Consider the following 112,179-nt stretch of genomic DNA (forward strand, 5'->3'; position numbering starts at 1 on the left):
GACCTCGACCCGCTCAGCCACTGCGCCGGCGACAGCACTGAGTGCATCATTAATGCCCATCCGGGTGGAGGAACAGGTGGGATGCAGGGCCAGCGACTCGAGCTTCCCGTGACTGGGAAGCCCGGAAAGGATCCGATCCGCCACGAAGTCGACCGCGTCAACCATCTGCAGGGCTCGCTGACCTGGTTTGGGTGTATCCGACTCCACAGCCTGCCGCAGCCCCTCTGTGCACGAGGATGCGTCGCACACGATGGGCAGCTCTCCGTCCCGGGTTGCTTCGCGCAGGGCGGCGAGGGTCTTCTCCCGCATGGTCGACTGCCCCGCGGCCATGCCCTTGGAGGACCAGGGGGTGCCGCAGCACAGGCCGTCAATGCCTTCGGGGACGAGGAGCTTGAGCCCGGCCCGGGCGCAGAGCTGTTCGAAGCTGTACTGAACCCCGGGCCCCTGGACACCCTGTCCCTGGGCGTCCTGTCCCTGGGCGTCCTGTCCTGCCTCGGCGGTACGCGCTCCGGCGGGCCCGAACATGGTGCCCACGCACGCGGGGAAGTAGACAGCGTCAACTGTTCCCGCCGGCGTCGGACGCTTCCGGACTGAACCCCCGCCCGGCAACTCGGCCGAGTACAGCGGCACGGTGTCTTTACCCAGCACTGCCCTCGCGGCTTTGTTGGGCGGAGCGATAACGGCGGCAGGGAGCTTGTCCACCACCGTCAGTGCCAGCGAAGCGCCCCGGGTCACGCCCTCCCAGTGCTTGGCGGCGGCGTTCCAGGCCCCGTTGGCGAGCGGGCCGGCGTCGTCCTTCCGCAGGCGTTTCACCAATGATCCGGTGTTGATGTCCACAGGGCAGGCTGTCTGGCACATTCCGTCCACCGCGCAGGTGTCCACGGACTCGTAGTCGTAGTCCTTTTCCAGTTCCTTGACCAGCGCCATGTCCCCGGCCAGCCGGGCGGACTCGATGGCGCGCAGGGTGACAATCCGCTGCCGCGGGGTGAGCGTGATGTCCTTGCTGGGGCACACCGGCTCGCAGTAGCCGCAAGACACGCAGCGGTCCACTTCCTCCGCCACCGGCGGTGCTGTCTTGATGTGCCGCAGATGCGCCAGCGGGTCCTCGTCCATGAGCACGCCCGGGTTGAGCATCGCTGCGGGGTCGAAGAGCTGCTTGATGCTGCGCATGACGTCGTACAGCTCGTCGCCATACTGGCGGCGGACATACGGGGCCATCACACGCCCCGTCCCGTGCTCGGCCTTCAGCGAGCCGCCTTCTGCCAGCACAAGGTCCACCATGTCTTCGGTGAAGGCGCTGTAGCGGTCCAGTTCGCCCGCGGTGGCGAAGCCGTCGGTCAGCATGAAGTGGACGTTGCCGTCCTTGGCATGGCCAAAGATCACGCTGTTGCTGTAGCTGTATTTGTCGAAGAGCCGGATCAGTTCCCGGCAGGTGCGGCCCAGCACCGGGACCGGAACCACAATGTCTTCCAGCAGCGCGGTAGTGCCCTGCGGACGCGCCCCGGCCACTGAGGCGTACAGGCCCTTGCGCAACTGCCAGAGCTGGCCGCGTTCCCTGGCATCACCGGTGAACCGCGCAGGGGCGGACAATCCGAGGCCCGGGAGGATCCCCTCACCTGTCCCGTGGAGTTCGGCCAACTGTTCGGCGCTGCCGGCCGAGTACTCAACCAGCAGGGCGGCATGGTCCCGCACCGCAAGGTCCTTCACGACGGCGGGCGTCCCCTTCAGCGCCTGGCCCACCTTGAGCGACAGGGCATCCATCAGCTCAATGGTGGCCGCACCCGTTTGAACGAGGGCCGGCAGGGCCGCGTTGGCTGCCTCGAGGTCCGGGAACACGAGCAGACCCGCTGCCGCATGCTGGAGCCGGGGAATGGTCCGGAACACGGCCTCGGCAACGAAGCCCAGCGTGCCTTCGCTGCCGACGATCAGATGGGCCATGATGTCCACCGGGTTGTTGAAATCCAGCAGGGAATTCAGTCCGTAGCCCATGGTGTTCTTCATGGAGAACTGCTGCCTGATCCTGGCGACCGAGTCCGGGTTCTTCCGCACCCGTTCCGCCAGCTTGGCGAGCCCTTCGTAGAGTTCCGGCTCGAGGGCCCGGAGCTTCTGGTCGGCATCGGCTGCCCCGGTGTCGATCACGGTGCCGGAGGGCAGGACCACAGTCAGTGACTCCATGGTGCGGTATGTGTTGTCCACAGTGCCGCAGTTCATGCCGGAGGAGTTGTTGGCCACTACGCCGCCGATCGTGCACGCCGCCTCACTCGCCGGGTCTGGGCCGAACTTCCGCCCGTAGCGGGCAAGTCTTGCATTGAGCGCACGCACCGTGACGCCGGGCTGGACGCGGACCCGCGCGCCGTCGTCGAGCACTTCGATGTCCCTGAAGTTGCGGCGGACGTCCACCAGCACGCCGTCGGTAACCGACTGGCCGCTGAGGCTGGTACCGCCGGAGCGGAATGTCAGCGGCACCCCCTGGGCGGCGCTGGCACGAAGCAGCCCGCCCACTTCGGCAGCACTGCCCGCGGTCACCACGGCCTGGGGGATCAGGAGGAAGTGTGAGGCGTCATGGGCGTTCGCGTGCAGGTCAATGGCGCGGGTCTTCACCTGCGCGGGATCGTGCACAGCTTCGCGGAGGGCCGCCAGGTCCAGGGAAGCCATCAGGGAACCATCCAGCCGAGGACCGGGGTGGACTGCAGGAAGATCAGCACGGTGATGAGTGCCAGCAGGCCCAGGCTCCAGCCCAGCAGCTTTCGGAACAGGGCCCCCTCGGCCCCGTCAAGGCCCACCGCCGCCGAGGCTACGGCAAGGTTCTGCAGCGACAGCATCTTGCCCATGACACCGGCCGAGGAGTTTGAGGCGGCCATCAGGACCGGAGACAAGCCGGTTTGCGCTGCTGCAGTCGCCTGCATCTGGCCGAACAGTGAGTTCGAGGAGGTATCGGAGCCGGTGAGGGCCACACCGATCCATCCGATCAGCGGCGAGAGGAGGGCGAAGAAACCGCCCGCGGAAGCCAGTGCGAAGCCCAGGGTGGTGGTCTGACCGGAAAGGTTCATCACGAAGGACAGGCCCAGGACGGCGGTAACGGTGACGATGGTCCAGCGAAGTTGGACGAGGGTTTCCCGGTAGATGCGCAGGCCCGTTGAAGCCCTGACCTTGTACAGCACCATGGTAAGGATTCCGGAGATCAGCAAGAGGGTACCGGTCGCCTTGAAGTGATCGAGCTTGAATTTGGTGGCCGCGACAGGCTTGCCGGCAGAGTCGGTGATGTCCAGCCCTGGCCAGGCAAATGTCACGCTGCCGACCTGGCTCAGCCAAGCCTTGACGAACGGAATCTGGGCCAAAGAGAACACGACGATGATGATCAGGTAGGGGGCGATCGCCATCCAGATCTGGCGGGGTTCGGGCCGCGTGTTGTCGGTCGGCACGGATGCGCCGCCGGTTGCAGGGACTGCCGACGATGAGCCCGCCTGCCCGGCACTGTTGGATGGACCCGCAGCGGACGGACCCGCAGTTGACGGGCCGGCGGTGGAACCGCTGCGGCGGGAGCCCGTGGCGACGGCGACGGCGGCATGGGCAGCCTCTGAGGAGCCCTCCACGGCGCCTTCCATGCCCACTGTGTCCTTCGGCTGCCAGACCTTCAGCATCAGGAGCACGGCAGCCACGGCTACCACTGCAGCGACCACATCGGTAAGTTCCACAGCGAAGTAGTTTGAGGTGATGAACTGGGCCAGACCGAATGCGGCGCCCGCAACCAGGGCCACCGGCCAGGTCTGCTTCACGCCGCGCCTGCCGTCAACGATGAACACCAGCAGCAGCGGAACGATCAGGGCAATGAAGGGCGTCTGGCGCCCTGCCATCGAGGACAGTTCGTTCAGCGGCAGGCCGGTCACACCGTTCAGGGCGATGATTGGGGCTGCCATGGCGCCGAAGGCCACGGGAGCTGTGTTGGCCAGCAGTGAAACAATGGCGGACTTCAGTGGTTTCATGCCTGCCGCCATGAGCATTGCCGCTGAGATTGCGACGGGGGCGCCGAATCCGGCCAGGGATTCCAGCAGGGCGCCGAAGCAGAAGGCGATCAGGATGGCCAGGATCCGAAGGTCGTTTGAGATGGAACGGATGGTGCGTCCCAGCACTTCAAACCAAGGGGTCGCCACGGTGAGCCGGTAGATCCACAATGCGTTGACCAGAATCCAGAGGATCGGAAACAGGCCGTAGAAGACGCCGGCGGCAGTGGCGCTCAAGGCTTGGTTCACCGGCATCTGCCAGCCGACGATGGCAAGTACAAGCGAGAGGGCCAGACTGGCCAAGGCAGCTTTGGGTGCGCGGACCTTGAAGACGCCCAGTAGGACGAAGAGCAGGACGAGGGGAAGCGCAGCGCAGAGCGCAGAAAGCACAAGGGACCCGGCGATGGGGTCGAGTATCTGCTGAAACATGGGTCTCCAGACTTGTGGTTGACGTCACAACACCGTGGCGCACTTCGATTGTCTAACAAGTACACATGTAGGTCAAGCGTTACTTGTTCACTTGTCTGGCAAGATGGAGAACAACGCGGAACCATACGGGAAGGAACCTGACGTGCCTGGCCGGATTGCTGCAGTCTCGATCGTGGAAGCCATCGCCGCCGACCTGCGGAGCCGGATCTTCTCCGGCGACCTCGGATCCGGCCAGAGCCTGACCGAGACAGAGGTCGCCTCGTCGTATGAGGTCGCCCGCCCCACGGCAAAAGCATCCATCGAGAAACTCGTTGCCGAAGGGCTTCTGGACCGGGGGACACACAAGACGGCTCGAGTGGTGGATCTCGGGCCGGATTCGGTGCGGGATATCTATCTCGCACGGGCATATTTGGAAAGCGAAGTGCTCCGCCGGCTTGCGCTGACCAAGGCTGTGCCCCAGACAGCGGTCCAGGCGAATCGTGATATCGCCGCAGTGCAGAGTGGTGCGCCGCTCGACGTCGTCGAACCCGATATGCGGTTCCACACCAGCCTGATTGACGCCGTGGGCAATGAGCGCATCAGCAGGATGTACCGCTCGCTGGTGGGCGAGGTGCGGTTATGCATGGTCCGCGTTCAGTCCCTTCAGCTGTTGGACACCGAACTGATTCACGCCGAACACCAGAAGATCCTTGAGTTGATCGAGGCCGGCCAAGGCGAGGCAGCCGCCGACCTGCTGGATGAGCACCTTGGGCGAGCCCGCGAACGGCTGGTGGCGGCGATGGGCGGAGCGGCCGGCCCCGAGGCCGAATACCCATCGGGGCTGCTTCGGCAGTAACCGTCTTTCGTTGCTGGCCGCGGTGGAGAACGCCTTGCGGATATTAGGGTCTGGCGGGCTGATTCGCACAGGGTGAGAATGTGAAATAGCCGGGCTCTGTAACCGGGCATTCACAGGAGGGGACCTCATGGTCAATGCGCCTGTACTCGTAGTAGGCGGCACCGGCATGCTGGGCAGCCAGGTGGTCACTGAACTGCTCAAGCGCGCTAAGAACGTCCGGGCGCTGGTGCGTCCCGGCTCGGATGCCTCACGGCTGGAGGCCGCCGGCGTGGAAATAGCCCGCGGCGACATGCTGGATGCCTGGTCGCTGCTGCGGGCCATGGAGGGCGTTGACGCCGTGGTCACCTCGGCGGCGGGATACACCCGGCACCGCAAAGGCGACACGCCCAGAACCGACAGGGTGGGCAACGCCAACCTGGCCGAAGCAGCGAGCCGCTCAGGCATCCGAAGGTTCGTCCTGACCAGTATTCTTACGTGCGACCAGACCCCTCAGGTTCCGCATTTCTGGCACAAGAAACTGACGGAGGACAAGCTGCAGGAACTCGGTGTTCCGTTTGTGGCCCTGCGGCCTGGCGCGTTCCTTGATCAGGTCACACGGTTCGGCGGCGACCCCGTCAGCAAGGGGCGCCTCATGTGGATGGGATCCCCGCAGATTCCGCTGACTTTTGCGCTCACTTCCGACGTCGCCGCCTACCTTGCAGAGGCGGTTGACCTTCCGGGCTTGGAAGGGCAGCGCATCGACATCGGCTGGGACCGGGCCTTGGGGATGCAGGAGGTCGCGGACATCATGGGCAGGCTCTCAGGCCGGCCGGTCCGCGTCCGGTCCATTCCCCTGGGTGTCCTGCGGGTGGCGGGGACCCTGCTGGCTCCGGTCAATCCCATGGCGAAGGACGCGGCCGCCATGATGGAGTGGTTCCAGACGGGCCGGTACGTTGCCGACACTGTTTTGCAACGGCAGTTCTTCGGCGAGCCTCCAACTGCCGAGGTTGCCATCCGGCGGGTCGTCGCGGGCCTGCGGCATACGCTTCCGCACCCAGGCCCGCGACGCCGCTAGTCTCCTCGGGCTAGTCCACCGTGAGCAGGTGGGTGAAGTGGTCGTACCGGAAGGTGACCGCTCCGCCGTCGTGCTTGTAGGTGATGTTGCCGCCGTTGGGCACGCCGTCAGCGCCATAGTTCTCTGTCCAGCCGCGGTTCAGCGCCGCCTTGAACTCATACGTGCCGGCCAACAGGTTCGTCACGGCCAGCTTCCAGACCATGGTTGTCGGGTCCAGGGTCAACTGCGCCTGGTCGCAGGTGGGATCCCATTCGGCGGCACACCCGAGTTCGTCGTCCAGGCTGCCCGCGATGGCCACCGCCCCGGGCTGCTGTGAGGCGTACACGGCGCTGAGGATGTGCGTGCTGTTGTCGTAGCGGAAAGTGACTGGCCCGCCAGGGTGGTCCAGGACGATGTTAGACCCGCCAGGAACTCCGTCCGCGCCATAGTTCACATCCCATTTGCCGTTGAGCGCCGCCTTGTATTCGTACCGCCCGGCGATCAGGTTCACCGTCAGCCGCCAGATGTTGTCCGCAGGATCCAGTGTCATGAACGCCGCTTGGCAGGTCGGGTCCCAGTCATCGGGGCAACCCATCTCCAGGTTCAGGTCGCCGGCAACTGTCACGGAGTCAGGCTGCGGGGCCTCGCCCACAAACACGGTCCGCGGCTCGCTGGTCACGCTGAAGCCGGGTCCGGTCATAGTCGCCCGGTACTGGACCTGCGTGCCATCCGCAAGGTCCAGCGGTTTCAGGTCATCCGTTACCGAGTACACGGGTGAGGAATCATCGGAACCAACACCAGTCCAGGCCCCGCCTGCCACACTGCGTTCGAAGGACACCACGTGGCTTGCCTTTTCGGGGTCCGCGGTGGCGCTCAGCTCCACGGCACCTTCGACGCTGCTGCCCTCCACGGGCTTGTGCAATGTCAGGATGGGGGCGGGAACTGCTGCTGCGCGGGGCCGGCTGGTGGCGGTGTGGCCGCCGTTGTCCAGCACGGTGGCCCGGTATTCGAGGGCGGTTCCGGCGTCCAGCGCCGCCACGTCATGGAACACCTGGTACGGCGCGGTGTCATCGGTGCCGATCGGCTCCCAGCCACCGCCTGCCGTTTTCGCTTCGAAGGTGACCTCATAGAACGAAGCACCGTCGACGTCGGCCGTTATGTTGATCCGGCCGTTGTCGGCGGGTGCGGCGGCAGGTTCCTGCAGCGCGACGGCGGGGGCGGCCTGCGAATGCGGGATGCGGCCCGAGGACTGATAGACCACTGCCGACAGCGGCGGAACGGTAACCGTCAGCTTCCCCTCCTCCGAGGTCTTCGCCTCGGCGGCGCTATCGCCGTAGATCTTCGTGTAGCTGCGCTTGCCGATGTAGGTGGGGACCTCCGCAGTCTGCGGCTGCTCGCTGTTGTTCAGGGCAACGACGTATTCACGCTGGTCCTCGGCATCGGTGCGCGAAAAGGCATAAATTCCGGGTCCTTGGGAGGCGTACCGGTGCTGGTGGGCGCCGTCGCGCAGGGCCGGGTGTTCCTTGGTCAGGGCAGCGAGCTGGCTGATTTTGGAATACAGCGGGTGGGCTGCGTTGAAGTTGTCCGTCTTGTGAGTGGCGTCGGTGCCCAGGAGATTGTCATCGAGGTACTCCGGCACCTTGCTGGCGAAGAGCGTCTGCCGGGCGTCCTGGTCGCCGCCGGGACCGGTGAAGCCCTGCTCATCGCCGTAGTAGATCACCGGATTTCCGCGCGAGAAGTACATCAGCTCGTGGGCCAACTGGTCGCGGGCCACCTGCTCGGCTTCGGTTGCTCCGGGGTTGTCCGCGGCGATGAAGCTGCCGATGCGGCCCATGTCGTGGTTTCCCAGGAACGTGGGGAGTTGGTAGACGTTGGAATCGGCGTCGGTGTACCAGTCGTCAGTGGCGAAGAACGTCTCCAGCGCGCGGGTGTCCTGGCCCTTGGAGGCGAAGTTGCGGGCGGCATCCTGGAACGGGAAGTCCAGCACGGCCTGCATCTCGTTCCGGGTGGTGAACTGCGACGTGAAGCTCTTCGTGGTGTCAAAGACCTCGCCGAACATAAAGAACTCGTCTTTGCCCTGTTCATGGGCGTAGTTGAGGACCTTGGGGCCGAACTCCTGCCAGAACTCGTTGTTGACGTGCTTCATGGTGTCGATCCGGAAGCCGTCCACGCCGAAGTCGCGGATCCAGGTTTCATAGATGTCCTCCATGCCCTTCACCACAGTGGGGTGCTCGGTGAAGAGATCGTCAAGGCCGAAGAAGTCGCCGTAGTAGGAGTCCTCGCCCACAAAGGTGGTGTCGCCGCGGTTATGGTAAAGCTCCGTGTTGTTCAGCCAGCTTGGAACCTTCAGTTCTTTTTCGTCTGGTTGCAGCACGGGTATGTAGGGAAAGGACGTCGCGGGGTCGAGTTTGGGGAAGGCCTTCGAGCCCGCGAAGTCACGGTCGTCGAACTCTGCCCCGGCCGCTGTCTTGTAGGGAACGGCGTCCTTGGATGTGTAGGGGCGGCGTGCCCCGACCCCTTTGCTGTCTTCGTAGCCGATGACGTCTGCCGTGTGGTTGGTGATGATGTCGAAGTACACCTTCATGCCGCGCGAGTGGGCCTCGTCAATGAGGGCCTGCAGTTCGGCGTTGGTACCGAGGTGGGGATCGATCTGGGTAAAGTCGGTGACCCAGTAGCCGTGGTAGCCGGCCGACTTGTCCTCCACCTGCACAGCCTTGTTCTTGAAGCTGGGGGTCAGCCAGATGGACGTGGTGCCCAGGCCCTGGATGTAGTCGATTTTGTCCAGCAGCCCGGCCAGGTCGCCGCCGTTGTAGAAGCCCTTCTTGGTGGGATCGAAACCGGACACCATCGGGTCGGCCGCCAGGCCGCCGAGGTCATTGGCTTTGTCCCCGTTGCTGAACCGGTCCGCCATAACAAAGTAGAAGTTCTCGTCGGTGACCGGAGCGCGAAGCGAGTGGCTGGCAGCCGACGACGGCGTTCCCGGGCTTTTCGGGTCGGGTGCAGCCTGCGCGGGGAGAACCGCGGTTGCGGCAGCGACGGCCGCTGCGATGATGCCGGCGCCGGCGCGGAGGAGGGGCGCGCGCTTGGATGCCCGCTTGGTGCGGGTGGCTGGTTGGAGGCTTGGGGTGGAGCCCGTGAGAGTGCGGTTTTTCACGTCAGGAGAGACCTTCCTGGTAGCGGCGTTGCTGTGCAGGCTGCATTTTGTTTCGGTTGGGAGCGAAGATGGCTGTTGGGCCAGGTGGTGGTTGGGGGCTGACTCGGTGTTCCGGGCAATCAGCGACCGCCCTATGTGAACCACGTCACACCGTAAACGCTTGCATGGAATAAATCCAGTCTTTTGACTTCGGTCGCCAGCGGCTATTCTGGGGCGCCAGTGGGTGCACGCGGGCTGGCCGGGAGCGTCGGTTAGCATGGAGTTTCCAGCTACTTCGGGAGGACTGTTGGTCCGTATTCAGGTAGTCCCTGCGGAAGCTGATTCCCTCTGCTGATGGGACCGGCTGTTGGACCTGCAAGCAGGGGGTATCACCGGGTGCGGGACGGCTCACCGAGAGGGCGTTCCCATGCCGGCCAGTGAATCGCGGCCAGCTTCCCTCGATGACATCTGTGCCCGGCTTCGGTCCGCTGGGTGTGTCTTTGCGGAGGAGGAAGCCCAGCTCCTCCTGTCCGCGGCATCCAGCGCCGCCGAACTCGCTTCTTCCGTGGATCGACGCGTCGCCGGCTACCCGCTGGAGCATGTTCTGGGTTGGGCAAGCTTTTCCGGACTGCGAATTGAGTTGGATGCGGGCGTTTTTGTTCCCCGCGTCCGCACCGAACTCGTAGTCAACGAGGCCGTCGCCCTACTGCAGGCTGACCGCGCACTGGCGGGCTGCGAAGGGGAGTCGCCCGCCGTCGTCGTGGATCTTTGCTGTGGGTCCGGTGCAGTTGGCACAGCAATCGCCGCACGGATTCCGGGAATTGAACTGCATGCCACAGACGTGGACCCCGCCGCCCTTGACTGTGCGCGGCGCAACCTTTCCCCCGTGGGTGGCACGGTCCACGCGGGCGATCTTTTCGATGCCCTGCCGGCCGCCCTTAGGGGGAAGATCCGGGTCTTGGCGGTAAATGCCCCCTATGTTCCGACCGGTGCGATAAACACCATGCCCCAGGAAGCCCGCCTGTACGAAAAACGAGCGTCGCTTGACGGCGGACCGGACGGCCTTGATTTCCACCGTCGCATAGCTGCGGGGGCGCCGGAATGGCTACTCCCGGGTGGGAGCATCATCATCGAAACGAGCCAAAGTCAGGCTGCTCAGACGGCCGACATCATGGCCGGCACGGGACTGGCTGTCCGGATAGTCCGCTCTGATGAGCTCGACGGCACAGTGGTTGTTTGCCATGGTCGTCCGCCTGCCTGATCAACTCAGGGTCTGCCTGATTAACCCCAGACCTACTTGGCCCGGACTCTTCACCCGCAGGTCCTAATCGTGTGTTACCCGCAGATCTGGCGTGTTTGTACTGTTCTCGTTTGAGCTTCATTCGCGTTGTGGTGGGGGTGGTGGTTTGAAGTAGTGGTTTTGTTGGGGTTTTTGGGTGGGGTCGATGTGGGGTGGGGGTGTGAACCAGGGGGTGCCTTGGTGGGTGGTGATGGTCCATTGTTCTTTGTGGATGAGGTGGTGGTGGTGTGAGCAGAGGAGTGCGCCGTTGTTGGTGTTGGTGGGGCCGTTGTGGGACCAGTAGGTGATGTGGTGGGCTTCGCACCAGGGGGCGGGGATGGTGCAGTTGGGGAAGGTGCAGCCTTGGTCGCGGGCGGTGAGGGCGAGTCGTTGGGCGGTGGTGAAGAGGCGTGTTTTGCGGCCGAGGTCCAGGATTTCGCTGTGGGTGCCGAGGAGGGCGGGGATGATGTCGGCGTCGCAGGCGAGTTTGCGCAGGGTGGCGGCGGCGACGGGCCCGGTGAAGGCGTAGTTCCCGGTCCCGTCCTTTGGTTCTCCCGTCCCGTTGGTTGGTTCTCCGGTGCCGGTGCCGGTGGTGGTGGTGTGGGTGCTGTGGTGTGGGGGGAGGAGGTCCTGGTAGTGGATGGTGGCGAGGATTTGGGGCCGGTTTCCGCCGGTGGTGGGCAGGGCGTTGGTGCGTAGTGCTGCTTTGACGGCGCCGATGATGCCGTCGAGTTGTTTTTGGGAGCGGGTGCGCCGGTCCAGGTCCATGTCGGGGCCCGGGCCCGGGTCCGCCCAGCCGTCCTGGCCGGCGCCGCCGCCGATGTCCCCGTCAATGCGGCCGCCGCTGCTGGCGCCGGTACTGCTGGTGGTGGGTGTGGTGGTGCGGGGGTTGGTGGCAGCGTTCATGGCGGCGAGGAGTGGTTCGTATTGGTCGGTGGTGGCGAAGATTTCGAGGTGGTGCAGGCCGTGGCGGGGTTTGCGGATGAACGCGCCCTGGGTGTGGCGGAGGGCTTCTTCGCTGGGTTCGGTGCCGTCGGCATCGAGGGTGTCTGACCAGCGGCGGGCGACGCGGGCGAGGAAGTCCGGGTCTGCGGTGGCGGCGGTGCGGGTGAGGTCGGTCTCGATCAGGGTGAGGGTTTCGGGGGTGGTGCGGTGTTGGAGCCGGTCCAGGGTGAGGCTGATGATGGTCCCGGCCCGGGAGGACACGGCAGGGCAGGCCAGCGCGGGGCCTGAGGCGCCGTCTGCGGCGTCGTCGGAGTCGGGGCCGGCGGTGGGGGTGAGTCCTGCTGCGAGGTGTTCCCTGGGTGGTGGGGTGGTGTCGCCGGTGAGGGTGGTGGCGGGCAGCACGGCGTGGGCGAGGTGGAGCCGGCGGTGGGCTTCGCTCTTGCCGATCCGGAGCCGGACCCGGAGGAACTCGGCGGTGTTCGCGCACCCGTCGTCCGCGGGCGAGGACAGAACAGACGGCGCGGGACCGCTGGGAATAGCCTCGGTGGTGGCCGCAGGGGTGGTTTCGGGGCTGGTGGGTGCGGGTCCGGCGGGCCAGGTGGTGTCGGTTTCGTTCAGGGTTTCGGTGCCGTTGTCCCAGCCGGTGACCCATCCCCGGCCGGGGTTGGTGCGGGCGGTTGCGGCGGCGGTGATGGCCTGGCTGCGGGTCCTGTCCACGGTCCCTGCGGCGAGGATCTGCAGGTACTCCACGGTCCGGGAGATGTTCTCCACGGTGCCGGCGAAATCGGCGGCCTCAGCGTAGCTGGCCATCGCGAGCCGGTCGGACGCTGCGGCGGCGACGGCGTTCGCCGCGGCCAGCAACGCCGCGAGCCCCGCGCCGGGGGCCATCCCATCGGTGGAAGCGCCCCCAGAAGCGCACCCAAGGGTGGAAGCGCCCCCAACAGGCGGATCCACAACAGGCGGGGCCGCGCGCGTCAGCACGGCGGTGCTGCCGCCGGACTCCGTGAGCTGATCCCCAAAAGCTTCCATGGAAACAGTCTTCCCGGAGGGTACGACATTATTGCCGGCGTCGACCGCCCCGCGACTGGAAGCGCCCCCAACAGGCGGGACGGCGCGCGTCAGCACTGCGGTATTGCCGCTGGACTCCGCGAGCTGATCCCCAAGAGCTTCCATGGGAACAGTCTGCCGGGAGGGTCTGACATTTTTGCCGGCGTCGGCCATCCCAACAGTCAAAGGGCCCCCATCGGTGGAAGCGCCCCCAGCAGGCGGATAGGCAATAGGCGGAGCAGGCGCGTCAGCGCGGCGGTGCTGACCCATGGGAGTCCAGATTGCTGTTCGGGCGGAGCGGCCAGCATTCCAGGCGACTGCGCTGAAAATACGCTTAAAACGCTGCCGGCCGCCGCGTCCCCCAAGGATCGCGACGGCCAGCAAGGTCAAATAGTTTTAGCACAGTTCCGCCCTGACCTCAGTGTCAAGTGGCGGCCCTGCGTAACGTTCCGGTCAGCAACCCGGAATCAGTCCCTCCGGGGGTCCACATTCGTGGCTGCCCCGGCGGGCGTGGCTCCACCTTCGTCGGACCAGTCCTGGCCGTGGGTGTCATTGAGGGCAGGATCGGATTCGACATCCGAAGTCCCCAGATTCACCGTTTCCGGGTGCGTGCTGTGGGCCGGGATGTGATCCCCTGCACCGGCAACACCACCAGCTCCGGCAACCCCGGCTGTGGCGGTGACGCCCGAGCTGCCGGTACCGCCGGACGACATGCCGGCGTCGGACGTCTTGCCCTTGCCCTGCGTGGTGTCGTGGTGGACGGCAGATCCTATAACCGTGCCGGCGCGCCGTGCGGCCTCACCCAGTTGGTCGGCCAGATCGGGAGCCTTTTCCTTGATGGCCTCCGTGGCCGCAGTGACCTTGTCCTGAACAGGTTTGCTGTCCCAGATGCCTGCCGCCCTGGTCTTGAGCTTTTCGTACGCTGCACGGCCGGACCGCGAACCCAGCACATAGCCTGCCGCAACCCCGATACCCAAAAGAAGTTTGTTTTTCATGATGAACTCCTGCTCCGTGAGAAGGTTTTCAGTCCTGGCCTACTGGCCGGGAGAATAGAAAACCGGCCCGGGGATTTTGTCCCCAGGCCGGTTTCCTGGCGCGCGTCGCAATTAGCTGCGGACGCCACGCTTGGTGATCATGCCGTAAACGAGAAGCACGATGAGGGCGCCGCCGATGGCGAGCAGCCACGTCTGCAGGGAGAAGAACTCCTGCAGGCCGGTGCCGAAAATCATTCCACCGATCCAGCCGCCGAGCAGTGCTCCAACAACGCCGAGTACGAGGGTGATGATCCAGCCGCCACCCTGCTTACCCGGAAGGATCGCCTTAGCGATCGCGCCAGCGATAAGGCCGAGAATCAGAAATGCAAGAAATCCCATTTTTACGTTCCTCTTCCTAAGTAAAGGAGGTTCCCGGATCCCGGGGACGCTTAATCCTTCTGTCCTAATAGTAATCATGCTTACTATCGGTTTGCCAACCCCGCCCGTTATAAAAAGGCCACGTCAGGGACGTTTCAGTGCCCCGTGCGGTCGGAATCGTTGCCAGCGCCGGGACCCTCGTCAAGGACGGCGATTTCCGCTAGATCAAGCGGATCCAGGGCGAAGTCGAAGACATCCATATTCTCCCTCATCCGCTCCGGATCTCCGGACTTGGGAATCGTTACAAGACCCTGCTGAATATGCCACCGCAGCACCACTTGGGCAGGCGTTTTATCGTACTTTTCACCCAGCTGGACAAGGATGGGAGCGCTCAAAAGGTTACCCCCTGCGCCTCCCAGCGGACTGTAGGACTCCGTGACAATGCCGAGCCTGGTATGGAACTCCCGCTCTGCAGCCCTGGTGATGGCAGGGCTGAGCTGGATCTGGTTCACGGCCGGAACCACGTCCGTCTCCGCCAGCAGGCGCTCCAGGTGCTCAGGTTTGAAATTGGACACCCCGATTGACCGGACTTTTCCCTCCGCCTGCAGCCGCTCGAACGTTTTCCACGTGGAGATGTACTCGTCACGCTGGGGGAGCGGCCAGTGGATCAGCAAGAGGTCCACATAGTCCAGCCCCATGCGCTCGAGCGAACCGTCCAGCCCTTCAGCTGCGCGGTCGTTGCCCTGGAACTGGCCGTCCAGTTTGGTGGTGACGAAAAGTTCGCCACGATCCACCCCGCTGGCCCTGATCCCGTCTCCCACGCCTTTTTCGTTGCCGTATTTCACTGCGGTGTCGATGTGCCGGTACCCGGCTTCTGCGGCGCGTACGACGGCGGCAGCCACCTGTTCATCGTCCAGCGGCCAGGTGCCAAGACCCAGTTGCGGGATGCTGTAACCGTCATTGAGCTTGACCAGCGGTGCGAGTGTCATCTCCCCAGTCTCTCCTGCTTTCGGCCTTCCTAGCCCTCGAATGCCCGGCGAATATTGCCGGCCTGGTAATCGAGCACGGTCCGCGCAAGGTCAGACACCTGGTCGGGGTTCTTTTGCTGTTCAAGGAACTCCACGAAGCGTGCGATTGCCTGCCCCGCCTTGGAGGCATCGCCGTCGGACACGGCCTTCGCGGCCTGCTGCACGCTGGCTTCCAGCTGTTGGGCCACCGGCCCCGACACCCCACCGGACTCAACCAGATCCTCGAGGGTCTGCTGGAGCGCCTTGACGCTGCCCGGGAGCCACGCAGCGCGCAGGGGCACGTCAGTGAAGTCCATATCGGAGGCGAAGTAGAAGTCCGTATAAGAAGGCTGGTTGTAGGTGGTGTTCTGCCGCGCAACTTCCGCACGGTACTGCGGATCGTGCATGAGCGTGTAGAGCTTGTGGTTGGTCACTTCGGTGCTCATGTACATGCGGAGGGCCGAGCTGTCAGCCGTCCGGACGAGCATTTCTTCGCGCCAGTCACCCACGACGTCGGCCACGAGGCTCGGCGTGCCCTTGGTGCCGTTGTTGGTGCGCGTGCCCGTCGCGGTCAGAAGCCGGCCGCCCTTCCAGTCATCGATGGTGGGTGTCTGTTCCTGGGAGCCATTGACGATCTGCGTGGTCATGTCCGCAGCCCACTTGATGCTCATGTTGGTGCCGGGTGAAGTGGCGGAGAGCTTGTCGCCGTCGGCCGACTGCATCCCGATAGCCCAGTTCTCGAGGCCGGGGACGGCCGGGTCCACGTCGCCGATCATGCCGCGGCCGGTGTCCTTGCCTGAGTAGGCGCCGAACAGTACCTCCCCAGTGGCGGCGTCGCGCATCGCGTAGCCATAGGGAGCGTAGGTGGCGCCTTCGTGGACCGTGAAGATTTCCTTGCCGGGGCGGTTTGGATCGATGTCGGTGACATGCATGGCGTCGCCGTGGCCCAGCCTGGCCTCCGTGCCGGGAGCGGCACTGGCTGGCGGCAGGGTGTCGAACGAGCTGTACAGCAGCGAGCCGTCGTCGTCGATGGTGGCCGAACCGTAGACAATCTCCTGCTTGCCGTCGCCGTCCACATCGGAGGCGCTCAACGAATGGAAGCCCTGGGTAGTGAGCTTGCCGTATACAGGATCCGTGCCGTCGCGGCCGTGCGGAGAGTCGTTGAACGGGTTGGTCATCGGCGCCCAGCCGGAGTCCACGTTCCAGACGGGGGAAAGGTTGGCGCCGTCCCAGGTGTAGGTGGCCAGCGTTGTGCGGGTGTAGTAGCCACGGGCAAACACCGCCGCCGGCTTCTTGCCGTCGAGGTACGCGACCCCGGCCAGGAACCTGTCCACCCGGTTGCCGGGTTCAATCCGGGCCATGGCGTAGTCGCCCCACATCAGGCCGTCGTCGTGCCTGCCGGGCTCGTACGCCACAGTCTTCAGTTCCTTGCCCGTGGCACCCTCGAACACCGTCAGGTATTCCGGGCCGGAGACGATGAAGCCTTCAAAAGCGCGCAGGTTGTTCCGGGCACTGCGTGAGGGCGCATAGACGTCCATGAAGTAGCTGGCCACCGCTTCGGCATCGGTCCGGGACAGCGGGTACTGGTACTTCGGGGCGATGCCGAAGGCTTCCTCCAGTGTGGCGGGCCAGTTGCCCGCCTTCACCTCCGGGTGATCGCTCCAGCCCTGGAAGGTGTCCACCATGTGCTGGTAGTAGTCGGCCGCGCTCATCCGGTAGTCATCGGAGTTGGCGAAGCCCGAGTCCAGGTCCGACTGCAGCATGGAGATGAAGGACTCGCCCGCCACCGACCCGTCCGGGTTGTAGGAGATCGTCTTGGTCCCCGGCGCCGTCTTGAACATCATCTCCGCACGTCCGTCGCCGTCGAAGTCGTTCACCAGCATCTGGGTGTAGTGCGCGCCCGAACGGATATTGACGCCCAGGTCGATGCGGTGCAGCAGGGTGCCGTCGGCCTTGTAGGTGTCCACGTAGGTGTTTCCCGTGTAGCCCACCTGGGAGACGTCCTTGGAGTTGTTCGGATCCCACTTGACCACGAACTCGTACTGGCCGTCGCCGTCCACATCGCCCACCGAAGTGTCATTGGCCGAGTAGGTGTACGCCTGGCCGGCGGGGGTGACGCCGTCGGCCGGCTTCTTCAGCGGAATGTCCTTGAAGTTTCCGCCCCAGGAAGTGGCCGTGGCGCTCCGGTCCAGTTCAACGCCGTCGACGACGGCACGAACGTCATAGGCCGACGAGGCCGTTCCGGCGGGGTCAAGGAAGTTGGTGCTGTCCGTGACGGTGGCGAGTTTCTGACCGTCCCGGTAGACGTTGAAGTCGGTGCCGGTGAGGCCGGTTGCCGTGGAGCCCGTTGCCTCATGGCCGAGGAGGCGCCAGCTCAGGAATACACCTTCGGACGTGCCCGCAGCGACAAGTCCGCGGTCCAGATAGTCCAGCTGTACGCCCGGAGCGCCGGGCTTGAGGGATGGCCCGACGGCGATTGCCGGGGTGGTGAGGCAGCCAACGGTCAGTGCCAGGCCGGCTACGGCAGCCACCGAGAGGTGGCGCACGGATTTCCTACTCGGATTCATCAGTGAATCCTTTCAATTTTGGATTGGGAAAACGCTTCCCCAGTAACCTAGCGGGGGCAGGGGGCACAATCAAGCCCTTGCGCCGGGTCCGGAAAGACGGTATTTAGAACGTTGTAGAGAAAGTTCAGGCCGTGGTGTCATCCGCCTCAGGCTCCCACCGCAGCAGGTCGCCGGGCTGGCACTCAAGGACGTCGCACAGCGCCTCCAGCGTGGTGAAGCGCACGGCTTTGGCGCGGCCGTTCTTGAGCAATCAGCAGCGACGCGCCGCAGATCAGCAGGACCAGGCCCGGCGCGGCATCGCCCGGTGCGAGTATCACTGCCAGGGCGAAAACCCTCACCGACGCGGCCGCCACGGCCCAGAAGATGATGTTCACGTACCGGAAGGCGCCGTGCGAGAAGACCGTGTTCCTCCACGCCAGCGTCAGGAGGCGGCCAGACGCATACGACTATCCGCACCCGGACAAAGAGCGAGCCGGCAATTTGGCCGCTCCGAAGCCCGGAAACGACGCGGCGCCACGTGCAATCACTCCCCGCGCCGTCAGCCGGTACGCCGCGCCCACTTAACCAGGCGGTCGCTCAGGTCCATGAACTTCCCGTCCACCACCTGCAGGTCAGGGTGGGCGTCGTGCCACTGAACGACCTCCCGGGCGCCGTCCGCGAACGGGATGCTGGCTGCGTACCCAGGCACCAGCGTCTTGATCTTGGCGTTGTCGAACACCACCGAGTGGGATCTGTCGCCCAGCAGGCCGGGTCCCAGCTCGGGAATGCTGCCGGCATTCTGTGCAGCGATGGTCTCCGACGCCACGTGGACCAGTTCAGGCTCGGGAACACCGGCAGCCCGGGCAAACAGCCGGTAGATCTGGTTCCACGGAAGATACTCATCGGAGGTGATGGTGTAGCTCTCGCCGACTGCCTGGGGCCTGCCGAGGAGTCCGGCAAATGCCTTCGCGAAGTCCCTGCTGTGCGTCACCGTCCACAGCGAGGTGCCATCGCCGTGCACCACCACCGGCGCTCCGGTGCGCATCCGGTGGATGTCTGTCCAGCCTCCCAGCATGGCGATCCTGGTGCGGTCGTAAGTATGGGAGGGCTGCACCACTGTGACCGGAAAGTCCTCCGAACGGTACGCCTCGAACAGCAGGTCCTCGCAGGCGATCTTGTTGCGCGAATACTGCCAGAAGGGGTTCTTCAAAGGCGTGGATTCCAGGATCGGCAGCCGGGTTGGCGGCTTCTGGTACGCCGACGCGGAACTGATGAACACATACTGTCCGGTCCGGCCGCGGAAAAGGTCCACGCTGGCGCGGGCCTGGTCCGGCGTGAAGGCAATAAAGTCCGCGACGGCGTCGAATTCCCGTCCGCCCAGCACCTCGCGCACCGCGGCCGGGTCACGGATGTCCGCGTGCAGGACCTCGGCACCTTCCGGCACGGGCCGGCCCGAAGACTGCCCCCGGTTGAGGATAGTCAGCCGGTGTCCCAGCGCGACGGCGTGATCTGCTGCCGCCGCGCTGATGGTGCCGGTACCGCCGATGAACAGGATGCTCCTCGGCGCCACCGTGTCTTCAGGGACAGTCACCGACCGGGACGTGAGCGGATTTACCACGAGTAGTCTTCCGGGGCGGTGCGGTGCCCCGGGAAGATGTCATCGAGCCGCTTGAGCGCATCGGCGTCGAGCGTGACATCCAGAGCCCGGATGGCGGCGTCGAGCTGTTCCTGCGTCCGCGGGCCCACGATCGGCGCCGTGACCGCTGGCTGGTGCAGCAGCCACGCGAGGGCGACGTCGCCGGGTGCGTGGCCCAGTTCGTCCGCAAAATCCTCGTACTGCTGGATCTGGTCCTGGTGCTTCTTCAGCGTTTCGAGCGCCCGGCCCTCGGTGCGGCGGACGCCCTGTTCCTGCTTCTTCAGCACGCCGCCCAGGAGTCCGCCCTGCAGCGGTGACCAGGGGATGAGTCCCAGGCCGTACTGCTGGGCCGACGGGATGACCTCAAGTTCCACCTCGCGGCGGAAGAGGTTGTAGATGGACTGTTCGCTGACCAGGCCCGTGTAGTTCCGCCGCCGGGCAGCTTCCTGTGCCTGTGCGATGTGCCAGCCCGCGAAGTTGCTGCTGCCGGAGTACAGGATTTTCCCCTGCTGGACGGCTACCTCGATGGCCTGCCAGATTTCATCCCAGGGGGTGTCGCGGTCGATGTGGTGGAACTGGTAGACGTCGATGTAGTCGGTCTGCAGTCGCTTCAGGCTGGCATCCAGGGCCCTGCGGATGTTCAAAGCGGAAAGCTTTGATTCGTTGGGACGGTCGGTCATGGTGCCGTACAGCTTGGTGGCCAGGACGGTCCGTTCGCGCCGCTCGCCGCCCTGGGCGAACCAGCGGCCAAGGATCTCTTCGGTCCAGCCGCGGTGCCCGGTGCCGCCATACACGTTGGCGGTATCAAAGAAGTTGATGCCGGAATCCAGGGCGGAGTCCATGATCGCGTGGGCGTCTGCCTCCTCGGTCTGGGGGCCGAAATTCATGGTGCCGAGGCAGAGGCGGGAGACCTTCAGGCCGGAGCGGCCAAGGTGGGTGTACTGCATGTGTGGATCCTTCGGGTTGATGGGGGCTTGCCGGTGTGGCTTCCCGGCAGGGTCTAGAGCTGTGTAAACGAAGCGACGGCGGGATCGGAACCTATGCGGGCGCCGGACTCAAGGGCGGTGATGGAGGCGAGTTCGTCGTCGCTGAGTGTCAGGGACGAGGCAGCCAGGTTCTCCCGCATCCGCGATGAATCGGCCGATTTGGGGATGACGATGTTGCCGGCGGCAAGATGCCAGGCGAGGACAACCTGCGCGGTGGTGGCGCCGTGGGCCTGGGCGATCGCCGTCACGGCGCGGCCATTGAGGTCCCCGCCCTGGCCCAGCGGACTGTAGGCCTCCACCTCGATACCCAGGGCGCGGCACTTCGCCGAAAGTTCGGCCTGCTGGTAGCTGGGGTGCAGTTCAATCTGGTTGACGGCGGGAACAACTTCGGCGGAGGCCAGCAGCGTATCCACGTGATCGGCCAGGAAGTTCGATACGCCGATGGCGCGGATCTCCTTGTTGGCATAAAGGCGCTCCATCTCCTTCCAGGCCTGGACGAACAGGCCCTGGGACGGGACGGGCCAGTGGATGAGGTACAGGTCAACGAAGTCCAGGCCCAGTGCTTTGCGGCTGTTCTGGAATGCCTCCTGCGCCCGGCCCTGCTCGCCGTTGCGGAGTTTCGTGGTGATGAAGAGTTCTTCCCGCGGAATCCCGGCGGCGGCGATGGCAGCACCCACTCCGGCTTCATTGCGGTACGCGGCGGCCGTGTCGATGTGGCGGTAGCCGGCCTCCAGGGCATCTTCAACGATCCGCTGGGTGTCTTCCGGCGGAACCTGGAAGACTCCGAAACCCAGCTGGGGGATGGTGACGCCGTTGTTCAGGGTCAGCTCTGACATGATGTGGCTCCTTTGCTGCGGGTAGTGCCTACGCTGGGGGTTGCCGGGAAAACGCTTTCGGTCAAGGCCCACAACGAGCCTATGCACTTTGGGGCCGATAGTCAGCCCTTGACCCTGTGCCTGTTTGTCCTAGGACTGGCAGTCCTACCTTCGTTGTAGAAAGCAGTCATCCGGCCGGGGCACAATGGGGTGCATGGGTCAAAGCGCCGAATTTGGAAAGTTCCTCAAGGCCATGCGGTCCCGGTTGAGCCCCGAGGACGCAGGAGCGGAGGGGGCCTCCGGTGCGAGGAGGGTGCCCGGGCTTCGCCGCGAGGAAGTGGCCAGGCTCGCCGGGGTCAGCACGGACTACTACGTCCGCCTGGAACAGGGACGGAACATCCATCCCTCCCGCGCGGTGCTGGAATCAGTGTCCCGTGCACTCCGCCTGGATACGGGGGAGCAGGCGCACATGATGGACCTGCTCGAAAACTGTGCCGCCACCACCAGGACCCCCGGACCGGCGCAGGGTGTGCGCCCTGCCCTCCGTCAGTTCCTTGAGGCCGTCGGCGATGTGCCCGCGCTGCTGCTGGGGCGCCGGACCGACGTCCTTGCCGGAAACAGGATGGCTTTCCTGCTCTTCGCTGATTTTCCGCAGCTGCCTGCTCCCGAGCGCAACCTGACCCGCTGGCTGATCCTCGATCCGCAGGCCCGGGAGCTCTTCCGGGACTGGAAGACGGTGGCAGCGGAGGCCACCGGTGCGCTGCGTGTGGATGTGGGGCGGCACCCGAATGATGCGCAGGCGAACCAGCTGGTGGGGGAGTTGGCTGTCCACAGTGAGCATTTCCGCCAATGGTGGGCAGGGCACCGGGTCGCCACGCGGTCCTCCGGCATTGTCAGGCTCCACCATCCCGCCGTCGGCGATCTTGAACTGAACTTTGAAAACCTGGTCCTCCCCGACGACCCTGATCTTCAGCTCCGCGTGTTTTCCGCGAAGCCCGGGTCGCCGTCAGCCGATGCCCTGCTCCTGCTGGGCAGCCTGGGCGCCCCGGCATTGCCTGAGCAACCTGAGAAACCGGAGCGGCTCGCTGCCGACGCCGGTCCACCGGCACCGGAGAAACACTGATGGCTGCGCCGGAGCGGCGCAGCCATCAGTGTTTCGAAGCTTGTGGTGGTCAGTGTTCTTCGAGGCGGAAACCGAGCTTGATGGTGACCTGCCAGTCTGCGATCTTGCCGTCCTCCAGATGACCGCGGACTTCCTTGACCTCAAACCAGTCGAGGTGGCGCAGGGTCTGGGATGCCTTGGCAATGCCGTTGCGGACGGCGTCGTCCACGCCCTGGGTTGATGTGCCGACAATTTCAGAAATGCTGTACGTGTGGTTGGACAACTTCGCTCCTCGTGATCGCCTTTGAGTCCCGGTTTGCGGACCGTCCTTGCAGACTAGTAGGACTTCCGGGCCGGGGGAAGTGGCAAATCCCGTGGTCAGGCGCCCTGGGGTGCCTCGAGGACGAGGTTCTTCAGGTCATTGAGGGTCTGCTGCATGTGCGCGTCCATGGCTTCGCGGGAGCGTCCGGCATCCCGTGACTCGAGCGCCTCCGCGATGTTCTGGTGATGCCCGATCGCGTGCTCCTGGATCTCCGGCACGACGGAAGTTTCAGCCCTGCGCTTTTCCAGCACCCGGTGCAAAGGCTCGAAAAGGACGGCTACAAAGACGTTCTCGGAAGCGCGCAGGATCAGGTCGTGGAAGGCGAGATCGGCCTCAACGAATGCAGCGACGTCATTGACGTCATGAGCAGCACGCATGGCAGCCACGTAGCCGAAAAGGGACTGGATGTCCGCATCGCCGATCCGGGCTGCCGCAAGTTCGCAGGCCCCGGTTTCAAGCATCCGGCGCAGTTCGATGAGCTGCACCGACGCGTCCGCCTCATTCTTGCCCTCCGACGCCGCGCGCAGCACAGCTTCCAGGGACGCCCAGCGGTTCAGCGGGTTCACGAAGGTGCCGCGGCCACGTTCAACGCTGAGGATCCGTTGCGCCTCCAGGGTCTTCATGGCCTCGCGAACGGTCATGCGGCTGACGTCGTGCCGGGCGCTGAGTTCAAGCTCGCCGGGCACGCTGGATCCGGGCGGGAAGTCCCCGGCGATGATCCGGTCGAGGAGTTCGTCGGCAACGACGCCCACCAGTGATTTCCGTGCCATGTTCCCCCTGCCCCCGTCGCCATATATGTCTGACAAGTCTACTTGCGCAGCTTCCCTGTGGTGTGCCACACTATTTTAAATGTTAGATGTCAGACATCTTACAGATAGAACGCGATGACGAATTTCACCACCATAGATTTCACACAACGGAGTGCATAGTGACGCTTGAAGCAGACATCCTGGCGGCCTTCCCGGCAGAGGTCCAGATTCCCGCCCGCCTCGTTGCCGACGCGGTCGCCGCCTCCAGTGCGGTAACTCCCAAGATGCTGGTAGTGCTCGACGACGACCCCACCGGAACGCAGTCCGTTTCAGATCTGCCTGTGCTCACCAGCTGGGACGTGGAGGATTTCATCTGGGCGTTCGGCCAGGAAAAACCCGCTGTCTACGTGCTGACCAACACCCGCAGCCTGGACCCTGCCGAGGCCGCGGCCCGGAACGAGGAAGTGGTCCGGAACGCGCTGGCCGCAGCCGGCTCCAACCTGCGGCTGGGGTTCGTCAGCCGCAGCGACTCCACCCTCCGCGGCCACTACCCGCTGGAACCTGACGTCATCGCCGCCACCGTGGCTGAGGTCACCGGGGAACGGACCGACGGCGTGGTGCTCGTTCCTGCCTTCCCGGACGCCGGCCGCGTGACCATCGGCGGCGTGCACTACATGCGTGGCACCGGCGCCGACGCCGGAAAGCTCACGCCCATCGCCGAGACCGAATTCGCCAAGGACGCCAGCTTCGGCTTCGCCAACTCGGACATGGCTAAATACGTGGAGGAGAAGTCGGAGGGCCGCTTCGCTGCAGAGTCGGTGATCGTGCTGGACCTGAACATCATCCGCGCCTCCACCGATCCCCAGGTCACCGCCAACGCGATCGCCGGCGCCATCGCACCGGCGACGAACTCCACTCCGATCGTGGCGGACATCGTCACCGAGAATGACCTCCGCTCCCTGTCCCTGGGCCTGGAAGAAGCCGAACGCCGCGGCAAGAAACTCCTCTACCGGGTGGGCCCGCCATTCGGACGTGCCCGCATCGGCCAGGAAATCCGCACGGAGCTCAGCGGCGCCGAAGCCTACGCCGGGCACACCCCGTCCACGGCGGGCGGCCTGATCGTGGTCGGCTCGCACGTGGGCGTCACCACCCGCCAGCTCAAGGTCCTGACGGAACAGCACAGCGCGGCCCGAATCGTCGAAATCGACGTCGAGAAGCTGCTTGGCGACTCCGCTGACGCCTACCTGGACCAGACCGTCAACACGGTCGTGGATGCGCTGCATGGGGGAGACGTGATCGTCCACACCAGCCGCCTGCTCATCAAGACCGACAACCCCGCCGAGTCATTGCGGATCGCGCGCACCGTCTCGGCCGCCGTCGTCGCCGTGGTCAACCGGACCCTGAAGACCTTCCGGCCCCGGTTCGTCATCGCCAAGGGCGGCATCACGTCCTCCGACGTCGCCGCGCACGGCCTGGAAATCCGCCACGCCATTGTCCGCGGGCCCATGCTCCCCGGCATCGTCTCGCTGTGGGAGCCGGTGGACGGCCCCGCCAAGGGCATTCCATACATCGTCTTCGCCGGCAATGTGGGCGATGACCAGTCCCTCGCCGACGTCACCCGCAAGCTCAGCAACACGTTCTAGTCCCCACCTGCTCCCAACCCTCGCAAGTCCCCACCGGCTCCCAACCCTCGCAAGCTCGGGTCGGGGCCCTCGCCGGAGAGGCTCCACGGCCCCTTCCCCTCGCCGGCGTGGGCCCACCCGCAAAATTCACAGGAGAACATCATGACCAGCAACTACACCGTCACCGTCCTGGGCCTGGGCGCCATGGGCCTGCCCATGGCCACCCGCCTCGCCAGTGAACTCACCGTCCACGGCTTCGACATCGCCGAACCGCGCCTGAAGCTCGCCGAAGAAGCCGGCATCCGCACCTTCGCCTCCGCCAAGGAAGCGGCCCAGAGCGCCGATGCCCTGCTCCTGGCCGTCCGCAACGGCGAACAGCTCAACGATGTCCTCTTCGGCGAGAACGGCGTCGCCTCCGTGCTCAAGCCGGGCGCGGTTGTCATCCTGGGCAGCACTGTGGGCACCGAAGCCATCCCGGCCACGGTCGCTAAGCTGGCCGAATACGGCGTCGAACTGGTTGATGCGCCGCTGTCCGGCGGTCCCAAGCGCGCCGGCGAAGGCGACCTGCTGATCGTCGTCGGCGCTTCCCCCGAAGCCCGCGAAAAGGCCGCCCCGGCGCTCGAGCTCCTCGCTTCCACGCTGACCGTGGTGGGCGACAAGCCCGGCGACGGCCAGGCCCTCAAGACCGTCAACCAGCTCCTGTGCGGCATCCACATCGCCGCCGCCGCCGAGGCCATGGCCCTCGCCGACGCCCTCGGTCTGGACCAGGCCAAAACCCTCGCCGCCCTCGAAGCAGGCGCAGCGGGTTCCTTTATGCTCTCCAACCGCGGCCCGCGCATCCTCGAGGCCTACACCGAGGAAGGCGCCGAGGTCCTCTCCCGCCTGGACATCTTCGTCAAGGACATGGGCATCGTGGGCAAAGCCACCCGCGCCGCCGGCCTGGCCGCCCCCGTTGCCGCCGCCGCCGAGCAGCTCTACCTCCTGGGCCAGGCCCAGGGCCTCGCCGCCGCCGACGACTCCGCCGTCATCAAAGTCATCGCCCCCACCAAGCGCACCACCGCTTAAGCACCACCACCTAGCCTCCTCCGAACAGGCACGACGACGGCGGTCCCCCCTCCGCCGTCGTCGTGCCTCCCCGAAGTTCCCGGCATCCCACGTCCCAAACTGAAATTTCCACCGCACGATACAGCCCGTCTTCCGGAGACCGGCTTGTCAAAGGAGACACCCGCATGAACCCCCTGATTAACTCCCTGATGGTGCGGGCGGCCGATGCCCCAGCCATTAAACCCGCCGTGGAGCTGGGTACTCCGCTGCTGCTCACCATCGCCGCCATTGGCATCGCCGTGCTGCTGGTGATGATCATCCGCTTCAAGATCCAGGCCTTCGTGGCCCTGCTGAGCGTCAGTATCGCCGTGGCCGTCGCCTCCCAGATCCCGCTCAAGGACGTCTTCACCGTCGTGGCCAACGGTGTGGGCGGCACCATGGGCAAAGTCGCGTTGCTGATCGCGCTGGGCGCGGTGCTTGGCCGGATGATCGAGGTCTCCGGCGGCGTCCAGTCCCTGGCCTCCCACTTCACCGCGAAGCTTGGCGCCAAGCGCGTGGCGGTGGCCCTCACCGCGGTCGGCTTCCTGGTGGCCATCCCCGTGTTCTTCGAGGTCGGCATCATCGTGCTGGTCCCGATCGTCTACGCCTTCGCCAAGATCGCCAACGTGCACCCGGTCAAATTCGGCCTGCCGATGGCCGGAATCATGCTTGCCATCCACGTGGCCGTTCCGCCGCACCCCGGCATCGTGGCAGGCGCCGGCGTGTTCGGCGCCGACATTGGCCTGATCACCCTGATCTCGCTCATCATCTGCATCCCGCTGGGCTTCCTGTCCTACTTCGTTGCCAGCATCATGAACCGCAAGGACTACGAGCTGCTGCCCTCGGTCAAGGCCCAGGTGGACGAGTTCGGTTCGGATTCCCTCGTGAAGGTGGGCCACGACGGCCCCGGCGCTGCAGCCATTGCTCCTCCCCGCCCGGCCCTGATCATGTTCCTCATCGCCGCGCCGATCGTGCAGATCCTGATCGGCACCCTGGGCACGCTCACCATCCCCAAGGGCGACCCCTGGTACGGACTGGCAGCGTTCGTCGGCAACCCGTTCTTCGCCCTCCTGGTGGCCGTGGCCCTGTCCTTCTTCCTGCTGGCTGTCCGCCGCAACTGGTCGCTCCGGGAGACCGGCGAGATCTTCGAAGGCGCGCTGCCGCCCATCGCCTCCATCCTGATGGTGGTTGCTGCCGGCGGCGTGTTCGGTGAAGTCCTGCGCACCTCCGGGATCGGCGCCGCGCTGTCCCAGACCCTTGACCACCTGGGCCTGCCGGTCATCGTGCTCGGCTTTGTCATCTCCCTTGCACTCCGCGCAGCCCAGGGTTCGGCCACGGTCGCCATCGTCACCACCACCGGCCTGCTGACCTCCGCCGTGATGGAAGGCGGCTACTCACCGGCCCAGATTGCCGTCATCGTGATCGCCATCGGCTTCGGTGCGCTGGGCCTGTCCCACGTGACCGACGCCGGTTTCTGGACCGTGGTGCGCTACTACGGCCTCACGGTCTCTGATGGACTCCGTACTTGGACCGTGCTCACCACCATCCTCGGCCTGGCCGGCTTCGCGCTGACCTTCGCCGCCTGGATCCTGGTAGGGGGCCTCGGCGTCTGATGCGCACCCGACTCGACCACCTGGTCACCTCCGCCCTGCAGCAGGGCTCGGCCGTTCCGGCGTTCACCTGCTACGACTTCACCACAGCACTGGCCGTTGTGGGGGCCGCTGAAGACGCGGGCAACGGCATCATCCTGCTGGTGGCCCCCAAGACGGCCGCCACCACCAACGGCCTGCGCCTGATCGCCGCCCTCCGCGGGCTGGCGGACGGCGCCTCGGTCCCGGTTGCGGTGCAGCTGGATCACGCCACTGACCTCAAAGTGATGGCCGACGCCGTCGCCGCGGGGGCGGATTCGGTCCTCGCCGACGGCTCGTCCCTGCCCTATGAGGACAACATTGAACTGGTCCGTGAGGCGCGCGCCCTGCTGGGTGCCGGCGTCGTACTCGAAGCGGAACTCGGCGGCCTGGCCGGCGACGAGGACAAAGCTTTCGGCGCGGACGAGGCCGGCGTTGACGTCGCCGGCCTGACGGATTCCGCCCTGGTGGAGGACTTCGTGGCCCGGACCGGCGCGCAGCTGCTGGCCGTCGCCGTGGGCAATGTCCACGGCAAGTACAAGGGCGAGCCGCAGCTCCGCTGGGACGTTCTCCAGGACATCGCGGTGCGGACCCACATCCCGTTGGTACTCCACGGTGCCTCCGGCATTCCGGCGGGCGAGCTGGTCAAGGCAGCCGCCATGAATGTGGGCAAGGTAAACTTCAATACCGAGCTCCGCACCGGGGTGCTGGCCACACTCCAGGAGCAGCTGCCGGCGCACCGGGCCGACGGCGAGAACCTCCAGGGCCTGCTGGGCCACTGGAACACCTCGGCCCGCGAATTCGCTGCCGCTGCGCTGGGCATGCTCACCCGCTGAGGTCCTGAACGCAGGTTCGCCGGCGAAGAATCGAAGGGAGGCTAGGATCGAGCCATGATCCTGGCCTCCCTCCTTTTCGCGTTCCTCGCAGCCGCCCTCCACGTGTACATCTTCAGCATGGAGTCCCTCACCTGGACGAGGCCTGCGACCTGGAAGAGGTTCGGCCTGGCCTCCCAGGCTGACGCCGAAACCACCAAACCACTTGCTTACAACCAGGGCTTCTACAACCTGTTCCTTGCCATCGGCGCCTTTGCGGGAGTGTCCTGCGTAGCGTTCGCACCGCAGGGGTCCGTACAGGCGGTGGTGGGCTGGACCCTGATCTTCAGCTGCTGCGGTTCAATGCTGCTCGCCGCCGCAGTGCTCGCCCTCAGCGGGCGGAAGTACCTCCGCGCCGCGGTTCTGCAAGGCACGACGCCGTTGCTCGCCGTCGTGCCCGGTCTCATCGCGCTGTTCGGGTAGGTACCGTGCAGGACCCTTCACTGTGTATGGCACCGTGTGCTGGCCTCCGGTGCTGCGCGGGCGGACAATGTAGGTAACTACATGCAGGTAGCGGCAGCATCCGGCGCAGGCAGGGACCGCAGGTGAGTGGCGTGAAAGAACAGTGGCCAACGCCGCCGGGCGAAGCGGTGATTCACCGTGACCTCGGCATCGACGTTGTCCGGTTCGCGTGCCTGGCCCTCGTGGTGGTGAGCCATTGCATGATGGTCAGCCCTGTCCTCCATGCGGACGGCACGGTGACCAGCCAGAATACCCTGGGGGATCAGCACTGGTTCGAGCCCGTCATCTGGATCTTCATGGTGATGCCTCTGTTCTTTGTCACAGGCGGAACCACTGGCCTGCAGTCCTGGCTACGCCTCAAAGCCCGCGGTGGAACCGGCTTCGATTTTGCCCAGATCCGGCTTCTGCGGCTGGTCCGGCCCGCAGCGGCACTCCTGGCAGTGATGTTCCTGGGACTGTGGGCGGCACGGCTGCTCGGCGTGGACCCCCAGGTGACCCAGCTGATCGCCACCGGAGCAGGCATGCCGCTCTGGTTTCTCGCGGCCTACCTCGCGGCCCAGCTGAACATCCCCCTCCTGGCGCGGCTCCATGCGCGTGCGCCCTGGCTGACCCTCGCGGCTCTGGTGACGCTCGTGGTGGCCGTCGACTGTTTCCGCGGCACGCTACCCCTGCTCGCATACGCGAATCTGGTCTTCCTCTGGTGCGCCGTGCAGCAACTGGGCTTCCTGACGGCCGACGGTCACCTCGCCAGGCTCCCGCGCTCCGGCCTGGTGGGACTGATCGTCGCAGCCAACCTGTTGCTGGGTTTGATCACCGGGCTGGGCCTCTACTCGGGAAACATGCTGGTCAACCTCAACCCGCCCAACCTGTGCCTCTTCCTCCTGGGTGTCTCCCAGGCCGCCGTTCTCCAGCTTTTCCGGCCGGGGATGGACTGGATCTCCGGCATACATTGGGTCCGGGCGGTGGTGTCCGCCGCCGGGCGACGTGCCATGACGGTGTACCTGTGGCATTTGCCTTTGCTTGCTGCGATGTCCGGGCTGCTGCTCCTGACCGATTTCCCCAAACCCGCGGCGGGCACGGCAGCGTGGTGGTGGGCGCGGCCACTGGTTCTGTTGGGCGTCGTGACCCTCCTGCTGCCCGTGATCGCTGTGTTCGGGCGCCTTGAGGAACGTCCGACGGCTGCGGTCCATGCCCGCGGCAGGCCCGCCGCCGCGGTGGTGACGGCCGCCGTCGTCGTCTTCATTCCGGTGGCGGACGCCGCCTTCAATGGCCTCACCCTTGCGTTGCTGGGCGGCGGAGCAGCCTGCTTCGCGTTGGCTGTCCTGCTGCTGGGGAGGGTCCCGGAGCGGGTGCCCGTGCCCGTCGTTTCCGAATCCGGGAACGGGGAGGGCGGGGCATTGCCAGCGGGCCCAAGTAGTGCCAGTGTCGAACCATGACTGAGAACATGGTTTCCACTGAGGACAAATTCAGCCCGGACGTGTCGCTGGCACGGGATGACGAGCATCACTTCTACGAGCTGAGGGTGGGCGGGAAGATCGCCGTCCAGTCCTTTTTCAGGGACCGGCCCGGACACGTGGATTTCACCCACACGGAGACCGCGGAGGAATTCGCGGGCCAGGGGCTGGGCAAGGTGCTGGCCCACTTCGCCCTGGACGACGTCGTCGCGTCAGGGAAGCGGATCATTCCGCACTGCCCGTTCATCAGCAGCTACCTCCGCAAGCACGAGGGCTATGAACAGCACATCGACTGGCCCGAAGAATAGGTGCATGCCGAGCAGACAGATACGGGGGATTCAGGCCTTGTGAGCCGGGCGGCATCTTCGTAAGGTCGTAAGTGGGCCATGCAGTCGGCCCACGGTACTTCCGTGGAGATTCCCGTGAGCCACAGACTTTCCCACCACAAGCTTCGAGTCGTTGTCCATTGCGACGTGGATCCTGGGCAGGTCAGAGTGGATGTGGGCGGATGCCTGACGCAGTCCACCTTCCCTGCCCTCCTGCACATGCTGCTCCGGGCGCACCGGCTTGTCTCCAGCCCCGCAATAGCGCTGGACCTGCGGCGTGCGATCCACCTGGACGCCGGGGTCTTGGCGCATCTTCGCCTCCTCGCCGGGGCCGGCCGCCCGCTGGCCGGCCAGCGCGAAGTCCTGCGCCAGGGGTTGGCCTGGGCTGTGGCCGCGGCCCTTGAGGAGGCCGGACATCTTCGGCTGACCCTCATCGAACCGGTGTACCTGCCGGTGTGCCCCGTCCATTCCGGCACCCACTTCGAGGCTGCGCGCCGGGACGCCGCGGAAGCCTCGGTGGTGGAACACCCGAGCCAGCCGACCGATCCGGCCAGCCCGGTGCGCCCGTCCCGCGCCGCGTCGGCCAAGCGGGCCCAGCGCGAACGGTCAAACAAGGCCGCTCATACGCATCTGTGAGGGTACGCAGCAGTGGAAGGCGCCTCCGGTTAGGCTTGGGCCCATGACGCCACAGGACAGCAGGACCACCGCGCTGATTACCGGTGCCAGCGCGGGCATTGGCGCCGAGTTCGCCCGGCAGCTCGCCGGCCAGGGTCATGACCTGGTACTGGTGGCCCGCGACCGGGCCCGCCTCGAAAAGGCAGCGGCGGACCTGGAACAGCAGTACGGAATCACCGCTGAGGCGCTGCCCGCAGACCTGACGGACGACGCCGGTGTGGCCGCCGTCGTCGCACGTCTCACCGACGACGCAAGGCCCGTGGAAATCCTGGTGAACAACGCGGGCCGTGGACTGGTGGGCGACTTCGAGGAGAACAGCATCTCGGACGAGAAGCAGGGGCTGGTGCTGCACTGCCAGGTGCCGCTTGAACTCACCCATGCGGTCCTGCGGGGAATGCTGGCCCGTGGCTCCGGCAGGATCATCAATGTGGCCAGCATTGCCGCCTTTATGCCACGAGGGACTTACTCTGCGGCGAAGGCCTGGCTGCTGAGCTTCAGCCGCTGGGCCAACGCGGCGTACGGGAAGCGGGGCGTGAAGGTCACGGCGGTGTGCCCGGGCCTTACCCATACGGAATTCCACGAGCGGATGGGTATGGACAAATCGGTGACACCGCCCTGGATGTGGCTGACTGCCGAGCGGGTGGTGCGCGAAGGGCTGGCGGACAGCCTCCGTGGCAGGGCAGTGTCCGTTCCGTCCAGGCGCTACAAGGCGCTGGCCGTGGTGGGACCGCTCTTGCCAGGCCGCCTGGTCACCCGGAGGGCTCCCCGGGTGAAGTAGATCCGTCGCCTCCGGGCGCGAGCCCGCTGCGACGGCGCACAGTTACCACCACCAGGATTCCCACCACGGCACCCACAAAGGTCTCCAGTGCGCGCTCCATGATCAGGACGCCCGGGGAGGTGGGTGCGGCCAATTGGGTCATCAGGAGGACGACGGGTGTGAACGAAACCATCGCGAGCCCGTAGTGCCGTGCCATGAACAGCTCCGTTGTGAACTGGAAAAGTATGACCAGGATGGCCATCATTGCCACATGGTGCACGCCGTAAAACTCCGCGGGAAGCCACGGGCCGGGAACAAGGACGACGGCGGTAACGGCCAGGCCGAGTAAGGTCCCCACGATGCGGTGAATTCCTCGGCGGACACTGCTGGGCAGATCGGCTCCGGCGAGCGGAACGGCGGCCGCCGCCATGGCCCAATGGGGATGGCCGCTGCCACTGAGCACTCCGATGGATCCTGCGACGCCCGTTGCCAGGACGTACCGGGCTGCGTGAACAGCTGCCAGCCGCCGGGCGTTTCCTTGTAGTGGCAGTGCATCGCGGGCCGCTCCGGGTTGCCACACCCTGGCCCGGAACCATCCGCCGAAACCCACTGCCAGGGAGAACGCGGCAGCTGCTGCGGCGATGAGCACGGCTACGTACCACGGGACGGCTGTTGGGACGGAGGCGCATGCACCCAGGGCGAGAATGCCGAAGAACGGGCCGTTGGGCTGCAGCCGAACCCTGTCCGCAAACACCGAGCCGACTCCGGCAAGGACGGCCTCCACGCCGACCAGCCACCAGGACTGAAGGTGGTTGACGGAGAGGAAAACGCCGACGGCGACGCCGCCGAGCAGCACAAGTGCTGCCTGGGACTGGTGCCTCAGCCGCAGCTGGTGGGATTCCGCCCGTCCGTACATTCCGGTCAGGGCGCCGAAGACGGCGTAGATGATGAGGTCCGGGCGCCCCGAACCCAGGAGGACAAGGGAAGGTACGGCTGCACTGAGGGCGACCCGGAGGGCGGCGAGGTGATCGTTGGTTGCCGGCTCCAGCCTGTGTAAGGCACGCAACTGGCGCAGGACGGGCTTCACGGATCACACCAACCTTCAGTTGTGGCTCCTTTGGCGGAGCCTTCCGGAAATTATCACGGACTCCCGGCGCCGGCATGCTGTCCTACACGGGACGTAACCTGCCGGAGCCAGACACGGCTAAGGCCCGCCCTGCCTGATTCCCCCAAGGAAATCACGCCGGACGGGCCTCATGAGCGTGGACTACAAGACGCAGTCAGCCTTGCCTCAGTTCGCTGCCGCGGGCACCTTTTCGGCTGCCGCGCTCGCCGTCGTGATGTCCTGGGTCTCGAACGGCATTTCAGCCAGGTCAATCAAGGGATTCTCATCCTGGCCGGCAACGAGTTCGCGGGCCTCCGCCTGGGTGTCCACGCTCGGCATGGAGCCCGGCAGCGGACGTTGGGCGGATTCCTTCAGGAAGTAGATGGCCACGGCGCCGATAGCCGAGGTGCCCATCAGGTAGTACGCCGGCATCATGTCGTTGCCCGTAGCGGTGATGAGGGCTGCCACGATGAACGGGGTGGTGCCACCGAAGATGGCCACGGAGAAGTTGTACGCAATTCCCATGGCGCCGTAACGGCTGGATGTGGGGAACTGTGCAGGCAGGGCCGAGGCAAGGTTGGCCACGTAGAACGTCACCGGGAAGGCGATCAGGGCCAGGCCGGCCAGGGTGGACCAGATCTCCCCGACACCGATCAGCAGGAATGCAGGCGTCGCCAGGGACACCGTGCTCAGCGCGCCGATCCAGAGGACCGGGCGGCGGCCAATACGGTCGGACAGCTTGCCGGTCAGCGGAATGCAGAGGCTCATGATGACCAGCACGGGGATGGTCAGCAAGGTGCCATGTACCGGGTCGTACCCCTTGGATTCGGTGAGGTACGTCGGCATGTAGGACGTCAGGGCGTAGCCCGCGGTATTTGCGGCAGCCACGAGGATCATGGCCACGATGATGGAGCGCCAGTAGGCCTTGACGATGCCCACCGGTCCCTTGACCACGGCTTCGTCGCTGGCAGCGGCGTGCTTGGCGAGGTCCTCCTGGGCATCCAGCGTTGCCTGGAATTGCGGCGATTCCTCGATCTTGCTCCGGAAGTACACGGCGATGAGGCCAAGCGGGCCGGCGATGAGGAACGGAATCCTCCAGCCCCACTCTTCCATGGCAGCCTGACCCATGGTCAGCTGCAGGACGGAGACGAGGGCGGCGCCGAGCGCGAACCCCATGTAGCTGCCCATGTCCAGGAAGCTGGCGAAGAACCCGCGGCGTTTATCCGGCGCGTACTCGCTCACGAAGGTGGTGGCACCGGCGTATTCGCCGCCGGTGGAGAACCCCTGGACAACCTTGAGCAGCACCAGGAGGGCCGCGGCCCACATGCCGATCTGGGCATAGCCGGGCAGCAGGCCGATGGCGAAGGTGCTGGCGGCCATGATCATCAGGGTGGTGGCCAGAATCTTCTGGCGGCCCATCTTGTCGCCCAGCCAGCCGAAGATCACTCCGCCAAGGGGGCGGGCAATGAAGGTGGCGGCAAAGGTTCCCAAGAGGAACAGGGTTTGCGTGCTGGGATCGGATTCCGGCAGGAACACCGGTCCCATGGTGGTGATGAGGTAGCCGAAGACGCCGACGTCGTACCATTCCATGGTGTTGCCCACGATGGTTCCGCCCAGTGCCTTTTTCAGCATTGGCTGGTTGACGACGTTCACGTCGGATTCTTTGAGCCGACGGCGGCCGAGGAGCTTGGGTTTCCTGGCGCTCCCGGGTAGTGCGTTTTCCGGTACTGCGTTGTTGGTTCCGCGGGCGCTGTTCGCGCCGGCTGAAGAGTCGGTCGTGCTTCGGTCTGTGGGCATTTGGGCGACTCCTATGGAGGTCATTTGCTTGCGACTTGTAGCTGCCCCGCTCTGGGCAGGCCTTCAATTTTACGCGAATTCTCTGGCAACTAAGAGCTGGATGGCGTAGGGTGCCCTGTTTCACCGCCTTTCCGGGCATGTTCTGCGGAACTTTCTTTCGGCGATCCTGCCGCTCCATTGCTGGCATCCAATGGGTTGGACGGTTCCTCAGCCAATCTTTTTTCGCAGCTACCTGGTTTACCGGCTTTTTGGCGTGCCCGGGAGGCCCGGAAAGTGACGGCCACCACCACTCCGGGCGGGTCAGGGCGCCTGTGCGGGCTGGTCCCGGAGCCGGCGCCGGAAGGGGTTCACAAGCTGCTCCGACCCTGATTATTGTTGTGCCATGGGAACACTGATTCTTGAGTAGGGGGACGCCCTGCGGCCTGGTTTCGCAGGCCCTCGTCCCGGCCGAGCTCGTCAGATACGCTGATCCCCTCAGAAAGGTTCCAAAGAATGACTAAAGATTCTGCTTCAAGCAACCCCGGATCCAGTGCGGAAAGCGCCCCCGAAACCTCCGGGCAGCCCGAGCCCAAGGGTGTCCGCTCCCGGCTGACGGAGGCCCAGAAGGCCATGCTCGCCAGCAAGTCGCGGGGCGGGGACGCCGGCCTGCAAAGCGTAGGCAAAAGCCACAAACCCACGCATGTCAGTGGCAAACAGGGTCCGGCGGAAAAGAAAGTCCGCTGGTAATTCGCTGGTAACTGAACTTCAGGAATTATTTTGCCCCCAATCCAGGGAGCGCTTCATTTCGTCGTAGAAAGGAAGAACAATGGCTGAAAAAATGACTGATGCAAAGATCGAACCTGAGGTCGCGGGCCATCTCGCGGCGTCCATGGATCAGCCGGCATTCCCCGGCCCGGCCACCATTGCCGTGGGCATGGCCATTGCCGGAGAGCAGCACTGGCCCGATGGCAGCGGAAAGAACCGCCACCCCAAGGAGAACAACACGATGCACGGCCGGCCGGGACATGAAGCAGCCGTGACTGCTGTTCACCGGACAGGCCGGCCGCAGATGCCGCACTCTTCCTGAACGGAGGGTGGTCCCTGGGGCAGCTCAGCCTGACGACGCGGAGCTGATCCAGATTCGCGTCCGGTTCACCGACTCGCGTCCGGTTCACCGACACGCATCCGGTTCACCGACACGCAGAAGGCCTGGCGACACCTGTATCCGGGTGTCGCCAGGCCTTACCCGTGTCCGGGGACATGTTGCGGCTACGCTTCCTGAACCACTTCCTCCGGGCCCTTGTCCACCCGCCAGCCGCGCCAGACCGGATGACGGAGCCTTCCGCTTCCGGTCCACTCACCAAACGTCACTTCGCCGACCAGCTTTGGCGTCACCCAGTGGGCGTCGGCGGCATCCTCGCGCGGGACGTCGTCGAACGGTGAGGTCTTACGTGCCAGATCATCCATTTTCTGCCGCAGCTCCGTCAGCTCGCGCGAACTGAAACCGCTGCCCACCCGGCCCACGTACCGCAGGTTTTTACCTTCCGGGATGCCCACCAGCAGCGAACCAACTGAGCTTTCCCGCCCGCCCCGGCCGGGGCGCCAGCCGCCCACCACCACTTCCTGCGTTCTGGCGAGTTTGATCTTGATCCAGGTCCTGGTCCGCTGGCCGCTCACGTAACGGCTGTCCGGACGTTTCGCCATCACCCCCTCCAGGCCCAGTTCCTGCGCACTTTCCAGGATGTGCTCCAGCCGTTCATCCAACACCGGCGACAGTTCCACCGGAAGGTCGGACGGCGAAAAGAACTCCGCCAACTGCTGCCGCCGCGTCTGGAAATGCTTTCTGCGGAGGTCCTCGCCACCCACGGACAGCAGGTCAAACAGCATGAGCCGGACGGGGATTGCATGGCGCGCCTTCTCGACGTCGGCCGCTTTAGTCAGTTTCATGCGCCCCTGGAGCACCCCGAAATCCGGCCTCCCGGAAGGCCCGACGGCGATGATCTCACCGTCGGCGACGAACGGCCCGGCCGGCCAGCCTGCCCGGTCCGTCAGCTCGGGATACGTAGCCGTGACGTCATTGCCGTTGCGGCTGAGGATGCGGACTTTCTTGTCATCAGCAACGATGATCCCGCGGACGCCGTCCCATTTCAGTTCAAACATCCATTCGCTGCCCTGCAGGTCGGCGGGGGTTCCGGCGGTCGCCATCATGGGCCGAAAGTCGTCCAGGGGCGCAGCAGAGGTCTTGGCTGCGGGCTCCGCGTCTGCGTCGGCATCACCGTTGTCGCCGGCCGGCGCATGCCGGTGCCTGCCGCCGTGGTGTTCCTTGTCCATCAGGTGGATGAGCCATTGCCCCTCCTCGCCCCGCCCGCGCCCTGTGTGGATCAGGGCAAATTTCCTCGTGCCACCCAGGCCGCCGCCTTCAGACCCGGTGAGCGTGGCGATGACTTCCTTGCCGTTGATCCACTTCTCGAGTTCGTAGGTTCCGTGGTCCCAGATGGTGACCTCGCCGGCGCCGTACTGTCCTTTCGGGATGGTCCCTTCAAACGTGGCGTAGTCCATCGGGTGATCCTCGGTCTGGACCGCCAGATGGTTCTGGCCGCCCGACTCCGGCACACCCTTGGGCAGGGCCCAGGACACCAGGACTCCTTCATGCTCCAGCCGGAAATCGAAATGCAGCCGGCTGGCGTGGTGTTCCTGGATCACAAAGGTGTCGCCGGTGCCTTCGGCACCGGTGAACGGCTCGGGCGTCGCGTTCGGATCGCGCATGGAACGGTACCGCTCAAGGCGCGGATGCGCGCCGTCGTCGTCCGCGTTCTTATCCGGCGTTGTGCCGTTGGGGCTCCCCGGGTGTCCCGTACCGCGTTCGACGGCGGCAAACGGGTCCTTGCCCGCCTCGACCCGGCGCAGCACCGCTTTGTAGTCGAGATGTTGGAGGTTGGGGGAGCTGAGCTCCCGCCAGGTCCGCGGGGCGGCGACCATCGGGGTAGGCCGGCCGCGCAGTGAATACGGCACGATGGTGGTCTTGGCCGCACTGTTCTGGCTCCAGTCCACCAGGACCTTGCCCGTGCGCAGCGTTTTCTTCATGTCGCTGACCGCGAGATCCGGGTGATCCGCTTCCAATGCCCGCGCCAGTTCGTGTGCGAAGTCCGAGATCTGGTCCGACGTCTGCGATCCGTCCAGCCCGGCATAGAGGTGGATGCCCTTGCTGCCGCTGGTCACCGGGACCGGATCCAGGCCCACATCCTGCAGGATGGTACGGGCCAGAAGTGCTACCTCCACGCATTCCGCGAGCCCTGCGCCTTGGCCGGGGTCGAGGTCCAGCACCAGGCGGTCCGGATTGAGTTGCCTGCCGTGGGAGTCCACCTGCCACTGGGGAACGTGGATTTCCAGCGAATTGATCTGGCCGAACCAGGTGAGGGTGGCGGGATCGTTGACCATCGGATAGTAGATGGTGCGGTCCTTGTGCGTGATGGCGGCGCGGGGGAGCCAGCCCGGCGCCGAATCCTCCAGGTTCTTCTGGAAGAACACCTCGCCGGGGTGCTCGGCGGTGCCCACACCGTTGACCCAGCGTTTCCTGGTGGCCGGCCGGTTGGCTGCCGCCGGTATCAGGACATGGGCCACCGCGGCGTAGTAGGCCAGGACGTCGGCCTTGGTGGTGCCGGTTTCCGGGTAGATGATTTTGTCCAGGTTGGTCAGGGTCAGTTCCCGTCCCGCCACCCGGACACGTTCCTTAGGAGGGGCCAAGGGTCTTCACCTCCGGCCCCGGGTGCGGTTCACTTGAGGAATGAGAGCCATCTGGAAAGGTGCCATCGCGTTTGGCCTGGTCAACGTGCCCGTGAAGGTCTACAGCGCCACCGAGGATCATGACATCAGTCTCCACCAGGTCCACAATGCCGACGGCGGCCGGATCCGGTACCAGCGCCGCTGCGAGGTGTGCAGCAAGATCATTGACTATTCGGACATCGAGAAGGCTTTCGAGGATGACGGCCGGACTGTTGTCCTGACCAAGGACGAGCTCAAAGCCATTCCGGCGGAGAACAGCCACGAGATCGAAGTGGTGCAGTTTGTTCCATCGGAGCAGCTGGAACCCATGATGTTTGAGAAGAGCTACTACCTGGAGCCGGATTCCAGGACGCCCAAAGCCTACGTCCTGCTGCGCCGGGCGCTGGAGGACACGGACCGTGTGGCCATCGTCCAGTTTGCCCTGCGCGAGAAGACCCGGCTGGGGGCATTGCGCATCAAGGATGATGTGCTGGTGCTGCAGTCTCTCCTGTGGCCCGACGAGGTCCGTGAGGCAAAATTCCCGGCCCTTGACGAGTCCGTGCGGATCTCCGCACAGGAACGCGAAATGTCCGCGGCCCTGGTGGAGTCCATGGCCGCGGATTTCGATCCGGACCACTTCACGGACGAGTACCAGGTCCAGCTTCGAACGCTCATCGACGCCAAGCTTGAAAAGGGCGACTCCCTGGACACCGAGGAGACGTTCGGCGCGGAAGCGGGCGAAGGCGGCAAGGGTGAAGTCATCGACCTGATGGAAGCGCTCAAGCGCAGCCTGGACCGGAAGCGCGGTGGTGGTGGTGCCGCTGCTTCGGAGGTCTCCGGTTCCGGGGAGGACACGGCCGGCGAAGACGAGGACGAAGCGGAGGAGCCCGGCACGGGATCCAAGAGGGCTGCCGGAAAGACCAGCACCGGAAAGACCAGCACTGCAAAGTCGGGCCCTGCCAAGACCAGCACTGCCAAGACCAGCACTGCCAAATCCACAGCTGCGAAGACTGCCGTCACGAAGACCACCGCCACCAAGTCCACCGCGTCCACTGCCCGCAAACCAGCAGCCAAGGCGGACTCTTCGACGGCAGAGCCTGCGGCGAAGTCCACCACTGCCCGTGCGCGGAAGGGCGCATGACGTTGTAGAACCACGCGGGCGTCGGGCCGGGCCTTTGAAGGCCCGGGGTTTTCGGGAGATGGCCGCCGCCTAGGAATTCCGGAGCGCGGAGATAAGTTCGCTCTTCTTCTTCGCGGAGTACCCGGTCAGTCCTATTTCCTTGGCTTTGGCCTTCAGTTGCGGGACAGTCCAGTCCTCATAGTCGCCTGCTTTTCCGCCCTTTCGGCCCACGGCGGAGCGGCCCTTGCTCGCGGCCGCGTTGGAGATGCGGGCCGCCTTCTGCTTGGATGCGCCATCTTCGCGCAGTTCCTCATAGAGTTCAGGGTCCTTCAGGCTGGGGCTCTTCTTGGCTGGCATCTCATCCTCCCTCAAGCGTCGGCGGGGAACTTCCTGGGCGCTGGTGCCGGGCCGTAGCTGTTCAGGCTTCCACGTCGTTGCTGGTCAGGCTTCCACGCTAATTCGGTGCCTGTGGAAAAACAAGGAAACACTAAGGCTGCTTGCTGTGGATTTGCCAAGGCACCACAGGACGCTTTACAGCCCACTGCGATGCAGCCACAATGGGTCGCATCGCAGCCTCCACTGTGCCAACAGCGTGCTGTCACTCAAAACCTGTCAAAGAAGAGGGGTCCCGAGATGAATGGCGAAGCGAAAGCAGACGAGGCTGACCTGGCGCTGAAGCAAAAGCACCGGGCCATGTGGGCCTCGGGGGACTACCCGGCACTGGCAGCCGAACTGGTCAACGACCTCGGAGCCATCCTGGTGGATGCCTGCGGAATCAAGCCCAAGCAGCGCGTGCTGGACGTGGCTGCAGGCGCCGGCAACGCTGCCATTCCCGCCGCCATGATGGGCGGCAAGGTTGTGGCCAGCGACCTCACCCCGGAACTGTTCGACGCCGGGCGCCGGCAGGCAGCCGATCGCGCGGTGGAACTGGAATGGGTGGAAGCCGACGCCGAGGCCCTGCCGTTCGAGGACAACGCCTTTGATGTGGTGACGTCCTGCCTGGGCGTGATGTTTGCTCCGCACCATCAGGCAAGTGCCGATGAGATCGTGCGCGTATGCAAGCCCGGCGGCACGATCGGACTGCTTAACTGGACGCCCGAAGGGTTCCTCGGGAAGATGCTTGCCACCCTGAAGCCCTTCGCACCGCCTCCGCCGCCCGGGGCATCGCCGGGGCCGCTCTGGGGCAGCGAGGACCACGTGCGGGAACTCTTCGGCGACCGGATCACGGACATCAAGGCGCAAAAGCGCACCCTGGCCATCCACAGCTTCCATCAGCCCCAGGACTTCCTGCGGTACTTCAAGTCCCATTACGGTCCCACCATCTCGGTCTACAAATTCATCGGCAACGACGCAGACAAGGCCAAGGCCCTGGACAGTGCCCTTATCGAGCTGGCCGATTCGTTCGGGGAGGCCCATGGCGACGCGGCGTGGCAGATGCACTGGGAATATCTCCTGCTGACCGCGCGGAAGGCCCGCTGATGCCCGGGGAATTTGTGGCCGAATCCGCGATCACCATCGATGCCCCGCCGGACCGCGTCTGGGAGGTCATCACGGATCCGGCAGCCGTGAAGGAATTCATGTTCGGCGCCGATCTGGAGACCGAGTGGACCGTGGGCGGCCCCATTCTGTGGCGCGGTGAGTGGGAAGGCAAGACCTACGAGGACAAGGGACAGATCCTTGAAGTGGTGCCGGGCCAAAAGCTGGTCCATACCCACTTCAGCCCGCTCGGCGGCGAGGACGACAAACCCGAAAACTACCACACACTGACCTGGACCCTTGAGGACCAGGGCGGCCGGACCGGGTTCACGCTCTCGCAGGACAACAACGCCAGCGAAGAAGCGGCAGAGCACTCCCGGGGCATGTGGGACATGCTCGTGGCGGACGTCAAGAAGATTGCGGAGCGGCGCTAGGCCCCGGCCGGCACCGCAACCGCCACGGGCACCCGCAGCACTGGCCCCTTAAAGGCAACAGCCGCCGTCGCACCTCCCAACAGGGAAGGCGCGACGGCGGCTGCCGGCGGGAAACCGCTGCTAGGCGTCGTGATCCGTTTCCAGGATCCGGACCAGGCTCTCCAGGGCGTCGTCGGCCCCGGTACCTTCGGCGCGAAGCACCACAACATCGCCGTGGGAAGCGCCCAGGCTCATCAGGGAGAGGATGCTCGCAGCGTCCATTGCCTCGTCAACGGGCTCGCCCTCGCGGGCGATGGTGATGTCAAGGTCGTACTCGCCGGCGGCCTCTGCGAAGATGGCGGCGGGGCGGGCGTGCAGGCCAACGCGGCTGGCGACGGTTGCGGTGCGTTCTGACATTCTTGCTCCTTAGTCGTTCGGCATGCTGACGGTTCAGTGCCGGGAGGTTAGGTGGTTTGGGGCCGGCTTAGACGGTTACGGGAACCGGTTCAACCGTATCAACGGTCTTCTTGACTGCCCAGCGCTTGAGGGCGATCACCGACAGGGCGGTAACTACCGTACCGGCCACGATCGAGACGACGAACATCACGAAGTTGTCAATGGCGAAGAAGACGAAGATGCCGCCATGCGGTGCCTTGGAGCCGACGCCTGCCGCCATCGAGATGGCTCCGGTGACGGCGCCGCCCAGCATGCTGGCGGGGATGACGCGCAGGGGGTCGGCCGCGGCGAAGGGGATGGCACCTTCGGAGATGAAGGACGCCCCCAGCAGCCACGCAGCCTTGCCGTTTTCCTGCTCCGCGAGGCTGAAAAGCTTCTTGTTCAGGACCGTTGACGCCAGCGCCATGGCCAGCGGGGGAACCATGCCGGAGGCCATGACTGCTGCCATGATCTGCCAAGGCGCCTGGTTGTCCATGGTTGCGGCACCCAGGCCGGCGACGGCGAACGAGTAGGCAACCTTGTTGACCGGGCCGCCGAGGTCGAAGCACATCATAAGGCCCAGGATCACGCCGAGCGCGATAGCGCCGGCGCCGGTCAGGCCGGACAGCCAGCCGTTCAGGCCCTTGGTGATGGCGACGATCGGTCCGCCCAGGATCAGGAACATCAGGCCGGACGCCACCAGCGATGCAAGCAGCGGGATGATCACCACGGGCATCAGGCCGCGCAGCCAGCGGGGTACCTGCAGGCGGCCCACCACATGGGCGATGTAGCCGGCGAGCAGGCCGCCGACGATGCCGCCGAGGAAGCCGGCACCCATGAATCCGGCCACGGCACCGGCGACGAAGCCGGGGGCGATGCCGGGACGGTCGGCGATCGCGTAGGCGATATAGCCGGCCAGCGCCGGAACCAGGAAGCCCAGCGAGAGTGCACCGATCTTGAACAGCACAGCGCCGAGGTAGGCGCCCAGCGGGCCCCAGGCATTCTCCGGGAATTCGGTGGGCAGGTTGAAGAGGCTGTTCTGGACAACGATCGTGTCAGCGTACTTGGTGATCAGGTAGCCGCCCATGAGGAAGCCGAGAGCGATCAGCAGGCCGCCGCCTGCCACGAACGGGATCATGTAACTGACACCGGTGAGCAGGGCTTTCTTGAGTTTCTGCCCGATGTGCTCGCCCTTTTCCTCAGCCTCGTGTTGGGCCTGCTCCTCAGCACCGAAGTGCGGGACCCGGCGGGCATTGGGGTTGTCGGCCGCGGCGAGCGCTTCCTGGACCATCTTCTCCGGCTCGTCGATGCCGCGCTTGACCGGCGCGTTGATGACGGGCTTTCCGGCAAAACGCTCCTTGCCGCGCACATCCACGTCGACGGCGAAGATCACGGCGTCCGCTGCGGCGATCACGGCGGGGTCCAATGCCTGGGCGCCGGAGGAGCCTTGGGTTTCCACCTGCAGGTCAACGCCCATTTCCTTGGCAGCAGCCACGAGCGAGTCGGCGGCCATATACGTGTGGGCGATGCCGGTGGGGCACGCGGTCACCGCGACCAGACGCTTGGGCCCTCGGGCGTCCGAACCTGCCGGAGCACCCGCGTGAGCAGCGGAAGCACCTGCAGCACCTGCTGCGCCAACTGCGGCGCCCACAGGGACTGCATCGGCGGGAGCAGCGGCGTGGGCTGCCGGCTTGTCCGCCAAAGCGCCATCCACCAGCGCCACGATCTCCTCGCGGGACGAGGCGTTGCGCAGGGCAGCGGTGAAGTCCTTTTTGATCAGGGACCGGGCCAGCTTGGAGAGGAGCTTGAGGTGTTCCTGGTCGGCGCCGGCGGGAGCAGCGATGAAGAAGACCAGGTCCGCCGGGCCGTCCTTGGCACCGAAGTCCACCTTGGGGTTAAGGCGGGCCATGGCCAGGGTCGGTTCGATGACCGCCTCGGACCGGCAGTGGGGAATCGCAATGCCGCCGGGGATGCCCGTGGCTGTCTTCTGTTCGCGGGCGAAGGCGTCGGCGAAGAGGCCTTCGACTTCTGATGCGCGTCCGGTGGCAGCAACTTTGCTGGCCAGGTGCCGGATCACGTCCTCGGGCGAGCTGCCCAGGTTCTGGTCGAGCTCGACCAGTTCTGTGGTGATGAGCTGAGTCACTGTCAATCCTTTCGAAGGGCCGTGATGGTTACGGCATCCGGGGTGGTTTGGTGGACTGCCGGGACAGTGGAACCCGGCAGGGAAGCGGCGGCGGCACCGTGGGCCACTGCCTGACGGAGGCAATCGGCCGGGGCGGCGCCCTGGCCGTGGGCGAGCAGATAGCCAGCCAGCGACGAATCGCCCGCGCCGACCGTACTGACCGCTGCGACCGGCGGATGCGTGGCCAGCCACGCGCCGTCGGCCGTTACAAGGACAGCTCCCTTTGATCCGAGAGTTGCCAGCACAGCACCCACACCGGAACGCACGACGGCGGCCGCGGCCGCTGCGGCAGCCACCGGATCCGCTTCGAGTTCCTCGGCGGTTGACGCCGTGGCGAAGCCGGCTGCTGCAGCCAGTTCAGCCAGTTCCTCGGCGTTGGGTTTGAGGAGGTCCGGTTTCCCGGACACACCGTCCTGTGAAGTACCTGAGACGGCGCCGGCGAGCGGGCCGCCGGAGGAGTCGACAGCGATCAGCGGCGTGTTGCCGTTGCCCGCGGCACGCAGCCGCCGCGTGACGGTGGCGTAGAAGTCAGCCGGGAAGCCGGGCGGCAGGGAACCGGCCAGGATCACCCAGCTGGCCCCGCGCGAACGCTCCAGGAGCAATGCGATCAGGGCTTCTTGCTGGGCTTCGGTGAGGAGCGGGCCGGGTTCATTGATCTTGGTGGTGACACCGCCGGGTTCCGTCAGGGCTACGTTGGTGCGCAGCGGCTCGTCGATGGCAAGGGCGGCGAACGGAACCTTATCGTGGCGGAGCCCGGCGAGGACGGGATCGCTGTCGGCCCCCGGAAGGACCGCCACAGTTTCAACACCTGAGGCGCACAGTGCCCGGGACACGTTGACACCCTTGCCCCCTGATTCCTGGCTGACCGACACGGCACGCTGGACTTCGCCGCGTTCCAACGGGCCGGGCAGGGCCACGGTGCGGTCGAGGCTGGGGTTGGCCGTGAACGTGACGATCATACGATCACCACGTCAACGCCGGCCTCGGTGAGGGCTGCTGTGAGTTCTGCGCTGGGCTCGCTGTCAGTTATCAAGGTGTCCAGATCTTTCAGGGAGGCGAACTGGACCAGGGTTTCGGCGTCCAGCTTGGAGGAATCGGCCAGCACCACAATGCGGCGGGCCGAATGGACGAAGGCTGCCTTGACGGCGGCTTCTTCAGGATCGGGCGTGCTGAGGCCAAAATCGGCGTGGATGCCGTTGGTGCCGATGAACGCAATGTCCGGCCGCATCCGGTGAGCAGCATCCACGGTTGCCTGGCCGACTGCGGCTTGGGTCAGGCCGCGCACCCGGCCACCCAGGAGCTGGAGGGCAATACCGGGCGTGCTCGCCAGCCTCGCGGCAATGGGGACAGCGTTCGTGATGACCACGAGTTCAGGCGCAGCCACTGAGCCGGAAGGGGCGGCGGCGGTGCGCCGGGACAGCAGGTCAGCCAGCGCCTCGGTGGTGGAGCCGCCGTCGAGCAGGATGCTCCCGGATTTCGCCGGGGGTATCAGCGCCAGGGCAGCGTCCGCGATCCGCATCTTCTGCCCCGGGCGCTGGACTGTCCGGTCGGTGATGCTTTCCTCGATGGTGCTGAAGCGATCGGCTGCGACGGCACCGCCGTGCACCCGGCGCACCGTGCCTGCGGTTTCGAGGGTGGCGAGGTCGCGGCGGACCGTTTCGGTGGTGATGCTGAAGCGCTCCGCGAGCAGGTTGACGGTCACGCGGCCGCTGCCGGCTACAAGCTCGGCAATCTTCTGCTGGCGCTCCTCGGCGAACACGTACCCTCCGTTGCGTAAAGTGCTGGATCCTGTGTGGCTGTGAAGTCCGGTGACTGACATCACATGATGTTGGATTCCCTGACTTTATCTGCGTTTGTGTTGGTTTGTCAATGGAAACCCACACGAAACAAAGAAGGTCGGTTTACCCCTTGGAGAGCCTGCCGGTCGACGAAAAAGCCGGACCGGACCATGTGCTGGTCTGGCCCGGCTTTTCGGGATCCATCAGAGGCGCTATTGCGTCCGGCTGTTCGGCGGTTAGAGTCCGGCGTCGCGGCTTTCATTGCGGGTGATGCGTTCGCCGGTGTTGGGATCAACCACTGAGCGGGTTTCGCTGACGCGGCGGCTGCGGGCCGGCGAGGCCAGGATGAGCGATGCGATCAGCCCGATCACACCAACCGCCATGAGGATGTAGCCGATCATCACTTGGTCAATGAAGGGGATGAGCCCTGGAGCGACAGCCCAGGCCAGGATGGCGCCGAGGGCGATGAGGAAGATGGAAGAACCGATTCTCATGACTTGCTCCTTGTGGGTCGAGTGCGGTGGTCCGGGTCTGCTGTGGTTCGCGTACGGTGCGGGTGCTGAACGGTAAGCATGCTGTCTTATCCTCAAGGTACAGCCCGCAGCAGCGCTATTCAATCATTGGGCGGGCGGCGCGGCGCGGGAGTAGTGGCTGTTCAGCGTGCCGTACTGGCTAGGCTGATCCGATGGAAACAGTAGTTTGGTCCAAACCGGAGGCTGAACGGGCGGGAACCCCGCTGTTGGTCATGATGCACGGCTACGGCACCGACGAATCCCGGATGGTGCGGCTGTTTGAGTACCTGCCGTCGGAGTTCACCTGCGCCGCGCTGCGTGCGCCCATGGTGATCGGAGACCACTATGGCTGGTTCCTTCTGGACTACTTCCTGGCGAACGACTTCGCAGACGTCATCACTGCAACCAACGCCGTCCAGACGTGGATCAACCAGGTCAAAGGCCGGCACAGCAGCGTGAGCCTCCTCGGCTATTCGCAGGGAATGGCCATGGCCAGCACGCTGCTGCGCCTCCACCCCGACGACTACAAGGCGACGGTGGGGTTGTCCGGATTTGTCCTGGAAAACGAGCTTCTCTCGCTCAGTGAAACCTTTACCGCCAAGCCGCCATTCTTCTGGGGGCGGGACAGGGCTGACCTGGTGATCAACGAGGACGCCACGGCCTACACCGAAGAGTGGCTGAAAGAGCACACGCAACTGACCGCCAGGACCTACCCCGGGATGGGCCACGCCATGAGCAAAACGGAGATGGTGGACGTCAGTGCCTTCCTCCGGCACTACGTTCTGGGCTGAACCAGCGCTGCCCGGAAACCGCCGGGCCCAAAAAAAACAGTTGCGAGCGAAATTTGTAAGCGCTTACACTTCTCAAGGCCCAGTTGGGGCCGCTGGTGCCTCGCTTGTCAGGACACGTCATGACGCCCATGATGGAAGAAGACTTCTCATAGCAGCCCAACGGCCCGCCGGGTATTTGTGCCCAGGCCCTCCGCCGCCCCTGCTGATTCCGTGGACATCGTGGTCCGCAACTTCCTGTCTGACCCTCACTGAGAAACGCCTCTTCACGAACAGCTCCCTGGAAACCATGCCTCTGTGGCTGCCCGCCGTCTGAAAGGACACCACGCGTGACCGAGATTTCGAAAACCCAATCGTCCGATTGGGCCACCGCTTCAGCCATCCTCTTCGATCTGGACGGCGTGCTGACCCCCACCGCAACAGTCCACGAACGGGCGTGGCACGAACTCTTCGACGGCTTCCTGGCATCCCGCCCCGACGTGCCCGCCTACCGCGAAGACGACTACTTCGACCACATCGATGGCAAACCCAGGTTCGACGGCGTCCGGGACTTCCTGGCGTCCCGCGGCATCGTGCTTCCCGAGGGCTCCACTGATGAAGACCCCACGAAGATGACCGTCCAGGGGCTGGGTAACCGGAAAAACGAGGTCTTCAATGACATCGTCAGTGCCGGCGTCGAGCCTTTTGAAGGTTCGGTGCTTTTCCTCGAAGCCGTGCTGGAGCGCGGACTCAAGGTCGCCGTCGTATCCTCCTCGCGCAACGCGCCGGCGGTCCTGAAGGCAGCGGGCCTGAACGGGCACTTCAGCGTCGTGGTGGACGGAGTGGTGGCCGCCGCGGAGGGACTGCCCGGCAAACCGAGCCCTGCCACCTACGAGTACGCCGCAGGGCTGCTGGGGCAGCCCAGCGAAGAATGCGTGGTGGTTGAGGACGCGGTGTCCGGCGTCCGGGCTGGCCGCGCGGGGCGGTTCCACTCAGTGATCGGCGTCGACCGGGGCGCAGGCCGGCAGACGCTGTTCGACGCCGGCGCTACCCACGTGGTCAACGACCTCAAGGAACTTCTCTAGCTTTCCCCCATCCACCTGCGGCGCCCTCCCCACGCCGCGGACCCGCCTGCTGACAACCCGGCTGCCCATGATCCAGCCGCAACACCCACAACGCCTGAGGACCCCAACACCATGGCACTTATCACCGCGGACCGCGAACGGTTCCCCAACACCCCCTGGCAGCTCGTGGAAACACGCCATGAGCCCGGCACCGAGGGCATCCTGGAAACGCTCTTTGCCCTGGGCAACGGACATCTGGGCATCCGCGGCGCCCACTGGGCGGCCGCGGACGCTGACCTTCCCGGCAGCTTCATCAACGGACTGCACGAGATCTGGGACATCAAACACGCGGAAAATGCCTTTGGCTTCGCCCGGACCGGGCAGCGGATCATCTACATCCCGGACGCGAACAACTTCACCGTGATCATCGACGGTGAGACCCTGTCACTCGCGGAATCAACGGTGCTGGGCTACCGCCGGTCCGTTGACTTTTCCACCGGCAGCTACGAATGCCGCATCACCTGGCAGTGCCGGTCCGGTGCAACTGTGACCACCACTGAGCGCCGCGCTGTCGGGTTCGTCTCGCGCGGCAGCCTGGGCATCTCACTTGAAGTGGCAGCGGACCGCGATGTTTCGGCTGACGTCACGTCCGCCATCATCAACCGCCAGGACCAGCCAGTGGAGGACCACTCCACGCATGACCCGCGCCGGGCCGGCCGCCACGCCGGCAGGGTCCTGCTGCCACTGCGGATCGAAGGTTCCGACGGGTCGCTCCGGCTGGCGTGGGAAGCCGCCGAGTCACGGCAGCGCGTGGGACTTGCCGTGGACCACTGGACCTCCGCCGGCCATCAGCCGTTCGACACCCTGGCAGGGCAGGACGAAAGCAGCGTCCGCTATGTCCTGGCAGTGGGCGCCGATGAGCCCTTCCGGCTGGAAAAGAGTGTCAGCTATGCCGCCGGCCGCGGTGTCCAGGACTCGAACCAGGACGCGGCCGAGGCTGCTGAGGGCGGCCTGCGGAGCGTCGCGGAAATCTTCGCCGAGAGCGAGGAACACTATCGGCAGTACTGGGCCACCTCGGACATCCAGGTGGGCGGCCAGCCCGAACTCCAGCAGGCCATCCGCTGGAACCTGTTCCAGCTGGCGCAGGCCACGGCCAGGGCCGACGTCGCCGGCATTCCCGCCAAGGGCGTCAGCGGCTCCGGCTACGAAGGCCACTACTTCTGGGACCAGGAGGTCTACCTCCTGCCCTACCTCACGTACACCAACCCCGACGGCGCCCGCAAGGTCCTGGAGTTCCGGCACGACATGCTACCGGCTGCCAAAATCCGGGCCAAGGAACTCAGCGTGGACGGCGCGCTGTTCCCGTGGCGCACCATCAACGGCCTGGAAGCCAGCGCCTACTATGCTGCCGGCACCGCCCAGTTCCACATCGCCGCTGCCATCGCCTTCGCCACCAACCGCTACATCTGGGCCAGCGGCGACGAAACCTTCCGGGAGGGCATGGGCGCCGAACTGCTTATCGAGACCGCCCGCATGTGGAGCTCGCTCGGCTTCTTCGGCAAGGATGGCCAGTTCCACATCCACGGCGTCACCGGTCCGGATGAATACACTGCAGTTGTCAACGACAACCTCTATACCAACGTCATGGCCAGGTTTAACCTTCGGGCCGCAGCTGAACTGGATCATGCGGAGATCGACGACGCCGAACGGGAATTCTGGATGCAGGCCGCCAACCGCATGCAGCTGCCCTTCGACGAAGACCTCGAAGTGTATTCCCAGGACAACGATTTCATGACCCTGGAGGCCTGGGACTGGACCACCCCACGGTCCAAGTACCCGTTGCTGCTGCACTTCCACCCACTGGTGATCTACCGCCACCAGGTGTTGAAGCAGGCGGACACGGTGCTGGCCATGTTCCTGCAGTGGCAGGACTTCACCCCGGTCGAAAAGCGCCGTGCCTTTGACTTCTACGATCCCATCACCACCGGCGACTCCACCCTCTCGGCCTGCGTGCAGGGGATCATGGCCGCCGAGGTGGGGCACCCCGAAGCTGCCCTGAAGCACTTCACGGACGCGGCCTTCATTGACCTGGATGACACCCACGGGAACACTATCGACGGCGTGCACATCGCCTCGACCGGGGGAGTCTGGAGCTCCCTGGTCAGCGGCTTCGCCGGGCTCCGGGACCAGGGGCCGGTGCCGTTCTTTGACCCGCGGCTGCCCGCCGAATGGGAAGGGCTGTCCTTCCACCTCAAGATCCTGGGCCGCCTGCTGCACGTTCAACTCGACGCCGGTGCACTCACCCTGGGTGTCCGCAGCGGTGAGCCCCTGGACGTGGATGTCCGCGGCGAGCTGTTCAGCGTCGGGGAGGACCCGGTCCGGGTGGTCCTGGAACCGGTTGAGTTCCAGGAGCGGACGGTTTTCCCCAGCGGGCCGCCGACTGCCAGCCTCCCCATCGTGCGCATCAACAGCTAGCCCCTCCCAGACCAGCCAGGGCCCCCTGGGCCAGTGCCCCCTTGGGCTGGGACGTCAGTCTCCGGCCGCCGTCGTGCGTTCAGTTCCTGGCATGCGTTCAACGCCAGCTGGGGTGTCCAGCGGGTGGGACAATTCGTCGTCGGGCATCCGGGCCACGATCATGGCGATGACTGCCAGGATCGGACAGACCCCGCCCGCGAAGAGGAAGATGGCCCAGATCGGGAACACTTCGGCGGCGGGTCCGGCCAGTGCCATGGAGACCGGCATCAGCGCGAGGGACACAAAGAAGTCCAGGCTGGAGACGCGGCCAAGCAGGTGGCCTGGTACCCGCCGCTGGAGCAGCGTGCCCCAGATGACCATGCCCACGCCCCCGGTGGCGCCAAAGATGAACACTGCAACGGCCACCGTCCAGAAGTTGTCCAGGATTCCGATGGCGGCCAGGGGCAGGCTGCCCGCTCCCCAGCACACCATCATGACCGTGAGGTAGCGGCGCGGCAGCTTCAGGGACGCGGTCAGCAGTGAGCCGGCCGCACCGCCCACACCCATGACGGCAAGCAGGAAGCCGAACATGCGGGAGTCTCCGCCCAATTGGTCGCGCACCACAAACGGCATCAGCACTTCAATGGGGCCGATCAGGAACAGCACCGAAATGCAGGCCCACAGCAAGGTCCACAACAGCCACGGGGTCCGGACCGTGTATCTGATGCCCTCCCGCAGATCGGCCAACAACGACGCCTTGGGGGTTCCTGCTGCGGTTGTGCCGTGCTCTGGGTGGGCGGTCAGGGCGTGACGGCCCAGGAAGTTCAGGGTAATGAACGCTGCCAGGTGGCAGGCGGCTACGCCGGTCAGGGCGTGCGAGGGCGAGAGCGCGGCCACCAGGATGCCGGCGACGGCGGGCCCAGCCGCTTGCTGCAGCATCGGGCGCATGGTCCCCTCCATGCCGTTGGCAGCAAGCAGGTCCTCCGGTGGAAGAATGCGCGGAAGGATTGCGGAGTAGGCCGGGAAAAAGAACGCCGCACCCACTCCCAGGACGAAACTGCCCACGGCTAGGTGCCACAGCTGCAGCCACCCTGCCATGGCCAGGACGCTGATGGTGGCGATCACGGCCAGGTTGGCGCCCTCGACGCCGATGATCAGGAGCCGTTGCGGCACACGGTCTGCGGCAATCCCGCCGGCGAGGACGAAGGCCACCAATCCGACGCTCCCTGCAGCTGCTACCAGGGAAAGCTCCAGCGGACCGCCGCCGAGGTGGATCACCTGGTAGACCATCGCGACGGCCCACATCCCTGATCCGAAGATGGAGATGGCCAGTGCTGCAATGAGGACCCGGTACTCCCGGTGCGCAAACGGCCGCAGGGCTTGGAGGGCGGGCATAGGCCAAGTCTAGGCTCGGTGTGGAGGGGGCGGTACCTCCGAACGCCTGGCTTTGCGGGCCCTCAGGGGGCTCACCCCTGTGTGAGCTTCCCAAAGTGTTAAGCCCCCTTAGTGTTAAGGTAGGGCCGGAGCCAAAGCTGCCGGCGGATGGAAGCAGCACAGAAGCAGAGGTGACCATGTCCAAGCGCAGCAATCCCGCAGTTCGAATCGCTCAGGAGACCGCCCACAACGCGGTGTTCGACGCCGAAGGCAAGCCAAAACCCGGAGTGCACAACGTGCTGCTGCGGGCAGTGGAGATCCAGCGTCCGTTCGTGCTCGCATACGTCCGGCGGCTGCAACGCAAGCACCCCCGGGCCAGTGCGGCGAAGCTCGCCGAGATCCTTGAGCGCGACTATTTGCGTGCCGTCACCGGCGGCGGCGCCATTGTCGGGGCAACAGCCGTTGTGCCCGGCGTCGGAACGGTGGCCTCACTGGGGCTGTCCGCAGCCGCGACAGTCGGATTCCTCGAAGCGACGGCGCTGTACGCCACTTCGCTCGCTGAACTGCATGGAATCCGCCTGACCAACCCGGAAAAGGCCAGCACCATGGTCATGGCCATCATGCTGGGGGAGGAGGGCACTGCCCTGCTCGGAACGCTGAGCGGCCAGGCGATGGGCAAAGGCGCCAACGCCACGCAGGCGTGGGGAAATGTCCTCTCCAAGTCCATGCCCACCGGCTTCGGCGCCGTCAGGAACAGGATCCAGAAGGCCTTCCTGAAGAACCTGCTGAAACGCCAGGGCTCAGCGTTGTTCGGCCGGGCCCTTCCGTTCGGCATCGGCGCCGTGGTGGGCGGTGCGGGTAACCTCATCATGGGCCGCGCCGTGGTGGCCAACGCCAAGGATGCCTTCGGCCCGATGCCGGATACCGTTCCCGGCGAGCTCAAGGCCACTGCGGCTCCGGAGAACCTCACACTGGAAGGCAACAATCTTGGATCTTAATGCTGATCTCGGCGAATCGTTTGGTTCCTGGAACATGGGGGACGATGCCTCGATGTTCCGGCTGGTGACCAGCGCCAACGTCGCCTGCGGTTTCCACGCCGGTGATCCGGTCACCATGCTTGACAGCTGCCGCGCGGCGTTCGAACTGGATGTGACGGTCGGGGCCCATGTGGGTTACCGGGATCTGGCCGGTTTCGGCCGCCGGTCCATGGACATGTCCTTCGACGAACTTTTTGGTGACGTCCTGTACCAGTTGGGCGCCCTCGACGGTGTGGCTCACGCCGTCGGGGCCTCGGTTGATTACGTGAAGCCGCACGGCGCGCTGTACAACCGCCTGGTCCACGATGCGGAGCAGGCCTCAGCCGTTGTTGCCGCCATCCAGGCGTACGATCCCGGCCTTCCGATCCTGGGCCTGCCTGGCTCAGAGCTCCTGGAGCAGGCGAAGGAAGCCGGTCACCCTGTGTTCGTTGAGGCTTTCGTGGACCGCGCCTACCAGCCCGACGGGACACTTGTGCCGCGCTCGCAGGAAGGCGCCGTCCTGCACGACGTCGACTCGATCGTTGAGCGGGCAGTGCGCCTCGCGGTCAAGGGAGAAGTGGTGGCCGTGGACGGAACGGTGGTTCAGGTCAGGCCCGATTCCCTGTGCATCCACGGCGATACCCCCGGGGCCGTGGAGATGGCTGCCCGCGTGCGGGCAGGCCTCGAAGCCGTCGGCGTCGCGCTGGAGTCGTTCGCCCACTAATCCCACCTTCCCTGAAGCAACGCGGGGTCACTTTTCGCCCGAAAAAGCGCCTCGAAGGGACCAAAAGTGACCCCGCGTTGCTTCGAGGGCTAGCCGAAGACCAGGTGCGCGGCGCTGAAGATGACCAGCCCTGCCAAGGACCCCACCACGGTGCCGTTGATCCGGATGAACTGCAGGTCCTTGCCCACCTGGAGCTCGATCTTCTGCGACGTTTCTTCAGCATCCCAGCGGGCCACGGTATCGGTGATGACGCCCGCGATGTCCTTGCGATAGGTACGCACCAGGTAGCCGGCGGCGTCGCCGATCCAGGCATTGACCTTGCCGGCCAGTTCATCATCGTTCACCAGCCGCGAACCGAAGTCCCGCACCGCCGCCTTGAACTTCAGAGTGAGCTCGCTGCGGGGATCGTCGACGGCGCTGAGCAGTGCGCCCTTGATGGTGCCCCACGTACGGGAAGCCAGTTCGCGGACCTCGGGGTCACCGAGGACCTGGGCCTTGATGTCCTCCGCCCGCGCGATCATCTTCGGGTCATGCTGCAGGTCCTGGGCGAGATCGTTCAAGTACTTGTCGATGGCCTGCCGGACCTGGTGGTTGGGATCGGACTGGACTGCGCGGGTGAACTTAAGAATCTCCACGTAGACCTTGTCGCCCACCAGCCCATCCACAAACTGCGGCACCCAGGTGGGGGACCGGTCCGACACCAGCCGGCTGACGGTTTCGTGGTTGTCGTTGACCCAGTCCGCTGCCCGGTCCACCAGGAGGTCCACCAGGCTGTGGTGGTGCCCGTCGTGAAAAATCCGCTCCGCCAGCCTGCCCACCGGAGGTCCCCATGGCGGAGCCAGCAGATGCTTGCGCACCATTCCCTCGATGACCGCCTGGACGTCGTCGTCGTTCAACACCTTGAACGCGCCGCGGATGACGGCGGCGCCCTCCTTGGCGACGCGTTCGGCGCCGCCGGGAGCGGCGAGCCATTGCCCGGCCTTGCGGGCGATGTTCACGCTTGCCAGCTTGTCCTGAACCACCTGCTCGGACAGGAAGTTGGTCTCCACAAATTCGCCCAGCGACGCCCCGATCTGGTCCTTGCGGCGCGGGATAATGGCTGTGTGCGGGATCTTGATTCCCATGGGGTATTTGAACAGCGCGGTCACGGCAAACCAGTCAGCGAGCGCGCCCACCATGCCGCCCTCGGCGGCCGCCCGGACGTACTGCAGCCACGGATAGTCCTTCTGGAACGCAAACGCGAACACAAAAACGATGGCCATGGCGATAAGCAGTCCCAGCGCCAGAAGCTTCATCTTGCGCAGCGCGGCCGCCTTTTCGGCGTCCCCTGCACTGAGTTGATGACCGACGACGGCGGCGGCCCCCTGGGCAGGATGGGTGGCACCTGCGGGCCGGGCTGGGTCTTGCCGGGTAGTTGGCTCAGAGTTCACCTGCATGAGCCCAGCCTAGCCCCGCGCGGCCGCCCGGCGTCCGCTAGCGTGTCCTCATGAGATTCGACGAAGCCAGGCCGAACAGGCCGCTGGTGTTCGCCCACCGGGGCGCCAGCGCCGCATTTGCCGAACATACCCGTGCCGCCTACCTCCAGGCCATCGCCGACGGCGCGGACGGAGTTGAATGCGATATCCACCTCACCCGGGACCAGCACCCGGTGCTGCTCCACGACGCCAACCTGGACCGTACTTCGGACGGAACCGGCCCTGTGGCGGACCGTACTTTGGCGGAGCTGCGGCTGCTGGACTTTTCGTCCTGGAAAGGTGTGCGGATCCCGGAGAAATTCGGCGCACGGTCGGATCAATTCCTGTCGTTGCCGGATCTCCTGGACATCCTGCGTTCAGCCGGCCGGCCTATTGGACTGGCCATCGAGCTCAAACATCCCAGCCCTTACCAGCTCAAGCTCGAGGACCGGGTGCTGCAGGTGCTGCGGAGCGAGGGCTGGGATGCGAAGACGTCCACACTGGACAACATCAACGTGACCTTCATGAGCTTCAGCCCGGATTCGGTGAAGCACCTTCTCCGGACAGTCCCGTCCGAATTCATCTGCCAGCTGGTGGACGACATCGACGTCGATGAGCTCCGCGATGAGCTGGGCCTCGGGCCGCTGACCGGCAGCGCCGTCGCCAATGTCATGAAGGCCGCGCAGCTGGAGGCCGAACGCATCCTCGATGACTGCGAGGTTCTCCTCGCGGGGCCCGGGATCATCTACGTCCGCGAACACGCCCGGACCGTTCAGCGCTGGCTGGAGTCCGGCCGCCGCTTCCGGGTGTGGACCGTGGATACCGAAAGGGACGTGGCCTTATGCCAGGGGTTGGGAATCCACGAGATCACCACCAATACGCCGGCCCGGGTACTGGCACAGCTCCAATCCACCGGGCATCAGGTCCAGCTGCCGTCCTGACCGGTTCCTGTGATTGAGTGGGACCATGCCTTTCCGCCCGTCCGCACCGAAACTCCTCGCTTCCCCCGCGGTCCGGGTTGGTATCTCGATCAGCATCGCCACCGGGCTGTACGGCATCTCCTTCGGGGCGCTCTCAGTCACGTCCGGCCTCGATTTCTGGCAGACCATGGCGCTGAGCCTCCTGCTGTTCAGCGGAGGTTCCCAGTTCGCCTTCATCGGGGTGGTAGCGGGCGGGGGATCAGGCGTGGCCGCCATGAGTGCGGCGACGCTGCTGGGAATGCGCAACGGAATCTACGGCATGCAGCTCAATGCCCTCCTGCATCCAACCGGCTGGCGGCGGTTTGTGGCGGCGCAGCTCACCATCGACGAGTCGACGGCAACCAGCAGCGGACAGAGCGATCCGGCTGAACAGCAGCGCGGTTTCTGGACCGCCGGCATTGGCATCTACGTGCTCTGGAACCTGTTCACCGCGGTGGGTGCCCTGGCGGGAAGCGGGCTGGGCGACCCCAAACAGTGGGGACTGGACGGGGCAGCAGTGGCAGCATTCCTGGCGCTGCTGTGGCCTCGGTTGAAGGGACGCGAGCCTGCCGCAATCGCCGTCGTGTGTGCCTTGGCCACAGTTGTGGCCGTGCCGTTCGTGCCCGCCGGCGTGCCCATCCTCATTGCCGCCGTGGTGGCAGCCCTGATCGGCTGGTTCAGCCACGGGCGCAGCGATGAAGGGCTGGAACCGGATGTTGACCCATACGGGGAGCGGCACCGCGGCCACGGCCACGGACACGGAGAAACACGGCGGGCGGGTCTATGAATCTCTGGATCTGGCTGCTGTTGGCGTGTGGACTTGCGTACGCATGGAAGCTGGTGGGCTATTTCGTCCCGGCCAAGCTGCTAAAGAATCCCCGGATGTCCAGGGTGGCGGGGACCATGACCATCGGACTCCTTGCATCCCTGACCATCGTCAACACGGTCGCCACCGGACAGACCCTGGCGGCCGACGCGCGGCTGGGCGCACTGGCTGCCGCCGCCGTCGCGCTGGCCTTCCGGGCACCCTTCCTGCTGGTGGTCCTCGTGGGAGCCGGCACTGCGGCTCTGTTGCGGCTTATCGGGTGGAACTAGCAACCAAACGGGGTCCCCAATTCAGCTTCCAGCGGGCCGAAGGCAACCCAGCGGGGGCGACACCGGCAATCACGTGGAACCTTTGCAGACTCTGGTGGTGCAGCCAACCGGCGCTGTAGGCTGGGCTTGGCTATGCAGTTGGCCGTGGACTCTGTCGTCAGGGATACCCATGGAAAAAAGACTGCATGCACTCAGTGCGAGAACCGGCAAGGCCCGGCGTGATGGCCGGCGGGCCGGTCTGCCGGTCAAGCGGTTCTTCACGCGGTTCCGGTCCCTGGCGGACTTGCCCGCGGAGGATCTGGACCTGCTCTCCGAACGACTCAAAACGGCGTTGGATGTCGGCCAAGGATCGGAGATGAACGCCCTGCACGCCGCGGTCCGGGCTGAACTCCGGCACCGGGAATCGGCGCGCTGAAACTTGTTTCGCTGAGCCAACGAATGCTGAATGACAACCGCCGGACACCATTCCGGCAGGATGCGATTTGCGCGGCCGAGAGGAGCCACCGGCGATGAACGAACCAGAGACCAACGGGCCAGAGACCAGCGAACCGGATGCTGACGGCGCGGCAGCCACGCAGCATATGACCGAGTCCAAGTCACGGCAGAGATACAACGCGGGCACGTCCGAAGCGACCAGGGAAATGCGTGATACGTCCCGGCGTCGGCGGGACGCGGAGGGAAAGCTGCAGCAGCACCTGTTGCAGGCGAAGGACCACGTGCCCCATCAGCATGAGCACGACCAGCAGCACCAGCAGGCCGAGGCCGCGGCTGCTGAAGGCCATGACGCAGGGAAGCGGCCCGGTTCCGGGGATCAGGAAAAAGACCCCGAAGGCGACACCGACTGAACACGTGACTCAGCGGTGTCGCTGGATCAGCGTCGCGGGATGAGCATCAAAATGAGCTTCAAAATGAGCGTCAGGATGCGAAGGCAAGCGGACCCGGCAAGGGGGACCGGTCTGCCCTGACCGGGTCGCTCACAGGGTCATTCAGGCAGTCTGTTCTGTCTCCGGTGACCCGGTCCGGCGGGCGCTCTCCTCGACGGCAAGCTCGTACCAGGACTGGGCGCCTAAGGCCGGCGCAGGAGTGTCAAGGTTTTGGTAGAGAGCGTCCAGCAGATTCGCGAGTTCTTCGGCCGCCAGGAGCGGGAGGACTTCCTCCGGGCCGCGGGGATCGCTGATGAGGAGGGCAAACTCGGTATCGTTCATCGCGGGATGTTCAAGTGGTTGGGTTTAAGTACGCAGGACTTGTTCATGAATTGCTCCTCTGATCATTCAGAGGCTGGCTGCGTAACCCCCACCTGAGTCTAATCGAACACGGTGACGCCGACAATCAGCTGAGCCGCGTGCCCTTGTACTGAGGCGGGTGCTGGAACTGTGACGAATTCTGGAGCTGCGCGGCACCCGGGAGCTGTGAGGCGGGCAAGGGGACGTGCGCGGGCAGCGGCCGGCGCGGCCGTTCAGCACGGATGGCGTCCTCGATCAATGCCACAGGCCGCCGCCAGGCATCGGAGCCCGGTTCCATGGTGTCCACCACGCCGATCAGCATGGCGAGCAGCCGGAACATGTCGGTCATGGAAATATCGGGACGCAGTGTGCCCTGGCCCTGCCCCCGGCTCAGCAGGACACTCAGGGAGTCCATCAAGGAACCGGTAATGCCCGTCAGCAGCTCGCGGCGGCCCGCCACTGCGCCCAACAGGTTGGCGTCATCGCTCGCGGCGGCCATGATGGCCTCGATAACGCGCATCAGACCGGTGGCGGGGTCAATGTCAGACAGGGCATCGACGATGACAGGGTCCACCGTCTCGCGGAGCCGGCGGTTGAGGGCGGCCAGGACCAGTTCCTCTTTGTCGGCGAAGTTCCGGAAAAGCGTGGCAGGGCCAACGCCCGCGGTCGTCGCGATGGTCTGGAGGGGTACCTCAGGGCCGTGTTCGCGGAAGCAGTCCCGTGCCGCAGTGATGATCTTGTCCACGTTCCGGGCAGCGTCTGCGCGAAGTGGTTTGCGGACGACATCGATGCTCATTCGATCAGGCTAGCAACGCTGCAGCCGGCGAACATGGTTACCCGGGGGTAGGTGTTTATGTGACGTTCTGCGGGCCGCCCAGGCCCAGTGGACATTCCGGCCGCGTGGCAGACTGGCCTTATGTTGCTTGCATTTTCAGTTGCCCCGTCCGGAACGCCCGCCGGCGGTGCCCGCCCCACGGATGCTTCCGTGCACGACGCCGTCGCTGCGGCGGTGAAGATCGTCAGGGAGTCGGGACTTCCCAACCGGACAAGCTCGATGTTCACAGAGATCGAGGGCGAATGGGATGAGGTGTTCGACGTCGTCAGGCGCGCCACCGAAGCTGTGGGCGAGTTCGGAAGCCGTGTCTCGCTGGTCATCAAGGCTGACATCCGCCCCGGCTACTCAGGCGAACTCAGCGCCAAGGTTGAACGCCTCGAGCAGGCCCTTTCCGACGGTCAACCGCCCAAGTAAGGCTGCGGGCTTCGAGGCGTGCATGGTTCTGACGCCGCCGTCCCCGAAAGCTTCCATGGCCTGCGCCGACCTGCCAGACTGTGGCCATGCCTGAGCACAAGCCCTCTGAGAGCGAGCCCTTCGAGCACAAGCCCCAGCGCGGGTGGGTGGCGGTGGAAGAATTCCTCACACAAACCGTGGTGCATCCCGACGCGGGTCTGCAGCGGGCAGTGCAGTCCGCCACCGATGCCGGCATGCCGCCCATCGAAGTGACGCCGAACGCCGGCAAACTGCTTAAACTCCTGGTGCAGCTATCCGGCGCCCGCCGGGTGCTGGAGATCGGCACCCTGGCCGGATTCAGTGCCATCTGGATGGCTCAGGGACTTCCCGACGGCGGCCGGCTATTGACGTGCGAGTTCCTCACCAAACATGCGGAGATAGCCCGTGCCAACGTGGCGGCCGCGGGCCTGGAGGACAAGGTGGAGGTCCGGGTGGGCCCCGCCCTTGACACGCTGGCAGCACTCTATTCCGAAGGCCACGAATCCTTCGACTTCGTCTTCATCGACGCCGACAAGGAAAACAACTCCAACTACCTGGACTGGGCCATCCGGCTGGGCAGGCCCGGAACCACCGTTGTGCTGGACAACGCCGTGTGGGAGGGTGCCGTTGTGGACCCTTCCATCGACCGGATCAATGCGCCGGGGATCATCGGTGCGCTGGAACTGCTGGGGAGCCACCCGCAGCTCGATGCCACGGTGATCCAGACCGTCGGATCCAAGGGATGGGACGGGTTCGCCCTGGCCCGGGTCCGGTGAGTGTTGATCGGCAGCACCGCGCCGCAAAAGTGCTAAGTATGCTTAGAATAAGTTTCCCGGCCGGATTCCCGGACGGAGCGCCAGCAACGGAGGAACACAGTGAAAGCGTCACCCACCCTTGCCAGTAACCTTCAGACTGTACTTACCGACCTGATCGAACTGCATGTGCAGGGCAAACAGGCACACTGGAACATCGTGGGAACCAACTTCCGCGACCTCCACCTCCAGTTGGACGAGATCATCGCCGCCGCCCGGTTGTTCGCCGACCAGGCAGCTGAGCGCATGAGGGCCCTGCACGCACTCCCGGACGGCCGGAGCAATACGGTCTCCGGTGACACCCGGCTGGACGAATTTCCCGCGGGACTCATTTCCACGAAGGACGCCGTCAAGCTCGTCACGAACAGGCTGGAGCGGACCGTTCAGACCATGCGGGATGTCCATGACGAGGTGGACGAGGAAGACCCCACCAGTGCGGACCTCCTCCACGCCGCGATTGAACGCCTCGAGCAGTTGGCATGGATGGTCAATGCAGAAACCATGAACCCGTCGGCGGCTGTTACCGAGCCTGCCGACAAATAGGCGCCCGTGGACCGCACCGTTCCGAGGCCCGTCCGGTTTGGCCCGGATACAGCCGCCGACGCCGGCCTGGCGGCTCTGCTGGGGGACATCGCCAGTGCCGTAGGTGACGTCCCGGCGCTCCTGGGCATCGCCCGGGCGGCAGGAACGGACGCGCCCCAGCCAGGCCAGGGAAGTACCGCCGGATTGTGGGAGTTCCTGGCTTCCGTCGCGGCCGTGGATGTCGCCGCGGCCCGGATCTTCGAACCGCACTTTGACGCGCTGGCGATCCTTGCCCAATCCGGTAAAGACACCGGCCACGTGGCCGGGGTGTGGGGCGTGTTCGCTGCCGAAGGCCCGGGGACCAGGCTGGAGGCAAAAGCGGGCGACGCCGGGATCCTCCTGGACGGCTCGAAGCCGTGGTGCTCCTTGGCGCCGCTGCTGGACCGGGCCGTGATCACCGCCCATGCCGAGGGCGGCGGGAGGGCAGCCTTTGCCGTGGACCTCCGCCACCCGGGCGTGACATGCGAGGAGCCCGCGTGGGTGGCCCGCGGGCTCCGGGAAATTCCGAGCGGAACTGTGCATTTCCGCCAGGTGCCGGCAGAACCCGTGGGCGGCGAAAACTGGTACTTCAGCCGTCCAGGATTTGCCTGGGGCGGTATGGGCGTGGCGGCATGCTGGCTGGGCGGAGCGGTGGGCGCAGCGCGGGACTATAAGGACTCGCTCGCAGCCGGGGCGGAAGCAGGCCGGGACCCGGACCAGATAGCGCTGGCGGCTTTGGGCGAAACCGACCGGATCCTCACTGCGGCGCTCCGGTATCTTGCGCGTGTTGCCGCCCTGATCGACGGGGAAGCCGGCGCTGGCGCAGGTGACATGCCGGATGCGGGGCGCAGTGCATGGAGCGAAGCGCTGCGCGTGCGCGGAACGGTAGCCGCCGCCGTCGAGCGTGTCCTTTCCCTTGTCACCCGCAACCGCGGACCTGCGCCGCTGGCGTTCGACGAACCGTACGCCAAACGCATGGCTGACCTGGCCCTGTATGTCCGCCAGCATCACGGGATGCGGGACGACGCGCAACTGGGGAAACTGACTCTGAAGGAGGAGTATCCGTGGTGACCTTCTCCCACACCGACCAAGGCACGGACGAGGCCGCCTGGGCTTCAAGCGGGCTGCCGACACTTGCTGAGCTGCCGTTGGGGCCGCAGGAGCTGGCGGCCATGCGCTTCGTGGTCCTGGTGGCCCACCCGGATGACGAGGCCCTGGGCGCCGGTGGACTGCTCGCCCGGCTGCACGCGCTGGGCGCCAACGTCGAGGTGCTGCTCTTCACTGCGGGGGAGGGCTCGCACCCCGGCTCGTCCACCATCACACCTGACCGTCTGGCGGCCGTCCGGGTGCGGGAGTTCGCCGCAGCGATGGACACGCTGGGGCTGGCCGGTTGCTGGCAGTATCTGGGGCTCCCGGATGGCGGCCTGGCGGACCGCAAAGATGACATCGCCGCCAGGCTACGGGAAACCATAAGCCGGGACCCGGTGCAGCCTCAGCACCTGGCCATTGTGGCGCCCTACCGCGCGGACGGCCACGCGGACCATGACGCGCTGGGATCCGTGGCGGCCCTGGTTGCGCGGGAGGACGGCCACGCCCTGCTGGAGTTTCCCATCTGGTACTGGTTCTGGGCATCCCCCGAGGACACGGCCTGGCAGGACTGGGTCCGGCTTCCGCTGAACCGGGAGCAGCAGGCCGCCAAGGCGGCCGCCCTCGGTGCCCACACCAGCCAGCACCGTCCGCTGTCCGATCTGGCCGGGGATGAAGTGCTCCTGGGCGAGGGCTTTCTGCAGCATTTCGCCCGCCCTTTTGAGACCTTCGCCTGGACTCAGCCTCCGACGCCGGCACCCCTCACCAGCGCCGATGCGCAGCGGATCTTCGACACCGTGCACTCGGACTCAGATGACCCGTGGCAGTACGCCACCAGCTGGTACGAGCGGCGGAAGCGATCCCTTACCCTCGCTGCGCTGCCCGAGGAAGAGTACCGTTCAGGTCTGGAAATCGGCTGCTCCATCGGTACGCTCACCGCCGGATTGGCCGCCCGATGCGCGAGCATCCTTGCTGTGGATGCCAGCAGTGCGGCACTGGAACTCGCGGCCGGACGGCTGGCGGATTTTCCCGGTGTCTCCACGAGGCAGCTGACCCTTCCTGCGCAGTGGCCCGGCGGCAGCTACGACCTGGTGGTGGTCTCTGAAGTGGGGTATTACCTGCCGCAATCGGAGTTCGAGGTGCTCCTGCAACGGATCCGGGAATCCATCCAGCCCGGCGGCACGCTGCTGCTTTGCCACTGGCGGCACCCGGTTTCCGGCTGGGAGCTCGACGGCGATTCCGTCCATACGCTGGCCCGGAACCTCCTGGGCTGGCCCGTTGCGGGGCTGTACCGGGAACGCGACTTTGTGCTGGAAACGCTGGTGGCACCCGGTGACCCCGGACCCCGGGCCTGAGGTGGCCGGCGGGTGGGCTGAGGCGGACTGTCGCATAGCGAAGGTTGCCGTGGTGATCCCGGTCCACAATGAGGAACGGCACCTGGCGCGGGCTCTGGAAGGGGTCCGTGCCGCAGCCGATGTGCTGCAGGGGAGCCGGCCGGACACGGACATCGGCATCGTGGTGGTGCTGGACAGCTGCACCGACAACTCGGACTCGGTAGCAGCACGGTTTGCCGCGCTCGACAGCCGTATCACCCTGCTGAGGGTCTCGTTCAGAAGTGTGGGGAAAAGCCGGATTGCGGGCATTGGTGCAGTCCTCAACGGCCGGTTCATGCACTGTGGTGGAGCGGATCTCCCGCACGCCGCCAGGAGGATATGGCTTGCAAACACCGATGCCGATTCCCGTGTCCCCGGAGGTTGGCTGTTGCGCCAGGTGGCGCTCGCTGAGAGCGGGTCCGACGCCGTCCTGGGAACAGTGGAACCGGATGCCGAAGGCATGGACCGCGAACTGCTGAAGCGTTGGCATGTACGCCACCGGTTGGGCGAGGACCATCCCTATGTGTTCGGCGCCAATCTGGGGGTGAGGGCCTCGGCGTACCTTCTTGCGGGCGGCTTTCCGCGGCAGCGCGCCCATGAGGACCGGACCCTGGTGGAACGCCTCCGCCTGCGCGGTTGCCGGGTGACCGCTACAGACACTGTCCGCGTCCTGACCTCAGGGCGCACCGAAGCCCGCGCCCCCCAAGGCTTGGGCGCCTACCTTCTGGCGCTGGGAAGGGAACCGGCGGCGGCTTTGGAAGGCTGAGAAAGCAAGATTGGGGGGCCGACGACGACTGGGGGGACTGGCCTCGGTCTCAGAAGAGGCCACCTCGCCGCCGACCCCGCCTGATACCCGACGTCACCGACGTCGGGAAACCTGAAGGAATCTGCTGTTGTTAATTTTCCTCCATCTCGGGGACCCTGCCTAGTCCCGTCCGGTCTGCTTCCGGCCTGAGGTGTCCGGGCCTGTCCCGTTCCCGCCTGTCCGGTCCTGGTCCGCCCGGTGGCTTTCGCGCAGCTCACGGCCACGCTTAATGTCCTCTTCTTCCTGTTTCTGGATCTTCTCGCTCTTCTTGGTGTCCCGAGGCGGCAGTTGGATGGTTTCCTCTGCTTCGATGCCGGCCTGGAGCTGGCGTCCCCGCTCCGTCTCGGCGTCGAACTCAGCGCCGAACAGCAGCGACATGTTCAGGATCCACAGCCAGAGCAGCATGACGATGACGCCGCCCAACGCACCGTAGGTCTTGTTGTAGTTGCCGAAGTTCCCGACATAGAAGCCGAAGCCCAGTGAGGCAAGCAGGAAAATCACCAGGGCGATCAACGAGCCCATGCTCATCCAGCGGAACTTGGGCTGCTTCACGTTGGGAGTGGCGTAGTACAGGACGGCAATGATCACGACCACCAGCCCGACGATCACGGGCCACTTGGCGATGTTCCAGATGGTGAGGAACACGCCGCTGAGTCCGATGAGTCCTCCCACGGCTTCAGCCACCGGGCCACTGAGCACCAGCATGCCTGCAAGGATGGCAACAACCACCACGGCAAGCAGGGTGACAGCCAGCATGGTGCCGCGCAACTTCACGAAGGGGCGTCCTTCGTCCACCTCGTAGATCCGGTTCATGGCACGGCCAAAGGCCCCAACATAGCCGGACGCGGACCACAGCGCGGTGGCAAGGCCGATGACCAGCGTGAAGCCGGCTGCCGGGGCTGAAGCGAGCTCCTTAACGGGCCCGCTGACCGTGTTTACTGTTTCGGCGGGGGCGAATCCGCGGACAATTTCCAGCAGTGCAGTGGTGGTCTTCTCCGGGTCACCGAACAGGCCCAGCACCGAAACGAGGGCCAGCAATGCCGGGAAGAGTGAGAGCACGGCGAAGTAGGTCAGGGCTGCGGCCAGGTCAGGGCACTGGTCCTTCGTGAACTCCCTGAGGGTCTTTTTGGCGATGTACTTCCACGAAGGCTTGGTGACGTCGGTGGGGCTGTCTGGTTTGCGGGAATCATCGGGCGCCGGAGCCTGGCCCGCCTTGGCGGTGCTGGTTTCGGAGGCATCGTGAGTGGCCATGGGGTGTCATCTCATCTCGGGTTGGCATGGGACAGGCCGGTCCCGCCGGGGAGGGCGGAACCGGCCTGTCTGTGACGCTGATTGAAGCATGGCACTGGTTGGTGCCGGTTAGGCCGCCGCCAGGGCTGGCCGGGTCAGGTGTTCTGGACGTGGTCCTTGGCGTCTGTGGCGCGGTCTTTGACGTCTGCTGCTGCGACCTGGCCTTCGGCTTTGACGTGTTCGGCGGCGTCGGTGGCGGTGGCTTTGACGTTTTCCATGGCCTCGCGGGCTGGTTTCTTCAGGCCCTGGGCCATGTCTTTGGCGGCCTCGGTCAGTTCCGTGGTCATCGGTTCCGCGGCGGTTTTGAGGGCGTCCGCGGCTTCGCGTTCCTTTTCGCTGGCCGGGATCAGGGAGGAGAGCAGCATTCCGGCGCCGAACGCGACCAGGCCGGCGGCCAGGGGGTTGCCCTGGGTTTTGGCCTTGACCTGGGCCGGGGCGTCGCCGATGGCCTGGCCGGCGTCGTGCAGGGCGTTCCCGGCGCTGTCGGTCCGGTGGTGGACACCGCTGTGGACGCCGGTGCGGACGCCGGTGGCGTCGTCGGCTGTTCCCATGACTTTCTCCTTCACGCCGAAGACGGCGTCTTTTACCTTGTCCGTTTGCCGGTGGACGATGTTGGACGGGGTGACCTTGTCGGCCACGGCGTCCACGTTGGTGCCCAGGCGGGCGCGGGTTGCTTCTATGTCTGAACGGATTGCGTCCGGGTTTTCGCTCATCGTTTTACCTCACCGGGTTTCAGGGTTGGGGGAATTTCTGAGAGTGTTGCGGCGGTCTGGGGCATGCCTTGGACCTGCTTGAGGTTCTTCCGGCCCGCCGAGGCCAGGACCGCGGCGATGATGGCCCAGATGAGGGCGACGACGACAGCGGACCAGCCCAGGCCCATCAGCGCGCCCAGGGCGTACCAGAGGGCGATGGAGAGGAACAGCAGGACGAAGTGCCCCGCGACGCCGGCGCCGGCGAGCATGCCGCCGCCCTTGCCGGCCCGGGTGGCGGACTGCTTCAGTTCGGCCTTGGCGAGCTCCACTTCCTGGCGCATCAGCGTGGACAGGTCGCGGGTCACCTCACCGAGCAGGTCACCAAGGGAGGTGTTGTCCGCCTTCACGTGCGCCGCACTTGGCGGCGTATCCGGTATCTGGCTGCTCATCATGGCCTGCCGGTCTGACCGTCCGTGGAACGGTCGCGGGTAAGGGGGTCATTGGCCATGGGGTCGTCGGCGAGCTGCCGGTCTCCCAAAGGATCCTCAGCCAGCCGGTTTCCGGACCACGGCTCTTCCGCGATCTGGGGGCTGTCCAACGGACTGGCGGGGCGTGAAGCGTCCCCATAGGCACTTCCCGGCGCGCCGCCGTCGAACCCTGCCGTTGTGGTGGCCGGGCCGGGGAGCTGAACGGGGGGTGCCGGGACGGCGCCGCCGCCCGACGGCGTGTAGCCGCCTGTCCCGGTACCGTACGGGTCTGTGCTGTAGCCGGATGCGGCCTTGTTCGTGGCCGAATCGGGTGCTCCCGCGCTCAAGCTGCGGGTGAGCCGCCCTGCGAGGACGCCTGCTCCGGCAGCAAGGAGGAGGAACGTTCCTGGACGCTGCCGGGCGAAACTCTTGGCTTCATTGAGGAGGGATCCGGGATCCCGCCCGTCCAGCCAGGAGGCAAGTGAGGAGGAACGTTCGGCAGCCTGACGGACCAGGTCTGATGCGACGCCGGGCTGATCGGAGGCCAGGGCCATGGCGTGCAGTTCGTCCGAAACTGACCGGAGGCCGTTGGCTACCTTCTGCTGCTGGGCGCCGGCCTGCTGGGTGAGGTCGTTGCGGGCCTGGTACAGGAGGTCCTTGGCGTTCGCCTTAGCCTCCGACGCGACAGCCCCCGCCTCGGTCCTGGCGGTTTCGGCGACACTCTGCGCAGACTCGGCCGCGGTGCGGGCGACGTCTCCGGCCTCCTGCTTTGCGGCGTCCTTCCTGGACGTTCCGTAAGGGTCACCTGACTGCGGAGCTACTGGCTGTGAGGTTGATGCTGCCGAGGGGAACGTGGTGGCGCGGCGCTCCCCGGTTGTCCCGGGAGTGGCCGGGGGAACCGTGTATTCCGAATCCTCGGGCCATTGGTTCTCTGTCATCTTCGCACTCTCTTTCCAAAGAAGGCCGGTTGTTGATCAAGAACCAGCGATACTGGCCGTAAAATAGTAAGCATGATTACTAACATTAAGTAAGTACCCTTGCTGATAGATTTTCAAACGGGCCAGAAAGCGCCTGCCGTCTTGGCATCGCTGGGACCCGGTCACAACGGAGTGGGAAGAGGTGGGCAGCTTTGGACGTTGCACCGTGGGTTTGGATCGTTATTGCGGTTGTGGTGGTGGCCCTGATTGTGTTGCTGCTGGTAACCGGACGGCGCCGTCGCGCCATTCAGGAGAAGCGGGACGAATCGCATCGCGAAAAGGCCGCGGAAATGCGCCGGAAGGCCGAGAATGTCGAACTTGATGCCCGCGAGAACGAAGCGCGTGCCACGAGGGCCCGTGCCGATGCGGAGCAGGCGCAGGTCCAGGCGGCTCGGCTGAAGCAGGAAGCCGACCATAAGGCCTCCGAAGCCAGGTTGCTCCGCGAGAACGTGGCCGAACACACACGCAAGGCTGACGAGATTGACCCGGACGTTCGCGCGGACAGGGGTGCCAGGGCCGAGGAAAGCCGGACGGCTGCCGTGCCGGACGCTGAAGATCGCCGTGACCGTTCGGATCGGACTGACCGGGATCGGGACGCCCGCATGGATCGCAGCGATCGGGACGATCGCGGAGTCTCGGGCGACGCAGCCCGTACGGATCGCACGGCCGGCCATCACGCGGATGATGCTGATCGCCCCGCCATGGTGGACGATGACCAGCAGGGCCGGACGGACGCAGACCGGGCACGCATGACCGAGGCAGAACGGGCGCGGATGACCGACGCCGAACGGGCCGCCCGGGACAGGCCGGCGTCGGGTAACTAGCACGAACCGGGCGTCCTGGAACGCACTGAAGCAACGCGGGGTCACTCTTCGCCCAATGAAGTCGCCTTATCGGGCCTGGAGTGACCCCGCGTTGCTTCTGCCTACGCTGCTCTGCCCGGCTCCTTTCCGGGAAGGCATTGTTTTATAAGCAAGCTTATGATTTCCTACTGCTAAGTCTTGCCGCAGGCTTTCGGACCCAGACCCGAGGGAGCCACCGACAATGCCGGAATTCCTTGCTGCATACGCCGGCGGAGATGCAACAGTCCGGTATTCGCCGCCGGAATTTGCCCCTGAATTGCCCCCGGAGCCGCAACCGGAGGCGCGTGGGCGTATGCCTGCGGCGGGACACGGACGGCTTCGGGAGGCCTTCGAAAACGGACTGGTCCTGGACTACCTGGACCTCGCTGAAGCACTGGCCGCGCGGTTCGAAGCCCGTGGCCGGGAGCGCGCCGACCTGAACCAGGTGGCTTATCTTGGCCTGGTTAAGGCGGCGCGCGGCTACGACCAGGCAAAAGGCGACAGTTTCCCCGCCTATGCCGCTCCCACCATCACGGGGGAACTGAAAAGGTATTTACGGGACCGGAGCTGGATGGTCCGGCCACCGAGGCACGTCCAGGACCTGCGTTCACTGCTGTTCCGGGCCGAGCCGGAACTGGCGCAGACCCTGGGACGGAATCCAACTGTTTCCGAACTTGCGTGCCACGTCGGCGTTGACGAAGCCGAAGTGCGGGAAGCGATCAGCGCCTCCAACAGCCTCCATCCGGACTCGCTCGACGCCGTCGATCCCCACAGCGATGCGCCGCCGATAGCGGAGGTGCTTGCGTGTCCTGGTATGCCTTATGACCGGCTGGACGATCTGGCCTGCCTGCGCGAGGCAATGCTGGAGCTGGATGCAGATGACCGCGAGTTGCTGTACCGCCGGTATTTCTGCGAAGAGACCCAGGTGCAGCTCGGCAGGCGGCTGGGAATGTCACAGATGCAGGTTTCCCGTCGGCTCGCCCGCGTGCTGGTGGAGCTGCAGCACAAACTGGTGGACAGCAGTCAGTGTGCGGATTCGAGTTCCGAGGCCGCCCTGGGCACGTCCTCAACCGTTACACCCAGCCAACGGTAATCAACGCCCGCGATTCCCGGCCCTCCCTCTGTCCCCTAGGGTTGAACCATGACTGAAGCGGCACACGGATAATGGGCAAACGCGGCAAGTCAGGCGCCAGGAACAGCCAGCGTCCGACGGCGGGCGTCATCGAGGTGCCGAAGGGCACCCTGCCGGACAGCCCCGTCGAGGGGGTCTATTACATCGACACCGGCGACTGTGAGCTGATCGCGGACCAGGACAACTCCAACGGCTGGCTCCTGAAAATCAACGGCGTGATGAGTTCCCACATCGACCTCGCAGATCCGCTGTTCCTCGACTTTGAGTACATGCGCTGGATGGCGGCACTCATCGAATCCCGCTGGCCGCAGCAGCCCAAGGGCGGGCAGTCCAAAGCAGCGGATTCCCACAAGCTGCGCGGACTGCACCTCGGCGGCGGCGCCTGTTCCCTGGCCCGTTACTTCCACTCCGCCTACCCCGACGCGCGTCAGGTGGTGGTGGAGCTTGACGGCAAACTGGCCGAGTATGTCCGGGGCTGGTTCGATCTCCCCAAAGCACCCCTGCTGCGGCTCCGGGTGGGCGAAGCACGCGCTGTCACCGAGACGCTGACGGAGGACAGCCGGGACTTCATCATCCGGGACGTCTTTGCCGGATCCCTGACGCCGCGTCCGCTGACCACCGCGGAGTTCAACGGCCACATCCGGCGCGTCCTGGCACCCGGCGGGATCTATGTGGTCAATTCAGGTGACGCCCCGGATCTGAAGAACGCGCGCGAGGACGCAGCCACCATCGCGTCCAGCTTTGAGCACACCCTCATCATCGCGGACCCCGCCATGCTCAAGGGCCGCCGCTACGGGAACATGGTCATGGCCGGGAGCGACAGCCCGCTCGACGGCGACCCGCAGTTGGCCCGCAGGCTCCTCGGCGGCGCCGTCCCCGCGCACATCTGGAATGACGCCCAGGTGCGCGCCTTCGCCGCAGGCTCACCGGTGCGGCACGACCCCGGACCACCAGCATTGAGCGCTCCCTAAGGGCTTTTCTGCGCCAGCATGTAAGGGGCGGTTACGGAGCAGCAGTCGGGGGTTTTGCCCGTCCCAGCAGCGCTTCCCGGTGTGCCAAAGTCTGGTCCCGCAAGGCCTGCACCACCGCGGCCACGGCAGGGCGCCGCATCGAGTCCGGCCGCAGCACCATCCAGTAGGGCAGCAGTTCGGCAACTTCGTCCGGCAGCAAACGGACCAGGTCCTCGTGCAGGTCACCCATGAAACAGGGCAGGAAGCCAATGCCTGCGCCGGCACGCGTGGCCTCCACATGCACGAACACATTGGTGGACGTGAGCCCGTCCCGCATGGCCGGCACCAGGCGGCGTGGAGCATCGAGGTCGTCGACCTGCAGCATGGAGTCCACGAAATACACCAGCGGATGCTCCGTCAGTTCCGCCACACTGGCCGGCGTACCGTTCTCCGCCAGATAGGCACGCGACGCGTACATCCCCAGCATGTATTCGCCCAGCCGCACGGCCTCGGCCCGGTGGACCTGAGGTTCGCCCACCACCACTTCGATGTCCAGTCCCGAGCGCTGCTGCAGCGCCCGCCGTGTCATGGTGACCACCTCGACGCTGAGGCCGGGGTGGTCCCGGCGCAGCCTCGCCACGGCGGGGGCCGCAATGTAGGCACTGAATCCGTCGGTGGCAGTCATGCGGACGGTGCCGGTAATGGGGTCGGGCACCCGGCCGGCGGGTCCCAGCGCCCCTATCGCGGCTTCTACCTGTTCGGCCACCCTGACAGCGTCGGTTCCGAGGTCCGTGAGCTCCCAGCCGCCCGCGGCCCGGGCGAGGACGCGTCCGCCCAGCGCTTTTTCCAGGGCGGCGATCCGGCGGGAAACGGTGGTGTGGTTCAGTCCCAGGGCTTGGGCCGCCGTCGTAAATCTTGCTGACCGGGACACCTCGAGCAGCACCAGCAGGTCATCGGGGTTTGCCTTCATATCTGCAATTATGCACATGTGTCCTGCTGGATTGGCCATTGAATGCGTGGCTTTGTGCAGTAATACTCGGTGGAGCCATTTAGTGCTGTGGATCACAGCGCGTGTCACAGTGGACACTAAGGAGAAACTCAATGAGCGTAGAGCAGCGCTCGGCAGATAATGCCGCCGGACCCGCATCCAAGGGTTCCGGACTCAAGAAGATCGTGGCCGCCTCCATGGTGGGCACGGTAGTGGAATGGTACGAATTCTTCCTCTACGCCACTGCAGCAACGCTTGTCTTTGGCAAGTACTTCTTCCCCGCCACCGGCAACGAACTTGACGGCATCATCCAGGCATTCCTCACCTATGCCGTGGGATTCGTCGCCCGCCCGCTCGGTGGCATCGTCTTCGGACAGATCGGTGACAAGCTGGGCCGCAAACCCACGCTTCAGCTCACCATCATCATCATCGGTGTGTCCACGTTCCTGATGGGCTGCCTCCCGGGCTTCGCCGACATCGGCTACCTGGCTCCGGCCCTGCTTGTCATCCTGCGCTTCATCCAGGGCTTCGCCCTCGGTGGTGAATGGGGTGGCGCGGTGCTGCTGGTTGCCGAACACAGCCCCAACGCTTCCCGCGGGTTCTGGTCCAGCTGGCCCCAGGCCGCAGTTCCGGTGGGTAACCTCCTCGCCACGCTGGTGCTTTTCATCATGTCCTCCACACTGAGCCCCGAGGCATTCCTGGGCTGGGGCTGGCGCGTGGCGTTCTGGCTCTCAGCCGTGATCGTTTTCGTTGGCTACTACATCCGCACCCACGTCACCGAGGCGCCCATCTTCCTGGAGGCCAAGGCGCTGGTGGAGAAGGAACAGGCCGTCAGCTACGGCGTCTTTGAGGTGGTGCGCAAGTACCCCAAGGGCATCCTGCAGGCCATGGGGCTGCGCTTCGCGGAGAACATCATGTACTACCTGGTGGTCAGCTTCGCGATCGTCTACCTCAAGAGCGTCCACAAGTACGACACGTCGTCGCTGCTGCTGGCGCTCCTGATCGCCCACGTCATCCACTTCCTGGTCATCCCGCAGGTGGGCCGCCTGGTGGACCGCTGGGGCCGGAAGCCGGTTTACCTCATCGGTGCCATCACCGGCGCCACCTGGCCCTTCTTTGCCTTCCCGATGTTCGACACCAGGAACCCGGTGGTCATCGTCCTCGCCGTGACCATCGGCCTCTGCCTGCACGCGTTTATGTATGCCGGCCAGCCTGCCATCATGGCCGAGCTCTTCCCCACCCGGATGCGTTACGCCGGTGTGTCCCTGGGCTCGCAGGTCACGTCGATCTTCGCCGGTTCCCTGGCGCCGCTGCTGGCCACGCAGTGGCTCAAGGACACCGGATCATGGCTTCCCACCGCCATCTACCTCGTGGTGGCGTGTGCCATTACCACGGCGGCAGTGTTGAGCCTCAAGGAAACCAAGGGCATCGCCCTTCAGGAAGTGGACAGGGCTGACGCCGAGCGCGAAGGCTTGACAGTAGCAGCCGCGCGCTGAGAAGCATGAGCCGGCTTCAGCCTGTGCTGGAGCCGGCCTCGCGCATTGAAAAATCCGCAACGGAAGGCAGGGTTATGGAATACACACTGAACGGCCGCAAGGCGCTCGTCACGGGAGGCGCCGGCGGTATCGGTGCCGCCAGTGTGCGGGCCCTCGCCGCGCAGGGCGCAAAGGTGGTGATCGCGGACGTTGACGCTACCGCGGCGGAAGCACTTGCCGATGAAGTGGGCGGCACAACCTGGGCCGTGGACCTGCTGGACGTGGACAGCCTCACCACCCTGAGCCTGGACTGCGACATCCTGGTGAACAACGCCGGAATCCAGCGGATCAGCCCCATTGAGGACTTCGAGCCGGCTGATTTCCGCCGGCTGATCACCCTCATGCTGGAGGTGCCGTTCCTCCTGATCCGGGCGGCGCTGCCGCACATGTATGCGAACAACTTCGGCCGCATCATCAACCTGTCCTCCGTGCACGGCATCCGTGCCTCCCCGTTCAAAAGCGCGTACGTATCCGCCAAACACGGCCTTGAGGGGCTGAGTAAGGTGACGGCGCTGGAGGGCGGGGAGCATGGAGTCACGTCCAACTGCATCAACCCGGGCTACGTGCGCACGCCCCTGGTGGAATCCCAGATCGCTGACCAGGCCAAGGTCCATGGGATCCCCGAGTCCGAGGTCCTTTCCAAAATCATGCTGACCGAGGCTGCCATCAAGCGGCTGGTGGAACCGGAGGAAGTGGCCTCCCTGGTGGCATGGCTGGCGTCTGACCACGCAGGCATGGTCACTGGAGCCAGCTACACCATGGACGGCGGCTGGTCCGCCCGCTGAGGCAGGCCTGCAACCCCTGCCGGCACCTGCGCGCAGGGCTATTCCTGCCTCCTGAGCTGCCGGTGGTCAAAGTGGAGAATTCCCGTTGCGGTTCCGACCCCCACGCTCGGACCGCGGCGGGATACCACTATCCCCTCGCGGCGGCCGTTGAACGGATCCTCCGCCACCACGGCATCTCCCAGCCGGTAGGGACTGCTCGGTGCGGTGGCTCGCCGGAGCCAGGCAAGGACCCGGGACACGGTTCGGGCGATGAGGTAGGACAGGCTGACGGGCCGGCCCATGCTGGCCAGGTCCTGGACGTGCGTTTTCACCATGGAAACCACTCCTTGGAACGGCGCCAGGCCGCTCGCTGCGGTGCGGTTGCCGGAACGCTCCCAGCAGAGGATGGTCCTCCTATTCCTGGCTGGCACCTGAGGAATACGCTAGGCGCTATTCACACCAGTCACACCAGTAACAAGTACTCAATTTTTGATCGAGCCACCACTTGGTGTTGTTCCGGTCGGCGCGGTGTCCCTGGCGGCCGGCTTCGCCTCAGCGCTGGCCGTTGATGATGTCTTCGGCATTGTTGAAAGCCCATGTGACGAGCGGGACCAGCAGGGCGGTCAGTTCATAGCCGCGCTCAGTCAGGCTGTAGTCCACCCGTGGAGGTATCACCGGCTGCGCCTTCCGGAGCACCAGGCCGTCCCGTTCCAGGGTCTTCAGGGTCTGGGCCAGCATCTTCTCGCTGATGCCTTCGGCCCGCCGTCGAAGTTCACTCCACCGCTGCCCGCCCTCGGAAAGTGACAGCAGGACCAGGACGCCCCACTTGGAGGTGACGTGGTCCAGCACGGTCCGGCTGGGGCAGCCGGCCGGGAACACGCCGTCGGCAAAATCCACCGGCAGCGGAGCCGGCAGTGCACTGAATTCCACGCTGCTGATCGTCATGCCTCCAGCTTACCGAAACTCCCGTACCTTACTTCAAGGTTAGTACCTTACTTCAAAGTGCGTACTCTCCCTCAGGAAGTAATTGATGTGGTTCCCCGTTGTGGAAGGTGACCCCCTTACAAATGGTGAAAGGAACCACCCATGAGCATCGTCATTACCGGAGCAACCGGACAGCTTGGCCGCCACGTCGTCGAGGCCCTCCTGGAGCGGAACGTCCCGGCAGGGGAGATCGTGGCCGCAGGCCGTTCCATCGGGAAGCTTTCGGACTTCGCGGCACGCGGTGTGCAGGTCCGGGCCATGGACTATACGGACGCCGCGTCCGTTGCGAAGGCGCTCGAGGGCGCCACCAAAGTACTCCTGATCTCCGGCAGCGAGGTTGGCCAGCGGGTTGAGCAGCACCGCACGGTCATCGAGGCCGCAGCGGCGGAGGGCGTGGAGCTCATCGCATACACCAGCATCGCCAACGCCGATACCACCGGCATGAAGCTGGCCGCCGAGCACCAGGCCACCGAGGCCATCCTCAAGGCCTCCGGGGTCCCGTTCGTGCTCCTCCGCAACGGCTGGTACCTGGAGAACTACACCGATCAGCTCCCGGGGACCCTGGCCCAGGGCGCCGTCGCGGGCAGTGCTGGAGACGGGAAGGTCAGTGCCGCGTCCCGGGCAGACTATGCCGCGGCTGCTGCCGCCGTGCTGGCTTCGGCCGAAAACCAGGCCGGCAAAGTCTATGAACTGGGCGGGGACCACTCCTTCACCCTGGCTGAACTTGCCCGGGAGATCAGCGCCGCCGCCAACAAGACCGTGGCCTACCAGGACCTCCCGGCCGGAGACTACGCCGGTCTGCTGGCAGGTTTCGGCGTGCCGCGGCCCTTCGCCGACATCCTGGCGGACTCAGACCTCGGCATCGCCCGCGGTGACCTGCACGTCAGCGGATCCGATCTGAGCGACCTGATCGGCCGGCCCACGACGCCGATGCCCACCGCTGTCCGCTCGGCGCTCGCTGCCGTCTGACGGCAGCACACGCCCTGCCCGCACGCTCTGGCACTTCCTGCAGGTTCTGACCCAACGCTCCCTCATCTCCTGCGCTGTTTGGGCCCACGCTTTCTCACTTAATGTGCGGGGGCGTGGGCCGGTCAGGACCTGCTGCCGGTCAGCGCCAGCGTTCCGCCGAGGCCGATCATCATGACCCCGCCGGCGGCGCTGAGCGTCGAGATGCGCCTCGGGGAACGGGCAAACCAGTGCCGGGCGGTGCCGGCGGCCAGGGCCCAGATGCTGTCCGAGACGAGCGCTATGACCAGGAAAACCGCGCCCAGGGACGCCAGCTGCAGGGGAATGCTGCCGGACGGGTAGTCAACGAACTGCGGCAGGACCGCCACGAAGAACACGATCGACTTGGGGTTCGTGGCACCCACCAGGAATCCCTCGCGAAGCATGCGCCAGGTGGAGGACGACGGCGGCGGGGCGCCCGCCGTCGTACGTCCGCTCCGGTGCCGGATCGCCTGAACTCCGAGGTACACAAGGTAGGCCGCACCGGCGAATTTGATGGCCGTGAACAGCACCATCGATTCTGCCAGTGCTGCGCCGACTCCCAAGGCTACGGCGATGACCTGCGGAACCATGCCCAGGGCGTTACCCAACACGCTCAGGAGGCCGCCTTTGCGTCCGAGGGCGAGGGAACGGCCGATGACAAACAGTACGCTGGGGCCGGGGATGGCGATGAGCACCAGCGAGGCCAAGGCAAACGCCAGGACATTGGTGAACGGAACCATGCCTGATGATAACCTCGGCCGCCGCCGGGGGTCGATGCTCAGCTGCCGGCGGAAACCGCGGTGGTGACCACCGGCATTGTCGGGGTCTCGTCCACCAGTTCGGCCCGCCGTCGTCCGTTCCCTTTGACCCATACCCGGTACGCCAGGACCAGCAGTCCCAGCCACACCGCTCCCACGTACAGCGCCACGCGGGTGTCCTCGAAGGCGCCGAGGACGGCGATCACCAGCGCCATGAACGCGATGGTCAGCACTGATGCCGCCGGCCACCAGGGCGACGGGAATTCCGACGCCGGCAGGCCGTTACGGGCGATCTCACGTTTCATGGCAACGTGGGAGGCCAGGATCATCACCCACACCCAGACGGTGGCGAACGTGGCAATCGAGGCGATCAGGATGAAGACGTCCTCGGGGATGACTGCGTTCAGGACAACGCCCACCAACAGGATCCCGGCCATCATCACCACCGTCATCCACGGAACGCCGTGGCGCGAGACCTTGCCGAACACTGCGGGAGCGTGGCCCTGGTTGGACAGGCCAAACAGGATGCGGCCTGCGCCGAAAATGTCGCTGTTGATGGCGGACAGGGCGGCAGTGATGACCACGGCGTTCAGGATGTGGGGTGCCGCCGGGATGCCCAGGCCACTGAAGATCTGGACGAACGGGCTGCCGTTGGTGCCGATTTCGGTCCAGGGGAAAAGGCTCATGAGGACGCCAAGGGTCAGGACATAGAACAGCAGGACCCGGACCGGGACCGTGTTGACGGCCTTGGGGATGACTGTCTTTGGATCCGCTGCTTCGCCGGCAGTGATGCCGAGTGTCTCGATCCCGCCGAAGGCGAACATCACGACGGCGAACGATGCCAGAAGCCCCTCGAAGCCGTTGGGGAAGATCCCGCCATGCTCCACGAGATTACCCAGGCCAGGCGCCACCGTTGACCCGCCCGCCTGGAAACCGAACGCAATGATGGCTGCGCCGCCCACGATCATGGCAATGATGGCGACGACCTTGATCAGCGAGAACCAGAATTCAAGCTCGCCGAACACCTTGACGCTGAGCAGGTTGAGGGCGGCGAGGAAGCAGATGATGGCCAGGATCCAGATCCAGCGGTCCACCTGGGGGAACCAGAAGCCCATGTAGATGCTGAACGCGGTGACATCGGCTATGGCCACAATCGCCATCTCAAAAACGTAGGTCCAGCCGGTCACAAATCCCGCCAGCGGACCGAGGTAGCGGCTGGCGTACTGGCCGAACGAGCCCGAAACCGGGTGGCGGACGGCCATTTCACCAAGTGCCCGCATCACCATGAACACCGCAGCGCCGCCGATGATGTAGGCGATCAGGACTGCCGGGCCGGCCTTCTGGATGGCGGACGCGGAACCGTAGAACAGCCCGGTTCCAATGGCCGAGCCGAGCGCCATGAAGCGGATGTGCCGGACGTTCAGTCCCCGGTTCAGGACACTTTCGACGGCGGCACCCGGCCTCCGTTTTTCGGTTGGCTTTGTATCGTCACTCGTGGCCTTCAGTGCTGGCTGCATTCACATACCTTCTCGTCATTGGGAGGGGGGTCGCTAACCAGCAGACCATTCCGGCGCCCGACGTGATGAGCCTCACGGGCGCTTGGTGTCTTTGATCTCAGACTGGAGAACCCGCTTCCGTTGAGGAGTCTAAAACTCTTGACACAATGTCTGGTTTTCTTCACATTGGAGATGTCAGGTTTGTTTTACATCTTAAGTTGCGCCGGGAGATGAAATGTCCTTCGAAGAGAAGAGCGCCTGGATCATGGGCGTGGTCGCCATAGGTTCCTACGGCGTGTATCTTGCCATCGTCCTGGGCATGGCCGGCGGCATGCCCCTTACTGATGTCCCGTATATCGCCCCGTTGCTGTGGACAGTGGGGGCTTCCATTGCCGCGTCCATTGCGCTGCACGCTGTGTTCGGAATTCTCTCGCCCAGGGACGCCGGGAAGAAAGACCAGCGGGACCGGGAGATCTACAGGTTCGGTGAGTACATCGGTCAGTCGTTTCTGGTGATCGGGGGAGTTGCCGCGCTGTTGATGGCCATGACGGAGACGGACCATTTCTGGATCGCCAACGTCATCTATCTGGCCTTTGTGCTGTCTGCGGTCCTGGGGTCAATCGCGAAGATTGTTGCCTACCGCCGGGGGTTCCAGCCGTGGTGAAACCTACGCGGGTGACCAACTCCATCCGTCGGTTGCGCTTCGAGCGGGGCGAGATGACCCAGGCAGACCTTGCGGAGCGCGTGGGCGTCACGCGCCAGACCGTCATTGCCATCGAGCAGGGGCGTTACTCGCCGTCGCTGGAGATGGCCTTTCAGATCGCCCACGTGCTCAGCGTTCCGCTGGAGGACGTTTTCCAGTACCCGGATCAAGAAGGAGATGCATCATGAAAGCTATCGTGCAGGATGTCTACGGGAATGCGGACGTGCTTAGGTTGCGGGAGATTGCCCGGCCGGCGCCGGGCAACGGCGAGGTGCTCATCCGGGTTCGCGCCGCCGGCGTCGACCAAGGAGTCTGGCACCTCATGACGGGGTTGCCGTACCTGATCCGCCTCTTCGGCTATGGATTGACGGAGCCGAAGGTGCCCGTCCGTGGCCGGGAGGTGGCCGGCGTCGTGGAAGCCGTAGGGGCCGGCGTGACCCGGTTCCGGCCCGGCGACGAGGTGTTCGGCACCTGCGAAGGGTCTTTCGCCGAATTCGTCTGCGCCAAGGAAGCACTGCTGGCCCGTAAGCCGCTGAACCTGACTTTTGGGGAGGCGGCAGCGGCGCCCATCTCTGCTGTCACAGCACTGCAGGCAGTCCGGGATGCCGGGCGGGTCTCTGCTGGCCAGAAGGTCCTGGTCATCGGGGCGGGTGGGGGAGTAGGCACCTTCACGGTTCAGGTAGCGAAGGCGTTCGGGGCCGAGGTTACCGGAGTCTGCAGTGCCGGCAAGGCGGACCTGGTCCGGTCACTCGGCGCCGACCACGTTATCGATTACACCCAAGACGATTTTTCCCAGGCGGGAGTGCTCTACGACGTCATCATCGACACGGCCGGCAACAGGCCGTTGTCCCTACTGCGGCGCGCGCTCGCACCAAAGGGAGTGTTGGTGATCGTCGGCGGCGAGGGTGGAGGGAAGCTGACCGGCGGGTTTCAGCGGTCCCTCGGTGCGCCGTTCGTTTCGCTGTTCTCAGGACAGAAGTTCAAGGGACTTGTCGCGAAGGAATCCCACTGCGATCTCGAGGCCCTGACCGCGCTGATCGAAGCCGGCAGCGTGAAACCCGCAGTGGACAGGGTGTTTCCTCTCGCGGAAGCCCCCGCTGCTGTTTCTCATCTTCGCCAGGGCGGGGTCCGCGGCAAGGTGGTTGTCAGCATCTGAGGTTTATGACTGGGCAGAACATCCTGGGGCGATTGAACCGGCTCCAGGGTTATCCACATAGGCCTTTTTCTGCGCTGTTTTTGTCGGTGCCGCGCAGGATGATGGGGGTATGGAAAGCACGACGGCGGATGAGGTGTTGGAGCGCATCACGGCGTCCGCTGCTGGCCGTGTCGTTGCCGCTGGCGGTGCCGTTGCCTCTGCTCCTGTCCTTGGCTCGGCGCCTGCATTTGCCACTGCCAGTCTTGAGGGCGGCGCCGGCGACGCCGATTTTCAGGACGAGGCGCTTTTCCCGTCGGATCCTTTGCGCCGGCGGAAGGATCAGTGCCTGGACCGGCTGGCGGAGATTGCCAGGCTTGAGGCCCGGACCGCGGCGGAGAAGGTCCGCGTTATTGCGGAATTGGTCGAGGTCTCCGGGGCGTTGGACCCACCGGCGCAGTCGGCGCAGGAAGCCACTGCTCAGGAGATGGCGTTGGTCGCGGAGGTCGCCTGTGCTTTGGCGGTCGGTGAGCGGACCGCCTCCACACTGCTGGCCGAATCCCACGCCCTAACCACTGCTTTGCCGTTGACCCTCGCGGCGCTGACGGCCGGGGCAATTTCGTGGCAGCATGCCCGGGTGATGGTGGACGAGACCACCAATCTGGATGCTGCTGCTGTCCAGGCGTTGGAGGCGCATTTCCTGGACCCCGGGGTGGAGAACCCCAACCGGGGCTGCCCGGCCGGGGAACTGGTTGCGTCCAGGTTCCGGCACAAAGCCCGGATCTGGCGGGAACGGCACCACCCGGTCAGCATCGAAAAACGCCACGCCAGGTCGGTGGCCGACCGGCGGCTGGAATACCGGCCGGACCGGGACGGGATGGCCTGGCTTTCGGCGTACCTGCCCGCTGACCAGGCCGCCGGGATCTGGAACCGCACCACCGCCGCCGCCAGAGCCTTGCAGGGCCCGGACGAGGACCGCACCATGACCCAGAGGCGGGCCGACATCGCCGCCAACCTGCTCCTCGGCGGCGACATTGAGTCCAATATGGAAGCCAGCGGCACCGCGGTTCTGGCTGACGGAGGCACCGGGCCGACGGCGGACACGGGTAGCGGCAAGGACGGAAGTGCCGCGGGGCGGGTTCCGTCACCGCGGGCGCAGGTCCTGCTCACCGTGCCTATCATGTCCCTGCTCGGCGCCACGGATGAGCCGGCGATGCTGGATGGGTACGGGCCGATCCCGGTCACCATGGCACGCAGGCTCATCGCGGACGGCGCCACGTCCTTCCACCGGGTCCTGATCGACCCCAGGGACGGTGCACCGCTGGAGATCGGCCGGACCAGCTACCCGGTCACCAAAGCCCAACGCCAATGGCTGCGGCTGCGGGACGGGAAGTGCCCGTTCCCGGGCTGCCACAACCAGTCCCTGGACAACGAAGCGGACCACCTCCTCGCCTGGGGTAAGGGCGGCACCACCGGCATCAGCAACCTGGCCCAGCCCTGCCCGAAACACCACAAACTGCGGCATACCGGCGGCTGGGAACCCGGCCCGGCCACCAAAGACCATCCGCCGGGCTGGACCTCACCGACAGGCAGACATTACGCCAGTGAATACCCCGACTGGGAACCACCACAACTACCGGACGAAATGCAGGGCCAGCTATGAAATCAGGAGCCGGGCCGCAGCACGTCTAAAGAACCTGAACGGGTCTTTACGGGGCAAGAGGAATCGGGGCCGAGCTTTGCCCAGGGCGAGCAACCCGCCCGGGTTTAGGGGTTATCCCGGCCTTGAGCCTTCTGCGTCGCATCGAAAGCAGCCCGCGCCGCCGCCTCAATGGTGGCGCGGTGCGCCGACCATTCTTCGGGGCCGCGCGGCGTCAGGTTCGGATCGCCGGGCCGCTGGCCGGCCGTTCCATCGATGAGTTCGTGCAGGATGTCCGCATGGCCCAGGTGATGTGCCCTTTCAGCAACCATGTGAACCAAAATCTGGTGCAGGGTGACGTCCCGCCGGTCCTCGGACCACCACGGCACCACACCCGCCGCATCCAATGGCAGGGCATCGATGGTTGCGTCGCTGTGCGCCGCGGCTGACAGGTGCAACCCGACGATGTACTCACGGGTTTCATCGGCGGTGACCCAGAGGTCGGCGTCGGGTGCGGCATCGTCGTCGTACCAAGGCAGGTGTACACCGCTGGGACGGCCGAAGACCTCACCAAAGTAGCCAAGCTCCACACTGGCCAGGTGCTTGACCAGCCCCAGCAGATTGGTGCCTGTAGGAGTGAGCGGACGGCGGACCTCGTACTCGTTCAGGTCGTCCAGCTTGCCCAGGAGGTTATCCCGCCTGACCCGCAGATAACGGTGCAGTGTTTCTTTTTCGTCCATGGCGGGCACTCTATCGAACGGCGCCGGAATCGCCGCCGGCGGGCTGGGTCCACACATACGGTGTGGTGGTCGTGATTGCGGTGAATCCCAACCTTCGCAGGATCGGCTCGCTGGCGGCAGAGGCATCCACCTGCAGGTATTTCACCCCGCGGGCGGCGGCCACCCGGGCGCGGGTGGCCACCAACGCCTTGTAGATCCCGCGACCACGCCATTCCGCCAAAGTCGAGCCACCCCAAAGGCCGCCGAAGTCCGTGCCGGGATTAATCTCCAGCCAGGCTGCCGACACCACAACCCCTGCAGCCTCGGCCATAAAGACCACCAGGTTTTCCGGGTCAGACCCCAGACGGCCATCCAGGTCCTCAACCACCCAGCCGTAGTCGGCGCCCCACACCGCGGACTTCATGGCGGCGATCCGTTCAAGGTCGCGCCGTTCGGACACCTGGCTCAGCTGCACCCCATTCGGGACCACGGATTCAACGGCCATCGGGGCCGACTCGCCCACCAGAACCGTCTCGCGGTCTTCCGGTACAAATCCTGCAGCGAGAAGGCGCACCTCAAGGTCTGTCGGGAGGTCATGTGCCCGGGTTTTCCACTCCACGGCTTCTCCGCGGGCTGCAAAGTAGTCACGCTGTTCCACAATCAACCTGTCGAGCATTTTGCCTTCAACGCCAAGATCACGAACCGATTCGATGAATCCGCGCCGCTGTCCGGTCACCCGAAGCAGTTGACCCAGCAGTTGATACTCGTGGCCAGCCGGAACCGCCGGGGGCACCAGCCGGCGCAGTTGGGAATCGTACGCTGCGAGGATATCGGCGGTTGAGACCATGGGGTCCAGCCTAGGACATCCCGCAGTAGGGACTGGACGGCCAGCCATGTCTGGTATTTCAGACATTGAAGTGGTCTGATGGCCCTGAGGGCGTGTAGGAACGGCGCAAGGTTAAGTACGGGATCCCGGACAGCGGAGAATCCCACACAAGGAACCGGAGGAGGCGGAAGGGTGATTGACACGGAGGCCAGGCCCCAGGGCCGTGAATCAAAGGCGACTTCAAAGGTCCCTGCTGCCGAGAACACGCTGCGCATCCTCAAACTGCTGGCCTCGAAGCGGGGGCCGATGGCGGCGTCGAGCATTGCCACATCACTGGGCCTTCCCCGCTCCAGCGTCTACCACCTGCTGGGTGTCATGGAGGCGAACGGTTTTGTCCTGCACCTCCATGAGGAGCAGCGTTACGGGCTCGGCATCAGCGCGTTCGAACTCAGCTCGGCCTATTCGCGGCAGGAACCACTATCGCGTCTGGGCAGGCCGCTGCTGGCATCGCTGGTGGATGTGATTGGTGAGAGTGCGCACCTCGCGGTGCTTCATGGCCGCGACGTCCTCTACATCGTGGAGGAACGGGCTAAAAACCGTCCTTCCCTGGTGACCGACGTCGGCGTCCGCCTTCCGAGCCACCTCACCGCCAGCGGCAGGGCAATTCTTGCCGCACTGCCGAAGTCCCAGGTCCGCGCGCTCTATCCGAATGCGGCGGCGTTCACTGCCCGGCACGAGGTGGAAGGCGCCATCATGAAGTACTCGGCGCTGTCTTCGCACCTCGATCAGGTCAGGCAGCGGGGTTACGCCACCGAGCACGGCGAAGTGACCCCCGGCTTCGGTTCCATCGCGGCCGCCGTCACGGACCACGTGGGATGGCCGACGGCGGCAGTCGCCGTCACCTTCCTGGAGGACAAACTACCGGCGGACCAATGGCCGGCGCTCGCGGCCCGTGTGCAGAAGGCAGCGGACGAGCTGTCGGTCCGCATCCACGGCCGCCCGGCCAAATAGCCCGGCCAAATAGCCTGGCGAAATAGCACTGCCCACGAGAGCCCGGCCGGTCTGGAATCCCGGACAGCACCCCCTTGAAAGGCCTGTTTCCACTGCTGGGAAGCGGCTTTAGTAGATACAGAACCTCTTCCCAACACAACACGAGAAGGAGCCACCATGGCACCCGCCGATTTCACCACCGGTGCCCGCCCGGTCAAAGCAGCCCGGGGCACCACGCTCACTGCCAAGAGCTGGCAGACCGAGGCGCCGCTGCGCATGCTCATGAACAACCTGGACCCCGAGGTGGCCGAACGCCCCGATGATCTGGTGGTCTACGGCGGCACCGGCCGCGCCGTCCGGTCCTGGGCAGCGTTCGACGCGATCACCCGCACCTTGGAGACCATGGAGAAGGACGAAACCCTCCTGGTCCAGTCCGGCAAGCCCGTCGGTGTCTTCCGCACCAACGAATGGGCGCCGCGCGTCCTGCTCGCCAACTCCAACCTCGTCGGCGACTGGGCCAACTGGCCCGAATTCCGCCGCCTCGAGGCCGAGGGCCTGATGATGTACGGCCAGATGACCGCCGGGTCCTGGATCTACATCGGCACCCAGGGCATCCTGCAGGGCACCTTCGAAACCTTCGCCGCGATCGCCCGGAAGCTCACCGGGGACGAGAACGGCACCCTTGCCGGCACCCTGACCCTCACCGGCGGCTGCGGCGGCATGGGCGGCGCCCAGCCGCTCGCCGTCACCCTGAACGAGGGCGCCTGCCTGATCGTCGACGTCGACGAGACCCGCCTGCGCCGCCGTGCCGGCAAGCGCTACCTCGACGAGGTGGAAAGCGACCTCGACGCCGCCATCGCCAAGGTGCTCAAGGCCAAGGAGGAGCGCCGCGGCTGGTCCGTCGGCTACGTCGGCAACGCCGCCACCGTCTTCCCGGAGATCCTGCGCCGCCACAATGCCGGCGAACTCACTGTGGACATCGTCACGGACCAGACCTCCGCGCACGATCCGCTGAGCTACTTGCCCGAGGGCATCACGGTGGAGGAATGGCACCGCGAAGCCGCCGCCGATCCGGAGGGCTTCACCAAGAAGGCACAGGCCTCGATGGCCAGGCACGTCCAGGCCATGGTGGAATTCCAGGACGCCGGCGCCGAGGTGTTCGACTACGGCAACTCCATCCGCGACGAGGCCCGCAAGGGCGGCTACAACCGCGCCTTCGAATTCCCCGGCTTCGTCCCGGCCTACATCCGGCCGCTGTTCTGCGAGGGCATGGGCCCGTTCCGCTGGGTGGCGCTCTCCGGCGACCCGGAGGACATCGCCGTGACGGACGCGGCGATCAAGGAATTGTTCCCCGAGAACAAGCACCTGCACCGCTGGATCGACGCCGCGCAGGAACGTGTCGAGTTCGAAGGCCTGCCGGCGCGCATCTGCTGGCTGGGCTATGGCGACCGCGCCAAGGCCGGGCTGCTGTTCAACCAGCTGGTCAAGGAGGGCAAGGTCAAGGCACCCATCGTGATCGGCCGCGACCACCTCGACTCCGGCTCCGTCGCCTCCCCGTACCGCGAAACCGAAGCCATGGCCGACGGCTCCGACGCCATCGCCGACTGGCCCCTGCTCAACGCCCTGCTCAACACCGCATCGGGCGCCACCTGGGTCTCCATCCACCACGGCGGCGGCGTCGGCATCGGCCGCTCCATCCACGCCGGCCAGGTATCCGTCGCAGACGGCACCGACCTCGCTGCGCAGAAACTCGAACGCCTCCTCACCAACGACCCCGGCATGGGCGTCATCCGCCACGTCGACGCCGGCTACGACCGCGCCGTCGAAGTCGCCAAGGAACGCGGCGTCCGCATCCCCATGAACGAAGGCAAGTAACCATGACCCTCCCCACGAACTCCCTGACCTCGCAAGCCCGGCCAGGGAACCCTGTCCGCGTGGGCCCAACCCACGAACCGCTCAACGTCACCCTCGGCTCCAGCGGCGTCACCCCGGAGGACGTCGTCGCCGTCGCCCGCCACAACGCCAAGGTGACCATTTCCCAGGACGCCCTGGACACGGTGGCCAAGGTCCGCGCGCATATCGATGACCTTGCCCACAGCGCGGCTCCGGCCTACGGCATCTCCACCGGCTTCGGTGCATTGGCGAACCGGCATATCCCCGCCGAACTCCGCACGCAGCTGCAGAAGTCGCTGATCCGCAGCCACGCCGCCGGCATGGGACCGGCCGTGGAACGCGAGGTGGTCCGCGGCATCATGTTCCTGCGCGCCAAGACCCTCGCCTCAGGCCGCACCGGCGTCCGCCCCGTGGTGCTGCAGACCATGGTGGACGTGCTCAACGCAGGCATCACCCCCGTGGTCCGCGAATTCGGGTCGCTCGGCTGCTCCGGCGACCTCGCGCCTCTCTCGCACTGCGCCCTCGTGCTGATGGGGGAGGGTGAAGCCGCGGGGCCCGACGGCGTGACGTATGGCGGGCGGGGCGAGGAGCCTGTCGCCGTACTGCTTGCCGGGCACGGCATCGAGCCCGTCACCCTTGCCGAGAAGGAGGGACTGGCGCTGGTCAACGGTACCGAGGGCATGCTGGGAATGCTCCTGATGGCCATCGCGGACCTTCGCCAGCTGGTGACGACGGCGGACATCACCGCCGCGCTGAGCGTTGAGGCCCTGCTGGGGACCGACCAGGTGTTCTTGCCTGAGCTGCACGCGGCGCTGCGTCCGCACCCCGGCCAGGCAGCCAGCGCTGACAATATGCTGCGCGTGCTGTCCAATTCGCCCATTGTGGCCTCCCACCGCGTGGGCGATTCCAAAGTCCAGGACGCGTACTCCCTGCGCTGCGCACCCCAGGTGGCGGGTGCCACCCGGGACACGGTGGACTATGCCGCCTTGGTGGCATCCCGTGAACTGGCTGCCGCGATCGACAATCCTGTGGTCCTGGCGGATGGCCGCGTGAGCTCCAACGGGAATTTCCACGGCGCGCCGGTGGCCTACGTTTTGGACTTCCTCGCCATCGCGGTGGCGGACCTGAGCTCCATTGCGGAGCGCCGCACGGACCGCATGCTCGACCCGGCACGCTCCCACGGGCTGCCTGCCTTCCTGGCTGCGGATCCCGGCGTGGATTCCGGCCTGATGATTGCGCAGTACACGCAGGCCGGGCTGGTTTCGGACAATAAGAGGCTGGCTGTCCCGGCATCGGTGGATTCGATCCCGAGCTCGGCGATGCAGGAGGACCACGTCTCCATGGGCTGGCACGCGGCACGCAAGCTGCGTAAGGCCGTAGAGAACCTGCGCCGCGTCCTGGCCATCGAACTGGTGACCTCAGCACGCGCCCTGGATATCCGCACGCAGCTCTCCGACGGCGGACTGGTCCCCGGTCCGGCAGGAAGGGCAGTTATTGAGGTGCTGCGGACCGTCGTCGAGGGCCCCGGAACCGACAGGTTCCTCTCGCCCGAACTTGAGGCAGCCGACCGTTTGGTTGCCTCCGGCCAGGTCCGCGCGGCGGCCGAAGCGGCGGTGGGAATACTTGCCTGAACGGGAATATTATTCGATCCGAACCGCAATATCCGGCAATGTTGAAATATGATGCAACACGCACATTTTGGCCGCCGGAATTGTAGTAGAACTGAAGTTGTAGCAATAGTCACATCAAGGATGCTGTGGCGCAGGACGTATACAAAGGGGTAGAAGTTCACATGAAAGCACGTGGGGCGGTCCTGTCGAGGCGCAATTCCCATTCGGCCATCATTTCTGATTGGGGAACGCTCAAAGCCGGGGACCAAGTGGAAATCATCAAGCACGCGCATGTCATTGCAGACGGCGTTGTCGAAGAGGTATCGCAGAGCGGGAACGTGCTGTGGCTCGTGCCGGCCGGCCCGTCAGAGAAGGAGTCCTTCCTGAAATCTGACGGGGTAGAGGTGCGCAGGAGCTGACCGGGATGCGCAAAAAAGTCCCTGCGGTCCGGATGCTACCGGACCGCAGGGACTTTTTTGCGCTCAAAGCGCCAGGTCAGGCGGCAATGCTTTCGTAGGTCTCACCAAAGGGAACCGTCTCGTCCACGGCAACCGTGTAACGGCCCGGGTGCAGGCGGGTGACGAGAATGCCGCAGGATGCCTCCGTGGCGGTCTCGATGAGAGTGGCAACAGCGTTGTCCAGTCCTTCGTGCATCTCGTCGGCAGTGGAGAACTGCAGATCGAGGGACCGGAAAGCTGAGGCCTCTTCGGCCGCGACGGCGGCCAGGGGGCGTTCCAATGTAGCTGTATTCATGTGCCGAACTTTCTATGTTTCGTGCCCAAGGGCTGTCTTTCGTGCCGATGGCTCGATCAAGCATACCCGCTTCCGCCGCAGAGATGTCAGATGACTGGCATTTAAAGCGCCAGAATACCGCAAATCCGAAGCTTCTTCACTGCACCCCACCGCAGTGGGCAGGGTTGGCGAACAAGCTTCGGACCTGCGGTGTGGCGCGGTTCAGGCCGTAGCCTCTGCTTTGACGGCCAGGACAGGGCAGTCGGCCTCGAGCAGGATCCGCTGGGAGGTGCTGCCCATGATCAGTTTGCCCACCGGGGTACGGCGTCGCAGGCCAATGACAATGAGCTCCGCGTTGTGCTCCTCGGCGGCGTCCAGCACCTCGGCGGCGGCATCGTGGCCGCGGACCGGCTGCTTGATCGCGTGGTCGATGCCCTGGGTGGCAAGGCGTTCCTCGATGCCCTGGATGGCAGGTTCCAGCGCGTAGCGGTTGTCCACCAGGGCATCACCCTTGGAGGAATTGATCACCAGCAGCCGGGTGCCGGTTTTCCGGGCCTCCGAAATCGCCTGTGTGAGCGCCGCTTCGCCCTCGGGAGTAGGGACGTATCCCACCACAATTGTCATGGCTGTTCCTCTTCTGTAGGTCTTGTGCTTGGGGTGGTGGCTGTTCAGTCGCTGTAGTCGGCTGCGCCGGAATTGGCGGGAAGCAACGGCTTGCCCGGCGGACGGTTCCGGCGGATCAGCTTCAGCAGCAGTGGCCAGAGCAGGATGATCGCCACGATGATGTAGATGACGACGGCGATCGGCTCGCTCCAGAGGCCCGCCGGGTCACCTGCGCTCAGCTGCAGCGTCTGCCGCAGCTGCTTTTCCAGGCGCGGCCCCAGGATAACGCCGAGGACCAGCGGCAGCACGGGAAGCCCGAAGCGCCGCATCATGAAACCGAGGGCACCGATCACCAGCAGGATTGCCAGGTCAAACGCCTGCAGGTTCACCGAGTAGGCGCCCAACGTGGCGAAGAACAGGATGCCTGCGTACAGGTATGGCCGCGGCAGCTGCAGGAGCTTGGCCCACAACGGAGCCAGGGGCAGGTTGATGATCAGCAGCAGGAAGTTGCCAATGAAGAGGCTGGCGATCAGCGCCCAGACCAGCGGTCCCTCGCTTGCGAACAGCTGCGGACCGGGCTGGATGCCGTAGGACGTAAACGCTGCCAGCATCACGGCAGCTGTCGCGTTCGTTGGCAAACCCAGGGCAAGCATGGGCGTCAGCGTGCCCGCTGCCGCCGCGTTGTTGGCTGCTTCCGGTCCGGCGACGCCCTCGATCGCACCCTTGCCGAACTCTTCCGGGTGCTTGGTGAGGCGCTTCTCCGTGACGTAGGAGAGGAACGTGGGGATCTCAGCACCGCCGGCCGGAAGGGCGCCGAAGGGGAAGCCGAAGGCCGTTCCGCGGAGCCATGGTTTCCAGGACCGCTTCCAGTCCTCCTTGCCCATCCACGGCTGGCCAACGGGAATGATGTGCGTCGGGGTGCGGCGCAGGTGGGCGGCAACCCAGAGGGCTTCGCCCACGGCGAAGATCGCCACGGCTACCACCACGATGTCCAGGCCGTCCGCCAGCAGCGGCTGGCCGAAAGTAAGGCGTCGCTGGCCGGTAACGGCGTCCATGCCCACTAGCCCGATCGCCAGGCCCAGGCCCAGCGAGGCGAAGCCGCGGAGCCGGGACGATCCCAGGACGGCGGTGACGGCCAGCAGCGCCAGGACCATGATGGCCAGGTAGCTGGGTGCCCCGAGGCTGACCGCGAACTTCACCACGATCGGTGCGCAGACGGCGAGGAGGGCCGTGCCGATGGTGCCGGCAACAAACGAGCCGATCGCCGCCGTCGCCAGGGCCTGGGCCGCGCGTCCGGCTTTGGCCATCTTGTTGCCTTCGATGGCGGTCACCACCGACGACGATTCGCCCGGGGTGTTCAGCAGGATGGAGGTGGTGGAACCGCCGTACATGCCGCCGTAGTAGATGCCGGCGAACATGATGAACGCGCTGGTGGGTTCCAGGGCGTACGTGACCGGGAGCAGCAGCGCAACGGTCATGGCCGGGCCCAGGCCAGGCAGCACGCCGACGGCGGTGCCCAGCACAACGCCAATCACGGCGTAGAGGAAATTCATGGGAGTAAGGGCGGTGGCGAAACCGTCCATCAGGGAGGAAAAGACATCCATCAGAGAATCCCTTCCAGGAGACCGGCAGGCAGTGCAATGCCAAGGCCCAGGTAGAAGCCATAGAAAGTGAGCAGGGAAAGGGCCACGGACAGGAGGCCGTCGCGGATGTAGTGACGGCTGCCAAGGGCCAGGACGCTGCCCCAGAACAGGAGGGTTCCCGATATCACCCAGCCGGCCCAGTCGATCAGCAGGATGTTGACGATGAACACGCCGGCCAGCGGCAGGACGGTCCTCCAATCGGCAGGGTGCGTGAGGTCCACGTCCTCGCCGCCTTCGGCCTCGCCCTGGCCGCCGCGAATGACGTTTACGGCCAGCAGCACGGCGCAGATGAGCAGGAGGCCGGCCACGATGTAGGGGATGGTCTTAGGGCCTACCGGGTCCGATTTGGAATACGGCGTTACCAGGCCCATGGCGTCGACCAGGACAACGACCCCGACCGCTCCGAGCAGGAGGGCAACCCCCAGCTCGGAGCGGCCTTTGAGCCGTGAGGCCAGGGTTGGCGAAGAACTCACGCCAGGCCAAGCTTCGTGAGGACGTCGGCCACCCGCTTGTCCTGCTCTGTCAGGAAAGTCTTGAACTTGTCGCCGGTAATGAACGCATCGGTCCAGCTGTGCGTCTTGAGGGCTTCCTTCCAGGCGGCACTGTCGTGCATCTTCTCGACGGCGCTGATCAGCTTGGCTTTGTCAGCGTCGTTGATTCCCGGAGGGGCCACCAGGCCGCGCCAGTTGCTGAACACCAGGTCGATGTTGGATTCCTTCAGTGTGGGTGCGTCCACACCGTCGAGGCGCTTCTCCCCGCTGGTTGCCAGGACACGGACCTCTCCGGATTCGATCTGCTTGAGGTATTCGCCGGCGCCGGAAGCCGCGAAGCCCACTTTGTTGCCGAGGATGGCCGGAAGGAGGTCTCCGCCGCCGTCGTAGGATACGAAGTTCACCTTGGTGGCATCGATTCCCACAGCCCCTGCGAGCTGCATGGGAAGCAGGTGGTCCGGGCCCCCGGGGGACGAGCCGCCGCCAACGCTGATGGAGCCGGGGTTTGCCTTCCACGCGGTCACCAGGTCATTGATGGTCTTGTAGGGCGAGTCCTTGCTGACCATGATCGCGCCGGGTTCTTCGATGAGCTTGGCCAGCGGAGTGGTGTCGGTCAGCTTGGACTGGGACTTGTTGGTGTAACTCGCACCCACAACGCCCAGCCCCATGAGCATTGCAAGGTCTCCGTTGCCCTTTTCGTTGACCACACGGGCCAGTCCCACGGTTCCGCCGGCGCCGGCCAGGTTGAAGACCTCGGTGTTTGTGGCGATCTTCTCGTCGTCGAGGACCTTGGCGGCAACGCGGGCGGTGGTGTCATAGCCGCCGCCGGGAGTGTTGGGAACCATGATCTGCAGCCCCGTGACGGGACCGGCGGCAGCACCGGTGCTTGCCGAATCGGTGGAGCTCTTTCCGGTGGCACCGCAGCCGGTGGACATCAGGGCGATGCCGGCAGCAACGGCGGCGATTCGCAATGCGCGGGTGTGGCGCATGGTGTTCCTCTTCTCGATAAAAATGTTCAGCAAAACTGACTGGTGAACTGATGCTAGGCGCCGCCGTGACCGGCATCACGCTTGTGTACGAAGAGAAAGTTAAGTTCATTGCGTTCACGTTTCCGGCGTCCCACCGGACCCGAAACGCGCCCTGAGGTGGGATATAGTTCCGGTACCCTGCGAAGGTCCCGCCGCATCAGAGGAAAGATCCACAGTGTCTCGACGAAGAGGAATGTCCCTCGCTGGGCAGTACCTGGTGCTGCAATTGCTGATCGTCCTGGCTGTCCTGGTGGCCGTGGTGGCAATCTCGCTGGCCCAGTCGGCCGCGACCTTTGAACGAATCGAAGGCCGCCGTGCATTATCCGCTGCCGAGACCCTGGGCAACAACCCGGCCGTGCGCGCCCTGCTGCCCTCTGCTGAGCCGCGGGGCAGCGCGGCGCTGGCCGCTGTGGCGGAGACGGTCCGCACCGTCTCCGGTTCCTCGCAGGTGGCGCTCGCCCGGTTCGACCGCACGGTAGTGGCCTCGTCCGACCCCAACCTCCTGGGCCGGCCGCTCGAACTGGGCGCCAGCCGGGTCATGGAAGGCCGGGCCTGGACCGGCACCGTCGGCGGTTCGGGCTCGCAGACCCTCTCGGCGCACGTTCCGGTCCTGGATGACAGCGGCAAGATGATCGGCATCGCCTCCATCAGCCGGAACTACCCGTCCGTTCTGGAGAGGCTGGGTGACGCCGTCCCCAACCTGCTGACCTACCTGGGCGTTGCCAGCGTGCTGGGGGTGGCCGGTTCACTGCTGCTGGCCCGGCGCGTCAAACGGCAGACGCTCGGCATGGAACCCAGCGAAATCACCGGCCTGGTGGAGAACAGGGAGGCCATGCTTCATGGGCTGAAGGAAGGCGTGGTGGCCCTGGATCCGCACCAGCGCGTCACGGTGGCCAACGACAGCGCCCGCGAACTGCTCGGGCTCCCTGCTGACTGTGTGGGCAAGGACCTTGCCGCGCTCGCGGTGGACCCGGCCCTGAAGGAGGTCCTGACCCGGGAGCAGTCGGAGCCGGACCGGCTGGTGCTGGTGGGGGAGCGGCTTGTTGTGCTGAACCGGGTGCCGATCCGCTCCCGCGGCAGGGACATCGGCGCGGTCACCACCCTGCGCGACCGCACGGAGATGTCCTCGCTGGAGCGCGAACTCGGCGCCACCCGGACGGCCACTGACACGCTGCGGGCGCAGGCCCACGAATTCGCCAACCAGCTGCACGTGATCTCCGGGCTGATCCAGATCGGCGAGTACGATTCGGTGGTGCAGTTCGTCAACGGCGCCACAGTCGACCGGACCAGGCTCAACGACGAAGTGACCAGCCGGATCCAGGATCCGGCATTGGCCGCCCTCCTGATCGCCAAAGCCAGCCTCGCCGCTGAACGCGGTGTGGCCCTTCAGCTTGATCCCGAGTCCGGACTTGGACGGGTGGATGACGACCTCTCCCGTGACCTCGCCACTGTGGCCGGAAACCTCGTGGACAACGCGTTCGACGCCGTCTCCGGGCGCCCTGACGCAGCGGTCCGGGTCCTGGTTGAAGAGGACAGCGACGGCGTGCGCGTGACCGTCCGGGACAACGGCCCGGGAATCCCGGACGTGGGCCCGGAGGAGATCTTCCGGCAGGGTTTCACCACCAAGCAGTCCGGAACCGCCCCGCCCGGCTCCGACGGCGGCCGTGGCTTCGGCCTGGCGCTCTCGCGTGTGGTCTGCCGGCGTGGCGGCGGCGACCTCACCGTGGCCAACCACCACGGGGCAGTCTTTACGGCGAAGCTGAAACGAAGGAGGCCGCAGCCATGATCAACGTGCTCATCATCGACGACGACTTTATGGTGGCCAAGGTCCACGCGGGGTTCATCCAGCGCACGCCGGGGTTCGCGGTCGTCGGGGTCGCCCATACGGGCGCCCAGGCCATGGCGGAAACCGCCCGCCTGATGCCTGACCTGGTGCTTTTGGACATCCATCTGCCGGACATCAACGGCCTGGACCTCATGCAGAAACTGCGGGAGGTGGCCCCGGAACTGGACGTCCTGGTGATCAGCGCGGCGCGTGAAGTGGAGACTGTCCGCAAGGCCCTCCGCGGCGGGATTGTGCACTACCTCATCAAGCCTTTCTCCCAGACTGACCTGCAGGAACGGCTGGAACACTACCGCAGCGCGTACCAGGGCCTCGACTCGTCCAAGGACGTGGCGGAGCAGTCCGACGTGAACCGGGTGTTCGGCCTGGACCGGACCGAACGGCCGCTGCCGAAGGGCTGCAGCATCGAAACCCTGAAGCTGGTGGAAGCGGCATTAAAAGAGGCCGACGGCGACCTCTCCGCCGCTGAGGTCGCGGTCCAGCTGGGCACCTCCCGGGTCAGCGCCCGCCGGTACCTGGAGTACCTCCACGACGAGGGCGTCCTCGAAGTCCGCCTCAAGTACGGCGTGGGGCGCCCGGAACGGCGCTACGTGCTCAGGGGCGCGGTGGCCTGAAGTCAGCGCAGCAGGGTCTCCACGAGCCTGGCGGCGACCCTCGCTGTCCGGCCGTCGATGTCGTAGTGCGGGTTAAGCTCGGCCACGTCCACGTGCAGCAGCTTGCCGCTCTGCGCAACCTGGCGGCACACCGCGCTGATGACCGGAAGCGGCACCCCGTAGCCTGCCGGCGCACTGACCCCGGGGGCAACGGCGGCCGGCAGCACGTCAAGATCGATCGTCAGATACAGCACATCCACGCCGGCCAGGAAGTCAGCCACGAAGGCCTCCACCCGCTCCGCCGTGCAGTCCTCATCCAGCAGGTATTTCACGCCCAGCCGGTGCGCTGTGCTGAACAGGGCCCGCGTGTTGTTGGGCTCTGAAATCCCGACGACGGCGTACCTGAGTTCGCGCCCCGCGGCGGCTTCCGCCCGCGCCATCTGCAGGAACGGCGTCCCGGAGCTTGGTTCGGGTTCGTCGCGGAGGTCGAAATGGGCGTCCAGGTTCAGCACGCCCAACCGCTGGCCGCTGCGGACAGCCGCGGAGCCGGCCACGCCCAGGTAGCTGGCGAAGGCGGTCTCGTGGCCGCCGCCCAGGACAGCGGTGAGGTGTCCGGCGTCGAGCATTGCCGCGATGGCCTGCCCCGCACGGGCCTGGCCGTCCTCCAGGGCGCCGCCCGAGACTTCCACATCGCCGGCGTCGAACACCTCGCGGTCCGAATGGAATGCCAGGGGGCCCAGCGCCGCGCGGAGGGCGGCCGGGGCCCCGGCCGCACCCGGGCGGCCCTGATTCCGCCGGACACCTTCATCGCTCGCAAACCCGAGAATCACTGCCGAACGCGAGCGGGTTGCGCCGGCGGCCGGGGTATCTGAACCAGGCACAAGTGAACCAGGCATAACTGACCCAGGCACATAGGGTGACACCGCCTGCCACCAGCGGCGGTGCTCCCGGCCCTCACCGTCGAACCTCCCGGTCCAGGGCTTCGGCGGGATATCAACGGTGTAAGCGGGAAGGGTCATTCCTCAACTTCACCCCATGCCCGCTGCGAAAACCAGCACCGCGCTCGGCGGGCTGTCTGGCATTACGGATGTCGCGGAAAGGCCGCGACGTTACGGCTATGGTGGACCCACCACTTCTCACGCGAACATTCGATTCCGGAGAGAGCCCATGCTGGAAGCCCCGAGTATCATTTTTGCCGCCGCAGGTATTGCCGTGTTTGTCGCGGCAATCCTGCCCAAAGCGTTACGCAACGCGCCCTTTTCGATGCCCATGGTGTTTCTCGGCGCCGGCATTGCAGCATTTTCCCTGATTCCCACCCTGCCTGATCCGGACCCGCTCCGGCACAACGACTTCACCACGCACCTTGCGGAGGTCTGCGTGATCATTTCCCTGATGGGTGCGGGGCTGGCACTGGACCGCCCGGTGGGACGTAAGAGCTGGTCCACCACGTGGCGCCTCCTGGGCATCGCCATGCCGGTGTGCATCATTATCCTGACGCTTCTGGGGATGTGGTTCCTGGGGCTCGGGCTTGGCGCCGCGCTGCTGGTGGCCGCGAGCCTCGCCCCTACTGATCCGGTGTTGGCCTCGGAAGTCCAGGTGGGGGAGCCGGCGGACGAGGAAGAGGGAACGGACCAGGAAGACGAGGTCCGCTTTGGCCTGACGTCCGAAGCCGGCCTGAACGACGGTTTGGCTTTCCCGTTCGTCTACCTGGCCATCGCCATCAGCGTTGTCGGGTCATCGCCGTCGGCGTGGTTTCCGGAATGGTTCGGCGTGGACGTTGTGTGGCGGCTGGCAGCAGGCCTGGTGCTCGGCTTCCTGATTGGAAAAGTCCTGGCCATGCTGTTTTTCTCGGCCCGCAAAGCCAGTCTCCGGCTGTCCAACCATTCGGAAGGCTTCGTTGCCCTTGCCGCGACTTTCCTGGCCTACGGACTTACGGAACTGATCGAAGGGTATGGCTTCATTGCGGTGTTCGTATGCGCCGTAACCATCCGGGCCGCGGAGCACACCCACGGCTACCACAAGATCCTGCACTCCTACGTGGAGCAGCTGGAACGCCTGATGACCGTGGTGATCCTGGTCCTGCTGGGCGGCGCGATTGCGCGCGGGCTGCTCGCCCCGGTGGGGTGGGCCGAGGTCCTGGTGGCGCTGGCATTCCTGCTGCTGGTGCGTCCCGTTGCCGGCTGGTTGGGGCTTCTGGGTGGCAAGACGGGACCGCGGGAAAGGATCGCCCTGTCCTTTTTCGGGATACGCGGGATCGGCTCGCTGTACTACCTCGCCTACGCACTGGGCAAGGGCGAATTCTCCGACCAGGCGGAATGGCTCTGGGGATTTGTGGGCCTGGTGGTGGCGCTGTCGATTGTTATCCACGGCGCCACCACCTCGCCGCTCATGAACAGGCTGGACCGGCTCCGGGAACGCAAGGCAGTGGCGGAGACCGGCGACGAGGGGCTCGCCCCGAACACCCCCGTCTGACCCCCGCCCCGGGGACTACAGCATGCCCAGCGCGGCCTCGATCGGTCCTACTGCGAAGAAGAGCAGGAAGGCTGCGGCCACCGCCCACATCAGAGGGTGGATCTCCTTGACACGGCCCTGCACGGTGCGGATCAGGACGAAGGCGATGAACCCTGCGCCGAGGCCGTTCGCGATCGAGTAGGTGAACGGCATCAGGGTGAAGGTCAGGAAGGCCGGGATCGCGATGCCCCAGTCCTGCCAGTCGATCTTGCCCACCTGGGACACCATCATGAAGCCCACCACCACCAGTGCCGGCGCCACTGCTTCAAAGGGCACCAGGTTGATCAGCGGGGTAAAGAACATGGCCACCAGGAACAGCAGGCCGGTCACGATGGAAGCCACGCCCGTTCGCGCGCCCTCGCCGATGCCGGCGCCTGCCTCCACGTAGATCTGGTTCGAGGAGACCGACGCGCCGCCGCCCACAATGGCGCCCAGGGCGTCAACCTGCAGCACCCGGTCCACGTTGGGGATGTTGCCGTGCTCATCGATGTTGCCGGCTTCGGTGGCAAGTCCCACCATGGTGCCCATGGCATCGAAGAAGATGCTCAGCAGGATGACGAAGGCCAGCAGCGTCGCCGCCACGAAGCCCAGGTGCTCAAAGGCTCCGAACGGGTTGGCCTTGCCGATCAGGGACAGGTCCGGCGCCGACCACTCAGAGAACGTGGGGGCCACCAGCGACCAGCCCTGAGGGTTGGAGACCTTGCCATCGAAGCTGGGGCCGATGTGCAGGGTCATTTCAAGAATCACGGAAATGACCGTGGAGGTGATGATGCCGATCAGGATGGCGCCCTTGACCTTGCGGACCACCAGCGCGATGGTCAGGATCAGGCCGAACACGAACACGGCCGTTGGCCAGCCCAGAAGCTTGCCGTCAAAGCCCAGCCCAACGGGAACGGTGGTGCCGGCGACGTCGGGGATGCGGCGCACGAACCCGGCGTTGACCAGGCCGATCAGTGCGATGAAGAGGCCGATGCCCACCACGATGGCGGTCTTGAGTCCGTCGGGAACGGCTTTGAAGACGGCCGTCCGGAAACCGGTCAGGACCAGGATCAGCATGGTCACACCGGAGATCACCACCAGGCCCATCATGTCCGGCCAGGTCAGGCCCGGGTTGGTTGCCACGGTCACGGCCACAAAGGCGTTGACGCCCAGGCCGGTGGCCAATGCGAAGGGGTGCTTGGCCCAGGCTCCCATCAGGATGGTGAGGAGGCCGGCCACGAAAGCGGTCACGGCTGCGACCGCGGTGAAACCCAGGGTGGTTCCACTGGAGTCGGGACCGGAGAGGATGAGCGGGTTCAGGACCACGATGTAGCTCATCGCGAAGAAGGTGGCGAAACCGCCGCGGATCTCGCGGGAGAGGTTTGACCCCCGCTCGGTGATCTTGAAGTACCGGTCCAGGGCAGAGCCTTGCTTAAGCATTAGTCCTCCGGGGGGAATCATTTGGGGATACTTGATCCTAAACGGACGGGGATGCGTCCCAGGACCACGGCGGCGGAAATGCGCCGTGAAGTTCGCTACCCTTTGCGGGCTTCCAAAAGGGTAGAAAGTGCTGGACATCCCTGCTTTGACGTGGCACGATCACGCTCGTGGAGACCAATCCGGCACAGCAGCAGCGCCTGCGCGACCTCGCGCTGCTGCGGCGCGTGCGGGACAGGATCGACCGCGAGTACGCACAGCCGCTCGACGTCGAGGCGCTCGCCCGGGGTGTGAACATGTCCGGCGGGCACCTGAGCCGGCAGTTCCGTCTCGCCTACGGCGAGCCGCCGTACGGCTACCTGATGACACGGCGTATCGAGCGGGCCATGGCACTGTTGCGGCGCGGCGACCTCAGTGTCACGGAAGTCTGCTTCGCCGTCGGCTGCTCGTCCCTGGGTACCTTCAGCACCCGCTTCTCGGAACTGGTCGGCATGTCGCCGGGCAGCTACCGGCGCGTGGCCGGCGGGCACGCGGCGGGCATGCCTTCCTGCGTGGTCAAACAGGTCACCAGACCGATCAGGAATAGAGAAGCGCTAGCTCAAAGCCGCGCCTAGACTGGCGTCATGGAACTCACAATTCATTGGACATTCCTCCCCCATACCGATCCGGAAGCGTCCCTGGCGTTCTACCGGGACACCCTTGGGTTCGAGGTGCGCAACGATGTCGGATACGGCGGAATGCGCTGGCTGACAGTCGGGCCGGTAGGCCAGCCCCAGACCTCCATCGTCCTTGAACCACCGACGGCGGACCCCGGCCTTACCGAGGACGAACGGCGGACCATCGCCGAACTGATGGCAAAGGGCAGCTACGCGCGTATCGTGCTCGCCACCCCGGACCTGGACGGAACCTTCGAGAAGCTGCAGGCAAGCGGCGCCGAAGTGGTCCAGGAGCCCATCGAGCAGGCTTATGGCATCCGGGACTGCGCCTTCCGCGATCCCGCCGGCAACATGATCCGCATCAACGAGGCAAAATGACTGCTGACACCACAACGGACCTGCAGCCGCCCGCGGTCCACGCTGCCGACACCCATGACCTGATCCGCGTCCAGGGCGCGCGGGAGAACAACCTCAAGGACATCAGCCTGGAGATCCCGAAGCGCCGCCTGACGGTGTTCACCGGCGTCTCCGGGTCCGGCAAGAGCTCGCTGGTTTTCGCCACCATCGCCGCCGAATCGCAGCGGATGATCAACGAGACCTACAGCGCCTTCGTGCAGGGATTCATGCCCTCTCTGGCGCGGCCCGACGTCGACATGCTCGAAGGTCTGACCACGGCGATCATCGTCGACCAGGAGCGGATGGGGGCGAACCCCCGGTCCACGGTGGGCACCGCCACGGACGCCAACGCCATGCTCCGGATCCTTTTCAGCCGGCTGGGAAAGCCGTATGTCGGCCCGCCCACCGCCTTCTCGTTCAACGTTCCCACGCGGAAGGCCAGCGGGGTGATGAGCACGGAGAAGAGCGGCAGGGTAGAGAAGAGCGTGGTCCAGAATGCCGTCTACCTTGGCGGCATGTGCCCGCGCTGCGAGGGCATGGGTTCGGTCTCCGACTTCGACCTCACCGCGCTGTATGACGACAGCAAGTCCCTGGCCGAGGGCGCCCTGACCGTCCCCGGGTACAGCATGGACGGCTGGTACGGCCGCATTTTCAGCGGCGCCGGGTTCAACATGGACAAGCCCATCGCGAAGTTCACCAAGAAAGAAATGAACGACCTCCTCTACAAGGAGCCCACCAAGATCAAGGTCGAGGGGATCAACCTCACCTACGAGGGCCTGATCCCGAAGATCCAGAAGTCGATGCTCTCCAAGGACGTCGACGCCATGCAGCCCCACATCCGGGCCTTCGTGGAGCGCGCCATCACCTTCCAGTCCTGCCCGGAGTGCGACGGAACCCGGCTGAGCCCGGAGGCCAGGAGCGCGAGGATCAGGGGCAGGAACATCGCCGATCTGTGCGAGATGCAGATCAGCGACCTCGCCGGCTGGATCCGGGACCTCAAGGAGCCCTCGGTTGCGCCGCTCCTCAAAGGCCTGCAGCACCTGCTCGACTCGTTCGCCGAAATCGGGCTGGGCTACCTCTCCCTGGCCCGGCCGGCCGGAACGTTGTCCGGCGGTGAGGCCCAGCGCACCAAGATGATCCGCCACCTCGGATCCTCCCTCACCGACGTCACCTACGTCTTCGACGAACCCTCCATCGGACTTCATCCGCACGACATCGAGCGGATGAACCAGCTCCTGCTGCAGCTTCGGGACAAGGGCAACACCGTGCTCGTGGTCGAACACAAGCCTGAGACCATCACCATCGCCGACCACGTCGTCGACCTCGGTCCCGGCGCCGGAACCAAAGGCGGCAGCGTCTGCTTCGAAGGAACAGTCGAGGGCCTGCGGGCAAGCGACACGATCACCGGGCACCACCTCGATGACCGGGCGGCCCTGAAAGAAGCGGTACGTTCCTCAGCCAGGAAGCTGGAGGTCCGTGGCGCCTCGACCCACAACCTCCGGGACGTCGACGTCGACATCCCGCTGGGTGTGCTGTGCGTCGTCACCGGTGTTGCAGGCTCCGGGAAGAGCTCCCTGATCCATGGTTCGGTGGCCGGCCGGGACGGTGTGGTGGTGATCGACCAGGGCGCCATCAAAGGCTCGCGCCGCAGCAACCCCGCGACGTACACAGGCCTGCTCGAGCCCATCCGCAAGGCCTTTGCCAAGGCCAACGACGTGAAGCCGGCGCTCTTCAGTTCGAACTCCGAAGGGGCGTGCCCCACGTGCAACGGCGCCGGGGTCATCTTCACCGAACTGGGTGTCATGGCAACGGTCGAATCCACCTGCGAGGACTGTGAGGGCCGGCGCTTCCAGGCATCAGTGCTGGAATACACGCTGGGCGGCCGCAACATCGCCGACGTCCTGGACATGTCGATGACAGAAGCCGAGGAGTTCTTCAGCGAAGGGGAGGCCCGGACACCTGCCGCCCACAAGATCCTGGACCGCCTGGTGGATGTCGGGCTTGGCTACCTCACGCTCGGCCAGCCGCTCACCACGTTGTCCGGCGGCGAACGGCAGCGCGTCAAGCTGGCCACCCAGATGGCGGAAAAGGGTGACGTCTACGTTCTTGACGAGCCGACCACCGGCCTCCACCTCGCCGACGTCGAGAACCTGCTGGGCCTCCTTGACCGGCTTGTCGACTCCGGCAAGTCGGTGATCGTCATCGAGCACCAGCAGGCGGTCATGGCGCACGCCGACTGGATCATCGATCTCGGTCCCGGTGCCGGGCACGACGGCGGCAGGATCGTTTTCGAGGGCCCGCCGGCCGATCTCGTGGCCAAGCGGTCCACCCTCACGGGCAAGCACCTGGCTGCGTACGTGGGCGCCTAGGCGGGGGGCTCAGCTGCCCCGGAAGTTCGCCTAGGCTGGAAGGACGCCAATTCGAGGGAGCACTCCACCCATGCGATCCAACCGTCAACTGCTGAGTGTCCTCCTCGGGGCCGCCGTTTTTGCCGCCGCCCTTCTTGGCGTCTCCATGCCGGCGTCGGCCCATGATGCTGCGGAGTCCACCAGCCCCGCCCAGGATGCAACGGTGGCCACAGCGCCTGAGAAGGTTTCGGTCACGTTCAGCAAGAACCCGCTGGGCATCGGCTCGCAGTTTTCGGTCAAGGACTCCGCCGGCGCCGAGTGGGCTGACGGGGCCGTCTCCATCGTGGACAGCGTGGCGTCCCAAAAGCTTAAGTCCGGCGCTCCGGCGGGCGCTTACACGGTGGCATGGCGCGTTGTCAGCTCGGATTCGCACCCGATTGAGGGGACGTTCGGGTTCACCGCATCCGCCGCGGCGGCGGGAGCACCGCCTTCGGCCGCGTCACCTGGAACGGGTACGACGGCGGTGCCGGCCGTCCCCACCATGGGAACCGCCCAGCCGGGAGCCACAGCGACCCCTCTTCCCGCGGTCAACGCCTCTGAACCGTTCCCCTGGAGCCTGGTGGTCTTTGCCGCGGTGGCCCTGGGGCTGCTCGTAGCCATCGGCGTCCTGGCCAAACGCCGGCTCACCGGGGACTCTGAGGATGACGAAGAGTCTGACGATGACGCGGACCCGGCGGGTGACGCGGGCCCCCACAACGCGGGCACTGATACGGACGGGGTCCAGCGCCCCTAGACGGCGAAGGTGCCCGTCAGGGCCGGCGGTCCGCCCTCCGGCTGCATCTTGGCGGAGATGGCCTGCCCCACCGTCTTGGCCTGGCGCAGCACCTCCTTGGGGGAGGGGGTGATGAGCTCGCCCACACCCACCAGGTAAATGCCGATGGTCCGCATGGCGGCCACAAGGTTGCTGCGGACAGTGATGCCGAAGTCGCTGAGCATGCGGCGCAGCTGGCTGTGGGCGCAGCGGGTGAGCACGATGTTGTCCGCCAGCAGGATGCCGTTGGGGGTGTGGACTTCCCATTGGCGCGGCGCGGAGTCTTCTGCCGCTCCGGCCTGCGCGCCTGCCGCCGTTCCGCCCACCATGGTCAGCTGGACCGCCCGGGTGGTGTTGCGGACATCCATGTCGTGGCTCGCCGCGTAGTTGCGAAGGTGGCGGAGGATTTCGTTGCGTTCCCGAAGGGAATCGGAATCTGCTGCGTCGCAGCGCTGCAGTGAAGCTGTGTTGGCCGGTTGCGCGGCGCCCAGGATGTCCAGCCCGTCCACCACAATGGCGTCTACGCCGCGCCGGCGCAGCTCTGCTCCGACCGCCAGGCCGGAGAGCCCCGTGCCGATGATCACCGTGGTGGTCCGTTCGGTCCCGCCGTTCACAGGCATGCTTGACACTACAGTTTCCTCCTTCGAAGATTTCGGCTGACGCGGGCATCATCGCCCCGCATGCGTCACCTTACCCCCAAAGTCCGGCCGCAGAACCGGCCCGGGATGCTTCCTCGCTGAGGGCGTCCCGGACCGGCAGTGCCTCGAAGACTACAGAACATTTGTGCTCATGGGTAGCCCAAACCGAAACATTCTGTTCGCGATGAACGCGCTTTCCATCCCAGCCCGGGGCGGCTGTGGATAACCTGCCCGCCTGACCTGCGGGCATCTTGCTAACTGCAGGCGGACCGAGAATAGTGAGAAGCGGAAGCAGGGCTTTCCCTGCCCCGGAGGTGACACTCCGCCGGGTGCAGGAAGAGGGCTCCGCTTCTGGCAGAATAGCCGCAACATCAGGCAGTATCGCGAGGAGGCGGGCCCCATGGGCGCACATGAGATGCATCCGGATCCGGAACGGGACAGCGCCGGGACTTCCGCCGCCCCCGCAGGGATCGTTGTGGGCGTGGACGGGTCCGACCACGGCCAGTGCGCACTCGTGTGGGCGGCCCGGGAAGCCGAACGCCGCCGTCGGCCGTTGCATATTGTGACGGCCTATTCCGTGCCGATCTTCGCCGCGTCGGGGCTGGACGGCGGCTACGCCACCGTGGACGACTCGGTGATCCGCGAAGGGGCCGAGGCAGTCCTCCAGCAGGCAGTGGACAAGGTTTCCGGCTACAACATCGACGTCGACGCCTCCGTGGAGAACGGCGATGCCTCGGGCGTGCTGCTGGAACTCTCTGAGACGGCTGAACTGCTGGTGGTCGGCACCCGGGGTCGCGGCGGATTCGTGGGACGCCTTCTTGGCTCAGTCAGCAGCGCACTGCCTGCCCATGCCAAATGCCCTACCGTGACCGTGCCCCTGATCTGCGCGGACCGCCTGGGCGAAACCACTGACGACAAACGCATCAGGGCCGAACAGGCCAAAGCCGGACACAAGCCCGTGGAGAACGTGGTGGTGGTCGGCGTCGACGGGTCAGAGCAGGCCCGCATAGCCGTGCTGGAGGCCGCCTCCCAGGCTGAGCGGCTCGGGGCAACCCTGCGGGTCCTCTGCGCTGTGCCGCTGTACAGCGGATCCCTGGCTTGGGTGCCGGCACCCATGGACCGGAAGGCCCTCCTGGCCGACATCCAAGTACAGCTCGACGCCGGGATGGCGTGGCTGAGAAGCCACTACCCCCGCCTCCCCATGGAAGCGGAGCTTAAGGACGGCTCGCCGGTGGATGCCCTGGTGGAGGCCAGCCGGCATGTGGAGCTGGTGGTGGTGGGCACGCGCGGCCGTGGCGGCTTCACCGGAATGCTCCTGGGTTCCACCTCCGCGGGCGTGCTTCACCATGCCAAGAGCCCGGTGCTGGTTGTCCCGGACCGGGAGGATCCACGCCTCGCCGACCGGGTGAACTTTGGACCAATCCTTGGCGCGGCCTAAGTAAGTTTCGCAGCAGGAGGCATGGACATGCCCGGCACGGGAGCTTCGCCTTCAATCCTGGGATTGGCGGACATCGGTGCGGCCATGGTGCCCCTCGTGGGAGGCAAGGCTGCCAACCTCGGGGTGCTGACCGCAGCGGGGCTCTCGGTGCCGGAAGGCTTTTGCCTCACCACGGAGGCCTACCGGCAGGCAACGGGCGCGGACGGGCACGTACAGGGCCGGCTGTCTGAGCTCCACACGGCGCTGAAAGCCACTGCCGACGACGACCTCGCCGCACTGGCGGAACTGGCGGCCAGGGCCCGCGAAGCTGTCCTCAGCGCTCCTGTTCCGCCGGAGACACTCGAGGCCATCGAGCGGGCGTATGGCGCCCTCGGGCACGACGTCCCGGTAGCGGTCCGCTCGTCCGCCACCGCCGAGGACCTTCCGTCGGCGAGCTTTGCCGGCCAGCAGGACACTTACCTCAACGTGGTGGGCGCCGCCTCGGTGGTTGAAGCGGTCCGCAACTGCTGGGCTTCACTCTGGACCGACCGGGCCGTCAGCTACCGGGCAAGCAGAGGCATTGATCCGGCTGCCGTAGCGCTGGCCGTGGTGGTTCAACGCATGGTGGATGCCAAGGCCGCGGGTGTCCTCTTCACCGCCAACCCTCTGACGGGCCGCCGGCAGCAGGCGGTGATCGATGCCAGTCCCGGACTGGGTGAGGCCGTGGTGTCCGGGGCCGTGAACCCGGACCACTTCGTGGTTGACCCGGTCACCGGGACTGTTCTGGAACGGAGGCTCGGCGACAAGCGGATCGCCGTCCGGCCCATCCCCGGCGGCGGTACCCGGACGGTGGCCTCCAACGGCGGAGCCGCGGCCTGCCTCACCGACCGGCAGGCCGCCGAACTGGCGGCCCTCGGCCTGCAGGTGGAGAACCGCTTCGGAGCGCCGCAGGACATTGAGTGGGCCATCGCCGAAGACGGCCGCCTGTGGCTGGTCCAGTCCCGGCCCATCACCACCCTGTTCCCGGTTCCTGAGCGGGCGGCCGCCCGTCCGGGCGTCCGGGTCTACCTGTGCTTCAGCCTGGCGCAGGGCCTGACCCGCCCCATCACCCCCATGGGCCTGGCAGCATTGCGGGTCATAGCCTCCTCGGTGGCCCGCGCCGCGCGTTTCGACGTGCCCGAACCCCGCAACGGACCGTCGCCCTATGCGGAAGCGGGGCAGCGCATGTACTTCGACCTGACCGCCGTGGCCCGCAGCGCTACGGGCCGGCGGATCGTTCCCCGGGTCTTCGATGTCATGGAAGCCCGCTCGGCCACCGTGCTGCGCCGCGTATTCGAGGACCCGCGGTTTTCTGTGACCCGACGGACCCCGCTCGGCATGCTCCGCCACGTGGTGCCCGCAGCGGTGCACGCGCGGGTTCCCGAGACGCTGCTCCGGGCACTGTTCCGCCCGGCGGCAGCATTACGGCGTGCCAACCGCCTTGCACGCGGGTTCGGCGATTCGCTCGAAGCGCCCGCCGACGCCACCCCGCTGCAGCGCCTGGACCACACCGAACATCTGCTCGGCGCCCGGATTTTCCCGGTGGTTCCTGCCATCCTGCCTCTCCCGGCCCTGGGCTTCGCGGCGCTGGCGCTGGCGGGAAAGCTGCTCGGTGGCGGCCGGTGGGATGACCTGCAGGTGGTGCTCCGCGGGCTGCCGAACAATGTGACCACCGAAATGGACCTGGAACTCTGGCGCCTCGCCCGGGTGATCAGGAACGACGGCGAGTCCCGCGCCGCCATGGCGGCCCGGGGGCCTGCAGCGCTCGCCGTCGACTACCGCTCCGGTGACCTGCCCTCGGAGTTGCAGGCCGGAGTGGCGAGATTCATGGGCCAGTACGGGCATCGGGCCGTGGCGGAGATCGACGTCGGCATGCCGCGCTGGTCAGATGACCCCACGCACATCCTTGGTGTCCTGGCCAACTACCTGCGGCTCGAAGATTCCTCCATGGCTCCGGACGTCCAGTTCAGCAACGCTGCCGAGGAGGCGGAAGCATGCGTGGATCGCCTGGTGGCCGAAGCGCGGGCACGGAGCCGGCTGCGCGGCGCAGCGGTCCGGGCAGCGCTGCGGCGGGCACGGATGTTTACGGGGCTCCGCGAGCTTCCGAAGTACTTGCTGGTGGTGAGGCTCGCCGCGGTTCGGAAGGAGCTGGCGTTGATCGGCACAGCACTGGCGGACGCAGGGGTGGTGGCACAGGCGGATGACGTTTTCTTCCTGGACCTGGTCGAAGCCAGGGCCGGCCTGGAGCAGGCAAGCGGACCGCGGCTAACAGACTTCAGGGCCCTGGTGGAAAGGCGCCGCGCGGCCTACGCGCAGGAGCTGGAACGGCGCCACGTTCCGCGCGTGCTCCTCTCCGACGGCACGGAACCGGAGAGGCTGCAGCCGGCCGGAACACAGGGGGTTCCGGCCGTGCCGGGTGCCCTCGCCGGGAGCCCCGCCTCGGCCGGAACCGTCACTGCGGCGGCCCGGGTCATTCTGGACCCGGTGGGAGCCCACCTGGAACCTGGCGAGATCCTGGTGGCGCCGTCCACCGACCCCGGCTGGACACCGTTGTTCCTGACGGCGGGGGGTCTGGTCATGGAGATGGGCGGCCCGAATTCACATGGCGCCGTGGTTGCCCGGGAGTACGGCATTCCCGCTGTGGTGGGCGTCCCGGACGCCACACTGCGGCTCGCCACCGGCCAGAAAATCACTGTCGACGGCGGGGCGGGCACCGTGGTGCCCGCGTAACCGGACTCCCCTCCGGTTGAGGCTCCGTTTCAGTGGTGTGAAGGGGCGCCGCCAGGCGTAATCTGAATCTATGGGCTCCAAGGACGAAACGGGTCTGGCATGAAACGCACATGGTTGCGCTGGATTCCCGCAGCAGCTGTACCTGCAGTGATAGCCGCCGGTGTTCTGGCGGGATCGATTCCGGCGCGCGCCGGGGATCCTTTGCCCCAAAAGACCCCCGCTGAGGTCCTGACGCTCCTGGGCCAGCACAGCACCAGGTCTTTTTCCGGAACACTGGAACAGTCCTCTGAGCTTGGCTTGCCGGACCTGCCGTCCGTCGGCCCCACCTCCGGACCAGCCTCAGCCGGCGGGGCGGCCTCTATTGCTGAACTCCTGACCGGCGAACACACCGCCCGGATCTTCATGGACGGCCCCGCCAAGATCCGCGTCCAGGTGGTGGACCGGCTGGCCGAACGCGACCTCATCCGGCGCGACGGCGACGTCTGGTTCTACAACTCCAAGGACAACAGCGCAGCGCACCTCACGCTGCCCGCCAAAGCCAGTGACCTGCCCCTTCCGGCGCCGGACGCCCCCGTTCCCTCCACACATGCCATTCCCACCCCCGAGGACCTCGCCAAGAGGTTCCTTGACGCAGCAGACACCTCCACTTCGGTGACGGTCGGCCCGGACGTCCAGGTGGCTGGCCGGTCTGCCTACAGCCTGGTCCTGACGCCGAGGACAGAAGGTACTTTGGTGGACAAAGCGGTGATCGCGGTGGATGGTGAGACGGGGATGCCGCTGAAGGTCACTGTCACGGCCCGCGGCCAGGAGCAGGCCGCGTTCGAGGCCGGCTTCACCAGCCTGACCCTGGCAGCGCCCGAGGACGCAATGTTCACCTTCGTGGCCCCGCCAGGCGCCACGGTCAAGGAGATCCCGGTGCCGCCGCTCCCACAGCGTCCCCTGATGCCGCATCAGCAGGGCAGCCCGGGCTTCCCCGGTGACCCCGCGACTCCCGGAATGGCCGCACCGGACCAGGTTCCAGGAAGCGGGTTCCACCCCAGGGAGGGGAGCATGCCCAAGCCCGCCGTGACCGGAAAGGGCTGGGAATCAGTGATCGGGTTCCCCGCGCCACCTGACGGGCAGGGGGCGCAGCTGACCGAAGCCCTGCTGAAGGATCCGCTCCTGTCCCAGGCCGCCGTCGTCGTGCCGGGCGGCCGGCTCCTGTCCACCTCGCTGGTCAACGTCCTGCTGACCGACGACGGCAGGATCTTTGTGGGGATGGTTCCGGCCGAGCGGCTTCAGGCCGCCGCCGGCGCAGCGTGACCGACGCCGCGGGACCCGGACTGAGCATAGAGACGCGCGGCCTGACCAAACGGTTCGGCCAGCAGGTGGCGGTGGATGATGTGGACCTCGCGGTGCCGCACGGTTCCGTGTTCGGCTTCCTGGGTCCCAACGGTTCGGGCAAAACCACCACCATCCGGATGCTCCTGGGCCTTGCCGCGGCGTCGGCCGGCTCGGTCAACGTCCTGGGCCACCAGATGCCGCAGCGGCTGCACGAGGTCCTGCCGCGTGTGGGCGCCCTGGTGGAAGGGCCTGCCTTCTATCCGTTTCTCTCCGGTACCGCGAACCTGCACCGGCTTGACGCTGCCGGGAGGCATGCGGCGCCGTCCACCCGGAACGCCCGTGTCGCTGCCGCGCTCGAGCGGGTGGGGTTGTCGCACGCCGCCGGCAAGAGGGTGCATGCCTACTCGTTGGGGATGAGGCAGCGGCTGGGAATCGCCAACGCGCTGCTGTCGCCGCGGGAGCTGCTGGTGCTCGACGAGCCCACCAACGGCCTGGATCCGCAGGGGACGCGGGAAGTGCGGAGCCTGGTCCGGTCCCTCGCCGCCGACGGCGCCACGGTATTCGTCTCCAGCCACCTGCTGGCGGAGGTGGAGCAGATCTGCACGCACGCTGCGATCATGAGCGCGGGACGGCTGGTGGCCCAGGGGCCGCTGTCCGAGCTGCGCCAGACCGGTGAAACGCGGATCAGCCTGACAACGCCCGACGCCGGCACCGCCTCAGCGGTCCTGCTGCGGTTGGGCCTCACGCCCGGGACGCCGAATCCCGAGGCAGAAGGGCAGGTGCTGACCGCCGTCGCGGCTGCTGCCCGCCTCGATGCTCCGGAAGACATCGTGGCGGAGCTCGTGGCGGCCGGGGTGCGGGTCCGTGGGTTTGCCGTGGAACGGGAGAGCCTCGAGGAACGTTTTGTGGCCTTGACGGGGGAGGGGTTCGACGTTGCCCAGTAGTGGTTCGTTGCCCAGTAGTGGTTCGGAAACGGCGGGTGCCCCGGGCGCCGGCGGGTCCGGCGCCGGGAGCGGCGCTGGTGGCGGGTCCAGCCTGTCCCTCCTGGCGTCTGAGCTGAAGACTCTTTTCAGGCGACGGCGGACGTTGGCCATGCTGCTGGCGCTGGCCGCGATACCCGTACTGATCGCCGTCGCGGTCCGGCTCTCCTCCACGGTCCCCCCGGGCAGGGGGCCGGCATTCCTGGACCGGATTACCCAGAACGGGCTGTTCGTTGCCGTGACGGCGCTGCTGGTGTCCGTGCCGCTGTTCCTGCCGCTCACCATCGGGGTAGTTGCCGGCGACACCATCGCCGGCGAGGCAAGCCTGGGCACTCTCCGCTACCTGCTCGTGGCCCCCGCCGGGCGGATCCGGCTCCTGCTGGTCAAGTACGCCGGCGCACTGGCGTTCTGCCTGGCGGCGCCCATCACCGTGGCACTTGCCGGGGCGGCCATCGGAGCCGCCCTTTTCCCCATCGGGCCGGTGACTCTGCTGTCCGGGGATGTCATCGAGCCGCCCCAGGCGGCGCTGCGGCTGGTCCTGATCGCCGCCTACCTGGCCGTATCACTCGCCGGGTTGTCGGCCATCGGGCTGTTCGTGTCCACCCTGACAGTGGTCCCCGTGGGTGCAATGGCGGCAACGGTGGTCATCTCAGTGGCATCACAGATCGCGGACCAGCTTCCCCAGCTTGAGTGGCTGCATCCGTGGCTGTTCAGCCATTACTGGTTCGGGTTCGCCGATGTGCTGCGCCAGCCGGTGTTGTGGGATTCGTTCGCCAGTAATGCCCTGCTGCAGGCCGGCTATGTCGCCGTCTTCGGAGCACTCGCCTACGGCAGGTTTGTCACCAAGGACATCCTGTCCTGAGGTCCGGGGGCGCCGAGTCCCGGAGCCCGAAAGCGGATTCCGGTCAGTACCGGGCGGCTCAGTATCGGGCTGCTCAGTATCGAGCGGCGTAGGGGTGGAGCTGCATTCCGGCCATCCTGCTCAGCTGTGTGACGCCAATTCCTTCGTCCGGATTCAGTGCCTGTACCACCTGTCCGTTACCCAGGTAAATTGCGACGTGGTAGAACCCCGGAGCCGAACCCCACACCAGCAGGTCGCCGCGCTGGGCCTGCGAAAGAGGCACATGGACAGGTGCGGCCGCATACTGCTGCGCAGCTGTCCGGGGCAGGTACTTGCCCGCGGCAGCGAACGCTGTCTGCACCAGACCGGAGCAGTCAAAGCCGTAGGGGCCGGTACCGCCGTATTGGTAGAAGAACGGCGCGCCCACCTTGGACATGGCTACGGAGATCGCGGTCTCGTTCGACCCGCTGGGTGAGGGTGACGGTAGGGGAGCGGGCGCTGGAGCAGGTGCGGGCGCCGGTGCCGGCGCGGGTGCGGGAGCAGGGACAGGCGCAGGAGCCGGGGCAGGGACGGGGGCGGGAACCGGAGCCGGAGCCGGAGCCGGCGGAACTGCCGGTGCGGCGGGTGCGGCGGCGGTCCCCGTCCCCTGGCCGGAGTTGGGAGCAGCGCCAGGAAGTGCGGCAGAGGCACCTCCCGCAGGAGCAGTCCCGGGAGCAGTTCCATCCTCGCTGGACGTGGCCCTTTCCGCGGCTGCGGTAATGGCTGCCAGCCTGGCTTCTTCGCGCTGCCGGTCCAGCCCATCCACCCTGGCCGACTCCAGGGCGACGGTGGTGTTCCTCAGTTGCGCCAGTTGGTCCACCAGGACGGTCCGCTGCGCTTGCGCATCAGCCACGGCCTTCACCCGTGCGGCGTTGGCCTGTTCCGCGTCAGCCTTGCGGGCCTCGGCAGTGCGTGCGGCCTCGTCTGCGGCCCGGTTGGCGTCCTCGGCTGCGGCGGTCAGGGACCGCGCTGCGACAGCCGCCGTGTCCGCCGCTTCGAAGGCGCGGCTCCGGCTGGCCGAAATGGCTTCCAGCGTCG

The 112,179-nt window shown here is 65.8% G+C and carries 106 protein-coding genes and 2 pseudogenes (2 of these 108 only partly in view); 60 read left to right on the forward strand and 48 right to left on the reverse strand.

From position 1 onward, the window contains the following. Positions 1-2,655, reverse strand: partial view of an FAD-binding and (Fe-S)-binding domain-containing protein gene (locus tag ACS5PJ_RS12375; protein WP_439435182.1) — the 5' portion only. Its footprint begins 216 nt before the window's first position; 2,655 of the gene's 2,871 nt are visible here — the first part of the coding sequence; it begins with the start codon at positions 2,653-2,655; its stop codon lies off the left edge, out of view. Next, entirely contained in the window at positions 2,655-4,430 is a 1,776-nt protein-coding gene (locus ACS5PJ_RS12380; RefSeq protein ID WP_439435183.1) for an L-lactate permease, read from the reverse strand. The genes ACS5PJ_RS12375 and ACS5PJ_RS12380 overlap by 1 nt, the downstream gene beginning before the upstream one ends. Before the next feature lie 142 nt (positions 4,431-4,572). On the opposite strand from ACS5PJ_RS12380, the gene ACS5PJ_RS12385 reads away from it, so the two are divergent. Then, on the forward strand, positions 4,573-5,265 hold the full coding sequence (locus ACS5PJ_RS12385) for a GntR family transcriptional regulator (protein WP_439435184.1): 693 nt from the start codon (positions 4,573-4,575) through the stop codon (positions 5,263-5,265). Between the two features lie 127 nt (positions 5,266-5,392). Further along, positions 5,393-6,319 carry an SDR family oxidoreductase gene (locus ACS5PJ_RS12390; RefSeq protein ID WP_439435185.1) on the forward strand — a complete coding sequence of 309 codons (927 nt, stop codon included), beginning with the start codon at positions 5,393-5,395 and terminating at the stop codon, positions 6,317-6,319. A 10-nt stretch (positions 6,320-6,329) separates the two neighbouring features. Here ACS5PJ_RS12390 and ACS5PJ_RS12395 read toward each other — a convergent pair whose 3' ends face one another. Beyond that, positions 6,330-9,452 carry an alpha-amylase family glycosyl hydrolase gene (locus ACS5PJ_RS12395; protein WP_439435186.1) on the reverse strand — a complete coding sequence of 1,041 codons (3,123 nt, stop codon included), beginning with the start codon at positions 9,450-9,452 and terminating at the stop codon, positions 6,330-6,332. 406 nt (positions 9,453-9,858) lie between these two features. Between ACS5PJ_RS12395 and ACS5PJ_RS12400 the strand changes: the two genes are divergently transcribed. Further along, entirely contained in the window at positions 9,859-10,692 is an 834-nt protein-coding gene (locus ACS5PJ_RS12400; RefSeq protein ID WP_439435187.1) for a putative protein N(5)-glutamine methyltransferase, read from the forward strand. 117 nt (positions 10,693-10,809) lie between these two features. Here ACS5PJ_RS12400 and ACS5PJ_RS12405 read toward each other — a convergent pair whose 3' ends face one another. The 10 genes and pseudogenes from ACS5PJ_RS12405 to ACS5PJ_RS12450 all read right to left on the reverse strand — a co-directional run bounded on the left by ACS5PJ_RS12405 (position 10,810) and on the right by ACS5PJ_RS12450 (position 21,065). Then, positions 10,810-12,684, reverse strand: a complete 1,875-nt coding sequence (locus ACS5PJ_RS12405; protein WP_439435188.1) for an HNH endonuclease signature motif containing protein — start codon at positions 12,682-12,684, stop codon at positions 10,810-10,812. A 485-nt stretch (positions 12,685-13,169) separates the two neighbouring features. Further along, positions 13,170-13,697, reverse strand: a complete 528-nt coding sequence (locus tag ACS5PJ_RS12410) for a YtxH domain-containing protein (protein WP_439435189.1) — start codon at positions 13,695-13,697, stop codon at positions 13,170-13,172. Between the two features lie 111 nt (positions 13,698-13,808). Further along, positions 13,809-14,075: a GlsB/YeaQ/YmgE family stress response membrane protein gene (locus tag ACS5PJ_RS12415; RefSeq protein ID WP_108599113.1), complete on the reverse strand. Its 267-nt coding sequence runs from the start codon at positions 14,073-14,075 to the stop codon at positions 13,809-13,811. Positions 14,076-14,209: 134 nt separating this feature from the next. Then, on the reverse strand, positions 14,210-15,043 hold the full coding sequence (locus tag ACS5PJ_RS12420; RefSeq protein WP_439435190.1) for an aldo/keto reductase: 834 nt from the start codon (positions 15,041-15,043) through the stop codon (positions 14,210-14,212). Positions 15,044-15,072: 29 nt separating this feature from the next. Then, positions 15,073-17,628 carry a rhamnogalacturonan lyase gene (locus ACS5PJ_RS12425; RefSeq protein ID WP_439435191.1) on the reverse strand — a complete coding sequence of 852 codons (2,556 nt, stop codon included), beginning with the start codon at positions 17,626-17,628 and terminating at the stop codon, positions 15,073-15,075. Positions 17,629-17,752: 124 nt separating this feature from the next. Continuing rightward, positions 17,753-17,878 (reverse strand): annotated as a pseudogene (locus tag ACS5PJ_RS12430) (helix-turn-helix domain-containing protein); the annotation flags it as partial. 61 nt (positions 17,879-17,939) lie between these two features. Continuing rightward, positions 17,940-18,053: pseudogene (locus ACS5PJ_RS12435) on the reverse strand (DUF2975 domain-containing protein); the annotation flags it as partial. Between the two features lie 113 nt (positions 18,054-18,166). After that, complete coding sequence (locus ACS5PJ_RS12440; protein ID WP_439435192.1) at positions 18,167-19,198, reverse strand: NAD-dependent epimerase/dehydratase family protein; 1,032 nt, start codon at positions 19,196-19,198, stop codon at positions 18,167-18,169. Positions 19,199-19,218: 20 nt separating this feature from the next. Beyond that, positions 19,219-20,190 (reverse strand): aldo/keto reductase, encoded by a 972-nt coding sequence (locus ACS5PJ_RS12445; RefSeq protein ID WP_439435193.1) that lies wholly within the window; start codon positions 20,188-20,190, stop codon positions 19,219-19,221. A gap of 53 nt (positions 20,191-20,243) precedes the next feature. Beyond that, positions 20,244-21,065, reverse strand: a complete 822-nt coding sequence (locus ACS5PJ_RS12450) for an aldo/keto reductase (protein ID WP_439435194.1) — start codon at positions 21,063-21,065, stop codon at positions 20,244-20,246. Positions 21,066-21,258: 193 nt separating this feature from the next. Here ACS5PJ_RS12450 and ACS5PJ_RS12455 point away from each other — a divergent pair, with 193 nt between their 5' ends. Beyond that, entirely contained in the window at positions 21,259-22,167 is a 909-nt protein-coding gene (locus ACS5PJ_RS12455) for a helix-turn-helix domain-containing protein (protein ID WP_439435195.1), read from the forward strand. A 49-nt stretch (positions 22,168-22,216) separates the two neighbouring features. Here the strand turns inward: ACS5PJ_RS12455 and ACS5PJ_RS12460 are convergent, their stop codons facing one another. Both ACS5PJ_RS12460 and ACS5PJ_RS12465 read right to left on the reverse strand, forming a co-directional pair. Beyond that, entirely contained in the window at positions 22,217-22,429 is a 213-nt protein-coding gene (locus ACS5PJ_RS12460) for a dodecin (protein ID WP_354148127.1), read from the reverse strand. A gap of 95 nt (positions 22,430-22,524) precedes the next feature. Next, positions 22,525-23,238: a FadR/GntR family transcriptional regulator gene (locus ACS5PJ_RS12465; RefSeq protein ID WP_439435196.1), complete on the reverse strand. Its 714-nt coding sequence runs from the start codon at positions 23,236-23,238 to the stop codon at positions 22,525-22,527. A gap of 158 nt (positions 23,239-23,396) precedes the next feature. Here ACS5PJ_RS12465 and ACS5PJ_RS12470 point away from each other — a divergent pair, with 158 nt between their 5' ends. The 9 genes from ACS5PJ_RS12470 (at position 23,397) to ACS5PJ_RS12510 (ending at position 32,117) form a co-directional block, all read left to right on the forward strand. After that, complete coding sequence (locus ACS5PJ_RS12470) at positions 23,397-24,860, forward strand: four-carbon acid sugar kinase family protein (protein WP_439435197.1); 1,464 nt, start codon at positions 23,397-23,399, stop codon at positions 24,858-24,860. Between the two features lie 141 nt (positions 24,861-25,001). Beyond that, positions 25,002-25,904, forward strand: a complete 903-nt coding sequence (locus tag ACS5PJ_RS12475; protein ID WP_439435198.1) for an NAD(P)-dependent oxidoreductase — start codon at positions 25,002-25,004, stop codon at positions 25,902-25,904. Between the two features lie 164 nt (positions 25,905-26,068). Next, the gene (locus ACS5PJ_RS12480; RefSeq protein ID WP_439435199.1) at positions 26,069-27,535 is read left to right on the forward strand and encodes a GntP family transporter; all 1,467 of its coding nucleotides are present in this window, start codon (positions 26,069-26,071) and stop codon (positions 27,533-27,535) included. Next, positions 27,535-28,386, forward strand: a complete 852-nt coding sequence (locus ACS5PJ_RS12485) for a class II fructose-bisphosphate aldolase (RefSeq protein ID WP_439435200.1) — start codon at positions 27,535-27,537, stop codon at positions 28,384-28,386. The genes ACS5PJ_RS12480 and ACS5PJ_RS12485 overlap by 1 nt, the downstream gene beginning before the upstream one ends. Positions 28,387-28,440: 54 nt before the next feature. Beyond that, positions 28,441-28,845: a DUF1304 domain-containing protein gene (locus tag ACS5PJ_RS12490; protein ID WP_439435201.1), complete on the forward strand. Its 405-nt coding sequence runs from the start codon at positions 28,441-28,443 to the stop codon at positions 28,843-28,845. Positions 28,846-28,976: 131 nt separating this feature from the next. Further along, complete coding sequence (locus tag ACS5PJ_RS12495) at positions 28,977-30,320, forward strand: acyltransferase family protein (protein ID WP_439435202.1); 1,344 nt, start codon at positions 28,977-28,979, stop codon at positions 30,318-30,320. Continuing rightward, positions 30,317-30,646 carry a GNAT family N-acetyltransferase gene (locus ACS5PJ_RS12500; protein WP_354148119.1) on the forward strand — a complete coding sequence of 110 codons (330 nt, stop codon included), beginning with the start codon at positions 30,317-30,319 and terminating at the stop codon, positions 30,644-30,646. Before ACS5PJ_RS12495 ends, ACS5PJ_RS12500 begins: the two co-directional genes overlap by 4 nt. A gap of 114 nt (positions 30,647-30,760) precedes the next feature. Beyond that, a complete protein-coding gene (locus ACS5PJ_RS12505; RefSeq protein WP_439435203.1) occupies positions 30,761-31,300 on the forward strand; it encodes a hypothetical protein in 540 nt (179 codons plus the stop codon). A 43-nt stretch (positions 31,301-31,343) separates the two neighbouring features. Then, the gene (locus tag ACS5PJ_RS12510; RefSeq protein ID WP_439435204.1) at positions 31,344-32,117 is read left to right on the forward strand and encodes an SDR family NAD(P)-dependent oxidoreductase; all 774 of its coding nucleotides are present in this window, start codon (positions 31,344-31,346) and stop codon (positions 32,115-32,117) included. Here the strand turns inward: ACS5PJ_RS12510 and ACS5PJ_RS12515 are convergent. After that, on the reverse strand, positions 32,089-33,183 hold the full coding sequence (locus ACS5PJ_RS12515) for an FUSC family protein (RefSeq protein WP_439435205.1): 1,095 nt from the start codon (positions 33,181-33,183) through the stop codon (positions 32,089-32,091). The genes ACS5PJ_RS12510 and ACS5PJ_RS12515 overlap by 29 nt on opposite strands. A 204-nt stretch (positions 33,184-33,387) precedes the next feature. Then, a complete protein-coding gene (locus tag ACS5PJ_RS12520) occupies positions 33,388-34,998 on the reverse strand; it encodes an MFS transporter (protein ID WP_439435206.1) in 1,611 nt (536 codons plus the stop codon). A 492-nt stretch (positions 34,999-35,490) separates the two neighbouring features. Between ACS5PJ_RS12520 and ACS5PJ_RS12525 the strand changes: the two genes are divergently transcribed. Together ACS5PJ_RS12525 and ACS5PJ_RS12530 are read left to right on the forward strand one after the other, a co-directional pair. Continuing rightward, positions 35,491-35,724, forward strand: a complete 234-nt coding sequence (locus ACS5PJ_RS12525) for a hypothetical protein (RefSeq protein ID WP_439435207.1) — start codon at positions 35,491-35,493, stop codon at positions 35,722-35,724. A gap of 79 nt (positions 35,725-35,803) precedes the next feature. Next, positions 35,804-36,064 (forward strand): hypothetical protein, encoded by a 261-nt coding sequence (locus ACS5PJ_RS12530; protein ID WP_439435208.1) that lies wholly within the window; start codon positions 35,804-35,806, stop codon positions 36,062-36,064. A 182-nt stretch (positions 36,065-36,246) separates the two neighbouring features. Here ACS5PJ_RS12530 and ACS5PJ_RS12535 read toward each other — a convergent pair whose 3' ends face one another. Then, positions 36,247-38,721 carry an ATP-dependent DNA ligase gene (locus ACS5PJ_RS12535; protein ID WP_439435209.1) on the reverse strand — a complete coding sequence of 825 codons (2,475 nt, stop codon included), beginning with the start codon at positions 38,719-38,721 and terminating at the stop codon, positions 36,247-36,249. A 40-nt stretch (positions 38,722-38,761) separates the two neighbouring features. On the opposite strand from ACS5PJ_RS12535, the gene ku reads away from it, so the two are divergent. Beyond that, entirely contained in the window at positions 38,762-39,880 is a 1,119-nt protein-coding gene (ku, locus tag ACS5PJ_RS12540) for a non-homologous end joining protein Ku (RefSeq protein WP_439435210.1), read from the forward strand. A 69-nt stretch (positions 39,881-39,949) separates the two neighbouring features. Here the strand turns inward: ku and ACS5PJ_RS12545 are convergent, their stop codons facing one another. Beyond that, positions 39,950-40,216: a DUF7218 family protein gene (locus ACS5PJ_RS12545; RefSeq protein WP_439435211.1), complete on the reverse strand. Its 267-nt coding sequence runs from the start codon at positions 40,214-40,216 to the stop codon at positions 39,950-39,952. Between the two features lie 276 nt (positions 40,217-40,492). Between ACS5PJ_RS12545 and ACS5PJ_RS12550 the strand changes: the two genes are divergently transcribed. Both ACS5PJ_RS12550 and ACS5PJ_RS12555 read left to right on the forward strand, forming a co-directional pair. Beyond that, complete coding sequence (locus ACS5PJ_RS12550; protein ID WP_439435212.1) at positions 40,493-41,338, forward strand: class I SAM-dependent methyltransferase; 846 nt, start codon at positions 40,493-40,495, stop codon at positions 41,336-41,338. Continuing rightward, on the forward strand, positions 41,338-41,769 hold the full coding sequence (locus ACS5PJ_RS12555) for an SRPBCC domain-containing protein (RefSeq protein WP_439435213.1): 432 nt from the start codon (positions 41,338-41,340) through the stop codon (positions 41,767-41,769). Before ACS5PJ_RS12550 ends, ACS5PJ_RS12555 begins: the two co-directional genes overlap by 1 nt. 120 nt (positions 41,770-41,889) lie before the next feature. Here ACS5PJ_RS12555 and ACS5PJ_RS12560 read toward each other — a convergent pair whose 3' ends face one another. From ACS5PJ_RS12560 to ACS5PJ_RS12580, 5 genes are all read right to left on the reverse strand, one after another. After that, positions 41,890-42,165: an HPr family phosphocarrier protein gene (locus ACS5PJ_RS12560; RefSeq protein WP_439435214.1), complete on the reverse strand. Its 276-nt coding sequence runs from the start codon at positions 42,163-42,165 to the stop codon at positions 41,890-41,892. Positions 42,166-42,232: 67 nt separating this feature from the next. Then, complete coding sequence (locus ACS5PJ_RS12565) at positions 42,233-44,326, reverse strand: PTS fructose transporter subunit IIABC (protein WP_439435215.1); 2,094 nt, start codon at positions 44,324-44,326, stop codon at positions 42,233-42,235. Between the two features lie 2 nt (positions 44,327-44,328). After that, positions 44,329-45,324: a 1-phosphofructokinase family hexose kinase gene (locus ACS5PJ_RS12570; protein ID WP_439435216.1), complete on the reverse strand. Its 996-nt coding sequence runs from the start codon at positions 45,322-45,324 to the stop codon at positions 44,329-44,331. Further along, positions 45,321-46,124, reverse strand: coding sequence for a DeoR/GlpR family DNA-binding transcription regulator (locus tag ACS5PJ_RS12575; RefSeq protein ID WP_439435419.1), 804 nt, complete (start codon positions 46,122-46,124; stop codon positions 45,321-45,323). The genes ACS5PJ_RS12570 and ACS5PJ_RS12575 overlap by 4 nt, the downstream gene beginning before the upstream one ends. A gap of 255 nt (positions 46,125-46,379) precedes the next feature. Next, positions 46,380-46,637, reverse strand: a complete 258-nt coding sequence (locus ACS5PJ_RS12580; RefSeq protein ID WP_439435217.1) for a DUF6458 family protein — start codon at positions 46,635-46,637, stop codon at positions 46,380-46,382. A 191-nt stretch (positions 46,638-46,828) separates the two neighbouring features. Here ACS5PJ_RS12580 and ACS5PJ_RS12585 point away from each other — a divergent pair, with 191 nt between their 5' ends. The 3 genes from ACS5PJ_RS12585 to ACS5PJ_RS12595 all read left to right on the forward strand — a co-directional run bounded on the left by ACS5PJ_RS12585 (position 46,829) and on the right by ACS5PJ_RS12595 (position 50,961). Then, positions 46,829-47,446: an alpha/beta hydrolase gene (locus tag ACS5PJ_RS12585; RefSeq protein WP_439435218.1), complete on the forward strand. Its 618-nt coding sequence runs from the start codon at positions 46,829-46,831 to the stop codon at positions 47,444-47,446. Between the two features lie 326 nt (positions 47,447-47,772). Then, the gene (locus ACS5PJ_RS12590) at positions 47,773-48,507 is read left to right on the forward strand and encodes an HAD family hydrolase (protein WP_439435219.1); all 735 of its coding nucleotides are present in this window, start codon (positions 47,773-47,775) and stop codon (positions 48,505-48,507) included. Between the two features lie 111 nt (positions 48,508-48,618). Beyond that, positions 48,619-50,961, forward strand: a complete 2,343-nt coding sequence (locus ACS5PJ_RS12595) for a glycoside hydrolase family 65 protein (RefSeq protein WP_439435220.1) — start codon at positions 48,619-48,621, stop codon at positions 50,959-50,961. Positions 50,962-51,015: 54 nt separating this feature from the next. Here ACS5PJ_RS12595 and ACS5PJ_RS12600 read toward each other — a convergent pair whose 3' ends face one another. Further along, a complete protein-coding gene (locus tag ACS5PJ_RS12600) occupies positions 51,016-52,335 on the reverse strand; it encodes an MFS transporter (protein ID WP_439435221.1) in 1,320 nt (439 codons plus the stop codon). A gap of 176 nt (positions 52,336-52,511) precedes the next feature. On the opposite strand from ACS5PJ_RS12600, the gene ACS5PJ_RS12605 reads away from it, so the two are divergent. Next, complete coding sequence (locus ACS5PJ_RS12605; RefSeq protein WP_439435222.1) at positions 52,512-53,312, forward strand: hypothetical protein; 801 nt, start codon at positions 52,512-52,514, stop codon at positions 53,310-53,312. Continuing rightward, positions 53,302-54,054, forward strand: coding sequence for a LamB/YcsF family protein (locus tag ACS5PJ_RS12610; RefSeq protein ID WP_439435223.1), 753 nt, complete (start codon positions 53,302-53,304; stop codon positions 54,052-54,054). Before ACS5PJ_RS12605 ends, ACS5PJ_RS12610 begins: the two co-directional genes overlap by 11 nt. Positions 54,055-54,143: 89 nt before the next feature. Here ACS5PJ_RS12610 and ACS5PJ_RS12615 read toward each other — a convergent pair whose 3' ends face one another. After that, complete coding sequence (locus tag ACS5PJ_RS12615; protein WP_439435224.1) at positions 54,144-55,490, reverse strand: DUF445 domain-containing protein; 1,347 nt, start codon at positions 55,488-55,490, stop codon at positions 54,144-54,146. Between the two features lie 50 nt (positions 55,491-55,540). Between ACS5PJ_RS12615 and ACS5PJ_RS12620 the strand changes: the two genes are divergently transcribed. The 5 genes from ACS5PJ_RS12620 to ACS5PJ_RS12640 all read left to right on the forward strand — a co-directional run bounded on the left by ACS5PJ_RS12620 (position 55,541) and on the right by ACS5PJ_RS12640 (position 58,407). Next, the gene (locus ACS5PJ_RS12620) at positions 55,541-56,449 is read left to right on the forward strand and encodes a glycerophosphodiester phosphodiesterase (protein WP_439435225.1); all 909 of its coding nucleotides are present in this window, start codon (positions 55,541-55,543) and stop codon (positions 56,447-56,449) included. Positions 56,450-56,474: 25 nt separating this feature from the next. Then, positions 56,475-57,254, forward strand: a complete 780-nt coding sequence (locus ACS5PJ_RS12625; RefSeq protein ID WP_439435226.1) for an AzlC family ABC transporter permease — start codon at positions 56,475-56,477, stop codon at positions 57,252-57,254. Further along, entirely contained in the window at positions 57,251-57,562 is a 312-nt protein-coding gene (locus ACS5PJ_RS12630) for an AzlD domain-containing protein (protein ID WP_439435227.1), read from the forward strand. Before ACS5PJ_RS12625 ends, ACS5PJ_RS12630 begins: the two co-directional genes overlap by 4 nt. A gap of 169 nt (positions 57,563-57,731) precedes the next feature. Beyond that, on the forward strand, positions 57,732-57,977 hold the full coding sequence (locus ACS5PJ_RS12635) for a hypothetical protein (RefSeq protein WP_439435228.1): 246 nt from the start codon (positions 57,732-57,734) through the stop codon (positions 57,975-57,977). 94 nt (positions 57,978-58,071) lie between these two features. Then, on the forward strand, positions 58,072-58,407 hold the full coding sequence (locus ACS5PJ_RS12640) for a hypothetical protein (protein ID WP_439435229.1): 336 nt from the start codon (positions 58,072-58,074) through the stop codon (positions 58,405-58,407). A 141-nt stretch (positions 58,408-58,548) separates the two neighbouring features. Here the strand turns inward: ACS5PJ_RS12640 and ACS5PJ_RS12645 are convergent, their stop codons facing one another. Further along, positions 58,549-58,767, reverse strand: coding sequence for a hypothetical protein (locus ACS5PJ_RS12645; protein ID WP_439435230.1), 219 nt, complete (start codon positions 58,765-58,767; stop codon positions 58,549-58,551). 124 nt (positions 58,768-58,891) lie between these two features. After that, positions 58,892-59,581 (reverse strand): TetR/AcrR family transcriptional regulator, encoded by a 690-nt coding sequence (locus ACS5PJ_RS12650; RefSeq protein WP_439435231.1) that lies wholly within the window; start codon positions 59,579-59,581, stop codon positions 58,892-58,894. Positions 59,582-59,701: 120 nt separating this feature from the next. Here ACS5PJ_RS12650 and ACS5PJ_RS12655 point away from each other — a divergent pair, with 120 nt between their 5' ends. From ACS5PJ_RS12655 to ACS5PJ_RS12680, 6 genes are all read left to right on the forward strand, one after another. Beyond that, entirely contained in the window at positions 59,702-60,034 is a 333-nt protein-coding gene (locus ACS5PJ_RS12655; RefSeq protein WP_439435232.1) for a thiamine-binding protein, read from the forward strand. Positions 60,035-60,120: 86 nt separating this feature from the next. Further along, positions 60,121-60,828, forward strand: a complete 708-nt coding sequence (locus tag ACS5PJ_RS12660) for an O-methyltransferase (protein ID WP_439435233.1) — start codon at positions 60,121-60,123, stop codon at positions 60,826-60,828. 99 nt (positions 60,829-60,927) lie between these two features. Next, positions 60,928-61,407, forward strand: coding sequence for a Dps family protein (locus tag ACS5PJ_RS12665; protein ID WP_439435234.1), 480 nt, complete (start codon positions 60,928-60,930; stop codon positions 61,405-61,407). 6 nt (positions 61,408-61,413) lie between these two features. Next, positions 61,414-62,496, forward strand: a complete 1,083-nt coding sequence (locus ACS5PJ_RS12670; RefSeq protein ID WP_439435235.1) for an acyl-CoA dehydrogenase family protein — start codon at positions 61,414-61,416, stop codon at positions 62,494-62,496. Next, positions 62,490-63,866: a PIG-L family deacetylase gene (locus ACS5PJ_RS12675; protein ID WP_439435236.1), complete on the forward strand. Its 1,377-nt coding sequence runs from the start codon at positions 62,490-62,492 to the stop codon at positions 63,864-63,866. Before ACS5PJ_RS12670 ends, ACS5PJ_RS12675 begins: the two co-directional genes overlap by 7 nt. Continuing rightward, positions 63,844-64,650: a glycosyltransferase family 2 protein gene (locus ACS5PJ_RS12680; RefSeq protein WP_439435237.1), complete on the forward strand. Its 807-nt coding sequence runs from the start codon at positions 63,844-63,846 to the stop codon at positions 64,648-64,650. The genes ACS5PJ_RS12675 and ACS5PJ_RS12680 overlap by 23 nt, the downstream gene beginning before the upstream one ends. A 159-nt stretch (positions 64,651-64,809) precedes the next feature. On the opposite strand, the gene ACS5PJ_RS12685 is transcribed toward ACS5PJ_RS12680, so the two are convergent. The 4 genes from ACS5PJ_RS12685 to ACS5PJ_RS12700 form a co-directional block, all read right to left on the reverse strand. Continuing rightward, positions 64,810-65,940 (reverse strand): YihY/virulence factor BrkB family protein, encoded by a 1,131-nt coding sequence (locus tag ACS5PJ_RS12685; RefSeq protein WP_439435238.1) that lies wholly within the window; start codon positions 65,938-65,940, stop codon positions 64,810-64,812. 134 nt (positions 65,941-66,074) lie between these two features. Beyond that, a complete protein-coding gene (locus tag ACS5PJ_RS12690; protein ID WP_439435239.1) occupies positions 66,075-66,692 on the reverse strand; it encodes a DUF3618 domain-containing protein in 618 nt (205 codons plus the stop codon). Beyond that, positions 66,689-67,120: a phage holin family protein gene (locus ACS5PJ_RS12695; protein ID WP_439435420.1), complete on the reverse strand. Its 432-nt coding sequence runs from the start codon at positions 67,118-67,120 to the stop codon at positions 66,689-66,691. The genes ACS5PJ_RS12690 and ACS5PJ_RS12695 overlap by 4 nt, the downstream gene beginning before the upstream one ends. Further along, entirely contained in the window at positions 67,120-68,076 is a 957-nt protein-coding gene (locus ACS5PJ_RS12700) for an ATP synthase subunit B family protein (RefSeq protein WP_439435240.1), read from the reverse strand. Before ACS5PJ_RS12700 ends, ACS5PJ_RS12695 begins: the two co-directional genes overlap by 1 nt. A 191-nt stretch (positions 68,077-68,267) precedes the next feature. Between ACS5PJ_RS12700 and ACS5PJ_RS12705 the strand changes: the two genes are divergently transcribed. The 3 genes from ACS5PJ_RS12705 to ACS5PJ_RS12715 all read left to right on the forward strand — a co-directional run bounded on the left by ACS5PJ_RS12705 (position 68,268) and on the right by ACS5PJ_RS12715 (position 71,060). Next, entirely contained in the window at positions 68,268-68,939 is a 672-nt protein-coding gene (locus ACS5PJ_RS12705) for a hypothetical protein (protein WP_439435241.1), read from the forward strand. Between the two features lie 331 nt (positions 68,940-69,270). Continuing rightward, entirely contained in the window at positions 69,271-70,050 is a 780-nt protein-coding gene (locus ACS5PJ_RS12710; RefSeq protein WP_439435242.1) for a sigma-70 family RNA polymerase sigma factor, read from the forward strand. 71 nt (positions 70,051-70,121) lie between these two features. Next, positions 70,122-71,060: a spermidine synthase gene (locus tag ACS5PJ_RS12715; RefSeq protein ID WP_439435243.1), complete on the forward strand. Its 939-nt coding sequence runs from the start codon at positions 70,122-70,124 to the stop codon at positions 71,058-71,060. A gap of 31 nt (positions 71,061-71,091) precedes the next feature. On the opposite strand, the gene ACS5PJ_RS12720 is transcribed toward ACS5PJ_RS12715, so the two are convergent. After that, positions 71,092-72,009: a LysR family transcriptional regulator gene (locus ACS5PJ_RS12720; RefSeq protein ID WP_439435244.1), complete on the reverse strand. Its 918-nt coding sequence runs from the start codon at positions 72,007-72,009 to the stop codon at positions 71,092-71,094. 131 nt (positions 72,010-72,140) lie between these two features. On the opposite strand from ACS5PJ_RS12720, the gene ACS5PJ_RS12725 reads away from it, so the two are divergent. Beyond that, the gene (locus ACS5PJ_RS12725) at positions 72,141-73,523 is read left to right on the forward strand and encodes an MFS transporter (protein ID WP_439435245.1); all 1,383 of its coding nucleotides are present in this window, start codon (positions 72,141-72,143) and stop codon (positions 73,521-73,523) included. Between the two features lie 74 nt (positions 73,524-73,597). Continuing rightward, positions 73,598-74,347, forward strand: coding sequence for a 3-hydroxybutyrate dehydrogenase (locus tag ACS5PJ_RS12730; protein ID WP_439435246.1), 750 nt, complete (start codon positions 73,598-73,600; stop codon positions 74,345-74,347). Positions 74,348-74,385: 38 nt separating this feature from the next. On the opposite strand, the gene ACS5PJ_RS12735 is transcribed toward ACS5PJ_RS12730, so the two are convergent. Both ACS5PJ_RS12735 and ACS5PJ_RS12740 read right to left on the reverse strand, forming a co-directional pair. Continuing rightward, positions 74,386-74,661 carry a hypothetical protein gene (locus ACS5PJ_RS12735; RefSeq protein WP_439435247.1) on the reverse strand — a complete coding sequence of 92 codons (276 nt, stop codon included), beginning with the start codon at positions 74,659-74,661 and terminating at the stop codon, positions 74,386-74,388. 217 nt (positions 74,662-74,878) lie between these two features. Continuing rightward, on the reverse strand, positions 74,879-75,271 hold the full coding sequence (locus ACS5PJ_RS12740; protein ID WP_439435248.1) for a winged helix-turn-helix transcriptional regulator: 393 nt from the start codon (positions 75,269-75,271) through the stop codon (positions 74,879-74,881). A gap of 141 nt (positions 75,272-75,412) precedes the next feature. On the opposite strand from ACS5PJ_RS12740, the gene ACS5PJ_RS12745 reads away from it, so the two are divergent. Then, on the forward strand, positions 75,413-76,279 hold the full coding sequence (locus ACS5PJ_RS12745; RefSeq protein ID WP_439435249.1) for an NmrA family NAD(P)-binding protein: 867 nt from the start codon (positions 75,413-75,415) through the stop codon (positions 76,277-76,279). A gap of 122 nt (positions 76,280-76,401) precedes the next feature. Here the strand turns inward: ACS5PJ_RS12745 and ACS5PJ_RS12750 are convergent, their stop codons facing one another. Next, positions 76,402-77,037, reverse strand: coding sequence for a LysE family translocator (locus ACS5PJ_RS12750; protein ID WP_439435250.1), 636 nt, complete (start codon positions 77,035-77,037; stop codon positions 76,402-76,404). Positions 77,038-77,075: 38 nt separating this feature from the next. Next, positions 77,076-78,572: an amino acid permease gene (locus ACS5PJ_RS12755; protein ID WP_439435251.1), complete on the reverse strand. Its 1,497-nt coding sequence runs from the start codon at positions 78,570-78,572 to the stop codon at positions 77,076-77,078. A gap of 214 nt (positions 78,573-78,786) precedes the next feature. Between ACS5PJ_RS12755 and ACS5PJ_RS12760 the strand changes: the two genes are divergently transcribed. The 4 genes from ACS5PJ_RS12760 to ACS5PJ_RS12775 all read left to right on the forward strand — a co-directional run bounded on the left by ACS5PJ_RS12760 (position 78,787) and on the right by ACS5PJ_RS12775 (position 82,049). Further along, the gene (locus ACS5PJ_RS12760) at positions 78,787-79,215 is read left to right on the forward strand and encodes a hypothetical protein (RefSeq protein WP_439435252.1); all 429 of its coding nucleotides are present in this window, start codon (positions 78,787-78,789) and stop codon (positions 79,213-79,215) included. Beyond that, positions 79,209-79,442, forward strand: a complete 234-nt coding sequence (locus ACS5PJ_RS12765) for a helix-turn-helix transcriptional regulator (protein WP_439435253.1) — start codon at positions 79,209-79,211, stop codon at positions 79,440-79,442. Before ACS5PJ_RS12760 ends, ACS5PJ_RS12765 begins: the two co-directional genes overlap by 7 nt. Then, a complete protein-coding gene (locus ACS5PJ_RS12770; RefSeq protein WP_439435254.1) occupies positions 79,439-80,410 on the forward strand; it encodes an NAD(P)-dependent alcohol dehydrogenase in 972 nt (323 codons plus the stop codon). The genes ACS5PJ_RS12765 and ACS5PJ_RS12770 overlap by 4 nt, the downstream gene beginning before the upstream one ends. A 109-nt stretch (positions 80,411-80,519) precedes the next feature. Beyond that, positions 80,520-82,049, forward strand: coding sequence for an HNH endonuclease signature motif containing protein (locus ACS5PJ_RS12775; protein ID WP_439435255.1), 1,530 nt, complete (start codon positions 80,520-80,522; stop codon positions 82,047-82,049). Positions 82,050-82,153: 104 nt separating this feature from the next. Here ACS5PJ_RS12775 and ACS5PJ_RS12780 read toward each other — a convergent pair whose 3' ends face one another. Together ACS5PJ_RS12780 and ACS5PJ_RS12785 are read right to left on the reverse strand one after the other, a co-directional pair. Beyond that, positions 82,154-82,765, reverse strand: coding sequence for a DinB family protein (locus tag ACS5PJ_RS12780; protein ID WP_439435256.1), 612 nt, complete (start codon positions 82,763-82,765; stop codon positions 82,154-82,156). Positions 82,766-82,775: 10 nt separating this feature from the next. Further along, a complete protein-coding gene (locus ACS5PJ_RS12785; RefSeq protein ID WP_439435257.1) occupies positions 82,776-83,591 on the reverse strand; it encodes a GNAT family N-acetyltransferase in 816 nt (271 codons plus the stop codon). Between the two features lie 171 nt (positions 83,592-83,762). On the opposite strand from ACS5PJ_RS12785, the gene ACS5PJ_RS12790 reads away from it, so the two are divergent. The 4 genes from ACS5PJ_RS12790 to ACS5PJ_RS12805 all read left to right on the forward strand — a co-directional run bounded on the left by ACS5PJ_RS12790 (position 83,763) and on the right by ACS5PJ_RS12805 (position 88,482). Next, a complete protein-coding gene (locus ACS5PJ_RS12790; RefSeq protein WP_439435258.1) occupies positions 83,763-84,581 on the forward strand; it encodes an IclR family transcriptional regulator in 819 nt (272 codons plus the stop codon). A 156-nt stretch (positions 84,582-84,737) separates the two neighbouring features. Then, entirely contained in the window at positions 84,738-86,435 is a 1,698-nt protein-coding gene (hutU, locus tag ACS5PJ_RS12795; protein ID WP_439435259.1) for a urocanate hydratase, read from the forward strand. Positions 86,436-86,437: 2 nt separating this feature from the next. Beyond that, the gene (gene hutH, locus ACS5PJ_RS12800) at positions 86,438-88,084 is read left to right on the forward strand and encodes a histidine ammonia-lyase (RefSeq protein ID WP_439435260.1); all 1,647 of its coding nucleotides are present in this window, start codon (positions 86,438-86,440) and stop codon (positions 88,082-88,084) included. A gap of 161 nt (positions 88,085-88,245) precedes the next feature. Further along, positions 88,246-88,482, forward strand: coding sequence for a hypothetical protein (locus tag ACS5PJ_RS12805; protein WP_439435261.1), 237 nt, complete (start codon positions 88,246-88,248; stop codon positions 88,480-88,482). A 76-nt stretch (positions 88,483-88,558) separates the two neighbouring features. Here the strand turns inward: ACS5PJ_RS12805 and ACS5PJ_RS12810 are convergent, their stop codons facing one another. The 5 genes from ACS5PJ_RS12810 to ACS5PJ_RS12830 all read right to left on the reverse strand — a co-directional run bounded on the left by ACS5PJ_RS12810 (position 88,559) and on the right by ACS5PJ_RS12830 (position 92,521). Continuing rightward, on the reverse strand, positions 88,559-88,816 hold the full coding sequence (locus ACS5PJ_RS12810; RefSeq protein WP_439435262.1) for a hypothetical protein: 258 nt from the start codon (positions 88,814-88,816) through the stop codon (positions 88,559-88,561). 201 nt (positions 88,817-89,017) lie between these two features. Then, the gene (locus tag ACS5PJ_RS12815) at positions 89,018-89,419 is read right to left on the reverse strand and encodes a universal stress protein (protein WP_439435263.1); all 402 of its coding nucleotides are present in this window, start codon (positions 89,417-89,419) and stop codon (positions 89,018-89,020) included. Between the two features lie 44 nt (positions 89,420-89,463). After that, positions 89,464-91,002 carry a tripartite tricarboxylate transporter permease gene (locus ACS5PJ_RS12820; RefSeq protein ID WP_439435264.1) on the reverse strand — a complete coding sequence of 513 codons (1,539 nt, stop codon included), beginning with the start codon at positions 91,000-91,002 and terminating at the stop codon, positions 89,464-89,466. Further along, positions 91,002-91,514 carry a tripartite tricarboxylate transporter TctB family protein gene (locus ACS5PJ_RS12825; protein ID WP_439435265.1) on the reverse strand — a complete coding sequence of 171 codons (513 nt, stop codon included), beginning with the start codon at positions 91,512-91,514 and terminating at the stop codon, positions 91,002-91,004. Before ACS5PJ_RS12825 ends, ACS5PJ_RS12820 begins: the two co-directional genes overlap by 1 nt. Further along, positions 91,511-92,521: a Bug family tripartite tricarboxylate transporter substrate binding protein gene (locus tag ACS5PJ_RS12830; RefSeq protein ID WP_439435266.1), complete on the reverse strand. Its 1,011-nt coding sequence runs from the start codon at positions 92,519-92,521 to the stop codon at positions 91,511-91,513. Before ACS5PJ_RS12830 ends, ACS5PJ_RS12825 begins: the two co-directional genes overlap by 4 nt. Before the next feature lie 232 nt (positions 92,522-92,753). Between ACS5PJ_RS12830 and ACS5PJ_RS12835 the strand changes: the two genes are divergently transcribed. Both ACS5PJ_RS12835 and ACS5PJ_RS12840 read left to right on the forward strand, forming a co-directional pair. Further along, complete coding sequence (locus ACS5PJ_RS12835) at positions 92,754-94,346, forward strand: sensor histidine kinase (protein ID WP_439435267.1); 1,593 nt, start codon at positions 92,754-92,756, stop codon at positions 94,344-94,346. Continuing rightward, on the forward strand, positions 94,343-95,017 hold the full coding sequence (locus tag ACS5PJ_RS12840) for a response regulator (RefSeq protein WP_439435268.1): 675 nt from the start codon (positions 94,343-94,345) through the stop codon (positions 95,015-95,017). The genes ACS5PJ_RS12835 and ACS5PJ_RS12840 overlap by 4 nt, the downstream gene beginning before the upstream one ends. A gap of 2 nt (positions 95,018-95,019) precedes the next feature. Here ACS5PJ_RS12840 and hutG read toward each other — a convergent pair whose 3' ends face one another. Further along, positions 95,020-96,015 (reverse strand): formimidoylglutamase, encoded by a 996-nt coding sequence (hutG, locus tag ACS5PJ_RS12845; protein WP_439435269.1) that lies wholly within the window; start codon positions 96,013-96,015, stop codon positions 95,020-95,022. Positions 96,016-96,163: 148 nt separating this feature from the next. On the opposite strand from hutG, the gene ACS5PJ_RS12850 reads away from it, so the two are divergent. Continuing rightward, positions 96,164-97,468: a cation:proton antiporter gene (locus tag ACS5PJ_RS12850; protein WP_439435270.1), complete on the forward strand. Its 1,305-nt coding sequence runs from the start codon at positions 96,164-96,166 to the stop codon at positions 97,466-97,468. A 15-nt stretch (positions 97,469-97,483) separates the two neighbouring features. Here ACS5PJ_RS12850 and ACS5PJ_RS12855 read toward each other — a convergent pair whose 3' ends face one another. Then, positions 97,484-98,926, reverse strand: a complete 1,443-nt coding sequence (locus tag ACS5PJ_RS12855) for an NCS2 family permease (RefSeq protein ID WP_439435271.1) — start codon at positions 98,924-98,926, stop codon at positions 97,484-97,486. 167 nt (positions 98,927-99,093) lie between these two features. On the opposite strand from ACS5PJ_RS12855, the gene ACS5PJ_RS12860 reads away from it, so the two are divergent. From ACS5PJ_RS12860 to ACS5PJ_RS12875, 4 genes are all read left to right on the forward strand, one after another. Further along, the gene (locus ACS5PJ_RS12860; RefSeq protein WP_439435272.1) at positions 99,094-99,537 is read left to right on the forward strand and encodes a helix-turn-helix transcriptional regulator; all 444 of its coding nucleotides are present in this window, start codon (positions 99,094-99,096) and stop codon (positions 99,535-99,537) included. 9 nt (positions 99,538-99,546) lie between these two features. Continuing rightward, positions 99,547-99,957 carry a VOC family protein gene (locus ACS5PJ_RS12865; RefSeq protein ID WP_439435273.1) on the forward strand — a complete coding sequence of 137 codons (411 nt, stop codon included), beginning with the start codon at positions 99,547-99,549 and terminating at the stop codon, positions 99,955-99,957. Then, on the forward strand, positions 99,954-102,344 hold the full coding sequence (locus ACS5PJ_RS12870; RefSeq protein ID WP_439435274.1) for an ATP-binding cassette domain-containing protein: 2,391 nt from the start codon (positions 99,954-99,956) through the stop codon (positions 102,342-102,344). Before ACS5PJ_RS12865 ends, ACS5PJ_RS12870 begins: the two co-directional genes overlap by 4 nt. A gap of 70 nt (positions 102,345-102,414) precedes the next feature. Beyond that, a complete protein-coding gene (locus ACS5PJ_RS12875; protein WP_439435275.1) occupies positions 102,415-103,116 on the forward strand; it encodes a copper resistance protein CopC in 702 nt (233 codons plus the stop codon). On the opposite strand, the gene ACS5PJ_RS12880 is transcribed toward ACS5PJ_RS12875, so the two are convergent. Beyond that, the gene (locus ACS5PJ_RS12880; protein ID WP_439435421.1) at positions 103,113-103,754 is read right to left on the reverse strand and encodes an NAD(P)/FAD-dependent oxidoreductase; all 642 of its coding nucleotides are present in this window, start codon (positions 103,752-103,754) and stop codon (positions 103,113-103,115) included. The two genes, ACS5PJ_RS12875 and ACS5PJ_RS12880, sit on opposite strands and share 4 nt — an antisense overlap. Positions 103,755-104,172: 418 nt before the next feature. Here ACS5PJ_RS12880 and ACS5PJ_RS12885 point away from each other — a divergent pair, with 418 nt between their 5' ends. From ACS5PJ_RS12885 to ACS5PJ_RS12905, 5 genes are all read left to right on the forward strand, one after another. After that, the gene (locus ACS5PJ_RS12885) at positions 104,173-105,210 is read left to right on the forward strand and encodes a universal stress protein (protein ID WP_439435276.1); all 1,038 of its coding nucleotides are present in this window, start codon (positions 104,173-104,175) and stop codon (positions 105,208-105,210) included. Positions 105,211-105,231: 21 nt separating this feature from the next. Continuing rightward, entirely contained in the window at positions 105,232-107,958 is a 2,727-nt protein-coding gene (locus tag ACS5PJ_RS12890; RefSeq protein ID WP_439435277.1) for a PEP/pyruvate-binding domain-containing protein, read from the forward strand. A 99-nt stretch (positions 107,959-108,057) separates the two neighbouring features. Next, the gene (locus tag ACS5PJ_RS12895; protein ID WP_439435278.1) at positions 108,058-109,260 is read left to right on the forward strand and encodes a LolA-like protein; all 1,203 of its coding nucleotides are present in this window, start codon (positions 108,058-108,060) and stop codon (positions 109,258-109,260) included. Further along, positions 109,257-110,225, forward strand: a complete 969-nt coding sequence (locus tag ACS5PJ_RS12900) for an ABC transporter ATP-binding protein (protein ID WP_439435279.1) — start codon at positions 109,257-109,259, stop codon at positions 110,223-110,225. The genes ACS5PJ_RS12895 and ACS5PJ_RS12900 overlap by 4 nt, the downstream gene beginning before the upstream one ends. Before the next feature lie 7 nt (positions 110,226-110,232). Then, the gene (locus tag ACS5PJ_RS12905) at positions 110,233-111,123 is read left to right on the forward strand and encodes an ABC transporter permease (RefSeq protein ID WP_439435280.1); all 891 of its coding nucleotides are present in this window, start codon (positions 110,233-110,235) and stop codon (positions 111,121-111,123) included. A gap of 73 nt (positions 111,124-111,196) precedes the next feature. On the opposite strand, the gene ACS5PJ_RS12910 is transcribed toward ACS5PJ_RS12905, so the two are convergent. Then, positions 111,197-112,179, reverse strand: the 3' portion of a protein-coding gene (locus tag ACS5PJ_RS12910; RefSeq protein ID WP_439435281.1) for a C40 family peptidase. Its footprint extends 496 nt past the window's final position; 983 of the gene's 1,479 nt are visible here — the last part of the coding sequence; its start codon lies off the right edge, out of view; its stop codon occupies positions 111,197-111,199.

The sequence above is a fragment of the Pseudarthrobacter cremeus genome, assembly GCF_051857465.1.
Classification (GTDB): Bacteria; Actinomycetota; Actinomycetes; order Actinomycetales; family Micrococcaceae; genus Arthrobacter.

Bases quoted from the DNA above. Each gene is read 5' to 3' on its own strand.
- ACS5PJ_RS12380 (WP_439435183.1), bottom strand. From the start codon at position 4,430: ATGTTTCAGCAGATACTCGACCCCATCGCCGGGTCCCTTGTGCTTTCT.
- ACS5PJ_RS12390 (WP_439435185.1), top strand. From the start codon at position 5,393: ATGGTCAATGCGCCTGTACTCGTAGTAGGCGGCACCGGCATGCTGGGC.
- ACS5PJ_RS12400 (WP_439435187.1), top strand. From the start codon at position 9,859: ATGCCGGCCAGTGAATCGCGGCCAGCTTCCCTCGATGACATCTGTGCC.
- ACS5PJ_RS12405 (WP_439435188.1), bottom strand. From the start codon at position 12,684: ATGGAAGCTTTTGGGGATCAGCTCACGGAGTCCGGCGGCAGCACCGCC.
- ACS5PJ_RS12410 (WP_439435189.1), bottom strand. From the start codon at position 13,697: ATGAAAAACAAACTTCTTTTGGGTATCGGGGTTGCGGCAGGCTATGTG.
- ACS5PJ_RS12415 (WP_108599113.1), bottom strand. From the start codon at position 14,075: ATGGGATTTCTTGCATTTCTGATTCTCGGCCTTATCGCTGGCGCGATC.
- ACS5PJ_RS12420 (WP_439435190.1), bottom strand. From the start codon at position 15,043: ATGACACTCGCACCGCTGGTCAAGCTCAATGACGGTTACAGCATCCCG.
- ACS5PJ_RS12425 (WP_439435191.1), bottom strand. From the start codon at position 17,628: ATGAATCCGAGTAGGAAATCCGTGCGCCACCTCTCGGTGGCTGCCGTA.
- ACS5PJ_RS12445 (WP_439435193.1), bottom strand. From the start codon at position 20,190: ATGCAGTACACCCACCTTGGCCGCTCCGGCCTGAAGGTCTCCCGCCTC.
- ACS5PJ_RS12450 (WP_439435194.1), bottom strand. From the start codon at position 21,065: ATGTCAGAGCTGACCCTGAACAACGGCGTCACCATCCCCCAGCTGGGT.
- ACS5PJ_RS12455 (WP_439435195.1), top strand. From the start codon at position 21,259: ATGGGTCAAAGCGCCGAATTTGGAAAGTTCCTCAAGGCCATGCGGTCC.
- ACS5PJ_RS12465 (WP_439435196.1), bottom strand. From the start codon at position 23,238: ATGGCACGGAAATCACTGGTGGGCGTCGTTGCCGACGAACTCCTCGAC.
- ACS5PJ_RS12475 (WP_439435198.1), top strand. From the start codon at position 25,002: ATGACCAGCAACTACACCGTCACCGTCCTGGGCCTGGGCGCCATGGGC.
- ACS5PJ_RS12480 (WP_439435199.1), top strand. From the start codon at position 26,069: ATGAACCCCCTGATTAACTCCCTGATGGTGCGGGCGGCCGATGCCCCA.
- ACS5PJ_RS12485 (WP_439435200.1), top strand. From the start codon at position 27,535: ATGCGCACCCGACTCGACCACCTGGTCACCTCCGCCCTGCAGCAGGGC.
- ACS5PJ_RS12490 (WP_439435201.1), top strand. From the start codon at position 28,441: ATGATCCTGGCCTCCCTCCTTTTCGCGTTCCTCGCAGCCGCCCTCCAC.
- ACS5PJ_RS12500 (WP_354148119.1), top strand. From the start codon at position 30,317: ATGACTGAGAACATGGTTTCCACTGAGGACAAATTCAGCCCGGACGTG.
- ACS5PJ_RS12510 (WP_439435204.1), top strand. From the start codon at position 31,344: ATGACGCCACAGGACAGCAGGACCACCGCGCTGATTACCGGTGCCAGC.
- ACS5PJ_RS12520 (WP_439435206.1), bottom strand. From the start codon at position 34,998: ATGCCCACAGACCGAAGCACGACCGACTCTTCAGCCGGCGCGAACAGC.
- ACS5PJ_RS12525 (WP_439435207.1), top strand. From the start codon at position 35,491: ATGACTAAAGATTCTGCTTCAAGCAACCCCGGATCCAGTGCGGAAAGC.
- ACS5PJ_RS12530 (WP_439435208.1), top strand. From the start codon at position 35,804: ATGGCTGAAAAAATGACTGATGCAAAGATCGAACCTGAGGTCGCGGGC.
- ku (WP_439435210.1), top strand. From the start codon at position 38,762: ATGAGAGCCATCTGGAAAGGTGCCATCGCGTTTGGCCTGGTCAACGTG.
- ACS5PJ_RS12545 (WP_439435211.1), bottom strand. From the start codon at position 40,216: ATGCCAGCCAAGAAGAGCCCCAGCCTGAAGGACCCTGAACTCTATGAG.
- ACS5PJ_RS12550 (WP_439435212.1), top strand. From the start codon at position 40,493: ATGAATGGCGAAGCGAAAGCAGACGAGGCTGACCTGGCGCTGAAGCAA.
- ACS5PJ_RS12555 (WP_439435213.1), top strand. From the start codon at position 41,338: ATGCCCGGGGAATTTGTGGCCGAATCCGCGATCACCATCGATGCCCCG.
- ACS5PJ_RS12560 (WP_439435214.1), bottom strand. From the start codon at position 42,165: ATGTCAGAACGCACCGCAACCGTCGCCAGCCGCGTTGGCCTGCACGCC.
- ACS5PJ_RS12570 (WP_439435216.1), bottom strand. From the start codon at position 45,324: ATGATCGTCACGTTCACGGCCAACCCCAGCCTCGACCGCACCGTGGCC.
- ACS5PJ_RS12580 (WP_439435217.1), bottom strand. From the start codon at position 46,637: ATGAGAATCGGTTCTTCCATCTTCCTCATCGCCCTCGGCGCCATCCTG.
- ACS5PJ_RS12585 (WP_439435218.1), top strand. From the start codon at position 46,829: ATGGAAACAGTAGTTTGGTCCAAACCGGAGGCTGAACGGGCGGGAACC.
- ACS5PJ_RS12595 (WP_439435220.1), top strand. From the start codon at position 48,619: ATGGCACTTATCACCGCGGACCGCGAACGGTTCCCCAACACCCCCTGG.
- ACS5PJ_RS12600 (WP_439435221.1), bottom strand. From the start codon at position 52,335: ATGCCCGCCCTCCAAGCCCTGCGGCCGTTTGCGCACCGGGAGTACCGG.
- ACS5PJ_RS12605 (WP_439435222.1), top strand. From the start codon at position 52,512: ATGTCCAAGCGCAGCAATCCCGCAGTTCGAATCGCTCAGGAGACCGCC.
- ACS5PJ_RS12615 (WP_439435224.1), bottom strand. From the start codon at position 55,490: ATGCAGGTGAACTCTGAGCCAACTACCCGGCAAGACCCAGCCCGGCCC.
- ACS5PJ_RS12620 (WP_439435225.1), top strand. From the start codon at position 55,541: ATGAGATTCGACGAAGCCAGGCCGAACAGGCCGCTGGTGTTCGCCCAC.
- ACS5PJ_RS12625 (WP_439435226.1), top strand. From the start codon at position 56,475: ATGCCTTTCCGCCCGTCCGCACCGAAACTCCTCGCTTCCCCCGCGGTC.
- ACS5PJ_RS12630 (WP_439435227.1), top strand. From the start codon at position 57,251: ATGAATCTCTGGATCTGGCTGCTGTTGGCGTGTGGACTTGCGTACGCA.
- ACS5PJ_RS12635 (WP_439435228.1), top strand. From the start codon at position 57,732: ATGGAAAAAAGACTGCATGCACTCAGTGCGAGAACCGGCAAGGCCCGG.
- ACS5PJ_RS12640 (WP_439435229.1), top strand. From the start codon at position 58,072: ATGAACGAACCAGAGACCAACGGGCCAGAGACCAGCGAACCGGATGCT.
- ACS5PJ_RS12645 (WP_439435230.1), bottom strand. From the start codon at position 58,767: ATGAACGATACCGAGTTTGCCCTCCTCATCAGCGATCCCCGCGGCCCG.
- ACS5PJ_RS12650 (WP_439435231.1), bottom strand. From the start codon at position 59,581: ATGAGCATCGATGTCGTCCGCAAACCACTTCGCGCAGACGCTGCCCGG.
- ACS5PJ_RS12655 (WP_439435232.1), top strand. From the start codon at position 59,702: ATGTTGCTTGCATTTTCAGTTGCCCCGTCCGGAACGCCCGCCGGCGGT.
- ACS5PJ_RS12660 (WP_439435233.1), top strand. From the start codon at position 60,121: ATGCCTGAGCACAAGCCCTCTGAGAGCGAGCCCTTCGAGCACAAGCCC.
- ACS5PJ_RS12685 (WP_439435238.1), bottom strand. From the start codon at position 65,940: ATGGCCACTCACGATGCCTCCGAAACCAGCACCGCCAAGGCGGGCCAG.
- ACS5PJ_RS12690 (WP_439435239.1), bottom strand. From the start codon at position 66,692: ATGAGCGAAAACCCGGACGCAATCCGTTCAGACATAGAAGCAACCCGC.
- ACS5PJ_RS12695 (WP_439435420.1), bottom strand. From the start codon at position 67,120: ATGAGCAGCCAGATACCGGATACGCCGCCAAGTGCGGCGCACGTGAAG.
- ACS5PJ_RS12700 (WP_439435240.1), bottom strand. From the start codon at position 68,076: ATGACAGAGAACCAATGGCCCGAGGATTCGGAATACACGGTTCCCCCG.
- ACS5PJ_RS12710 (WP_439435242.1), top strand. From the start codon at position 69,271: ATGCCTGCGGCGGGACACGGACGGCTTCGGGAGGCCTTCGAAAACGGA.
- ACS5PJ_RS12715 (WP_439435243.1), top strand. From the start codon at position 70,122: ATGGGCAAACGCGGCAAGTCAGGCGCCAGGAACAGCCAGCGTCCGACG.
- ACS5PJ_RS12720 (WP_439435244.1), bottom strand. From the start codon at position 72,009: ATGAAGGCAAACCCCGATGACCTGCTGGTGCTGCTCGAGGTGTCCCGG.
- ACS5PJ_RS12725 (WP_439435245.1), top strand. From the start codon at position 72,141: ATGAGCGTAGAGCAGCGCTCGGCAGATAATGCCGCCGGACCCGCATCC.
- ACS5PJ_RS12730 (WP_439435246.1), top strand. From the start codon at position 73,598: ATGGAATACACACTGAACGGCCGCAAGGCGCTCGTCACGGGAGGCGCC.
- ACS5PJ_RS12735 (WP_439435247.1), bottom strand. From the start codon at position 74,661: ATGGTGAAAACGCACGTCCAGGACCTGGCCAGCATGGGCCGGCCCGTC.
- ACS5PJ_RS12740 (WP_439435248.1), bottom strand. From the start codon at position 75,271: ATGACGATCAGCAGCGTGGAATTCAGTGCACTGCCGGCTCCGCTGCCG.
- ACS5PJ_RS12745 (WP_439435249.1), top strand. From the start codon at position 75,413: ATGAGCATCGTCATTACCGGAGCAACCGGACAGCTTGGCCGCCACGTC.
- ACS5PJ_RS12750 (WP_439435250.1), bottom strand. From the start codon at position 77,037: ATGGTTCCGTTCACCAATGTCCTGGCGTTTGCCTTGGCCTCGCTGGTG.
- ACS5PJ_RS12755 (WP_439435251.1), bottom strand. From the start codon at position 78,572: ATGCAGCCAGCACTGAAGGCCACGAGTGACGATACAAAGCCAACCGAA.
- ACS5PJ_RS12760 (WP_439435252.1), top strand. From the start codon at position 78,787: ATGTCCTTCGAAGAGAAGAGCGCCTGGATCATGGGCGTGGTCGCCATA.
- ACS5PJ_RS12770 (WP_439435254.1), top strand. From the start codon at position 79,439: ATGAAAGCTATCGTGCAGGATGTCTACGGGAATGCGGACGTGCTTAGG.
- ACS5PJ_RS12775 (WP_439435255.1), top strand. From the start codon at position 80,520: ATGGAAAGCACGACGGCGGATGAGGTGTTGGAGCGCATCACGGCGTCC.
- ACS5PJ_RS12780 (WP_439435256.1), bottom strand. From the start codon at position 82,765: ATGGACGAAAAAGAAACACTGCACCGTTATCTGCGGGTCAGGCGGGAT.
- ACS5PJ_RS12785 (WP_439435257.1), bottom strand. From the start codon at position 83,591: ATGGTCTCAACCGCCGATATCCTCGCAGCGTACGATTCCCAACTGCGC.
- hutU (WP_439435259.1), top strand. From the start codon at position 84,738: ATGGCACCCGCCGATTTCACCACCGGTGCCCGCCCGGTCAAAGCAGCC.
- hutH (WP_439435260.1), top strand. From the start codon at position 86,438: ATGACCCTCCCCACGAACTCCCTGACCTCGCAAGCCCGGCCAGGGAAC.
- ACS5PJ_RS12805 (WP_439435261.1), top strand. From the start codon at position 88,246: ATGAAAGCACGTGGGGCGGTCCTGTCGAGGCGCAATTCCCATTCGGCC.
- ACS5PJ_RS12810 (WP_439435262.1), bottom strand. From the start codon at position 88,816: ATGAATACAGCTACATTGGAACGCCCCCTGGCCGCCGTCGCGGCCGAA.
- ACS5PJ_RS12815 (WP_439435263.1), bottom strand. From the start codon at position 89,419: ATGACAATTGTGGTGGGATACGTCCCTACTCCCGAGGGCGAAGCGGCG.
- ACS5PJ_RS12820 (WP_439435264.1), bottom strand. From the start codon at position 91,002: ATGGATGTCTTTTCCTCCCTGATGGACGGTTTCGCCACCGCCCTTACT.
- ACS5PJ_RS12830 (WP_439435266.1), bottom strand. From the start codon at position 92,521: ATGCGCCACACCCGCGCATTGCGAATCGCCGCCGTTGCTGCCGGCATC.
- ACS5PJ_RS12835 (WP_439435267.1), top strand. From the start codon at position 92,754: ATGTCCCTCGCTGGGCAGTACCTGGTGCTGCAATTGCTGATCGTCCTG.
- ACS5PJ_RS12840 (WP_439435268.1), top strand. From the start codon at position 94,343: ATGATCAACGTGCTCATCATCGACGACGACTTTATGGTGGCCAAGGTC.
- hutG (WP_439435269.1), bottom strand. From the start codon at position 96,015: ATGACCCTTCCCGCTTACACCGTTGATATCCCGCCGAAGCCCTGGACC.
- ACS5PJ_RS12850 (WP_439435270.1), top strand. From the start codon at position 96,164: ATGCTGGAAGCCCCGAGTATCATTTTTGCCGCCGCAGGTATTGCCGTG.
- ACS5PJ_RS12855 (WP_439435271.1), bottom strand. From the start codon at position 98,926: ATGCTTAAGCAAGGCTCTGCCCTGGACCGGTACTTCAAGATCACCGAG.
- ACS5PJ_RS12865 (WP_439435273.1), top strand. From the start codon at position 99,547: ATGGAACTCACAATTCATTGGACATTCCTCCCCCATACCGATCCGGAA.
- ACS5PJ_RS12870 (WP_439435274.1), top strand. From the start codon at position 99,954: ATGACTGCTGACACCACAACGGACCTGCAGCCGCCCGCGGTCCACGCT.
- ACS5PJ_RS12875 (WP_439435275.1), top strand. From the start codon at position 102,415: ATGCGATCCAACCGTCAACTGCTGAGTGTCCTCCTCGGGGCCGCCGTT.
- ACS5PJ_RS12880 (WP_439435421.1), bottom strand. From the start codon at position 103,754: ATGCCTGTGAACGGCGGGACCGAACGGACCACCACGGTGATCATCGGC.
- ACS5PJ_RS12885 (WP_439435276.1), top strand. From the start codon at position 104,173: ATGGGCGCACATGAGATGCATCCGGATCCGGAACGGGACAGCGCCGGG.
- ACS5PJ_RS12890 (WP_439435277.1), top strand. From the start codon at position 105,232: ATGGACATGCCCGGCACGGGAGCTTCGCCTTCAATCCTGGGATTGGCG.
- ACS5PJ_RS12895 (WP_439435278.1), top strand. From the start codon at position 108,058: ATGAAACGCACATGGTTGCGCTGGATTCCCGCAGCAGCTGTACCTGCA.